112 protein-coding genes (1 of these 112 running past the window's edge) are annotated in these 113,192 nt (G+C 59.7%); 70 read left to right on the forward strand and 42 right to left on the reverse strand.

Annotated features, from left to right (window positions below; all coding sequences use genetic code 11):
• The first annotated feature begins 7 nt into the window (after nt 1–7).
• Entirely contained in the window at nt 8–7,483 is a 7,476-nt protein-coding gene (locus tag REA38_RS07915; protein ID WP_308885587.1) for a non-ribosomal peptide synthetase, read from the forward strand.
• 49 nt (nt 7,484–7,532) lie between these two features.
• Here REA38_RS07915 and REA38_RS07920 read toward each other — a convergent pair whose 3' ends face one another.
• The 3 genes from REA38_RS07920 to lpxO form a co-directional block, all read right to left on the reverse strand.
• On the reverse strand, nt 7,533–8,228 hold the full coding sequence (locus tag REA38_RS07920; protein ID WP_308885589.1) for a CTP synthase: 696 nt from the start codon (nt 8,226–8,228) through the stop codon (nt 7,533–7,535).
• 118 nt (nt 8,229–8,346) lie between these two features.
• Nucleotides 8,347–9,267 (reverse strand): kdo(2)-lipid IV(A) palmitoleoyltransferase, encoded by a 921-nt coding sequence (gene lpxP / locus REA38_RS07925; protein WP_033636183.1) that lies wholly within the window; start codon nt 9,265–9,267, stop codon nt 8,347–8,349.
• A 297-nt stretch (nt 9,268–9,564) separates the two neighbouring features.
• Nucleotides 9,565–10,470 (reverse strand): lipid A hydroxylase LpxO, encoded by a 906-nt coding sequence (gene lpxO, locus REA38_RS07930; protein WP_047570378.1) that lies wholly within the window; start codon nt 10,468–10,470, stop codon nt 9,565–9,567.
• A gap of 257 nt (nt 10,471–10,727) precedes the next feature.
• Between lpxO and REA38_RS07935 the strand changes: the two genes are divergently transcribed.
• Complete coding sequence (locus REA38_RS07935; RefSeq protein ID WP_004936850.1) at nt 10,728–11,069, forward strand: hypothetical protein; 342 nt, start codon at nt 10,728–10,730, stop codon at nt 11,067–11,069.
• 128 nt (nt 11,070–11,197) lie between these two features.
• Here REA38_RS07935 and fis read toward each other — a convergent pair whose 3' ends face one another.
• The 11 genes from fis to REA38_RS07990 form a co-directional block, all read right to left on the reverse strand.
• A complete protein-coding gene (gene fis, locus REA38_RS07940) occupies nt 11,198–11,494 on the reverse strand; it encodes a DNA-binding transcriptional regulator Fis (protein WP_000462905.1) in 297 nt (98 codons plus the stop codon).
• Nucleotides 11,476–12,480, reverse strand: a complete 1,005-nt coding sequence (gene dusB / locus REA38_RS07945; RefSeq protein WP_004936856.1) for a tRNA dihydrouridine synthase DusB — start codon at nt 12,478–12,480, stop codon at nt 11,476–11,478. Before dusB ends, fis begins: the two co-directional genes overlap by 19 nt.
• A gap of 393 nt (nt 12,481–12,873) precedes the next feature.
• Nucleotides 12,874–13,755, reverse strand: a complete 882-nt coding sequence (gene prmA, locus REA38_RS07950) for a 50S ribosomal protein L11 methyltransferase (RefSeq protein WP_033636181.1) — start codon at nt 13,753–13,755, stop codon at nt 12,874–12,876.
• A gap of 11 nt (nt 13,756–13,766) precedes the next feature.
• Nucleotides 13,767–15,212 (reverse strand): sodium/pantothenate symporter, encoded by a 1,446-nt coding sequence (panF, locus tag REA38_RS07955; RefSeq protein ID WP_033636180.1) that lies wholly within the window; start codon nt 15,210–15,212, stop codon nt 13,767–13,769.
• Nucleotides 15,202–15,444, reverse strand: coding sequence for a YhdT family protein (locus tag REA38_RS07960; protein WP_033636179.1), 243 nt, complete (start codon nt 15,442–15,444; stop codon nt 15,202–15,204). Before REA38_RS07960 ends, panF begins: the two co-directional genes overlap by 11 nt.
• A gap of 150 nt (nt 15,445–15,594) precedes the next feature.
• Nucleotides 15,595–16,944, reverse strand: coding sequence for an acetyl-CoA carboxylase biotin carboxylase subunit (gene accC / locus REA38_RS07965; protein ID WP_004936886.1), 1,350 nt, complete (start codon nt 16,942–16,944; stop codon nt 15,595–15,597).
• 12 nt (nt 16,945–16,956) lie between these two features.
• The gene (gene accB / locus REA38_RS07970; protein ID WP_033636178.1) at nt 16,957–17,424 is read right to left on the reverse strand and encodes an acetyl-CoA carboxylase biotin carboxyl carrier protein; all 468 of its coding nucleotides are present in this window, start codon (nt 17,422–17,424) and stop codon (nt 16,957–16,959) included.
• A 32-nt stretch (nt 17,425–17,456) separates the two neighbouring features.
• Nucleotides 17,457–17,909, reverse strand: a complete 453-nt coding sequence (gene aroQ, locus REA38_RS07975) for a type II 3-dehydroquinate dehydratase (RefSeq protein WP_004936891.1) — start codon at nt 17,907–17,909, stop codon at nt 17,457–17,459.
• A 287-nt stretch (nt 17,910–18,196) separates the two neighbouring features.
• Nucleotides 18,197–18,796, reverse strand: coding sequence for a protein-methionine-sulfoxide reductase heme-binding subunit MsrQ (gene msrQ / locus REA38_RS07980; protein WP_060425051.1), 600 nt, complete (start codon nt 18,794–18,796; stop codon nt 18,197–18,199).
• Entirely contained in the window at nt 18,797–19,798 is a 1,002-nt protein-coding gene (msrP, locus tag REA38_RS07985) for a protein-methionine-sulfoxide reductase catalytic subunit MsrP (RefSeq protein WP_308885592.1), read from the reverse strand. It lies immediately after the preceding gene.
• A gap of 156 nt (nt 19,799–19,954) precedes the next feature.
• Nucleotides 19,955–20,932: an MDR family oxidoreductase gene (locus REA38_RS07990; protein WP_308885595.1), complete on the reverse strand. Its 978-nt coding sequence runs from the start codon at nt 20,930–20,932 to the stop codon at nt 19,955–19,957.
• A gap of 204 nt (nt 20,933–21,136) precedes the next feature.
• Here REA38_RS07990 and csrD point away from each other — a divergent pair, with 204 nt between their 5' ends.
• From csrD to REA38_RS08130, 28 genes are all read left to right on the forward strand, one after another.
• A complete protein-coding gene (gene csrD / locus REA38_RS07995; RefSeq protein WP_308885596.1) occupies nt 21,137–23,071 on the forward strand; it encodes an RNase E specificity factor CsrD in 1,935 nt (644 codons plus the stop codon).
• A gap of 413 nt (nt 23,072–23,484) precedes the next feature.
• The gene (mreB, locus tag REA38_RS08000; RefSeq protein WP_003855260.1) at nt 23,485–24,528 is read left to right on the forward strand and encodes a rod shape-determining protein MreB; all 1,044 of its coding nucleotides are present in this window, start codon (nt 23,485–23,487) and stop codon (nt 24,526–24,528) included.
• A 94-nt stretch (nt 24,529–24,622) separates the two neighbouring features.
• Nucleotides 24,623–25,648 (forward strand): rod shape-determining protein MreC, encoded by a 1,026-nt coding sequence (gene mreC / locus REA38_RS08005; RefSeq protein WP_047570390.1) that lies wholly within the window; start codon nt 24,623–24,625, stop codon nt 25,646–25,648.
• Nucleotides 25,645–26,133 carry a rod shape-determining protein MreD gene (mreD, locus tag REA38_RS08010; protein ID WP_004936918.1) on the forward strand — a complete coding sequence of 163 codons (489 nt, stop codon included), beginning with the start codon at nt 25,645–25,647 and terminating at the stop codon, nt 26,131–26,133. Before mreC ends, mreD begins: the two co-directional genes overlap by 4 nt.
• A 10-nt stretch (nt 26,134–26,143) precedes the next feature.
• Nucleotides 26,144–26,728 (forward strand): nucleoside triphosphate pyrophosphatase, encoded by a 585-nt coding sequence (locus REA38_RS08015; protein ID WP_004936921.1) that lies wholly within the window; start codon nt 26,144–26,146, stop codon nt 26,726–26,728.
• A 38-nt stretch (nt 26,729–26,766) separates the two neighbouring features.
• Entirely contained in the window at nt 26,767–28,236 is a 1,470-nt protein-coding gene (gene rng / locus REA38_RS08020) for a ribonuclease G (RefSeq protein WP_016930237.1), read from the forward strand.
• A gap of 87 nt (nt 28,237–28,323) precedes the next feature.
• Nucleotides 28,324–32,127: an AsmA2 domain-containing protein YhdP gene (gene yhdP / locus REA38_RS08025; RefSeq protein WP_308885599.1), complete on the forward strand. Its 3,804-nt coding sequence runs from the start codon at nt 28,324–28,326 to the stop codon at nt 32,125–32,127.
• Nucleotides 32,124–32,984 carry a deaminated glutathione amidase gene (gene nit1 / locus REA38_RS08030; protein ID WP_308885602.1) on the forward strand — a complete coding sequence of 287 codons (861 nt, stop codon included), beginning with the start codon at nt 32,124–32,126 and terminating at the stop codon, nt 32,982–32,984. The genes yhdP and nit1 overlap by 4 nt, the downstream gene beginning before the upstream one ends.
• A 7-nt stretch (nt 32,985–32,991) precedes the next feature.
• Nucleotides 32,992–34,437 carry a metalloprotease TldD gene (gene tldD, locus REA38_RS08035; RefSeq protein WP_047570394.1) on the forward strand — a complete coding sequence of 482 codons (1,446 nt, stop codon included), beginning with the start codon at nt 32,992–32,994 and terminating at the stop codon, nt 34,435–34,437.
• Between the two features lie 123 nt (nt 34,438–34,560).
• Nucleotides 34,561–35,325, forward strand: a complete 765-nt coding sequence (locus tag REA38_RS08040; protein ID WP_308885605.1) for a CDP-diacylglycerol diphosphatase — start codon at nt 34,561–34,563, stop codon at nt 35,323–35,325.
• Nucleotides 35,326–35,799: 474 nt separating this feature from the next.
• Nucleotides 35,800–36,189 carry a hypothetical protein gene (locus REA38_RS08045; RefSeq protein WP_126171239.1) on the forward strand — a complete coding sequence of 130 codons (390 nt, stop codon included), beginning with the start codon at nt 35,800–35,802 and terminating at the stop codon, nt 36,187–36,189.
• A gap of 65 nt (nt 36,190–36,254) precedes the next feature.
• Nucleotides 36,255–37,313: a methyltransferase gene (locus REA38_RS08050; RefSeq protein WP_103773229.1), complete on the forward strand. Its 1,059-nt coding sequence runs from the start codon at nt 36,255–36,257 to the stop codon at nt 37,311–37,313.
• Between the two features lie 66 nt (nt 37,314–37,379).
• Nucleotides 37,380–38,105 (forward strand): beta-ketoacyl synthase chain length factor, encoded by a 726-nt coding sequence (locus REA38_RS08055; protein ID WP_103773228.1) that lies wholly within the window; start codon nt 37,380–37,382, stop codon nt 38,103–38,105.
• Nucleotides 38,081–38,920: a 1-acyl-sn-glycerol-3-phosphate acyltransferase gene (locus REA38_RS08060; RefSeq protein WP_372913255.1), complete on the forward strand. Its 840-nt coding sequence runs from the start codon at nt 38,081–38,083 to the stop codon at nt 38,918–38,920. The genes REA38_RS08055 and REA38_RS08060 overlap by 25 nt, the downstream gene beginning before the upstream one ends.
• Nucleotides 38,895–39,152, forward strand: a complete 258-nt coding sequence (locus REA38_RS08065; RefSeq protein ID WP_103773226.1) for a phosphopantetheine-binding protein — start codon at nt 38,895–38,897, stop codon at nt 39,150–39,152. The genes REA38_RS08060 and REA38_RS08065 overlap by 26 nt, the downstream gene beginning before the upstream one ends.
• Nucleotides 39,153–39,165: 13 nt before the next feature.
• Entirely contained in the window at nt 39,166–39,417 is a 252-nt protein-coding gene (locus REA38_RS08070) for an acyl carrier protein (protein WP_063988567.1), read from the forward strand.
• A gap of 6 nt (nt 39,418–39,423) precedes the next feature.
• Nucleotides 39,424–40,002, forward strand: coding sequence for a hypothetical protein (locus REA38_RS08075; protein ID WP_308885608.1), 579 nt, complete (start codon nt 39,424–39,426; stop codon nt 40,000–40,002).
• A complete protein-coding gene (locus tag REA38_RS08080) occupies nt 39,999–41,360 on the forward strand; it encodes an AMP-binding protein (protein WP_308885609.1) in 1,362 nt (453 codons plus the stop codon). The genes REA38_RS08075 and REA38_RS08080 overlap by 4 nt, the downstream gene beginning before the upstream one ends.
• Complete coding sequence (locus REA38_RS08085; protein ID WP_103773223.1) at nt 41,347–41,700, forward strand: hydroxymyristoyl-ACP dehydratase; 354 nt, start codon at nt 41,347–41,349, stop codon at nt 41,698–41,700. Before REA38_RS08080 ends, REA38_RS08085 begins: the two co-directional genes overlap by 14 nt.
• Nucleotides 41,691–43,382, forward strand: coding sequence for a glycosyltransferase (locus REA38_RS08090; protein ID WP_308885611.1), 1,692 nt, complete (start codon nt 41,691–41,693; stop codon nt 43,380–43,382). The genes REA38_RS08085 and REA38_RS08090 overlap by 10 nt, the downstream gene beginning before the upstream one ends.
• Before the next feature lie 3 nt (nt 43,383–43,385).
• Nucleotides 43,386–43,808, forward strand: coding sequence for a thioesterase family protein (locus REA38_RS08095; protein WP_103773221.1), 423 nt, complete (start codon nt 43,386–43,388; stop codon nt 43,806–43,808).
• Complete coding sequence (locus REA38_RS08100) at nt 43,805–44,410, forward strand: outer membrane lipoprotein carrier protein LolA (protein ID WP_103773220.1); 606 nt, start codon at nt 43,805–43,807, stop codon at nt 44,408–44,410. Before REA38_RS08095 ends, REA38_RS08100 begins: the two co-directional genes overlap by 4 nt.
• Nucleotides 44,379–46,700, forward strand: coding sequence for an MMPL family transporter (locus REA38_RS08105; protein ID WP_308885613.1), 2,322 nt, complete (start codon nt 44,379–44,381; stop codon nt 46,698–46,700). Before REA38_RS08100 ends, REA38_RS08105 begins: the two co-directional genes overlap by 32 nt.
• The gene (locus REA38_RS08110) at nt 46,697–47,284 is read left to right on the forward strand and encodes a DUF3261 domain-containing protein (RefSeq protein ID WP_103773218.1); all 588 of its coding nucleotides are present in this window, start codon (nt 46,697–46,699) and stop codon (nt 47,282–47,284) included. Before REA38_RS08105 ends, REA38_RS08110 begins: the two co-directional genes overlap by 4 nt.
• A 1-nt stretch (nt 47,285) precedes the next feature.
• Entirely contained in the window at nt 47,286–48,455 is a 1,170-nt protein-coding gene (locus REA38_RS08115) for a beta-ketoacyl-[acyl-carrier-protein] synthase family protein (protein WP_103773217.1), read from the forward strand.
• The gene (locus REA38_RS08120; protein WP_103773216.1) at nt 48,452–48,928 is read left to right on the forward strand and encodes a 3-hydroxy-fatty acyl-ACP dehydratase; all 477 of its coding nucleotides are present in this window, start codon (nt 48,452–48,454) and stop codon (nt 48,926–48,928) included. The genes REA38_RS08115 and REA38_RS08120 overlap by 4 nt, the downstream gene beginning before the upstream one ends.
• Nucleotides 48,925–49,656, forward strand: coding sequence for a 3-ketoacyl-ACP reductase FabG2 (locus tag REA38_RS08125; RefSeq protein ID WP_103773215.1), 732 nt, complete (start codon nt 48,925–48,927; stop codon nt 49,654–49,656). The genes REA38_RS08120 and REA38_RS08125 overlap by 4 nt, the downstream gene beginning before the upstream one ends.
• A complete protein-coding gene (locus tag REA38_RS08130; protein WP_103773214.1) occupies nt 49,653–50,882 on the forward strand; it encodes a beta-ketoacyl-ACP synthase in 1,230 nt (409 codons plus the stop codon). The genes REA38_RS08125 and REA38_RS08130 overlap by 4 nt, the downstream gene beginning before the upstream one ends.
• A gap of 58 nt (nt 50,883–50,940) precedes the next feature.
• Here REA38_RS08130 and REA38_RS08135 read toward each other — a convergent pair whose 3' ends face one another.
• Both REA38_RS08135 and REA38_RS08140 read right to left on the reverse strand, forming a co-directional pair.
• Complete coding sequence (locus tag REA38_RS08135) at nt 50,941–52,620, reverse strand: Wzy polymerase domain-containing protein (RefSeq protein WP_308885614.1); 1,680 nt, start codon at nt 52,618–52,620, stop codon at nt 50,941–50,943.
• 691 nt (nt 52,621–53,311) lie between these two features.
• Nucleotides 53,312–54,253, reverse strand: a complete 942-nt coding sequence (locus REA38_RS08140) for a nucleoside hydrolase (RefSeq protein WP_048234872.1) — start codon at nt 54,251–54,253, stop codon at nt 53,312–53,314.
• A 207-nt stretch (nt 54,254–54,460) separates the two neighbouring features.
• Between REA38_RS08140 and REA38_RS08145 the strand changes: the two genes are divergently transcribed.
• Both REA38_RS08145 and REA38_RS08150 read left to right on the forward strand, forming a co-directional pair.
• Nucleotides 54,461–54,736, forward strand: a complete 276-nt coding sequence (locus tag REA38_RS08145; protein WP_049234168.1) for a zinc ribbon domain-containing protein — start codon at nt 54,461–54,463, stop codon at nt 54,734–54,736.
• Between the two features lie 46 nt (nt 54,737–54,782).
• On the forward strand, nt 54,783–54,989 hold the full coding sequence (locus tag REA38_RS08150; RefSeq protein ID WP_308885617.1) for a hypothetical protein: 207 nt from the start codon (nt 54,783–54,785) through the stop codon (nt 54,987–54,989).
• Here REA38_RS08150 and aaeR read toward each other — a convergent pair.
• On the reverse strand, nt 54,980–55,891 hold the full coding sequence (gene aaeR / locus REA38_RS08155) for an HTH-type transcriptional activator AaeR (protein WP_033636163.1): 912 nt from the start codon (nt 55,889–55,891) through the stop codon (nt 54,980–54,982). The two genes, REA38_RS08150 and aaeR, sit on opposite strands and share 10 nt — an antisense overlap.
• Before the next feature lie 314 nt (nt 55,892–56,205).
• On the opposite strand from aaeR, the gene aaeX reads away from it, so the two are divergent.
• From aaeX to REA38_RS08180, 5 genes are all read left to right on the forward strand, one after another.
• Nucleotides 56,206–56,409, forward strand: a complete 204-nt coding sequence (aaeX, locus tag REA38_RS08160) for a p-hydroxybenzoic acid efflux pump operon protein AaeX (RefSeq protein WP_004936952.1) — start codon at nt 56,206–56,208, stop codon at nt 56,407–56,409.
• Nucleotides 56,410–56,416: 7 nt separating this feature from the next.
• Nucleotides 56,417–57,352, forward strand: coding sequence for a p-hydroxybenzoic acid efflux pump subunit AaeA (aaeA, locus tag REA38_RS08165; protein ID WP_033648981.1), 936 nt, complete (start codon nt 56,417–56,419; stop codon nt 57,350–57,352).
• Nucleotides 57,352–59,319: a p-hydroxybenzoic acid efflux pump subunit AaeB gene (aaeB, locus tag REA38_RS08170; RefSeq protein WP_039569416.1), complete on the forward strand. Its 1,968-nt coding sequence runs from the start codon at nt 57,352–57,354 to the stop codon at nt 59,317–59,319. The genes aaeA and aaeB overlap by 1 nt, the downstream gene beginning before the upstream one ends.
• 280 nt (nt 59,320–59,599) lie before the next feature.
• On the forward strand, nt 59,600–60,067 hold the full coding sequence (locus tag REA38_RS08175; protein ID WP_033648983.1) for a ribonuclease: 468 nt from the start codon (nt 59,600–59,602) through the stop codon (nt 60,065–60,067).
• Nucleotides 60,068–60,072: 5 nt separating this feature from the next.
• The gene (locus tag REA38_RS08180) at nt 60,073–60,372 is read left to right on the forward strand and encodes a barstar family protein (protein ID WP_308885622.1); all 300 of its coding nucleotides are present in this window, start codon (nt 60,073–60,075) and stop codon (nt 60,370–60,372) included.
• Nucleotides 60,373–60,402: 30 nt separating this feature from the next.
• Here REA38_RS08180 and yjgA read toward each other — a convergent pair whose 3' ends face one another.
• Nucleotides 60,403–60,951, reverse strand: a complete 549-nt coding sequence (gene yjgA, locus REA38_RS08185; RefSeq protein WP_004936968.1) for a ribosome biogenesis factor YjgA — start codon at nt 60,949–60,951, stop codon at nt 60,403–60,405.
• Nucleotides 60,952–61,141: 190 nt separating this feature from the next.
• Between yjgA and REA38_RS08190 the strand changes: the two genes are divergently transcribed.
• From REA38_RS08190 to cybC, 4 genes are all read left to right on the forward strand, one after another.
• Entirely contained in the window at nt 61,142–61,504 is a 363-nt protein-coding gene (locus REA38_RS08190; RefSeq protein ID WP_308885625.1) for a type II toxin-antitoxin system RelE/ParE family toxin, read from the forward strand.
• Nucleotides 61,488–61,826, forward strand: a complete 339-nt coding sequence (locus tag REA38_RS08195) for a helix-turn-helix domain-containing protein (RefSeq protein ID WP_060419800.1) — start codon at nt 61,488–61,490, stop codon at nt 61,824–61,826. Before REA38_RS08190 ends, REA38_RS08195 begins: the two co-directional genes overlap by 17 nt.
• A 175-nt stretch (nt 61,827–62,001) precedes the next feature.
• Nucleotides 62,002–63,342 (forward strand): metalloprotease PmbA, encoded by a 1,341-nt coding sequence (pmbA, locus tag REA38_RS08200; RefSeq protein ID WP_308885627.1) that lies wholly within the window; start codon nt 62,002–62,004, stop codon nt 63,340–63,342.
• A gap of 138 nt (nt 63,343–63,480) precedes the next feature.
• Nucleotides 63,481–63,867 carry a cytochrome b562 gene (cybC, locus tag REA38_RS08205; RefSeq protein ID WP_015379185.1) on the forward strand — a complete coding sequence of 129 codons (387 nt, stop codon included), beginning with the start codon at nt 63,481–63,483 and terminating at the stop codon, nt 63,865–63,867.
• Between the two features lie 4 nt (nt 63,868–63,871).
• Here cybC and REA38_RS08210 read toward each other — a convergent pair whose 3' ends face one another.
• Nucleotides 63,872–64,654: a helix-turn-helix domain-containing protein gene (locus REA38_RS08210; protein ID WP_049196171.1), complete on the reverse strand. Its 783-nt coding sequence runs from the start codon at nt 64,652–64,654 to the stop codon at nt 63,872–63,874.
• Between the two features lie 283 nt (nt 64,655–64,937).
• Here REA38_RS08210 and REA38_RS08215 point away from each other — a divergent pair, with 283 nt between their 5' ends.
• From REA38_RS08215 to REA38_RS08225, 3 genes are read left to right on the forward strand one after another with little or no spacing between them, the layout of a single operon-like run.
• Nucleotides 64,938–66,392: an FAD/NAD(P)-binding protein gene (locus REA38_RS08215; protein ID WP_049196172.1), complete on the forward strand. Its 1,455-nt coding sequence runs from the start codon at nt 64,938–64,940 to the stop codon at nt 66,390–66,392.
• Nucleotides 66,389–67,270 carry a formyltransferase family protein gene (locus tag REA38_RS08220; protein WP_033648989.1) on the forward strand — a complete coding sequence of 294 codons (882 nt, stop codon included), beginning with the start codon at nt 66,389–66,391 and terminating at the stop codon, nt 67,268–67,270. The genes REA38_RS08215 and REA38_RS08220 overlap by 4 nt, the downstream gene beginning before the upstream one ends.
• A complete protein-coding gene (locus REA38_RS08225; RefSeq protein ID WP_308885628.1) occupies nt 67,263–68,051 on the forward strand; it encodes a sulfite exporter TauE/SafE family protein in 789 nt (262 codons plus the stop codon). The genes REA38_RS08220 and REA38_RS08225 overlap by 8 nt, the downstream gene beginning before the upstream one ends.
• A 37-nt stretch (nt 68,052–68,088) precedes the next feature.
• Here the strand turns inward: REA38_RS08225 and rnk are convergent, their stop codons facing one another.
• Nucleotides 68,089–68,499 (reverse strand): nucleoside diphosphate kinase regulator, encoded by a 411-nt coding sequence (rnk, locus tag REA38_RS08230; RefSeq protein ID WP_004936993.1) that lies wholly within the window; start codon nt 68,497–68,499, stop codon nt 68,089–68,091.
• A gap of 444 nt (nt 68,500–68,943) precedes the next feature.
• Here rnk and REA38_RS08235 point away from each other — a divergent pair, with 444 nt between their 5' ends.
• From REA38_RS08235 to REA38_RS08280, 10 genes are all read left to right on the forward strand, one after another.
• Entirely contained in the window at nt 68,944–69,270 is a 327-nt protein-coding gene (locus REA38_RS08235) for a glycine dehydrogenase (protein ID WP_374213779.1), read from the forward strand.
• Nucleotides 69,271–69,306: 36 nt separating this feature from the next.
• Nucleotides 69,307–69,672 (forward strand): glycine-rich SFCGS family protein, encoded by a 366-nt coding sequence (locus tag REA38_RS08240; protein WP_033636151.1) that lies wholly within the window; start codon nt 69,307–69,309, stop codon nt 69,670–69,672.
• Nucleotides 69,672–69,968, forward strand: a complete 297-nt coding sequence (locus tag REA38_RS08245; RefSeq protein ID WP_033636150.1) for a DUF4312 family protein — start codon at nt 69,672–69,674, stop codon at nt 69,966–69,968. The genes REA38_RS08240 and REA38_RS08245 overlap by 1 nt, the downstream gene beginning before the upstream one ends.
• A gap of 30 nt (nt 69,969–69,998) precedes the next feature.
• Entirely contained in the window at nt 69,999–70,775 is a 777-nt protein-coding gene (locus REA38_RS08250) for a DUF4311 domain-containing protein (protein ID WP_004937006.1), read from the forward strand.
• Between the two features lie 11 nt (nt 70,776–70,786).
• On the forward strand, nt 70,787–71,437 hold the full coding sequence (locus tag REA38_RS08255) for a DUF4310 family protein (RefSeq protein WP_033636148.1): 651 nt from the start codon (nt 70,787–70,789) through the stop codon (nt 71,435–71,437).
• Nucleotides 71,438–71,497: 60 nt separating this feature from the next.
• Nucleotides 71,498–72,637, forward strand: coding sequence for an amidohydrolase/deacetylase family metallohydrolase (locus REA38_RS08260; RefSeq protein WP_308885632.1), 1,140 nt, complete (start codon nt 71,498–71,500; stop codon nt 72,635–72,637).
• The gene (locus tag REA38_RS08265) at nt 72,621–73,739 is read left to right on the forward strand and encodes a DgaE family pyridoxal phosphate-dependent ammonia lyase (protein ID WP_033636145.1); all 1,119 of its coding nucleotides are present in this window, start codon (nt 72,621–72,623) and stop codon (nt 73,737–73,739) included. The genes REA38_RS08260 and REA38_RS08265 overlap by 17 nt, the downstream gene beginning before the upstream one ends.
• Entirely contained in the window at nt 73,736–74,479 is a 744-nt protein-coding gene (locus REA38_RS08270; RefSeq protein WP_308885635.1) for a KDGP aldolase family protein, read from the forward strand. Before REA38_RS08265 ends, REA38_RS08270 begins: the two co-directional genes overlap by 4 nt.
• A gap of 94 nt (nt 74,480–74,573) precedes the next feature.
• On the forward strand, nt 74,574–75,788 hold the full coding sequence (locus REA38_RS08275; RefSeq protein WP_308885636.1) for a lactonase family protein: 1,215 nt from the start codon (nt 74,574–74,576) through the stop codon (nt 75,786–75,788).
• Between the two features lie 51 nt (nt 75,789–75,839).
• Nucleotides 75,840–77,756 carry a transcription antiterminator gene (locus REA38_RS08280; RefSeq protein WP_033648995.1) on the forward strand — a complete coding sequence of 639 codons (1,917 nt, stop codon included), beginning with the start codon at nt 75,840–75,842 and terminating at the stop codon, nt 77,754–77,756.
• 4 nt (nt 77,757–77,760) lie between these two features.
• On the opposite strand, the gene REA38_RS08285 is transcribed toward REA38_RS08280, so the two are convergent.
• The 13 genes from REA38_RS08285 to REA38_RS08345 all read right to left on the reverse strand — a co-directional run bounded on the left by REA38_RS08285 (nt 77,761) and on the right by REA38_RS08345 (nt 86,822).
• Nucleotides 77,761–78,183 carry a type II toxin-antitoxin system HigA family antitoxin gene (locus REA38_RS08285; protein WP_033636138.1) on the reverse strand — a complete coding sequence of 141 codons (423 nt, stop codon included), beginning with the start codon at nt 78,181–78,183 and terminating at the stop codon, nt 77,761–77,763.
• Nucleotides 78,180–78,491 (reverse strand): type II toxin-antitoxin system HigB family toxin, encoded by a 312-nt coding sequence (locus REA38_RS08290; protein WP_033636137.1) that lies wholly within the window; start codon nt 78,489–78,491, stop codon nt 78,180–78,182. Before REA38_RS08290 ends, REA38_RS08285 begins: the two co-directional genes overlap by 4 nt.
• 296 nt (nt 78,492–78,787) lie before the next feature.
• A complete protein-coding gene (npr, locus tag REA38_RS08295) occupies nt 78,788–79,060 on the reverse strand; it encodes a PTS phosphocarrier protein NPr (protein WP_033648996.1) in 273 nt (90 codons plus the stop codon).
• Complete coding sequence (gene rapZ, locus REA38_RS08300) at nt 79,057–79,911, reverse strand: RNase adapter RapZ (protein WP_015379177.1); 855 nt, start codon at nt 79,909–79,911, stop codon at nt 79,057–79,059. The genes npr and rapZ overlap by 4 nt, the downstream gene beginning before the upstream one ends.
• Before the next feature lie 129 nt (nt 79,912–80,040).
• Nucleotides 80,041–80,502: a PTS IIA-like nitrogen regulatory protein PtsN gene (gene ptsN / locus REA38_RS08305; protein WP_016930212.1), complete on the reverse strand. Its 462-nt coding sequence runs from the start codon at nt 80,500–80,502 to the stop codon at nt 80,041–80,043.
• A 155-nt stretch (nt 80,503–80,657) separates the two neighbouring features.
• Entirely contained in the window at nt 80,658–80,945 is a 288-nt protein-coding gene (gene hpf / locus REA38_RS08310; RefSeq protein ID WP_004937038.1) for a ribosome hibernation promoting factor, read from the reverse strand.
• Nucleotides 80,946–80,968: 23 nt separating this feature from the next.
• A complete protein-coding gene (rpoN, locus tag REA38_RS08315; RefSeq protein ID WP_033648997.1) occupies nt 80,969–82,402 on the reverse strand; it encodes an RNA polymerase factor sigma-54 in 1,434 nt (477 codons plus the stop codon).
• Between the two features lie 52 nt (nt 82,403–82,454).
• A complete protein-coding gene (lptB, locus tag REA38_RS08320; RefSeq protein WP_004937040.1) occupies nt 82,455–83,180 on the reverse strand; it encodes an LPS export ABC transporter ATP-binding protein in 726 nt (241 codons plus the stop codon).
• Between the two features lie 6 nt (nt 83,181–83,186).
• Nucleotides 83,187–83,726, reverse strand: coding sequence for a lipopolysaccharide ABC transporter substrate-binding protein LptA (gene lptA / locus REA38_RS08325; RefSeq protein WP_004937045.1), 540 nt, complete (start codon nt 83,724–83,726; stop codon nt 83,187–83,189).
• Nucleotides 83,695–84,273, reverse strand: coding sequence for an LPS export ABC transporter periplasmic protein LptC (gene lptC / locus REA38_RS08330; protein ID WP_033654803.1), 579 nt, complete (start codon nt 84,271–84,273; stop codon nt 83,695–83,697). The genes lptA and lptC overlap by 32 nt, the downstream gene beginning before the upstream one ends.
• A complete protein-coding gene (kdsC, locus tag REA38_RS08335; RefSeq protein ID WP_021505108.1) occupies nt 84,270–84,824 on the reverse strand; it encodes a 3-deoxy-manno-octulosonate-8-phosphatase KdsC in 555 nt (184 codons plus the stop codon). The genes lptC and kdsC overlap by 4 nt, the downstream gene beginning before the upstream one ends.
• Nucleotides 84,825–84,841: 17 nt before the next feature.
• A complete protein-coding gene (gene kdsD / locus REA38_RS08340) occupies nt 84,842–85,828 on the reverse strand; it encodes an arabinose-5-phosphate isomerase KdsD (RefSeq protein WP_033648998.1) in 987 nt (328 codons plus the stop codon).
• Nucleotides 85,829–85,844: 16 nt separating this feature from the next.
• A complete protein-coding gene (locus REA38_RS08345) occupies nt 85,845–86,822 on the reverse strand; it encodes a calcium/sodium antiporter (protein WP_025160120.1) in 978 nt (325 codons plus the stop codon).
• Nucleotides 86,823–87,125: 303 nt separating this feature from the next.
• On the opposite strand from REA38_RS08345, the gene mlaF reads away from it, so the two are divergent.
• From mlaF to murA, 7 genes are all read left to right on the forward strand, one after another.
• Nucleotides 87,126–87,941, forward strand: coding sequence for a phospholipid ABC transporter ATP-binding protein MlaF (gene mlaF / locus REA38_RS08350; protein ID WP_028127533.1), 816 nt, complete (start codon nt 87,126–87,128; stop codon nt 87,939–87,941).
• Between the two features lie 4 nt (nt 87,942–87,945).
• Nucleotides 87,946–88,728 carry a lipid asymmetry maintenance ABC transporter permease subunit MlaE gene (gene mlaE / locus REA38_RS08355; RefSeq protein ID WP_004937059.1) on the forward strand — a complete coding sequence of 261 codons (783 nt, stop codon included), beginning with the start codon at nt 87,946–87,948 and terminating at the stop codon, nt 88,726–88,728.
• Between the two features lie 4 nt (nt 88,729–88,732).
• A complete protein-coding gene (gene mlaD / locus REA38_RS08360) occupies nt 88,733–89,281 on the forward strand; it encodes an outer membrane lipid asymmetry maintenance protein MlaD (RefSeq protein ID WP_033636129.1) in 549 nt (182 codons plus the stop codon).
• A 14-nt stretch (nt 89,282–89,295) separates the two neighbouring features.
• A complete protein-coding gene (gene mlaC, locus REA38_RS08365; protein WP_047570424.1) occupies nt 89,296–89,925 on the forward strand; it encodes a phospholipid-binding protein MlaC in 630 nt (209 codons plus the stop codon).
• On the forward strand, nt 89,925–90,227 hold the full coding sequence (gene mlaB, locus REA38_RS08370; RefSeq protein ID WP_016930202.1) for a lipid asymmetry maintenance protein MlaB: 303 nt from the start codon (nt 89,925–89,927) through the stop codon (nt 90,225–90,227). The genes mlaC and mlaB overlap by 1 nt, the downstream gene beginning before the upstream one ends.
• A gap of 140 nt (nt 90,228–90,367) precedes the next feature.
• Nucleotides 90,368–90,622, forward strand: a complete 255-nt coding sequence (ibaG, locus tag REA38_RS08375; protein ID WP_004937066.1) for a BolA family iron metabolism protein IbaG — start codon at nt 90,368–90,370, stop codon at nt 90,620–90,622.
• 55 nt (nt 90,623–90,677) lie between these two features.
• Complete coding sequence (gene murA, locus REA38_RS08380) at nt 90,678–91,937, forward strand: UDP-N-acetylglucosamine 1-carboxyvinyltransferase (protein WP_004937068.1); 1,260 nt, start codon at nt 90,678–90,680, stop codon at nt 91,935–91,937.
• 71 nt (nt 91,938–92,008) lie between these two features.
• Here the strand turns inward: murA and degS are convergent, their stop codons facing one another.
• From degS to zapG, 3 genes are all read right to left on the reverse strand, one after another.
• Entirely contained in the window at nt 92,009–93,067 is a 1,059-nt protein-coding gene (gene degS / locus REA38_RS08385; RefSeq protein WP_033636127.1) for an outer membrane-stress sensor serine endopeptidase DegS, read from the reverse strand.
• An 88-nt stretch (nt 93,068–93,155) separates the two neighbouring features.
• Nucleotides 93,156–94,526: a serine endoprotease DegQ gene (degQ, locus tag REA38_RS08390; protein ID WP_103799130.1), complete on the reverse strand. Its 1,371-nt coding sequence runs from the start codon at nt 94,524–94,526 to the stop codon at nt 93,156–93,158.
• Nucleotides 94,527–94,705: 179 nt separating this feature from the next.
• Entirely contained in the window at nt 94,706–95,107 is a 402-nt protein-coding gene (zapG, locus tag REA38_RS08395; RefSeq protein WP_004937074.1) for a Z-ring associated protein ZapG, read from the reverse strand.
• 231 nt (nt 95,108–95,338) lie between these two features.
• Here zapG and zapE point away from each other — a divergent pair, with 231 nt between their 5' ends.
• The 5 genes from zapE (at nt 95,339) to sspB (ending at nt 99,040) form a co-directional block, all read left to right on the forward strand.
• A complete protein-coding gene (gene zapE / locus REA38_RS08400) occupies nt 95,339–96,466 on the forward strand; it encodes a cell division protein ZapE (protein WP_033648999.1) in 1,128 nt (375 codons plus the stop codon).
• A gap of 264 nt (nt 96,467–96,730) precedes the next feature.
• A complete protein-coding gene (rplM, locus tag REA38_RS08405) occupies nt 96,731–97,159 on the forward strand; it encodes a 50S ribosomal protein L13 (RefSeq protein ID WP_004937079.1) in 429 nt (142 codons plus the stop codon).
• Between the two features lie 15 nt (nt 97,160–97,174).
• Complete coding sequence (rpsI, locus tag REA38_RS08410) at nt 97,175–97,567, forward strand: 30S ribosomal protein S9 (RefSeq protein ID WP_004937080.1); 393 nt, start codon at nt 97,175–97,177, stop codon at nt 97,565–97,567.
• A 325-nt stretch (nt 97,568–97,892) separates the two neighbouring features.
• Nucleotides 97,893–98,534, forward strand: coding sequence for a stringent starvation protein SspA (sspA, locus tag REA38_RS08415; RefSeq protein WP_025304366.1), 642 nt, complete (start codon nt 97,893–97,895; stop codon nt 98,532–98,534).
• A 5-nt stretch (nt 98,535–98,539) separates the two neighbouring features.
• Complete coding sequence (gene sspB / locus REA38_RS08420; RefSeq protein WP_308885650.1) at nt 98,540–99,040, forward strand: ClpXP protease specificity-enhancing factor; 501 nt, start codon at nt 98,540–98,542, stop codon at nt 99,038–99,040.
• A 63-nt stretch (nt 99,041–99,103) separates the two neighbouring features.
• Here the strand turns inward: sspB and REA38_RS08425 are convergent, their stop codons facing one another.
• From REA38_RS08425 to gltB, 3 genes are all read right to left on the reverse strand, one after another.
• Entirely contained in the window at nt 99,104–99,583 is a 480-nt protein-coding gene (locus tag REA38_RS08425; protein WP_033649000.1) for a hypothetical protein, read from the reverse strand.
• A gap of 164 nt (nt 99,584–99,747) precedes the next feature.
• Nucleotides 99,748–101,166 carry a glutamate synthase small subunit gene (locus REA38_RS08430; protein WP_308885653.1) on the reverse strand — a complete coding sequence of 473 codons (1,419 nt, stop codon included), beginning with the start codon at nt 101,164–101,166 and terminating at the stop codon, nt 99,748–99,750.
• 14 nt (nt 101,167–101,180) lie between these two features.
• Nucleotides 101,181–105,641 carry a glutamate synthase large subunit gene (gene gltB / locus REA38_RS08435; protein WP_039569401.1) on the reverse strand — a complete coding sequence of 1,487 codons (4,461 nt, stop codon included), beginning with the start codon at nt 105,639–105,641 and terminating at the stop codon, nt 101,181–101,183.
• A 691-nt stretch (nt 105,642–106,332) separates the two neighbouring features.
• Between gltB and REA38_RS08440 the strand changes: the two genes are divergently transcribed.
• Complete coding sequence (locus REA38_RS08440) at nt 106,333–107,265, forward strand: TIGR01212 family radical SAM protein (RefSeq protein ID WP_041036817.1); 933 nt, start codon at nt 106,333–106,335, stop codon at nt 107,263–107,265.
• Here the strand turns inward: REA38_RS08440 and REA38_RS08445 are convergent.
• The gene (locus REA38_RS08445) at nt 107,260–107,967 is read right to left on the reverse strand and encodes a phosphatase PAP2 family protein (RefSeq protein ID WP_033649004.1); all 708 of its coding nucleotides are present in this window, start codon (nt 107,965–107,967) and stop codon (nt 107,260–107,262) included. The two genes, REA38_RS08440 and REA38_RS08445, sit on opposite strands and share 6 nt — an antisense overlap.
• 411 nt (nt 107,968–108,378) lie before the next feature.
• On the opposite strand from REA38_RS08445, the gene arcB reads away from it, so the two are divergent.
• The 3 genes from arcB (at nt 108,379) to mtgA (ending at nt 112,337) form a co-directional block, all read left to right on the forward strand.
• A complete protein-coding gene (arcB, locus tag REA38_RS08450) occupies nt 108,379–110,718 on the forward strand; it encodes an aerobic respiration two-component sensor histidine kinase ArcB (RefSeq protein WP_033649005.1) in 2,340 nt (779 codons plus the stop codon).
• A gap of 237 nt (nt 110,719–110,955) precedes the next feature.
• Nucleotides 110,956–111,609 carry an isoprenoid biosynthesis glyoxalase ElbB gene (gene elbB, locus REA38_RS08455; RefSeq protein ID WP_047570433.1) on the forward strand — a complete coding sequence of 218 codons (654 nt, stop codon included), beginning with the start codon at nt 110,956–110,958 and terminating at the stop codon, nt 111,607–111,609.
• Nucleotides 111,606–112,337: a monofunctional biosynthetic peptidoglycan transglycosylase gene (mtgA, locus tag REA38_RS08460; RefSeq protein ID WP_060429154.1), complete on the forward strand. Its 732-nt coding sequence runs from the start codon at nt 111,606–111,608 to the stop codon at nt 112,335–112,337. The genes elbB and mtgA overlap by 4 nt, the downstream gene beginning before the upstream one ends.
• 39 nt (nt 112,338–112,376) lie before the next feature.
• On the opposite strand, the gene dolP is transcribed toward mtgA, so the two are convergent.
• Together dolP and diaA are read right to left on the reverse strand one after the other, a co-directional pair.
• A complete protein-coding gene (gene dolP, locus REA38_RS08465; protein WP_033636114.1) occupies nt 112,377–112,952 on the reverse strand; it encodes a division/outer membrane stress-associated lipid-binding lipoprotein in 576 nt (191 codons plus the stop codon).
• Nucleotides 112,953–112,961: 9 nt separating this feature from the next.
• Nucleotides 112,962–113,192, reverse strand: the end of a protein-coding gene (gene diaA, locus REA38_RS08470; protein ID WP_004937103.1) for a DnaA initiator-associating protein DiaA. 360 nt of this gene lie beyond the right edge of the window; only the last 231 of its 591 coding nucleotides appear in the window; its start codon lies beyond the right edge, outside the window — the gene reads right to left on this strand; its stop codon occupies nt 112,962–112,964.

Here is a 113,192-nt window from a genome sequence, read left to right on the forward strand (position 1 = left end):
GCGGGCGTTGCCGGAGCCGCAGGGGGCGCAGAGCCAGGCGGCGTATGAAGCGCCGCAGGGTGAACACGAAACGCTGCTGGCGGCGATCTGGCGCGAGCTGCTGAACGTGGAGCGGGTCGGGCGCCACGATAACTTCTTCGAGCTGGGGGGCCACTCGCTGCTGGCGGTGCGTCTGACCAACCGTCTGCAGCAGATGGAATGGCAGCTGCCGTTGCAGGTCCTGTTCGCCAACCCGACGCTGCTGGCATTGGCGCAGCAACTGCGGAGAACCGATGAGGCGCTGCCGCCGATCGAGGCTATGCCACGCGGCGCCGCGTTGCCGCTGTCGTTTGCTCAGCAGCGTTTGTGGTTCCTGACGCAGTTGGAAGGCCTGAGTGAAACTTACCATATTCCCCTGGCACTGAGCCTGCGCGGCGAGCTGGCTCTGCCCGCCTGGCGGCAGAGCCTGGATGCGCTCTATGCCCGCCACGAAGCGTTGCGCAGCCGGTTTGTCACCGTCGAGGGGCAGCCGCAGGCGCACATTCTGCCGGCAGACGCGCTGCCGTTGACGGTGCACGATCTGCGTGGGCGGCAGGATGCTCAGAGCCAGGCGCGGCAACTGGCGCAGCGCCTGACGGAGGCGCCTTTTGATTTGACGCAGGGGCCGCTGGTGCGCGCCGCGCTGATCCGCCTGGCGGATGAGGAGCATCTGTTCCTGCTCACCTGTCATCACATCATTTCCGACGGTTGGTCGACCGGCATTCTGCTGCGTGAACTGGGGGCGTTGTACGGCGCTTTGCGTCGCGGCGATGCCGATCCGCTGCCGCCGCTGCCGCTGCAATACGCAGATTACGCCGCCTGGCAGCGTCGCTATCTGACGCCGGAGCGGCTGGCGGCGCAGGCGCAATACTGGCGCGAAACGCTGAGCGATGCGCCGGCGCTGCTGACGCTGCCGACCGACCGGCCGCGTCCGACGGTGCAGTCTTTCAGCGGCGGGGAGGTGCCGATCGCGATCGACGCCGAGCTGACGCAGGCGCTGCGGCAGTTCAGCCGGCAGCATGGCGGCACGTTGTTCATGACGGTGCTGGCGGCCTGGAGCCTGGTGCTGGCGCGCATGGCCGGGCAGCAGGAGCTGGTGATCGGTACGCCGGAGGCCAACCGTGGCCGGCTGGAAACCGAATCGCTGGTCGGCTTCTTCGTCAGCACGCTGGCGCTGCGCATCGATCTTCGCGACGATCCTGATCTGCCGACGCTGATCGCGCGGATCCGCCACGCGGTGCTGGCGGCACGGGAAAATCGCGATCTGCCGTTCGAGCAGGTGGTGGAGCTGGTCAATCCGCCGCGCCACCTGGGTTATACCCCGCTGTTCCAGGTGATGTTGGCCTGGCAGGACGGCTCGGTGCGCGATATCTCGCTGCCTGGGCTGCAGGCCGAGAGTGCCGAGTTGGGCTATCAGATCGCCAAGTATGATTTGACGCTCGATCTGGCGGAGCGCGACGAGCAAATCAGCGGGACGCTGAACTTCGCCACGGCGCTGTTCGACCGCGCTACCGCCGAACGTTACGGCGTTTACCTGGTGCAGGTGCTGCGGGCGATGGCGACAAATGCTACGCAGCCTGCGTCGCATCTCGATCTGCTGCCGGCTGCCGAGCGCGAACTGTTGTTGTACGGCTGGAACCGAACCGCGGAAGTTTATCCGGCGCAGAGCAGTGCCCACGTCCTGTTTGAACAGTGGGTGCAGCGTACGCCGGACGCCGTTGCGGTGGTGAACGATCGGGACAGCCTGAGCTACGCCCAATTGAACGCCCACGCCAACCAACTGGCGCACCAACTCATCGCACAGGGCGTGCGCCCGGGCGATCGCGTGGCCACGTCGCTTGAACGCAGCGTTTCTCTGGTCATCGCCCAGCTGGCGATCCTCAAGGCGGGGGCCGCTTATGTGCCGCTCGATCCGCACCTGCCCGTTGCGCGGCAGGCGTGGATCATCGGTGACAGCGGGGCGTCGTTGATCCTGTGCGATCGCGATATCGACCGCGAGATAGCCGGCGAGATCGCCTGCCTGCGTGTCGATCGGCTGCGGCAGAATCCGACCCACGATCCGGCGGTGCCTCGCGCCGGCGGCGCGCCGGCCTACATCATGTATACCTCGGGCTCGACCGGTACGCCTAAAGGCGTCATGGTGACGCACCAAGGCATCCTCCGGCTGGCGATCAACAATCGTTTTGCGTCGTTTGAACGCGGCGATCGCTTCGCTTTCGCCGCCAATCCGGCGTTTGACGCCAGCACGCTGGAAATGTGGGGAGCCCTGTTGAATGGCGCCAGTCTGGCGATCATTGCGCCGGAAGTGTTGACGGAAGCCGAGGCGTTGGCGGCGGCGCTGGTGCGGCAAGGGATTAACGTCTTGTTCCTGACCACCTCGTTGTTTAACCAATATGCCCATAGCATCGCCGCGACGCTGGCGCAGTTGAAATATCTGCTGAGCGGCGGTGAAGCGGCGGATCCGCACGCCTTTGCCCGCATGCTGAAAGAGGCTGGGCCGGTACGGCTGATCAACGCTTATGGGCCGACCGAGTGTACGGTGTTCGCCACGACGGCCACGATCGAGCGAGTGGATCCATGGCAGCGTTTGCCTATCGGGCGGCCGATCGGCAATACCCGGATTTATCTGCTGGATGAGCACGGGCAACCGGTGCCGCTCGGCGCGACCGGCGAGATCTACATCGCCGGCCCCGGGGTGGCGCTGGGTTATCTCAACCGAGCAGAGTTAACGGCAGAGCGATTCCTGGCGGATCCGTTTAACCCAGGCGAGCGGATGTATCGCACCGGCGATCTGGCGCGCTATCTGGCGGACGGCAATATCGACTACCTGGGACGCAACGATCGGCAGGTGAAAATTCGCGGCTTCCGCATCGAATGCGGTGAGATCGAGGCGCGAGTGGCCGGTCATCCGGCGGTGCGCGAAGCGGTGGTGGATGTCCTCGGCGAAGCGGACAATAAGCGACTGGTAGCCTGGGTGGTGCCGGAGGCTGACGCGGATCGCCAGACGTTGGCGGTGACGCTGCGACAGTATCTGGCGGGGATGTTGCCGGAGTTTATGCTGCCGGCGGCCTGGGTGGCGCTGGATACGCTACCGCTGACGCCGAACGGCAAACTGGATCGGCGCGCGCTGCCTGAGCCGCAGGGGGACGCCTACGTGCGTGAGATTTACGCCGAACCTGAAGGCGAACTGGAAACGCTGCTGGCGGGGATCTGGCGTGAGCTGCTGGGCATTGAGCGGGTCGGGCGCCACGATAACTTCTTCGAATTGGGCGGCCACTCGCTGCTGGCGGTGAAGTTGATGGCGCAGCTGCGCCGTGTCGGGCTGAGCGCCGGGGTGCAAACGCTGTTCACCGCGCCGACGCTGTCAACGCTGGCGCAGACGTTGGTCACGCAGCAGGAAGTGAGCGTGCCGGCCAACGGTATCCTGCCGGGCTGCGTAGCCATTACGCCGGAGATGTTGCCGCTGGCGACGCTGAGCCAGCCGGAGATCGACGCGGTGGTGGCGCAGGTGCCGGGCGGCGTGGCCAACGTACAGGATATCTACGCCTTGTCGCCGCTGCAGGAGGGGATTTTGTTCCACCATCTGCTGGCGGAACGGGGCGACCCGTACCAGCTGTCCGCGGTGTTGCGTTTCGACAGCCGTGCGCGCCTGGACGCCTGGCTGGCGGCGATGCAGCAGGTGATCGATCGCCATGACATTCTGCGTACCGCGTTCATCACGCAGGGCGTGTCATCACCGGTGCAGGTGGTGTGGCGCAAGGCCGAGTTGTCGCTGCGAGAACTGCGGCTCAATCCGGAGGAGGGCGAGATCGGTTCGCGGCTGACGGCGTTGTTTGATCCGCGCCGCGTGCGGCCTGATCTGACGCGCGCACCGTTGCTGAGCTTTGTCGCCGCACAGGGGGAAGAAGGCAGTTGGTGCGTGCTCCAGCAGTGGCATCACCTGATCGGCGACCACTCGACCCTGGCGGTGATGCAGGAGGAGATCAACCTGATCCTGGCCGGGCGTGGGGACGAACTGGCCAAGGCACCGCCGTTCCGCAACGCGGTGGCGCAGGCAAGGCTCGGCGTCAGCAAGGCAGAACATGAACGGTTCTTCCGCACTATGCTGGCGGATATCGATGAACCGTCGCTGCCGTTCGGCCTGAGCGACGTGCATGGCGAAGGGCGGGATATCTCGACGGCGCACCTGGCCTTACCGCCTGCGCTCAACCAACAGCTGCGGCGGCAGGCGCGGCGGCTGGGCGTCAGCCTGGCCAGCCTGTGCCACCTGGCCTGGGCGCAGGTGTTGGCGCGCGCTACCGGCCGCGATGAGGTGGTATTCGGCACCGTATTGTTGGGCCGCATGCAGGCCGGAGACGGGGCGGAACGGGCGCTCGGATTGTTTATCAATACGTTGCCGCTGCGGCTGGATGTCAACGAGGTCGGCGCGGAATCGGCGGTGTTGCAGGCGCACATCCGGCTGAGCGGGCTGTTGGCCCATGAGCATGCGCCGCTGGCGTTGGCGCAGCGCTGCAGCGGCGTCGCCGCGGGCACGCCGCTGTTCAGTGCCTTGCTGAACTACCGGCATAACAGCGGCGAGGACACCGCATTGCCGACCGGCGTGACGCTGCTCGATAGCCAGGAACGCACCAACTATCCGTTCGTGCTGTCGGTCGAGGACGGCGGTGATTCGCTGGGCCTGACGGCGCAGGTCAGGCTGCCGATTGAAGCGCAGCGCGTGTGCGGCTATATGGCGCAGGCGTTGAGCGCATTGGCGCAGGCATTGGAGCAGGCGCCTCAGACACCGGTCTGTGAACTGGAGGTGATGCCGGATGAAGAGTATGCGCTGCAGCTGTGCCGCTGGAATCATACGGCGGAAGCTTACCCGGCGGATACCTGCGTGCACGAACTGTTTGAACAGCAGGCGCGGCTGACGCCGCAGGCCATCGCTTTGATCCAGGATGCGCAACGGCTCAGCTACGCACAGTTGAATGCGCGCGCCAACCGGTTGGCGCATCGGCTGATTGAGCGCGGCGTACAACCGGGCGACCGGGTCGCGGTGCGGCTGGCGCGCAGCATCGAACTGGTCTGCGCCCAATTGGCGGTAATCAAGGCCGGGGCGGCGTATGTGCCCATCGATCCGCAACTGCCGGCCGCGCGTCAGGCGTGGATCGCCGATGACAGCGGCGCCTGCCTGATGCTGACGGACGCCATCGGCGACGAGGAGATCCCGCAGCTGACGGTCGAGGATCGCGAAGCTGAAGATCATGACGGTAACCCGGCGTTGCGCGTGTCGAGCGGCGCGACGGCCTACATCATGTATACCTCCGGCTCGACCGGTACGCCGAAAGGCGTCATGACGCCGCACCAGGGTATCACGCGTCTGGTGCGCAACAACCGCTACGCCGCTTTTGACGCCGACGACCGCATTGCCTTTGCCGCCAATCCGGCATTTGATGCCAGCACGATGGAGGTTTGGGCCGCCCTGTTGAATGGCGGTGCGCTGGTGGTGATCGCGCCGGAGGTGATGATGGAGGCCGAGCGTCTGGCGGCCGAACTGCAACGCCATCGCATCACCACGCTGTTCTTGACCACTGCGCTGTTCAATCAGTATGTGCATAGCATCAGCGGCGCACTGGCGCAGTTGAAATATCTGATTAGCGGAGGGGAGAAAGAGGATCCGGGCGCTTATGCGCGGTTGTTGCAAGAGCGGGGGCCGGTGCACCTGATCCATGCCTATGGGCCGACGGAGACCACCACCTTTGCGACAACGGCACGTATCGAGCGGGCTGAAGGGGAGGCGCGCTTGCCGATTGGGAAACCGATCGGCAATACCCGCGCTTACTTGCTGGACGCCCGCGGGCGCCCGGTGCCGATGGGGGCGGTGGGGGAATTGCATATCGGCGGCGTGGGGGTGGCGTTGGGCTACCTGAACCGACCGGAACTGACGGCACAGCGCTTCCTGAGCGATCCGTTCAATCCGGTCGGCGGCGGCCGCATGTATCGCACCGGCGATCTGGCGCGTTATTTACCGGACGGCAGTCTTGAATACCAGGGGCGATGCGATCAGCAGATCAAGCTGCGCGGGTTCCGCATCGAACCGGGCGAGATTGAGGTGCAGCTGGCGGCGAGCTCGTGGGTGCGGGAAGCGGTGGTGCAGGTTTGTTCGACGGAACATCATCCGCGCCTGGTCGCCTGGATCGTACCGACGGCCGACGTTGACCGCAGCGCGTTGCAGGGACAGCTACGGGCCTATCTGAGCGAACGTTTGCCGGAGTACATGGTGCCGTCGGCTTATGTCTGGCTGGATGCGCTGCCGTTGACCGCCAACGGCAAGCTGGATCGGCGTGCCTTGCCGGAGCCGGAGCGCGCGGCAGTCGGCACTCGGGAGTATGCGGCGCCTCAGGGGGAGACCGAAACGACGCTGGCGCGGGTATGGTGCGAGCTGCTCGAGATTGGCCAGATAGGGCGCCACGACAATTTCTTCGAGCTCGGTGGCCATTCGCTGCTGGCGGTACGTCTTTCCAGCCAGCTGCGTCAGCAAGGCATCACCTTGCCGGTACAGGCGATCTTCAACCATCCGATATTGACCGAGCTGGCCGAGCGGATAGATCGTCGCACCGCAGAGGCTCCGCTGCGCAAAGCGGTGCCGGCTCGCAGCAGCGGCAGCCGGCCGCCGCTATTCTTCGTTCCGACCGGCTTTGGCGACCACTCCTACGTGTTTGAATTGGCCAAGGAGATCGACGAGACCTTCCCGGTCTACGCCGTGCCGTGGCCGGCGGTGGAGGAGAAGCCGGCTACCATGTCCGATATGGCCGCCAGCGCCGTGGCGTTGATTCGCGAAGTGCAGCCGCAGGGGCCATACCATCTGGCGGGGTACTCTTCCGGCGGGGTGTTGGCCTATGCCATCGCCGAGCAGCTGCAATCGGCCGGGGAAGCGGTCGCCTTCCTGGGGTTGATCGACACGTTGCGGCCGGTGGAGGCGATGCACAGCCCGGTCCAGCTGTTGCTGAACTGGGTGGAGTCAACGCAGGAAAGGCCGGATCCGCAGTTCTGTCAGCAGTTGGCCGAGCTGCCGTTGCCGGAGGCGATTGCAGCCGTGCAACGCGCCGGGATCAAGACTCAGCGTGAGGAAGTGGCCGACGAGGCGGCGCTCTGGCAGCAGCGGCACCACTACGCCAAACTGGTGGAAGCGACCCTGGTGCAGCCCGCATCGCTGAAAATCCATCTGTTCAAGGCGAAGCAGGAGCAGGTTTCCGTCAATTCGCAGAACGCACAGTTCCAGGCGTATTGGCAGAGGATCAAGCAGGCGGGATATTGCCGCGAAGACGCTTCCGCGTTGGGATGGGATAAGCTGTTGCCGCCGGCGACCGTCCGCGTCAGCCAGGTCAACGGCGACCATGTGTCGATGATGGAGCATCCGGTTCATCGGCGTGAGCTGGGGCAACACTTCAATCTGGCGTTGCGCGAGCTCGGACAGGCGTAAGCCGGCGGGATGTATCCGATGAGAAAGCCCTCGCAAGAGGGCTTTTTTTTTACCCGTTGGCGGCGGTTTTGACGAGTTCCACCACCAGCGGTGAAAGCTCGCCGCGCAGCGCGGCGCGTTCCGACTGGAACAGCGTGGCGACGTAAAAACGCCGGCCCGGCAGTTCGATGGCGCGCACGTCGCCTTCGGTGTCGTGGCCGCTGACGATCAGCGGGAAGCGCTCAAGATCGGCGACGAATTCCGGATTCACGCCGAAGTTGCAGTGGTAGCCTTCATGGGTGTTCAGGCTGCCGTAGGCCTGCGCGACGCGGGTGTCAGGCTGAAAAACGATGTCGCCGGTTTTTTCCACCAGCGAGCAGCTCAGCGGGGCGATCACCAATCGGCCGCCGCTGTTGGTTTCCGCATGGCCGGCGTCGTGCCAGCCCATCACGTTGCGGGCGTACTCGACGATGGCGTATTGAAAACCGCCGCAGGAGCCGAGGAACGGCACGTCGTTTTCCCGCGCATGGCGGATCGCCATAAAGGCGCCGTCGTCGTAACGATACGGGCTGCCCGGCACCACCCAGATGGCGTCGAAATTTTGCAGGACGTCGGGGGAGGTCAGGGTTTCTGTCGGTAGCCATTGGGGCTGCACGTCGATGTCGAGATGGGCGGCGGTGAGCTGGAGCGCCACGGGGATGGCCTGATGGGCCACGGCTTGCGGGTTGTAATCACCGACCAGAGCAATGCGAACTTGAGCTTTCATCATTTCCTTTCCTGTGCGGGTAAAAAAGGAGATTACAGGAAAGTAGAGTGTCGAGCCGCCGCTTTTTAAACGTGGCGCACAAAAAAGCCCGGCGTTGGCCGGGCTGGAAAAAAGAGGGTCAGTACAGCGAGGGCGCGCCGGCCGGTCGGGTTTTGAAGCGGCGGTGCAGCCACATGTATTGCTCCGGCGCCCGCATGATCTCTTTCTCGATCACTTTGTTCATGTAAGCCGCCGCCGCCTGTTCGTCGCTGAGCGGGTAGTCTTCCAGGGCCGGTTGAATCAGCAGGTCGTAGCCGCGGCCGCCTTCGCGGCGGATCAGCACCACCGGCACCAATGCCGGGTTGGCCATGCGTGCCAGCATGAAGGTGCCGCTGGTGGTGGCGGCCTGATCGACGGCGAACAGCGGCGCGAATACGCTGCCGCGCGGGCCGTAGTCCTGATCCGGCGCGAACCATACCGCCTCGCCGCGCTTGAGCGCGTGCACCATGCCGCGCAGATCCTTGCGATCGATCATCGCCTTGTTGGAGCGCATGCGGCCCTTGGTCTGCGCCCACTCCATCGCCTTGTTGTTGTGCGGGCGGTACATCGCCATCATCGGTTGGCACAGGCCCATCGCCCGGCCGCCCAGCTCCAGCGACATAAAGTGCACGCCGATCACCAGCACGCCGCGATCGTCGCGCTGCGCCATTTTGAGGTGGTTGATGCCGGAGACGTTGAACCAGCGCTTGACGCGTTTATCCGACCAGAACCAGGCCATGCCGGTTTCCAGCAGGCCCATGCCGAGCGATTCGAAGTTGCCCACTACTTTACGTTCGCGCTGCGCTTCGTCCATCTCGGGGAAGCACAGTTCGAGGTTGCGGCGGGTAATGGCGACGCGACGCTTAAGAAAACGCATCGAGGTGCGCCCCATCCACACCCCCAGCCGATTGAGCAACGGGTAAGGGAGCTGTACCAGCAGGAACAGCAGGGCCAGGCCGAACCAGGTCAGCCAGTAGCGCGGGTGCAGCAAGGAAAGTTGAAATCTCTTTTGGCGTTTCATAGCAGCTCGTTTATGCGTTAGGGGGTAGCAACCTGTAACGCATAAAGGATCCACTCGATAGCGATACGACTACTCAGACACCCAAGTACGGCCAGGGTTTAGTCGGAATTCCATAATTGACTAAACATTTACATTCGAAGGGCGGTTTGCGCTGCTATCAGGCTTCGGAGGGATAGCTGTTGGCCAGCGGAGGCGGCTCTAGGAACGTGTATGTTAACACAGAGTACGGGGTGTGGCGGAAGAGGGGCATGCGAATATTCTCATTCGCGTTGCCCCTGAGTTGAAGATTGGCTCGTTTTATAGGCTGGGAATGATAATCGCGGCGAAGATCGCAGCGATCACCAGCCATTTCAGCAGGTAGTAACCGCGGCGGTTGCGCGCCTTCAGGCGTTGGCCGGCATCGCGCACCGCGTTGACGTATTTGAAGATGCGGTTGATGCCGCCGGTGCGGTCCTGATCGTCGTTTGGCGAGCTGGCCGCCGACATCAGCGTGGCGCCGACCCAGTGGTTGACCGCCTGCGCCCAGCGCCATTTCATCGGCCGCTCGACGTCGCAAAACAGAATGATGCGCGTCTGATCGGTGGCGTTCTGCGCCCAGTGCACGTAGGTTTCGTCGAAGATCACCGCCTCGCCGTCGCGCCAGCTGTGCTGCTCGCCGTCCACCTCGATGAAGCAGCGATCGTCGTTGGGCGTCATCAACCCCAGGTGATAGCGCACCGAGCCGGCGTAAGGATCGCGGTGTTTACCCAAATGGCTGCCGGGCGGCAGCTCGGCGAACATCGCGGCCTTGACCGACGGGATGCGGTTGAGCAGCTCGACGGTTTTTGGGCACAGCGCCTGCGCCGAAGGGTGGCTGTCGCTGTACCATTTCAGATAGAAACGTTTCCAGCCGCGTTTGAAGAAGGTGTTGAACCCCGCATCGTTGTGCGACTGCGCCTTTTTGATGTGATGCTGCAAGCGCACCGCTTCCTCGCGGATCACCTGCCAGTTGTCGGTCAGCGTCTGCAGCTCCGGGAAACCTTTTTCGTCGAAATAGGGCTGCCTGGCGGGCAAACGGGAAAAACCGGTCATAAACATATTGATCGGCCCCATAAAGGTGGAGTGATCGAACAGTTGGCGGGTAAGCTTTTGTTTCTCCTTGCCGCGGGAGTGTGCGTAAAGGAAGCTGACGATAAAAACGCCTATGATGATGACGGCAACCATAGAATCCATCCCTGTCATTACTGATTATTACGAGGTAAAAAACGTAAAAATTATAGTTTTGTGACAGATAAAATTTAACTTTTTCGTGCCATTTCGCCGTTGTTGAACGTTGATGGCATGAAAAGTTAATAAAGATGTAGGTGTTGATATTTTATGTTGGTATTTTTGGTTTTCGTACTATTCTTAGGTTTCTTTAACGGGGTTGTGTGCCATCTTATTTCATGACGAATGGCACGTATCTGAGAAAAGAGGGACTTATGAAGAAATCAATCATTGCCTTGTCTGCACTGCTGCTCGCTTCCCCGGTGTTCGCCGCTGAGACCGCGACCGACACCGCCGCTCACGCCAGCAACGAGGTCGTTGCCGAAGCGCACAAAGGAGCGGATACCGCCAAAGAAAAGCTGCACCAGTCTCAGGACAAGGGTGAAGAGCTGAAGCTGAAAGCCAAGCACGCCGCCGAAGGCAAGAGCGACAGCGTCGGCAGCAAAGTGAGCGAAGGCTCGCAAAAGGCCTGGCACTCCACCAAGCAAGGTTCAGAGAAGGCTTGGGACAAGACCAAGCAAGGGGCGGAAAGCCTCAAGAACAAAGTGACCGAATAAGGTCTCCGCTTTGCCACAAGGGCCGCGCTGCGGCCTTTTTTATTGCCCGAAAACCGGGCGCGCCCCAAAAGAAAAAGGCGCTTATCAAATGAGATAAAGCGCCTTTTCAACACGTTAACTGACTAGTATCAGTTCATGCCGTATTTTTTCAGCTTCTTGCGCAGCGTGCCGCGGTTGATGCCCATCATCAGGGCTGCGCGGGTCTGGTTGCCACGGGTGTATTGCATCACCATGTCCAACAGTGGCTGTTCAACTTCAGCCAGTACCAGCTCATACAGGTCATTTACGTCTTGACCGTTCAGTTGAGCAAAATAGTTCTTCAGTGCTTGTTTAACCGAGTCACGCAGAGGCTTTTGAGTCACCTGATCTTGTGAGTTAACGGTAGAAACGGTCAGTACGTCAGAATTTACGCGTTGTTCGAACATAGTTCTGTCAGCTCTTTTTTTACGCTAAGATTTTCGAAATATGCCTCCAACGCCTCCAGCTGTTCGCTGGCATCCTCTATGGCGTTGAATGTGCGCCGAAACTGGTCATTCGGAGCGTGTTCCTGGAGATACCAGGACACGTGCTTACGAGCAATCCGGAATCCCTTGCCTTGGCCATAGAAGCCGTGCAATTCCCGAATGTGCCCAATCAACAAGCGCTTCACCTCGCCAAGCGGCAGCGGCGGCAGCAACTCCCCAGTGTCCAGATAATGCTGGATTTCCCGGAAGATCCAGGGTCTCCCCTGAGCAGCGCGGCCTATCATCAGGGCATCGGCCCCGGTGTAGTCGAGCACTGCTCTGGCTTTATGCGGGTCAGTAATATCCCCATTCGCGATAATCGGAATGGAAACACTCTGCTTAACTGCCCGAATGCTGTCGTATTCCGCGTCGCCGTTAAACAGACAGGCGCGGGTTCGGCCGTGAATCGTCAGGGCCTGAATACCACAGTCTTCGGCCAGTTGGGCAATCTCTACACAGTTACGATGCTCTGGCGCCCAGCCGGTGCGAATCTTCAGCGTTACCGGCACATCCACCGCGTCAACCACCGCGTGGAGGATCCGTTTAACCAGATCCGGGTACTGCAACAAGGCGGACCCGGCAAGCTTCCGGTTCACTTTTTTGGCAGGGCATCCCATATTGATGTCGATGATCTGCGCGCCGCTGGCCACGTTGATACGCGCGGCGGCGGCCATATCATCAGGATCGCATCCGGCAATCTGCACGGAGCGGATCCCTGGTTCATCGCTATGCACCATACGCAGACGCGACTTATCCGTCCGCCACACCTCCGGGTTGGAGGAGAGCATCTCGGATACAGCCATCCCAGCACCCATTGCATGACAGAGGGTTCTGAACGGGCGATCTGTAATACCGGCCATCGGGGCCGCAATCAGGCAATTAGTAAGCTGGTGGTGTCCAATGCGCATAGACAAAGAGTGACCATACTGTGTCCGCAAGGGCGCGTATATTACGCATTTTTGCGCCGAGATGAAAGGCCAAACTTTAACCAATTGGCGCGATATTAGGGCAAAAAATGCGCTGTGCAGTGATTCATAAAAATATTGTATATATTTTACAATGAGTTGACGAAAAGTGCTTATTTTGTGTGCGGTAAAATATTCACCTTTGCGCAGAATATTATCTGCATTCACCCGCGTTTTTTGCCGGGATAGCCTGCCTGGAAGGCGCATTGTCAGGGCGATCCGTCGTTGAACGGCGAAAAATTGCATAAAATTTTGTCTCGCCCGCGGGCCGATCGCCAGGCAAAAAAAATCCACCGGCGCAGGGCCGGTGGATGAGGGGGCAATAGACCGTGACGCTTACTTGCGGCGGCCGGTGATGCGGCACCACTCTTCACGCTCGGCGACCGGGTCGAGCGTGAACTTCTCTTCGTAGGCTTGCGCAACGCTGCTCGCCTGGCTGGCCAGCACGCCGGACAGCCCCAGATGGCCGCCGGCCTTCGGCAGGCAACCGATCAGCGGCGCCAGCTCGCGCAGCGGGCCGGCGAGGATGTTGGCGACCACCACGTCCGCCAGCAGGTCCGCCGGCTGGTCTTTCGGCAGATACAGCTCCAGACGCTCTGAAACGCCGTTACGCTGCGCGTTGTCGCGGCTGGCCTGAATGGCCTGGGGATCGATGTCGATGCCGATAGCGCGCGCCGCACCCAGCTTCAGCGCGGCGATTGCCAGGATGCCGGAACCGCAACCGAAGTCGATGACGGTTTTGCCGGCCAAATCGAGGCCGTCCAGCCACTGCAGGCACAGCGCGGTGGTCGGGTGGGTGCCGGTGCCGAACGCCAGGCCCGGATCGAGCATCACGTTGACCGCGTCGGGATCCGGCACGTCGCGCCAGCTCGGGCAGATCCACAAGCGCTCGCCGAAGCGCATCGGGTGGAAGTTGTCCATCCATTCGCGCTCCCAGTCCTTATCTTCCAGCTGCTCTATCTTGTGGCGGAAACCGGCGCCCAGCAGCGGGTGCTGTTCCAGCATCGCCACCACCTCGGCCATATCGGTTTCCGCGTCGTACAGGCCGATCACGTCGGTATCGCCCCACAGCAGGGTTTCACCCGGCAAAGGTTCGAACACCGGGTTGTCGTGGGTGTCCTGGAAGGTCACCGACACGGCGCCGCTTTCCACCAGCGCGTCGCTCAGGTCTTCCGCCTGGCTGCCGGTGGTGTTCAGTTTGAGTTGGATCCAAGGCATAGCAATTCTCTTCAAGAGGGTAATGATGACGCCGTCCGGCGCTTTTCGCCGACGACGTTACCGAGATAAAACGCCAACAGGCTGAGCAACAGCGAAGGCACGATAGGGTGCAGCCCCGCCGGCTGCAGGTTGAAGCTGGCCAATAGCGTATAGCATACCGCACCCGACACCATTGAGCTAAGCGCTCCCTGAGCATTGGCGCGTTCCCAGTACAGGCCCAGCACCAGCGGCCACAGGAACACCGCCTCCAGCCCGCCGAAAGCCAGCAGGTTGAGCCAGATGATCATCTCCGGCGGCCGCCAGGCCGCCAACAGCACCAACAGGCCGAGGATCAGCGTGGTCAGGCTGGAGAAGCGCTTGATCAGCCGCTCGTTGTGGATCTGCTGCGGCCGTACGCCAAGATAGAGATCCTTGATGATGGTGGCGGAGGATTGCAGCAGTTGGGCGTTGATGGTCGACATGATCGCCGCCATCGGCGCCGCCAAGAAAATCCCGGCGGCGTACGGCGGCAGCACGGTGATCATCAGCGTCGGGATCACCTGATCGGGGATCTTGAGATCCGGCAACACCGCGCGGCCGAGCGCGCCGGCCAGGTGCATGCCGAACATCAGCACCGCCACCACCACGGTGCCGAGCAGAATGCCGCGGTGCACCGCCTTGCTGTCCTTGTAGGAGATACAGCGCACGGCGGTGTGCGGCAGGCCGATCACCCCGAAGCACACCAGGATCCAGAACGACGCCATAAACGGCAGGCTGAGGATCTGATCGCCGCCCTGCGGCGACACCAGCGCCGGATCGATCTGCTGCAGTTTGCTGACTGCGCTGTCCAGTCCGCCGGCGGCATGGATCACCGCCACCAGCAGCAGCACGGTGCCAAGCAGCATCACCAGCCCCTGCATGGCGTCGTTCAGCACGCTGGCGCGGAAGCCGCCGAAGGCGGTGTACAGCGCGATGCTGATGCCGAAGATCAGCAGGCCGGTGTCGTAAGGAATGCCGGCGGCGGTTTCCAGCAGGCGTGCGCCGCCGATAAACTGCACCGTCATGGCGCCGAGGAACGCCACCAGCAGGCTGAGGCTGGCCAGCCACACCAGCAGGCGGCTTTGGTAGCGGCCATACAGCATGTCATTGAGGGTGATAGCGTTGTAGCGGCGCGCCAGGATGGCGAATTTCTTGCCCAGCACGCCGAGCGACAGCCACACCGCCGGCAGCTGGATCATCGCCAGCAGCACCCAGCCCAGGCCGTATTTGTAGGCGGCGCCGGGGCCGCCGATAAACGAACTGGCGCTGATGTAGGTGGCGGTCAGGGTCATCGCCAGCACAAAGCCGCCCATCGAGCGGTTGCCGAGGAAATATTCGCTGAGGAAATTTCCATTCTGACGGCGGCGATAGGCGTATACCGACAGGCCGAATACCAGCAGCAGGTAGGCGACCAGCGGCAGGATCACTTCAGTTTGCATCGCTGTCCTCCAGCGAAATGTCGCGGAACACCGTGCGAACCATCAGCCAGCACAGGCCGATGAACAGCAGCGGCACCAGCAGGCAGGCCATTTCGAACCAGTGCGGCAGGCCGGTGACGCCGACGGCGCTGTCCGGCAGATAGGCCGCCAGCCCCCAGGCCAGCAGGTAGAGCAGCGTCAGCCCCAGCGCCCAGCGCGCTTCGCGGTGCGCCTGAATAAAGCGTTTGTCCATCCGTGTCTCCCATAGGTTTACGGTGATGGATTCATCAAAGGTAGGGAATTTTACGGCATGACGGCGTTTTGCCAAGCCGTTACTGGCGCAACGCCAAAGAAAAAGGCCGGTGATTAACCGGCCTTTCGTCAGACGATGCTGCGTGCTGCCTTAGGTTTCCTGCAGACCCAGCTTCTTCTCCAGATAGTGGATGTTGGTGCCACCGTGCTGGAAGTTTTCGTCGTTCATGATCTTCTGCTGCAGCTCAACGTTGGTTTTGATGCCGTCGATGATCAGTTCAGCCAGGGCGTTTTTCATGCGGGCAATCGCCACGTCACGGTTTTCGCCGAAGGTGATCAGTTTGCCGATCATGGAGTCATAGTACGGCGGTACGGTATAACCGGCGTAGATATGAGATTCCCAACGCACGCCGAAACCGCCTGGCGCGTGGAAGCGGGTGATCTTGCCCGGGCTCGGCAGGAAGGTGTTCGGATCTTCGGCGTTGATGCGGCATTCTACCGCGTGGCCGTGGATCTTCACTTCTTCCTGTTTGATCGACAGCGGCTGACCGGCAGCGATGCGCAGCTGCTCTTTGATCAGATCCACGCCGGTGATCATTTCGGTAACCGGGTGCTCTACCTGAATACGGGTGTTCATTTCGATGAAATAGAACTCGCCGTTTTCATACAGGAACTCGAAGGTGCCCGCGCCGCGGTAGCCGATTTCCACGCAGGCTTTCGAGCAGCGCTCGCCGATGTAACGGCGCATTTCGCTGGTGATGCCCGGCGCCGGCGCTTCTTCGACCACTTTCTGGTGGCGGCGCTGCATGGAGCAGTCGCGCTCGGCCAGATAGATGGCGTTGCCCTGGCCGTCGGCCAATACCTGAATCTCGATGTGGCGCGGATTCTCCAGGTATTTTTCCATGTACACCATGTCGTTGTTGAAAGCCGCTTTGGCTTCCGCTTTCGTCATGTTGATGGACTGCTCAAGGTCTTTGTCGCTGCGCACCACGCGCATGCCGCGACCGCCGCCGCCGCCGGAGGCCTTGATGATCACCGGATAACCGATGCGCTTGGCGAAGGCACGGTTTTTATCCATGTCGTCGGTCAGCGGGCCGTCGGAGCCAGGTACGCACGGCACGCCGGCTTTCTTCATGGCGTTGATCGCGGAAACCTTGTCGCCCATCAGGCGGATGGTCTCGGCTTTCGGGCCGATGAAGATGAAGCCGGAGCGTTCAACCTGCTCGGCGAAGTCGGCGTTCTCGGACAGGAAGCCGTAGCCCGGGTGGATCGCCACCGCGCCGGTGATTTCCGCCGCCGAGATGATGGCCGGGATGTTCAGGTAGCTTTTTACCGATGGCGCAGGACCGATGCAGACGGTCTCGTCGGCCAGCAGCACGTGTTTCAGATCGCGGTCGGCCGCGGAGTGAACCGCAACGGTCTTGATGCCCAGTTCTTTACAGGCACGCAGGATGCGAAGCGCGATCTCGCCGCGGTTGGCGATAACAATTTTATCAAGCATGGGGGCGCCTCGTTATTCGATGACGACCAGCGGCTCGTCATATTCGACCGGCTGGCCGTTTTCCACCAGGATGGCTTTCACGACGCCGGACTTGTCCGCTTCGATCTGGTTCATCATTTTCATGGCTTCAACGATGCACAGGGTATCGCCAGCGTTCACTTTCTGGCCCACTTCCACGAAGGCTTTCGCGTCCGGGCTTGGGGTGCGGTAGAAGGTGCCTACCATTGGGGAACGAACGACGTGGCCACTCACGGCCGCCGGTGCTGCAGGGGTTTCTGCCGCAGGCGCGGTGGCAACGGCGTTAGCCAGGGCTGGCTGCTGCTGTGCCGGCATCGCGTAGGCCTGCTGCATGACGGGATAAGCCTGCGCCGGTGCGGCACGGCTGATGCGAACCGATTCTTCGCCTTCAGAGATTTCCAGTTCAGAAATGCCTGATTCTTCAACCAGTTCGATCAGTTTCTTGATTTTACGAATATCCATGAGTGTGATTCCGTACTCTTTTTGTGGAGCAATTAGTGGGTTTTCGACAGACGGTTAACCGCTGCCTGTAAAGCGAAAGCGTAGCCATCCGCGCCGAGGCCGCAAATCACCCCTACCGCTACGTCTGAGAGATAAGAGTGATGGCGGAAAGGTTCGCGGGCGTGCACGTTGGACAGATGGATCTCGATGAACGGGATCTGCACCGCCAGCAACGCATCGCGCAGCGCCACGCTGGTGTGCGTGAACGCCGCCGGATTTATCAGAATGAAATCGGTGTTGCCGCGCGCCTGATGGATGCGATCGATCAGCTGATGCTCGGCGTTGGACTGCAGATGGCTCAGGGTAATATCCAATGCGGATGCCTGGTTTTCCAATCCGTTAACAATCTCTGTCAGCGTCGTGCTGCCGTACTTCTCCGGCTCACGCGTCCCCAGCAGATTGAGATTGGGGCCGTTCAGAAGCAAAATGTGAAACTTATCCGCCATTGTGCTGGTATCTCCGGCAATAAAACCATCATCGTAGAAAATAACCCGATGTTATCGATTTGTCACCTGTTAAGGGGCAAATTCACCCTGAGAACAGAAACAAGGTCGGGCATTATAACGATATCGTAGCAATTCGCAGCTAAATACTGGTCTTATCAGCGAAGATATTCAACCCCAAATCGACGAACTCGGGGATCCGTGACAGGAATATGAGCGCTGGAACACAGAAAAAGTTCCCGCCGGCGGCGCGCGTTTTTCCGTACCAATAACGCGCGCCGCCGCGTAGTTCAGCGCCACCAGGCGCGGAATTTCTTGTAACGTAGGCCCAACAGCGCCACCGCCAGCAGCGCGTAGATGAACGGCTGGGGGGAAAACGTTTTGACCGACCACAGGTAGTGGATAGGGGCGAGGATCGCCGCCAGATAGACGAAGTTGTGCAACAGTTGCCATTTGGCGCCCAGTTTGCGCATCGCCCACAGCGTTGAGGTGGCCGCCAGCGCCAGCAGGATCAGCCAGGTGAGGATGCCGAGCGTCAGATAAGGGCGGTTCACCAGCTCGCTGCCCAGCAGGCCGAGGTTGCTCAGCCCCAGTTCCAGCGTGGAGTAGCTTATCAGGTGCAGCGTGCCCCAGGCAAAGCACCACAGCCCCACCAGGCGGCGGCAGCGGATCAGCAGCGGCTGGCGGGCGTAGCGCGCCAGCGGGGCGATAGCCAGCGTGGCCAGCAGCAGTTTCAGCGTCATCCTGCCGGTAAAATGCTGGATGTCCTTGGACGGATCGGCGCTGAACCAGCCTTGATCCACCGCCAGCACCAGCCAGAGAAAGGGCAGAAACGCCACCAGATGCAGGGCGGCTTTCAGCCATTTGATATGAACAGGCGTCAGGCGCACTTAGAAATTCTCCCGCAGATCCATGCCGCGATACAGCGACGCCACCTGGTCGGCATAGCCGTTGAACAGCAGCGTCGGCTGGCGTTTGACGTCGAGAATGCCGCCGGAGCCGATGAAACGCTCGGTGGCCTGCGACCAGCGCGGATGATCGACGTGCGGATTCACGTTGGCGTAAAAACCGTACTCGTTCGGCGCGGATTGGTTCCAGGTAGTCGGCGGCCGATCGCGCACCAAACGGATATGCACGATCGATTTGATGCCCTTGAAGCCATATTTCCACGGCGTGATCAGCCGCAGCGGCGCGCCGTTTTGCGGCGGCAGGGTTTTGCCGTACACGCCGACGGTCAGCAGCGCCAGCGGATGCATCGCCTCGTCCAGCCGCAGCCCTTCGACGTAGGGGTATTTCAGGCCGCCGCCGATAAAGCGATCTTTCTGGCCGGGCATCTGCTCCGGATCGTACAGCGTCTGGAAGGCCACGTAGCGCGCGTTGCCGTTCGGTTCGGCCAGCTTGATCAGCTTGCCCAGCTCGAAACCGATCCACGGCACCACCATCGACCAGGCCTCGACGCAGCGCATGCGGTAAATGCGCTGTTCCAGTGGGAAACGCTTCATCAGATCGTCGATATCCAGCGTTATCGGCTTCGCCACTTCGCCGTCGATGCGCACTTTCCAGCCTTCGGTTTTCAGCCCGCCGGCGTTGGCGGCCGGATCGGCCTTGTCGAGGCCGAACTCATAGAAGTTGTTGTAGCCGGTGACCTTGTCTTCCGGCGTCATCGCCAGCTGCGCCTGCCAGGCGGCCGGTTTGCTGAATTCCAGCGCTTTGCCCGGCGGCGCCTTGGGGCGATTGTTGCCCTTGAACCACGACAGCAGGTCCGCCTGTGCGCCGGTGGGCAGCGCCAGCGAAGCGGCGGTGATGCCGAGCGCCTGCAGCACCTTGCGCCGCTGGTGGAATACGCTCTCCGGCGTGACGTCGGCCTCGGTCAATTTGGGGTGTTTGTTCATGCTTATGTTCTCCGCGACTGATTCCCGCCGTTCGCGAGCGGCTGACGGGTCTTCATGAAATAAGCATGGCGCTAAAGGCGGCCGGAAGCGAGGGGACGCGGGAAAATATGAAATTTCGCAGAAGCGGGCGATCCCCCCGTCGCCGGGGGGAGAAGGTCAGCGGATTTTCACCAGGGTGCGGCCGGTGATTTGGTTGTTCAACAGCGCGGCGGCGGTGGCTGGCGCCTGCTCGAGGGAGATTTCGTGCGTGGCCTGCTGATAGAAGCTGTCCGGCAGAATGCCGGCCAGCCGTTCCCAGGCGGTTTGGCGGCGATGCAGCGGCGTATGCACCGAATCCACGCCCTGCAGGCGCACGTTGCGCAGAATGAACGGCATCACGGTGGTCGGCAGCTGATAACCGCCCGCCAGGCCGCAGGCGGCGACGGTGCCGTTATAGTTCATCTGCGCCAGCACCCGCGCCAACAGTTTGTCGCCGACGGTGTCCACCGCGCCGGCCCACAGCTGTTTCTCCAACGGGCGCGGCGTGTCGATATAGCCATCGCGCGACATCACCTCTTTGGCGCCGAGCGCTTTCAGGTAGTCGGTATTGCTGTCGCGGCCGCTGATGGCGGTCACCCGGTAACCCAGCGCCGCCAGCAGGGCGATGGCGGTGCTGCCCACGCCGCCGCTGGCACCGGTAACCAGAATATCGCCGTCGTCCGGGTGCACGCCGCCTTCCTCCAGCGCCATGACGCACAGCATGGCGGTAAAGCCGGCGGTGCCGATGATCATCGCCTTGCGCTCATCCAGGCCGTTCGGCAGCGGTACCAGCCATTCGCCCGAGACGCGCGCCTGTTCGGCCAGGCCGCCCCAGTGATGTTCACCCACGCCCCAGCCGGTGAGCACCACGCTTTGCCCCTCTTTGAAGCGATCGTCGCGGCTGTGGCGCACGGTGCCGGCGAAGTCGATGCCCGGCACCATCGGGAAGTTGCGCACGATCTTGCCTTTGCCGGTGATCGCCAGCGCATCCTTATAATTTAGGCTGGACCAGTTGATGTCGACGGTGACATCGCCTTCCGGCAACCGATCGCTGCCGATATCTTTGATTTGAGCCAGAGTTTGGTCGTCTTGTTGTTCCAATAACAGTGCACGCATGTCACTCTTCCTCTCGTTTACACTTTTCTATCAATGGCTGAATCACATTTATTTGACTATATGCATAATAAGCGGCCCAAGTCTTGATAAAGGACAAAAACGGCGCTTGCAGGTTTAATTCTTCAGCAAGGCTTGTTAGGGTTGGACGGCCCCTTTTAGCTAAAGGGTGAACACTCACTTAACCATAGCGGACAAGGCACAGGGATGCGATTTACCACCAAACTCTCTGCATTGATCACTCTGTTGGTCGCGCTGGCGATGTTTTTGATGCTGATGGGATGCTCATACAGCTTCTTTTACGTTACCCAGGATCGCCAGGAGCGCCGCTTGGATTCGCTGGTCACCACTCTCGATCAAGCCATGCTGAGCGAGCCGCCGCAGGAGCAGGAAAAATGGTTGCCGATCGTCATGCGCACGCTCGGCATCGTGTCGATTCGCATAGAGGCCGGTAGCAGCCAACTGCTCGACTATCAATTGCCGACGCAGGAAAAAGAGCACTGGGATACGCTGAACGGCTATCGTCAGGTCTCGCGCCCCCTGTTGCAGCATCCGGGCAGCACGCTGCACATCACCTACCGCGATCCCTTCGCCAGCGACGTGCGCACGCTGCAATCCACCGCCGCCGTCACGCTGTCGATCGTCGTGATGGTGGTGGTTTTGCTGTTCAGCCTGCGCTGGCTGCGTGAGCAGGCCGACGGCGAAGATCGTCTGGAACGCCGCGCGCGGCGCATTCTGAACGGCGAACGCGAAAACGTCATGCAGGGCGACGTGCGTGAGTGGCCGGCCAACGTCAGCGGCGCGCTCGACCGCCTGCTGGCCGATCTGGCGGAAGCGCGGGAAGAGCGCAGCCGGGTCGATACGCTGATCCGCGCCTTTGCCGCGCAGGACGCCAAAACCGGGCTGAATAATCGCCTGTTCTTCGATAACCAGTTGACCACTCAGCTGGAAGACGAAGGCTCGCACGGCATCGTGATGATGGTGCGGTTGCCCGATTTCGAGACCCTGCGCGAGACGCACGGCAGCGTGGCGGTGCAGGAGCTGATGTATTCGCTGGTCAATCTGCTGTCTACCTTCGTCATGCGCTATCCGTCGGCGCTGCTGGCGCGCTACTTCCACAGCGATTTTACCGTGTTGTTGCCGCATCGAACCCTGAAGGAGGCCGACGGCATCGCCTCACAGCTGGTCAACGCCATCGATGCCTTGCCTTCCACGGCGCTGATCGACCGCGAGGCCTTCCTGCACATCGGCATCGTGGCGTACCGCAGCGGTCAAACCACCGAGCAGGTGATCGATTATGCGGAGCAGGCGACGCGCCATGCTACGCTGCAGGGCGAAAACGGGTGGTATGTGTACGACAGCCAGGTGCCGGAAAAGGGGCGCGGCAGCGTCAAATGGCGCACGCTGCTGGAACAGGTGCTGGCGCGCGGCGGCCCGCGGCTGTATCAGAAACCGGCGGTGACCGTGGGGGGCGAGGTGCACCATCGCGAGATCATGAGCCGGATCTATGACGGCACCCAGGAATTGCTGCCGGCGGAATATATGCCGCTGGTGCAGCAGCTCGGGCTGGCGGAAAGTTACGATCGCCAACAGGTGAGCCGCATCATTCCCTTGTTGACGCAGTGGCCCGAGGAAACGCTGGCGTTTCCGCTGTGCGTGGACTCGATTTTGCAGCGCTCTTTCCAGCGCTGGCTGCGCGATACATTGCTGCAGTGCGAAAAAAGTCAACGTCGGCGAATTCTGATTGAACTTGCGGAGGCAGATGTGTGTCAACATATCGACCGTTTGCGTCCGGTGCTGAGGCTGTTGTCAGGGCTGGGCTGCCGCCTCGCGGTGTCCAAAGCGGGTTTAACTGTGGTCAGTACGTCCTATATCAAGTCGCTGCAGGTGGAGATCGTCAAGCTCCACCCGGGGTTGGTGCGGAGCATCGATAAGCGGGACGAAAACCAGCTGTTCGTGCAGAGCCTGACCGGCGCCTGCGCGGGCACGCGCGCGCAGGTGTTCGCCGCCGGCGTACGCACGCGCAACGAGTGGCAGACGCTGAAAGAGCGCGGGATCCACGGCGGGCAGGGCGACTTTTTCGCGCCGCCGGAATCGATCGACGCGGGGCGTAAAAAATATTCACGTCGTTATCGCGTTTAAGCTGATTGCCGGACAAAAATTGACGTAGAATGAGCGCCGGATCCATCTGGGCCATGTCACCCGTCATTTTGGAGTTTTCTCCAATCTGCCTGCGACAACGACGCCTATTTGAGATAGGCTCTTGTCAGCTTTTATCTGGTTGGCGTTGGTAGGTGCTTACCATCGGCGGCAATCAGGGAATATGTTAGATTTTATGAGCTGTGTTACGCCGTTTCGTGCGTTGACAGGGTGGTAAACTGAGCCTTTGTTCAGGGAATTCAGGCCTCATCCAATTTCCGTGCATTCGAGCAGAAACAATACAGACTATTTTTCACCGAAGTAGAACGTTTTTGCGCCTTGTCGCTGCTTCGTGTGGTTGGTAAAGTAGGCGGATTTTATTTTCCGCCCCCAGCTTGCAGGATTATCCTTTCGTTATGTTTAAGAAATTTCGTGGCATGTTTTCCAACGACTTGTCCATCGACTTGGGTACCGCCAATACCCTGATTTATGTTAAAGGGCAAGGCATCGTACTGAATGAACCTTCGGTGGTTGCCATTCGTCAGGATCGTGCCGGCTCCCCAAAGAGCGTCGCGGCCGTCGGTCATGACGCCAAACAGATGCTGGGCCGCACCCCCGGCAACATCGCGGCTATTCGCCCGATGAAAGACGGCGTGATCGCCGATTTCTTCGTGACCGAAAAAATGCTGCAGCACTTTATCAAACAGGTTCACAGCAACAGTTTCATGCGCCCAAGCCCGCGCGTGCTGGTCTGTGTGCCGGTCGGCGCGACCCAGGTTGAACGCCGCGCTATCCGCGAGTCCGCCCAAGGGGCCGGCGCGCGTGAAGTGTTCCTGATTGAAGAGCCGATGGCGGCGGCGATCGGCGCTGGTCTGCCGGTCTCCGAAGCGACCGGTTCCATGGTGGTGGATATCGGTGGCGGTACCACTGAAGTGGCGGTGATCTCGCTGAACGGCGTGGTGTACTCCTCTTCCGTACGCATCGGCGGCGACCGTTTCGATGAAGCCATCATCAATTATGTGCGCCGCAACTACGGCTCGCTGATCGGCGAAGCGACCGCCGAGCGCATCAAGCACGAAATCGGTTCTGCCTATCCGGGCGATGAAGTGCGCGAAATCGAAGTCCGCGGCCGTAACCTGGCCGAAGGCGTACCGCGCGGCTTTACCCTGAACTCCAATGAAATCCTCGAAGCCCTGCAAGAGCCGCTGACCGGCATCGTCAGCGCGGTGATGGTTGCGCTGGAGCAGTGCCCGCCAGAATTGGCCTCCGACATTTCCGAACGCGGCATGGTATTGACCGGCGGCGGCGCGCTGCTGCGCAACCTCGATCGCCTGCTGATGGAAGAAACCGGCATCCCGGTCGTGGTGGCGGAAGATCCGCTGACCTGCGTGGCGCGCGGCGGCGGCAAGGCGTTGGAAATGATCGACATGCACGGCGGCGATTTGTTCAGCGAAGAATAGTCAGCCCCTGGAAGGAGGAATCGTATCGGATGAATGCGCACAGCGAAAATCGGGTACGGTTCCTCTTTCTGTTGTCGAGGAACTCGCATAATTTATGAAGCCGATTTTTAGCAGGGGGCCTTCCCTGCAACTGCGACTTTTTTTGGCGGTGATCGCGGCCATTGGCCTGATCGTTGCCGACAGCCGGCTCGGCACGTTCGTGAAGATACGCAACTACATGGACACCGCAGTCAGCCCTTTCTATTTTCTGGCCAACGGGCCGCGTAAAGTTTTGGACAGCGTGTCAGAAACGCTGGCCACCCGCCAACAGCTGGAGCTGGAAAACCGCGCTCTGCGGCAGGAACTGCTGCTGAAAAACAGCGATATTCTTCTTCTTGGCCAATTCAAGCAGGAAAACGCCCGCTTGCGCGAGCTGCTGGGTTCTCCGCTGCGCCAGGACGAACACAAGATGGTCACCCAGGTGATCTCCACCGGCTCCGATCCTTACAGCGATCAGGTGGTGATCGACAAAGGGTCGGACAACGGCGTCTATGAAGGCCAGCCGGTGATCAGCGACAAGGGCGTGGTCGGCCAGGTGGTGGCGGTGGCGAAAGTCACCAGCCGCGTGCTGCTGATCTGCGACGCCTCGCACGCGCTGCCGATCCAGGTGCTGCGCAACGATATTCGGGTGATCGCCGCGGGCAGCGGCTGCGCCGACGATCTGCAGCTGGAGCACCTGCCGAACAACACCGACATCCGCGTTGGCGACGTGCTGGTCACCTCCGGCCTCGGCGGCCGCTTCCCGGAAGGCTATCCGGTGGCGGTGGTTTCCTCGGTCAAGGTCGACAACCAGCGCGCTTACACCGTGATTCAGGCGCGGCCGACCGCCGGTTTGCAGCGCTTGCGCTACCTGCTGCTGCTGTGGGGCGCCGATCGCAACGGCGACATGCCGCTGCCGCCGGACGAAGTGCACCGCGTGGCCAATGAACGCCTGATGCAGATGATGCCGCAGGTGCTGCCGCCTGCCGGCTCCGTCGGGCCGCAGCTGCCGGCTCCGGCCACCGGGGTGGCGCCGCAAACCACGGCTCCGGCCTCTGTCCAGCCCCAAGCTCAGCCTGCCGCGGCGGGAGTGGTGCCATGAACAGCTACCGCAGCCACGGGCGCTGGATAATCTGGCTGTCGTTCCTGGTGGCGTTGGTGCTGCAAATCATGCCGTGGCCGGAGCAGATCTACATGTTCCGGCCCTCCTGGCTGGTGTTGATCCTGATCTACTGGGTGATGGCCTTGCCGCACCGGGTCAACGTCGGCACCGGCTTCGTGCTGGGGCTGATCATGGATCTGATCCTCGGCTCCACGCTGGGCGTGCGCGCGCTGGCGCTGGGCATCATCGCCTATCTGGTGGCGTTCAAATTCCAACTGTTCCGCAATATGGCGCTGTGGCAACAGGCGCTGATCGTCGTGCTGCTGTCGCTGTCGATGGACGTGGTGGTGTTCTGGGCTGAGTTTTTAGTGATCAACGTCTCTTTCCGCCCAGAGGTGTTCTGGAGTAGTGTGGTAAACGGCATTTTGTGGCCGTGGTTATTCCTGTTGATGCGCAAAATCCGCCGTCAGTTCGCCGTACAGTAAGGGTATCTCAATGACTTCGCTTTATCTGGCCTCCGGCTCCCCACGTCGACGTGAACTGCTGACCCTGCTCGGCGTGTCGTTCGACATTCTGCTGACGCATACCGAAGAGCAGCGCCGGGAAGGCGAAGCCGCCGAAGCCTATGTGCGCCGCCTGGCGCAGGACAAGGCCAAAGCCGGCGTAGCGCTGGCGCAGGAAGATCGGCCGGTGCTGGGCGCCGACACCATCGTGGTGCTCAACGGCCGGGTGCTGGAGAAGCCGCGCGACGAAGCCCATGCGGCGGACATGCTGGCGGCGCTGTCCGGCAAGCAGCATCAGGTGATGACGGCGGTGGCGATCGCCGATCGCCACGACGTGCGCTGCCAGCTGGTGGTGACCGACGTGACGTTCCGCAGCCTGTCACAACAGGATATCCGCGACTATATTGCTACGGGCGAACCGATGGATAAGGCGGGCGCCTATGGAATTCAAGGAAAGGGTGGTTGTTTCGTCAGAACGATAACCGGGAGTTATCACGCGGTGGTTGGTCTGCCGCTGGTCGAAACACATGAGCTGCTCAGTAATTTTGTCGCATTACGTGATGTAAGAACCGGTTGATGGGCGCTGCCATTATCGACCGGCTCTGAGGAGAAGGCATGACAGCTGAGCTACTGGTTAATATCACACCGTCTGAAACGCGGGTCGCCTATATCGATGGCGGCATTCTGCAAGAGATCCATATCGAACGCGAATCCAAACGCGGCATCGTCGGCAATATCTATAAAGGGCGCGTCAGCCGCGTCCTGCCGGGGATGCAGGCGGCGTTCGTCGACATCGGCCTGGACAAGGCCGCCTTCCTGCACGCCTCCGACATCATGCCGCATACCGAATGCGTCGCCGGCGACGAGCGGAAAAACTTCCACGTGCGCGACATCGCCGAGCTGGTGCGCCAGGGGCAAGACCTGATGGTGCAGGTGGTGAAAGATCCGCTCGGCACCAAGGGCGCGCGCCTGACCACCGACATCACGCTGCCTTCGCGCTATCTGGTCTTCATGCCGGGCGCGGCGCACGTCGGCGTTTCGCAGCGCATTGAAAGCGAAGCCGAGCGCGAGCGCCTGAAAGCCATCGTTGCGCCGCACTGCGACGAGCTGGGCGGTTTTATCATCCGCACCGCGGCGGAAGGCATCGGCGAGGAAGAGCTGGCGCAGGACGCCGCGTTCCTCAAACGCCTGTGGACCAAGGTGATGGAGCGCAAGAAGCGCAACCAGACCAAATACAAGCTGTACGGCGAGCTGGCGCTGGCGCAGCGCATCCTGCGCGATTTCGCCGGCGCGGCGTTGGATCGCATCCGCGTCGATTCGCGGCTGACGCACGATCTGCTGGTGGAGTTTACCGGCGAGTACATTCCGGACATCACCAACAAGCTCGAGCTCTATACCGGCAGCCAGCCGATTTTCGATTTGTACGATGTGGAAAACGAGATCCAGCGCGCGCTGGAGCGCAAGGTGGAGCTGAAGTCCGGCGGCTATCTGATCATCGATCAGACCGAGGCGATGACCACCGTTGACATCAACACCGGTGCCTTCGTCGGCCACCGCAACCTCGACGAAACCATCTTCAATACCAACATCGAGGCGACGCAGGCCATCGCTCGCCAGCTGCGGCTGCGTAACCTGGGCGGCATCATCATCATCGACTTTATCGATATGAACAACGAAGAGCATCGCCGCCGGGTGCTGCACTCGCTGGAGCAGGCGTTGAGTAAAGATCGGGTAAAAACCACGATCAACGGCTTCTCTCAGCTAGGCTTAGTTGAAATGACGCGTAAACGCACGCGTGAAAGCATTGAACATGTGCTCTGTCACGATTGTCCTACTTGCAATGGGCGCGGCACCGTGAAAACGGTGGAAACCGTGTGCTACGAGATCTTGCGCGAGATTGTGCGCGTGCACCATGCTTACGATTCCGATCGCTTCCTGGTGTACGCCTCCGCGGCGGTCGGCGAAGCGTTGAAGAGCGAAGAGTCGCATGCGCTGGCCGAAGTGGAGATCTTCGTCGGCAAACAGGTGAAGGTGCAGATCGAACCGTTGTACAGCCAGGAGCAGTTCGACGTCGTCATGATGTAGCCCGTCCGACATCGTAAGGGCCCGGCATGCCGGGCCCGTCAGTGCATAGATATTCCCGTTGCCAGGCAGCGGAGCAAGGAGAACTGCGTGAGGCGACTGCCTGGGATTCTGTTAGCAACAGGCGCCACCCTAATCGTGATTGTGGCGCTGCTGATCAGCGGGCTGCGCCTGATGCTGCCGAAGCTGAACGACTACCGTCCCCAACTGCTGGCGCAGGTGGAGAAGCTGTCCGGCGTGCCCGTGCAGATGGATTTCCTGCAGGGCAGCTGGGAAACGTTCGGCCCACAGCTTGAAATGCGCAACCTGAGCGCTACGCTGCCCAAAAGCGATGTGCATATCGAACGCGTGACGCTGGCGCTGGACGTGTGGCAATCGCTGCTGCACTGGCGCTGGCAGTTCCGCGATCTGACCTTCTATCAATTCCGCCTCGATCTGAACGCCACGCTGGGCGGCGACCGGCAGGGCGAAGGCCTTGAGCCGGGCAAAATCGGCGATCTGATGCTGCGTCAGCTCGACCATTTCGATCTGCGCGACAGCCGTATCTCGTTCCTGACGCCCGCCGGCGCGCGCGCCGAATTCGACATTCCCCAACTGACTTGGCTTAACGGCCGCGAGCGCCACCGCGCCGAGGGGCAGATCAGCCTGTCGACGCTGAACGGCCAGCACGGCGTGGTGCAGCTGCGCATGGACCTGCGCGATAATCAGGGCCTGCTGGACACCGGCACGGTCTATCTGCAGGCCGATAACATCGACATGAAACCCTGGTTTACCCGCTGGCTGCGCGCCAACACCGGGCTGGAAAGCGCCGACTTCAGCCTGGCGGCCTGGCTGCAGGTGCAGAACGGCGAGATTGCCGGCGGCCATGCTTTGCTCAAGCAGGGGGCGGCCAACTGGGATACCGGCGCCGCGCAGCACCGGCTGGACGTGGACAATCTGGCGCTGTCGCTGCGCCGCCAGGGCACCGGTTGGCAGCTCGACGTGCCGCAGCTGCGGTTGAGCACCGACGGCCAGGCCTGGCCGCAGGGCACGCTTTCCGCCCTGTGGCTGCCGGAAAACACCGAGTTCATGGGGCCGGCGCAGAATGAAGAGCTGCGGGTGCGCGCGACTAACCTTCAGCTGGAGCGCCTGTCGGCGCTGCTGCCGACCTTCTCGTTCCTCAGCCCGGACGTGCTCGATCGCTGGAACGATCTGCAGCCGCAGGGGAAGATGGAAGCCTTGGCGCTGGACATCCCGCTGAAGCAGCCGGAAAAGAGCCGTTTCCAGGCGCTGTGGCGCGATGTCAGCTGGCAGCGTTGGGAGCTGCTGCCCGGCGTCAACCACTTCTCCGGCGCGTTGAGCGGCGGGGTGGAGAACGGCCGCCTGACGCTGGGGCTGGCAGGCAGCACCTTGCCTTACGGCGATATGTTCCGTGCACCGCTTGAAATCAGCAGCGCGCGCGGCGCGCTGACCTGGCGTTACAACGATCAAGGCTGGGAGCTGGCGAGCCAGGGGCTGGACGTCAAGGCGAAGTCGCTGTGGGTCAACGGCGATTTCCGTTATCAGCAGCCGGCCAAGGGCGATCCGTGGCTGAATATCCTGGCGGGCATCCGCCTGTATGACGGCGCCGAGGCCTGGCGCTATTTCCCGGAACCGCTGATGGGCAAGCATCTGGTGGACTACCTGAGCGGCGCCATTCAGGGCGGCCGGGTGGATAACGCCACGCTGATTTATTCCGGCGATCCGCAGCACTTCCCGTACCGTAAGAACGAAGGGCTGTTCGAAGTCTTCGTGCCGCTGCGCCACGCGACCTTCCAGTTCCAACCGGGCTGGCCGGCGCTGACCGATTTGGCGATCGACCTCGACTTCGCCAACGAGGGATTGTGGATGCATGCGCCGCAAACCCGGCTGGGCAAGGTGGCGGGCAAAAATATCAGCGCGGTGATCCCGGATTACCTGAAAGAGCGGCTGCTGATCGACGCCGAAGTCGCGGGTGCGGGCAGCGACGTGCACGACTACTTCATGCAGACGCCGCTGCACGATTCGCTGGGGGCGGCGCTGGATCAGCTGCAGATTGGCGGTGATGTCAGTGGGCGCTTACATCTCGATATTCCCCTGGACGGCGAGCAGGTCAGAGCCACCGGTGAAGTGGCGCTGAACAACAATTCGTTGCTGATCAAGCCGCTGGACAGCGAACTGCAAAAGCTCAGCGGCAAGTTCCGCTTCGACAACGGCAACCTGCAGAGCGACCCCCTGTCGGCCAACTGGTTCGGGCAGCCGGTGGCGGTCAACTTCACCACCCAGGAAGGCGAGCGTGACTACAAGGTCAACGTCGGCCTGAAGGGCGACTGGCAGCCGGGCAAGTTCCCCGGCCTGCCGAAAGAGGCCGCCGATGCGCTCAGCGGCAGCGCGCCCTGGCAGAGTCAGGTGGCCATCACGCTGCCGCATCAGGGCTCGGCCAGCTACGATATCGGCCTTGACGCAGACCTAAGGAAAGTGAGCAGTCACTTACCTTCGCCGCTGGACAAGGCGCCGGGCGAAGCCTTGCCGGTGAGCGTCAAGGTCAAAGGCGGTCTTAACGGCTTCATGTTGACCGGCAGTGCGGGCAAGCAGAACCGCTTCAACAGCGAATGGAACTTCGACAAAAAACAGGTGAATCTGGCGCGCGCCGCCTGGCAAACCAACGGTGGCGGCACGCCGCCGCTGCCGGCCGGCAAGTCGATGACGCTGAACCTGCCGGCGCTGGACGGCGAGCAATGGCTGGCGCTGCTGGCGCCGGCGCTGAAACAGGGCGGCGGCAGCGGTCAGGTGGGCGGTTTCAGCTTCCCCACCACCGTGGCGCTGACCACGCCGCAGCTGCTGTTGGGCGGCCAGGCCTGGCATAAGCTGACGCTGTCGGCCGAAAAACAGCTGGGTGCCACCGTGGTGAGCGCCAAGAGCGATGAAGTGGACGGCAGCCTGCGGGTGGCCGATCGCGGGCCGTGGCGCGCCGATATCAACTACCTGTACTACAACCCGCAGTTCGCCGAGACGAAAAGCGCGGCGGGTTCGCCGCCACCGCCGCCGGAGAAAGTCAGCTTCCGCGACTGGCCTTCGCTGATGCTGCGCTGCAAGTCGTGCTGGGTGCTGGGGCAGAACCTCGGCAAGGTCGAGGCGGATCTGAGCAATCGGGGCGATACCCTGACGCTGGATCACGGCCTGGTCGATACCGGCAAAGGGCGCATGAGCGCCACCGGCCTGTGGAAGCAGAACGCGCAGGAAGAGCGCAGCTCGCTGAAAGGCAAGCTGCTCGGCGGCAAGATCGATGAAACCGCCGCCTTCTTCGGCATCACCATCCCGCTGAAAGGCGCGCCTTACGACGTGGACTTCGATTTGTACTGGCGCGGCGCGCCGTGGCAGCCGCAGGTCAATACGCTGAGCGGCGCGCTGCAGGTCAAAATGGGCAAGGGCGAGATCGACAGCATGGGCGGCGGCCGCGCCGGCCAGCTGCTGCGACTGGTCAGCTTCGACGCCTTGCTGCGCAAGCTGCAGTTCGATTTCAGCGATACCTTCGGCAAAGGCTTCTACTTTGATTCCATCCGCAGCACCGCCTGGCTGAAAGATGGCATAATGCATACTGATAATCTATTGATCGACGGCCTGGCGGCGGATATCGCCATGAGTGGCCAGATCGATCTGGCGCGCCGCCGCATCGATATGGAAGCGGTGGTGGCGCCGGCGATTTCGGCGACGGTCGGCGTGGCCACGGCGTTTGTCGTTAACCCGATCGTCGGCGCGGCGGTGTTCGCCGCCTCGCAGGTGCTGGGGCCGCTGTGGAGCAAGATTTCGCTGATTCGTTACCATATCAGCGGCGATCTCGACCAGCCGAAGATCAATGAGGTACTTCGTAAGGCAAAGGAGGATAAGGCGTCATGAGGAATGCTAACGTTGCGTTGTTGCAGTTGTGCAGTGGCGATCAGGTGCGCGATAACCTGGCCCAGATTGAACAGCAGATCAAGCAGCTCAATGCCGGGGTAAAACTGGTCATGACGCCGGAGAACGCGCTGCTGTTCGCCAACTCCGCAGCCTATCGCCAACAGGCGGAAAAACAGGGCGATGGCCCGCTGCAGAACGCGGTGCGCGAGCTGGCGCGCCGCTATGGCGTGTGGTTGCTGGTGGGCTCGATGCCCTTGATCAGCCGCGAAAACCCGGAGCTTATCACCACCAGCAGCCTGTTGTTCGACGATCAGGGCGAGATCCGCGCCCGCTACGACAAGCTGCACATGTTCGATGTGGACATCAACGACGCGCACGCCCACTACCGCGAGTCGGATACCTACCAGCACGGGCAGCATCTGACGGTGGTGGATACGCCGGTCGGGCGTTTGGGCATGACCATATGCTACGATCTGCGCTTCCCCGCGCTGTTCCAGGCGCTGCGGGCGCAGGGCGCTGAACTGATTTCGGTGCCGGCGGCCTTTACCCGGGTCACCGGCGAGGCGCATTGGGAAATCCTGCTGCGCGCCCGGGCGATCGAAAACCAGTGCATGATCCTGGCGCCGGCGCAGGTGGGGCGCCACGGGCCGACCCGTCGCACTTGGGGCCACACGCTGGCTGTCGACGGCTGGGGCAAGGTGCTGGCCGAGAACACGGACGCCGTGGCGGCGCTGAAGGTACGCGTGGACACCACAAGCCTGCAGCCCCTGCGGCAACAGATGCCGGTGCTGCAGCACAATCGATTCCAGACGTCGCTGACGGCGCCGTCTGACACGTTATCCTCCAATCAAGAGTGAAACCATTATGAGCCTGACGTTTGTCAGTGAGCAGTTACTCGCTACCAACAAGCTGAGTCATCAAGACCTGTACTCGGTACTGGGTCAACTGGCAGAACGCCGTATCGACTACGCCGATCTCTATTTCCAGTCCAGCTATCACGAAGCCTGGGTGATCGAGGACGGCATCATCAAGGATGGCTCTTACAATATCGACCAGGGCGTCGGCGTGCGCGCCGTCAGCGGCGAGAAGACCGGTTTCGCCTATGCCGATCAGATCACCCTGAATGCGCTGCAGCAGAGCGCCCAGGCGGCGCGCAGCATCGTGCGCGAGCAGGGCGACGGGCGGGCGCACACCCTGGGCGAAATCGGTTACCGGGCGCTGTACCCGCTGCTCGATCCGCTGCAAAGCCTGCCGCGCGAAGAGAAAATCGCCCTGTTGCACCGCGTCGATAAAGTGGCGCGCGCCGCCGATGCGCGGGTGCAGGAAGTGAACGCCAGCATCACCGGCGTTTACGAGCAGGTGTTGGTGGCCGCCACCGACGGCACGCTGGCGGCGGACGTTCGCCCGCTGGTGCGGCTCTCCGTCAGCGTGCTGGTGGAGCAGGACGGCAAGCGTGAGCGCGGCTCCAGCGGCGGCGGCGGCCGTTTCGGTTACGACTATTTCCTGGAAACCGTCGACGGCGACGTGCGCGCCGATGCCTATGCCAAAGAAGCGGTGCGCATGGCGCTGGTCAATCTCGGCGCGGTGGCGGCGCCGGCCGGCAATATGCCGGTAGTGTTGGGAGCCGGCTGGCCTGGGGTGCTGCTGCACGAGGCGGTGGGCCACGGCCTGGAAGGCGATTTCAACCGGCGCGGCACCTCGGTGTTCAGCGGCCATATGGGCGAGCTGGTGGCTTCCGAGCTGTGCACCGTGGTGGATGACGGCACCCTGCAAGGGCGCCGCGGCTCGCTGGCGATCGACGACGAAGGCGTACCGGGCCAGTACAACGTGCTGATCGAAAACGGCGTGCTGAAAGGCTACATGCAGGACAAACTCAACGCGCGGTTGATGGGCGTCGCGCCGACCGGCAACGGCCGCCGCGAGTCCTACGCGCATCTGCCGATGCCGCGCATGACCAACACTTACATGCTGGCGGGCCAATCGACGCCGGAAGAGATCATCGCCAGCGTCGAGTATGGCCTGTACGCGCCGAACTTTGGCGGCGGCCAGGTGGACATCACCTCCGGCAAGTTCGTGTTCTCCACCACCGAAGCCTACCTGATCGAGAAGGGCCGCATCACCAAACCGGTGAAGGGGGCGACGCTGATCGGCTCCGGCATCGAGGCGATGCAGCAGATCTCGATGGTCGGCAACGATCTGGCGCTCGATAAAGGCGTGGGCGTGTGCGGCAAGGAAGGCCAGAGCGTGCCGGTGGGCGTCGGCCAACCGACGCTGAAACTGGATACGCTGACCGTCGGCGGCACGGCGTAATCTTTCCTCAAGGAGCCACGCGCTGGCTCCTTTATCCATTCCCCATGTTGCGGCCCTTGCAGGCGCGCCTGCGCCCAGTGATGGAATGAAATTGACGTGGCGAAAAAACGGAACAATACGAGGATGGCGCGTTGGGCTTTCTCCGCCCGGCGTTGGCTGCTGTTGCTGGGCGTTCTGTCCCTGACGGGCTGCGCCCGTTCCGATGCGCTGTGGGGCGTGGTCGATAAGCTGTGCATGGCCAACTATCAGCAAAAGCGCGACCCGGCCCCGTGTGAGCAGATTTATATGCCGCAGGGGAAAGCGCAGGGCTTTAGCGTGCTGCAAAACCCGCGTTACCCCTATCATTTCATTCTGGTGCCGACGGCGCCGCTTTCCGGCATTGAAAGCCCGCTGCTGCTGGCCGGAGAACGAACGGACTATTTTGGCTATGCATGGCTGATGCGTTACCGGCTGGCCGCCGAGTATGGCGGGCCGGTGCCGGACGACAGTCTGGGCATGGCGATCAACTCCGCTTACGGCCGCAGCCAGAACCAATTGCACATTCACCTGACCTGTCTGCGCGAGGATGTGCGGCGCCAGCTGCAGGCGGAACGCCCCTACATACAGGAACAATGGCGCCCCTTGCCGGATAAGCTGTTGCGCCACACCTACTATGCCCGCCGCGTGATGCAGCCGACCGCGATGGGCATCTACCCGATTAACGATCTTGCGGATTATTTTCATCTGTCGCCGCCGCAGCTGGCGGAGTATGGCGTGGCCGTCGTCCCGACCACGTTTGCCGGCCAACGGGGTTTTATCTTGCTGGCCTCGAAGCGCGGCTGGGATGTCGGCAACCGCGCCTCGGTAGAATCGCTGCTGGATAAAACGTGCGCGATTTTGCCGCGTTAATCTTAAGAATGTCTTGCTGCACGGTGCTGATTAACTGGCCTGTGCAGGTGTATCAGCCATTACCTCTGCAGCTCCCATTTCGCCAGTCATGCTTAGCAATGAGAGCCAAGGGGTTGGTATAATTTGGTTACATTTTTCTTGAGTAAGAGTATTGTTTGGAGTACTTTAATGGCCGGAACTGATGGCCATGAATAAGTGTTTTGATGGTGTTTATTTAATCGGAATAATCACTAATAGGTTCAGTGAATAATGAAGCCTTACAAACTTCATCTGTCTAATGGTTCATGGATTTGCGATTTATTACACTATTTTAATATTGATTCTTTTCAGTCTATGAGTGACATGAAATTTTTAAAAAATGTCGTAAGGTTGCCGATTAATAAATAAAACGTGGTTTCATTTGTCTGTGAGCGTTGCAGGCGTTCATTTATTCATTGATGAAAGTTATCAAAATTACTTTAATATGGAGGTTGTATGAAAAGGGTTTCCAAGTTGTTAATCGCATTTTCTGTGGCAGGAGCCTTAGTGGGATGCGCGCGCACAGCGCCTGTTGATAATGTTCATTCGACGGTTAGTGCTGGGCACAGTGAAGCTCAAGTCAGAAGTGCAATCCTGAAGGCTGGTGCCCAGCGCCAATGGATCATGAATGATGCGGGGCCGGGTGTCATTAAGGCGCGTCAGCAAAACCGCAATCATAGTGCGGAAGTGCGTATTACTTACTCGGCAACAGCTTATTCTATCGATTATGACAGCAGCCAGAATTTGCTCGCTTCTCAAGGGAAGATTCATAAAAACTATAATCGTTGGGTGCGCAATCTGGATAAAGATATTCAGGTTAATCTTGCCACGAATGCAGTGCAGTAATATCTTTTTAGTCGGGCCAAGTATGGCCCGATAAATATTTTCAGCACAGGACGCTTATCATCGTTATGTATGAACAAGACACCTTTAATGCGCTTGATGCCATAACTGAAGCGCAACGCATCGCTTTCGCTCCCATGCTGTTTCAAACGGCGCTTTGTTTGCGCAATGGGGGGGTGTTGGCCTATCTGGATAAGCAAGGTGAACAAGGCGCGTTTCTGGATGAAATCGTTGCTAATAGCAGTCTGAATGATTATGCCACCAGCGTACTGTTGGATATGGGGTTGAGTGGTCGCATCATTACCTGCCGCGACGAGCGCTACCGCCTATCAAAAGTGGGGCACTTTCTGCTGCATGACACGATGACCCGTGTGAATATGGATTTCACACAGGATGTTTGTTACCAGGGATTGTTCTTTCTGACGCAAGCGCTAAAGGAGTCCAAACCTGCGGGTCTCCAGGTGTTCAGTGACACGGAAACTATCTATCCCGTGCTGTCCCAGTTACCATCCCCAGCTCGCGAAAGTTGGTTTGCATTCGATCATTACTACTCTGATGCGGCCTTTAATGCGGCGTTGCCGCATATTTTCGCCGGCAAACCCTTAAGCCTGTACGATGTTGGGGGAAATACGGGAAAATGGGCGCTGCGTTGCTGCCAATACGATGACGATGTCACGATTACGATACTGGATTTACCGCAACAAATTGCACTTGCCCGCCAAAATGTCGAAAATGCCGGTTTTTCTCACCGCATTGACTTTCATGCGGTTGATATGCTCAAAGATGCCACATTGCCAGACGAAGCGGATATCTGGTGGATGAGCCAGTTCCTCGACTGTTTCGCTCCGCAGCAGATAATTGGCATGTTGGAACGCACTGCCAAGGTGATGAAAGCTGGCGCTCGGTTGTGTGTTATGGAGCTGTTCTGGGATGCGCAAAAATTTGAGGCGGCCTCATTCAGCCTGAACGCCACGTCGCTTTATTTTACCTGCATGGCTAACGGCAATAGCCGTTTTTACAGCGTAGAGAAATTTTATCGCTACTTGGAAGCGGCAGGATTTGAGGTGGAAAAGCGTGTCGATCATCTCGGTGTTGGTCATACCTTACTCATATGCAAGAAAATTTGACTTAAAAAGAGGCGTCAATTTGGCGCATTGTGCCAGAGATAACGGATACACCACGGATTTGCGTTAATGAAATTTGCCTTGAACATAGTCGACTGGCAGGCACGAGCACCTGGTCTGAGCGCCGCGACACAGTGGCTTGCATGGGCGCACCAACCTGATGCCATTGATCCGAGCGCGCCTCAGGCGTTGCCTGATGAATTACCGATGATGGCCGCACGTCGCCTGAGCTCCGGCAGTAAGCTGGCGGTTGATTGCGGGCTTTCTTTGCTGCGTCGTCATGCCGTTGACGCAGCGCTTTATACCAGCCGTCACGGGGAACTGGAGCGTAACTACCGTATCCTCCATGCATTGGCGAGCGGCCAGGCTGTTTCACCGACGGATTTTACCATGTCGGTTCATAACTCCGCGGTTGGAAATCTGACGATCGTTGCCAAGCAACCGATCGTATCCTCTTCGCTTTCTGCGGGTATGGATACGTTCCAGCAAGGGCTTTGTGAAGTGGTTTGCTTGCTGCAGGCCGGTCATCAGCGTGTATTGATGGTGGATTTTGATGGTGTGATCCCAGCGTTTTACCATCCGGGGCTTTCTCCGCAAATGCCCACCTGGGCGTATGCCGTGGCGCTGTTGTTTGAGGCGGGAGATACGTTGCAATGCTCCACGGAGAGTGATTATGCAGGCAATGAAATGTCTTTACCGCAAAGCTTGCAGTTCTTAAGGCACTATCTCGCGCAGACGCCCCACTTTACGATTGACGGAGAACGGGTGCAGTGGCGTTGGAATCTCATGAAATGAACGTTGTAACCGGATTAAACCGCATCTGGCGCCTGGTAATGACCGGGTTTTGCTTCGCGTTATTTGGGCTTGGCGGCCTGCTGCTTTCCCTGACCTGGTTTAATTTGCTCTTGCTTGTTGTACGTGATGACAATAAGCGCTGCCGTATAGCGCGGCGCAGTATTTCAGCCAGTTTTCGCTTGTTTTTAACGGTGGCGCGGAGCATTGGCGTATTCGATTACCGTATCCATGGCGCCGATTGCCTGCGTAATGAACGCGGCTGTCTGGTGGTGGCGAACCATCCTACGTTGATTGATTATGTGCTGCTGGCTTCCGTGATGCCGGAAACGGATTGCCTAGTGAAAAGCGCGTTACTGAAAAATCCGTTTGTCAGCGGGGTGATTCGTGCAGCGGATTATCTGGTTAACAGTCAGGCTGAGACTTTGCTGCCACAGTGTCAGGAAAGATTGGGACGCGGAGACACCATTTTAATTTTTCCTGAGGGCACGCGTACCGAACCGGGAAAAAAGATGTCTCTGCAGCGCGGGGCGGCCAATATTGCCGTCCGCTGCCGCCGCGATCTGCGTATTGTGGCGATTTGCTGCAGTGAGCATTTATTGGATAAACAGAGCAAATGGTACGATGTCCCCCATACAAAGCCGCTCTTTGAGATCACAGTACGCGGTCGAGTGTCGATCGATCATTTTTATGATGGCAAAACACCAGAGCCGGCATTGGCTGCCAGGCAGCTGAACCGGCATCTTTCTCAACAATTACAATTCGTTGAAACACCTTTTTCGGGACTTAATGATGCAAGCGCTTTACCTAGAAATTAAAAATCTCATTATTGATACATTGAATTTGGAGGAGCTGACGGCGGATGATATTGAAACGCAAGCGGCTCTGTTCGGGGAAGGATTAGGTTTGGACTCAATCGATGCGCTTGAACTCGGGCTGGCGGTAAAAAATAAGTACGGCATCGTGCTTTCCGCCGAAAGTGAAGAAATGCGTCAGCACTTTTATTCTGTAGCAACGCTGGCTTCTTTTATTCATTCGCAACTAGCCTGAGAAAGAGTCCGCCATGACAGAACAACACGCTATTTATGAAGAAGTCTCCGCGCTTCTGATCAAACTCTTTGAAATTGATCCCGCGTCGATTACGCCTGAAGCCCGCTTGTATGAAGATCTTGAGCTCGACAGCATCGATGCGGTCGACATGATTGTGCAATTGCAAAAGAAAACCGGTAGGAAGATCAAACCGGAAGAGTTTAAAGCTGTGCGAACCGTTCAAGATGTCGTCGAAGCGGTAGAACGTTTGCTGCGAGAAGTCTGATCCATCGTGCAAGGGAAAAGGTTGTCGGTACTTCAGGTCATGATGGCGCTAATATTGTTAGCTTGGCCGTTTTTGGTTTGGTTTGGCCTGCTGCATGACGGCCTGAATTGGCTGCTGCCATCGATGGTGCTGATGTTGTCTCTACGCTTACGTCAGCTACTGCGAAAAGCCGGGCCGATGCATCGCATTATGCAGAGTGTGGCATTTGCGGGGATTGCGTTATGTGTTGCCTGCGCGCTGTTACGCGCCCATCAGCTGCTGTTGTGGTGGCCGGTGGTTGTCAATTTGGTGATGCTGTTTGGCTTTGGAGGTTCGCTGCGGAGTGATATGCCGTTGGTCGAGCGTTTGGCTCGGCTGCGCGATCCGCAGTTGCCCCCTGAAGGCGTTCGTTATACGCGTCGTGTAACCCAGGTCTGGTGCATCTTCTTCGTGTTCAACGGCTCCATGGCCTTCCTAACCGCCTTGCATGGAGATATGGCGCTTTGGACAATGTGGAACGGCATGATTGCTTATCTGCTGATAGGCGCGCTGATGGCCGGCGAATGGTTGGTGCGTCGTCGAGTAATACGGCGAGATGTGCGATGACTCTCCCTCTTTCATTGTCGCAATGGTTAAGTGCATCGCGCTCCGATGAGACGCCCATTGCTTGGCTTGGCGAACAGACCTGGACACTCGGTCAATTGCGCTATGACGTATCGATATTGCTCGATCGCTTGCGTCAGCAAGAGGCCGAGCGCTGGGCGCTGTGCTTTGAAAACAGCTATCTGTTAATTGTGGCGTTGTTGGCTGTCTTGTACGCCGGCAAAACACCGGTGATCCCAGGGCATCGCCGGATCTCACTGCTTGAAGAGCAACGGTCGCTGTTCAGCGGCGTGTTAAGTGATGCCGAACTGTGCTGGAGTGGGGCGCTGCTCGTTGTGGAATCTGCCCAAAAGCCGGAGCCGACGAAGATAAGTCTACCGGCGATCACCGATGACGCCAGCATCGAACTGTTTACTTCCGGATCCACCGGGCAACCCAAAAGGGTCGTTAAGCGGGTCGCGGTTCTGGATTATGAAGCCAGACTGTTAGCAACCCGCTTTTCTGGGCAGTTGGACGGTTGTCGTGTGGTGGCATCGGTGGCTCCCCTGCATCTCTATGGCCTCACGTTTAGCATTTTCTTGCCTATGTCGCAGGGATTGCCTCTGCATGCGGCAATGGTTCACTACGTCGAACAGTTGGCTGCTTTTGATCGTTCATATCGCTATCTGTTTGTCAGCAGCCCTGCTTTCCTCAAACGGCTCGATCCCCGATTGGCTGCGCCATCGGTCAGCATGATTCTCTCCGCAGGCGGCATGTTGCCATGGAAAGACGTTATGGCGACGCAAGCCTGGCTCGGCGTCTGGCCGGATGAAATTTACGGCAGTACTGAAACCGGCATTCTTGCCTGGCGCTACCGCGAACAAGATGACATTCCGTGGCAACTTTTTCCGGGGGTAAGGATCACGGCGAAGGGCGATGCCTTCTGCGCCGTATCACCGTTGATTGCGCAACCTGACGGGCAATTATTGGATGATGAGCTGCAGTTTATCCCGCATGGTCGTTTCCGTTTGCAAGGGCGCCGTGGACGAGTGGTAAAAATTGAAGAGAAACGCATCTCACTGAGTGAAGTAGAACGCCGGCTGATAGCGCTGGACGGCATTCAGGATGCTGCCGCGTTGCCGATTTTTCGTCGAGGACGCCAAGGTATTGGCGCGTTGCTGGTATTAGATCGTGAACGGCAGGATGCCTGGCGAGAAAAGCATGGCAACGCGTTGGAGTTGTCGTGGCGTCGTGCACTATTGCAGTGGCTTGAGCCGGTGGCTATTCCTCGTTATTGGCGGGTGGTTGATGAAATCCCGGTAAACAGCATGAATAAGCGCGTTGATACGCAATTACAGGAGTTTTTCAATGACGCCCCATAAAATCGAATGCCACCAGCCGCAGCCTGGTCAAGCAGAGATCACCTTTTCTCTTGAGCCGGAACTGTTCTGGTTCAAAGGGCATTTCGCCGTGCAGCCGCTGTTACCGGGCGTAGCGCAACTCGACTGGGTAATGCATTTTTCCGCGATGCTGCTCGCGCCGGGTTTTCACTTCCACAGTATTCAGAACGTCAAATTTCAGGCGCCGTTGTTGCCGGAAAATCGAGTGACGCTGAAACTCAATTGGCATGAGGAGCGTGGCAGTCTTACTTTCGCTTACCTGCGGCATGATGGCGCAACCCTTCATACCGCCAGCAGTGGGAAAATCCGGTTATGTCGTTGAGTTATTTTCCCTGCGTCGTGATCCCCTGCTACAACCACGGCGCGATGATGGCGCGCGTACTATCGCGTCTCGAGCCGTTGGCCTTGCCCTGCATTATCGTCGATGACGGCAGTGATGCCAGCACGCGGCGGGAGCTTGATGCTCTGGCTGCGCAATACGAACGTGTGATTCTGGTTCGTCAGGATGTCAACGCTGGTAAGGGCGTAGCCGTTATTCGCGGTTTGGAGGCGGCAGCATGCGCTGGTTTTACCCATGCGGTGCAGGTCGATGCCGATGGACAACATGCGATTGAAGACATCCCTGCACTGTTAGCGCTCAGTGAACGGTATCCGGAAGCGCTGATTTCCGGATTGCCGATATACGATGATTCCGTGCCGCGATCGCGCCTCTACGGACGTTGGGTTACGCATGTTTGGGTATGGATTGAAACGCTTTCTCTGCAGTTGAAAGATAGTATGTGCGGCTTTCGCGTTTACCCGTTAGCCCCGACTTTGCGGCTCGCCGGGCGCGTTTCACTGGGGAGGCGGATGGATTTCGATACGGAGGTGATGGTGCGCCTTTATTGGCAGGGCAACACCAGCTATTTCGTCCCGACGCGAGTGACTTATCCCTTGGACGGGGTATCGCATTTCGATACGTTGAAGGACAACGTTCGTATCTCGATGATGCACGCCCGGCTATTTTTCGGCATGTTGCCGCGTATTCCTTCTCTGTTGTGCCGCAGCACAAATGCGCATTGGGCGAAACAAGCGGAAGTCAAAGGAATGTGGGGCATGCGCTTCATGTTGGCTGTGTGGCGGTTGCTCGGTCGCCGTGCATTTTCGCTTCTGCTGTGGCCGGTAGTTGGCGTCTATTGGCTGAGCGCGGCGGGGCCCAGACGGGCATCCCGGCAGTGGCTAGCGCGCGTACGTCAGCAGCTTGTTTTGCGCCGGCAGGCAATTCCCCCGCATCTGAACAGTTACCGCCACTTTTTGCGATTTGGGCACGCCATGTTGGATAAGGTAGCCGGTTGGCGGGGAGAGCTGAAATTGGGGCGAGATATCGTTTTTGCTCCGGGGGCGGAAGCGGCGCTAAATAGCGACAGTACGCAGGGGAAGCTGTTATTGGCTTCACACCTGGGGGATGTGGAGGCGTGTCGGGCGCTGGCGCAGCGGCAAGGTGGGAAAGTGGTGAACGCCCTGGTCTTCAGCGAAAACGCCCAACGCTTTAAACAGGTGATGGAAGAAATGGCGCCGCAGGCGGGAATAAACCTGCTCCCGGTGAATGACATTGGTCCTGAAACGGCAATTTTGCTCAAGGATAAATTGGATCGCGGTGAGTGGGTGGCTATCGTTGGCGATCGCATTGCGGTAAATCCGCAGCGCGGTGGCGATTGGCGCGTCAGCTGGAGTTCGTTTATGGGGCAGCCTGCGCCCTTCCCGCAAGGGCCGTTTATTCTAGCCGCGCTGTTGCGTTGCCCGGTGTTGTTGATTTTTGCTTTGCAACGGGAGGGGAAACTGCACATACATTGTGAGGCTTTCGCCGATCCGCTGCCATTACCGCGCGCTGAACGTCAACAGGCCCTTCAGGCGGCTATCGATCGTTATGCTGCCCGTCTTGAACATTTCGCACTGATGTCCCCGTTGGACTGGTTTAACTTTTTCGATTTTTGGCGGTTGCCTGACACCGCCAATAAGGAGTAATGGGTGCTGAATGACCCTCGTTTTACGGCTGACGTTGAACTCACCATCCCGTTTCATGATGTTGACATGATGGGAGTAGTGTGGCACGGCAATTATTTTCGTTATTTTGAGGTCGCCCGTGAGGCGCTGCTGAACCAGTTTGATTACGGTTACCGGCAAATGCAGGCGTCCGGTTATGTTTGGCCGGTTGTCGATACTCGGGTGAAATACCGCGATGTGCTGACATTTGAGCAGCGCATCCGCGTTCGCGCGCAGTTGGAAGAGTATGAAAACCGCTTGCGCATCGCTTACCAGATATTCGATGTCTTGACTGCAAAACGGACCACGACGGGTTACACCATTCAGGTTGCGGTAGAAGAGAAAAGCCGTGAAATGTGCTTCGTGAGTCCAGATATTTTGTTTGAACGAATGGGAGTGGTGCCATGAGATTTTTGCCTTTATGCCTGCTTTTGCTGGCGCCGTGGGTGCATGCCGTCACGCTGGATGAGCTTCAGCAACGTTTTACCGGGCAGCCGGTGATCCGGGCTCATTTTGCACAGACGCGTACGATTAAGGACATGCCGCAACCGCTTCGGTCACAGGGGGAAATGCTGCTTGCCCGCGATCAAGGGTTGTTGTGGGATCAAAAGAGTCCTTTCCCCATGCTGATGATGCTAAACGATTTTCGTATGGTTCAACAGGTGAATGGCCAGCCTCAGCAGACGATTACCGCCGAAAATAATCCGCAGATGTTCCAGTTTAACCATCTGTTGCGCGGACTATTTCAGGCCGATCGCAAGGCACTGGAACAGAATTTCCGCGTGGATTTTCAGGATAAGGGAGAGGGGCGCTGGGCACTTCGCCTGACGCCGACGACCACGCCATTGGATAAAATTTTCTCTTCAATCGATTTGTCTGGTGAAACTTATCTGGAGTTCATTCAGCTCAATGATAAACAAGGCGATCGTACGGAAATCATACTTTCTCAACATCGACTGACCCCTGCGACGCTGACTAATGACGAACGCCAACGCTTTGCCGCCGATTAATTCCCGTCGCCCCGCCCTGTTATGGGGATTGGTATGTTTGATGCTGCTCGCCGTGCTGTTGGCGCTACTGCCGGGCGCACGTTTGAACAGCAGCGTGTTGGCGATGCTGCCCAAGCAGGCGCTGGGTTCCGTGCCGCTCGCGCTAAATGACGGCTTTATGCAGCGCCTGGATAAGCAGGTGGTGTGGTTGGTCAGCCCCGGTAAACAGCCGGATCCGCGAGTAGCAGAAACGTGGTTGGCGCAACTTCAACGGTCACCCGCGTTGTCTGAAGTAAAAGGAAAGATGAACGCCGAAAGCCAGAGAGCCTGGGGAGCCTTTTTCTGGCAACACCGCAACGGGCTTATCGATAGCGCTACCCGTATGCGTTTGCAAAATGGCGGTGAAGCGCAAGCGCAATGGGTGCTGTCACAGCTTTATTCCGCTTTTTCCGGCGTTAGCGGCAAAGAATTACAGAACGATCCATTGATGCTGACGCGTGGTTCTCAGTTGGCGCTTGCGCAAAACGGCCAACGACTGCGGCTCATGGATGGCTGGCTTGTCACTCAGGACGAGCAGAAAAACTACTGGTATTTGTTACATGGGGAGCTGGCGGGTGACTCCTTCGATATGCAACAGACCCATCGCGTGGTGGCGGAGCTCGCGGTACAGGAAACGTCACTAAAGGCGCGCTATCCGCAGGCGCAGCTGCTTTCTCGGGGGACGGTGTTCTACAGCGATTACGCCAGCCAGCAAGCGAAGCGGGATATTTCCACCCTCGGAGTTGCCACGATTCTGGGCGTGATTATGTTAATTATCGTGGTTTTTCGTTCATTGCGACCGTTGCTGTTGTGTCTGCTTTCTCTCAGCGTCGGGGCATTGGCGGGGATGGTGGCAACGTTGGTGCTGTATGGCGAATTGCATCTGATGACGCTGGTGATGAGCATGAGTATCATCGGGATTTCTGCCGATTATACGCTCTACTATCTGACAGAACGCATGGTGCATGGCGCAGTCATGTCGCCCTGGCAAAGCCTGACGAAGGTTGGTAAAGCGCTTTTGTTGGCATTGTTGACCACGGTGGCGGCCTATCTAATCATGATGTTGGCTCCTTTCCCTGGGATTCGCCAGATGGCCGTATTTGCCGCCACCGGACTTAGCGCGTCATGTCTGACCGTATTTTTCTGGCATCCATGGTTGTGCCGCAGTCTGCCGGTGCGGCCGGTTCCTGCGATGGGACTGATGTTGCGTTGGTTGGCGGCATGGAGGCGCAATAAAGCGTTGCGTATAGGGTTGCCGACCGCCTTGGCATTACTGTCATTGGCTGGGATTGCCACATTGCGCGTGAACGATGATATTTCCCAACTGCAGGCGTTGCCGTCTTCACTCCTGGCGCAGGAGAACCAGATTAGCCGATTGACCGGGCAAAGCGTCGATCAGAAATGGTTCGTGGTTTATGGCAATACCCCAGAACAGACGCTGCAACGGTTGGAAACTTTTCTGCCTCATCTGGAGCGCGCGCAACGCGAGGGAATGATTAGCCAGTTCCGCGCGATACCCCTCAATTCGCTGGCACGCCAACAGCAGGATTTACATCTGCTGCGTGAAGCGGCTCCAACCGTGATCCGCGCGTTAAAAAATGCGGGGCTTGATATCGCTAACCCCGATCTGAACGCGATGCCGGTTTCCGTGGCCGCGTGGCTTGAAAGTAGCACCAGCGAAGGTTGGCGTTTGTTGTGGTTGACTCTGCCCAACGGCCAGAGCGGGACGCTGGTTCCCGTCGATGGCGTAACTTCAGACAATCAATTGGGAGAGCTGGCGGACAAGCAGGCCGGTGTGGCATGGGTGGACCGCAAACAGTCGTTTGATTCGCTCTTCGCGCTCTACCGCGCCGTATTGACGGGGTTGTTGGGTATCGCGTTGGCTGTGATCGCCTGTGGCGCGATGGTTCGCCAAGGGTGGCGTAAAGGGCTTGTCAGTTTGATACCGTCCGTGTTGTCGCTGGGGTGCGGATTGGCTGTGCTCTCGTTTTGCGGGTATAGCGTGAACCTATTCTCGCTGTTGGCATTAGTGCTGGTGCTGGGCATTGGCATCAATTACACACTGTTTTTCAGTAACCCTCAGGGTACGCCGCTGACTTCGCTGCTGGCTATTACGCTGGCGATGATGACGACCTTGCTAACGCTTGGCATGTTGTTGTTCAGTGACACGCAGGCAATCAGCTGTTTCGGCATTGTTTTGGTCAGCGGAATTTTCGTCGCCTGGCTACTTTCACCACTGGCGATGCCAAATAAGAAAAGAGAAAAAAGATGATGGTACGTAATTTCTGGCGATTCGCCGCGTTGTTGGTTGTCATGGGGATAGCCGGCTGCAGCCATTCGGTTGCTCCAGGGAATGACGCGTTTCCACAGGCCTGGTTAGAGCCGGGCACCCGAGTGGTGTTGCCCGCGCCTGGTTTGTCACCAGCAATCGATAAGCAGCAACTATTGACCGGTACTTTCAACGGCAAAAGCCAGTCGCTGTTGGTCATGTTGCATGCTGATGCGCAGAAAATCACCCTCGCCGGGCTTTCCTCCGTGGGAATTCGACTGTTTAAGCTTACCTATGATGAGAATGGGCTACACGCCGAGCAATCTATCATCGTTCCTCAATTACCTCCGGCAAGCCAGGTGTTGGCTGATGTCATGCTCAGCCTTTGGCCGCTTGAGACTTGGCGAGCACGGCTACCGAATGGCTGGACGATCGTCGATCAGGGGAATCAGCGCGAGCTGCGCAACGCCAGCGGCAAGCTGGTGACCGAGATCGTTTATCTTCAGCGTAATGGCCAGCGTGAGCCGATTAGCATTCAACAACATGCTTTTAAATACCAAATCACCATTCAATACTTGGGTGGCTAACATGATTTACATCTCTGCCGTCGGTATGATTAATGCGCTTGGGAATACTCTGGATGAGATAGCAGCAAACCTCGCTCGCGGCACTGCGCCGGGTATGTGTCCGAGATCGGGGTGGCTACAGGGGTACCCGGAAGTCGTGCTTGGCGGCGTTGAGGGAGAGTTACCCGTTATCCCTGCGTCGTTTTCCGCTCATCGTTCCCGTAATAATCAACTGTTGCTGGCCGCGCTGGAGCAGATCCAGCCGCAGGTTGATGAAGCTATCGCCAGGTTTGGTCGCGATCGGATCGCCGTCGTGATGGGCACCAGCACCTCCGGGTTAAACGAAGGCGATGAGCATGTACAGTTGACGCTCAACGGCGAAGTTAGCTCGCGTTGGCAGTATCCTCAGCAGGAGCTCGGCGATCCATCGCGATTTCTCAGCCGCTGGCTACGGGTCGATGGCCCGGCATTTACGCTTTCGACAGCCTGCTCTTCCAGCGCCCGAGCCATTATCAGCGGGCGGCGGTTGATAGAGGCGGGGCTTGCCGACGTCGCTATTGTTGGCGGCGCCGATACGTTGAGCAGAATGCCGATCAACGGTTTTCACAGCCTTGAGTCGCTGTCGCCTGAGCTTTGCCAGCCGTTCGCCCAAAACCGTAGCGGCATCACTATCGGTGAAGGCGCTGCACTCATGGTGCTGACCCGTGAGCCTCAGCCTCTTGTTCTGTTGGGGGTGGGGGAATCCAGCGACGCTTGGCATATATCAGCGCCGCATCCTCAGGGTGAGGGTGCTATTCGCGCCATTGAACAAGCTTTGGCCGAAGCGGATATCGAGGCGAAACAGGTGGGTTACATTAATCTGCATGGCACCGCGACACTGCTTAACGATCAAATCGAGTCCCGCGTGGTGCATTCGCTGTTTGGTGAACAGGTACCATGCAGTTCGACCAAGCATTTAACCGGCCATACTCTGGGGGCGGCGGGGATCACGGAGGCGGCTATCAGCGCGCTGATTTTACTGCGCGATTTACCTTTGCCCGCCCAAGACTTCAGCGCTTCGCCAGCGGACCCCATGCTGCCCGCTTGCGGAATCATGCATACCAGCCAACCGTTGTCTCGACCGATAATCCTCTCTAACTCTTTCGCCTTTGGCGGAAATAACGCCAGCATTTTATTGGGGAAAGATGTATGAACGAATATTTGCCGCCGTCGGAGTATCTGCCTCATGCTGAGCCGATGATGCTACTGGATGAGGTCGTCAACGTGACGGAAAACGATGTTCACTGTCGGGTCAGTGTGCATCTTGGCGGGGTGTTGGGGCCCTTCATTGATGCTCAGGGCAATCTGCCAGGATGGTTTGCGCTGGAGTTGATGGCGCAAACGGTGGGGGTTTGGTCCGGCTGGCATCGCCGTCAAGCGGGATTGCATGAAATTTCATTGGGCATGGTGCTTGGCGCCCGTGAGTTAACCTGTGCGGCCGGGCATCTACCCGGGAATGCGACGTTGAATGTTCAAGCCAGGTTGCTGATGCAAGACGAACGTTTCGGCAGCTTTGACTGCACCATTACCGTAGGGGAAGAGTGCCTGGCATCTGGCCGTGTGAATACTTTCCAACCTACGTCAGAAGAGTTGACATCGCTTTTTAATCAGGGAGAGACCGCATGAGTCGTTCAGTTCTGGTCACCGGGGCTAGTAAGGGTATTGGGGGCGCTATTGCCCGGCAGCTCGCTGCCGATGGTTTTATCGTCGGCGTCCATTATCACCGAGATCAGACCGGCGCCCGGGAAACCCTCGCAGCCATTGAGCAGTCTGGGGGACAAGGTCGCCTGCTGAACTTTGACGTAAGTGAACGTGACCAGTGCCGTGAGGTGTTGGAAAAGGATATGGCTACCCACGGCGCCTGGTACGGTGTGGTCTGCAATGCAGGCATCGCCCGGGATGGTGCGTTCCCCGCGCTTAGCGAGAACGATTGGGACAGCGTGATCCACACCAATCTCGATGGTTTTTATAACGTCATTCATCCCTGCATCATGCCGATGATCGGCGCGCGCAGAGGCGGCCGAATCATTACGTTGTCGTCGGTGTCGGGAATGATGGGCAATCGCGGTCAGGTCAATTATAGCGCCGCTAAAGCGGGGATCATCGGCGCCACCAAAGCATTGGCCATTGAGCTTGCAAAGCGCAAAATCACCGTTAACTGCATTGCTCCGGGCTTGATCGACACGGGGATGATCGAAATGGAAGATGCCGCATTGAAAGAAGCGATGGCGATCATTCCAATGAAGCGCATGGGCCAGACGGATGAAGTTGCAGGCCTGGCGAGCTATTTAATGTCCGATATTGCGGGCTACGTCACCCGCCAGGTCATTTCCATCAACGGAGGAATGCTATGACTTGTCGTGTCGTCATCACAGGTATGGGCGGCGTAACCGCCTTTGGGGAACGGTGGCAGGATGTTTCCCTGCGTCTGTTGGCATATGAAAATGCGGTGCGGACAATGCCCGAGTGGCAGGTTTATGATGGATTGCATACCTTGCTGGGCGCTCCAATCGATGATTTCGTTCTGCCTGAGCATTACACCCGAAAGCGCATTCGCGCAATGGGGCGAGTCTCGCTCCTTTCCACTCGTGCTACAGAACTGGCGTTGGAACAAGCGGGGCTGATTGGCGATCCGGTACTGACTAACGGCCAAACCGGCATCGCCTACGGCTCTTCAACGGGAAGCACTGGCCCCGTGAGCGAATTTGCCACTATGCTCACTGAAAAACATACCAACAACATCACCGGTACCACCTATGTGCAGATGATGCCACATACCACAGCGGTTAATACCGGTCTGTTTTTCGGCCTACGCGGCCGAGTGATCCCGACCTCCAGCGCATGCACCTCCGGGAGCCAGGCGATTGGCTATGCCTGGGAAGCTATTCGTCACGGTTATCAGAAGGTTATGGTTGCGGGTGGCGCAGAAGAGCTTTGTCCTTCGGAGGCCGCGGTGTTCGATACACTATTTGCTACGAGCCAGCGTAATGATAGCCCTAAAAGCACTCCGTCCCCTTTCGATCGACAGCGTGATGGCCTGGTGATTGGCGAAGGTGCTGGGACTTTGGTCCTGGAAGAGTTGGAACATGCAAAAGCGCGCGGCGCCGTTATCTACGGTGAGATTGTAGGTTTTGCCACCAATTGCGATGCGGCGCATATCACTCAACCGCAGCGTGAAACGATGCAAATATGCATGGAGCAGGCGTTGAAGGTAGCTGGCTTGAATGTGCGGGACATCGGCTATATCTCCGCTCATGGCACCGCCACCGATCGAGGGGATATCGCTGAAAGCCAGGCTACGGCAGCTATTTTTGGCGGCCAAACGCCGATTTCATCGCTGAAAAGCTATTTTGGTCATACGCTGGGCGCCTGCGGTGCGCTGGAAGCCTGGATGAGTTTGCAAATGATGCGCGAAGGCTGGTTTGCGCCAACGCTTAACCTTCATCAGCCGGATGAGCAGTGTGGTGAGCTGGATTATATTATGGGGGAAAGCCGGCGCATGGACTGTGAATACTTGCAGAGCAATAATTTCGCGTTTGGCGGCATCAATACATCTATCATCATCAAACGTTGGGTTTAAGTTGAAAAGGCGGGAGCAATAAAATGGGTTCCCGCCATTCCAATCGTCATAGGTTTACCTAAACCGCGCATCCCGCGCAAACAGGAAAGCGGGCTTCCCGCTGGCGGGCGTCTGCTTCCGCCTGAGCGCCCTGATAATGCAAAATCATGATCAGCGTGGCATAGACGTTGGCGTCGATACGGCGCTGCAGATAGGCATTGGCCCACTGCCGATAGCCGGTCAGCAGGGCATCATCGCGCGTTTGGTTATAGACCAGCAGCGCGTGAGATTGCTCGTCGAAGGTTTTGCGCTCCCGGTAGATCCAGGCGGCCGGCGGCGGCATCTGCTCGATGCTGTCGATGGAGGCCAGCATGGTTCGTTCCGATTGGGTGAGCGCCATGCGCCCTTGCCAGGCGAAGATCGCCATCACCAACATGCCGATGGCCGCCATCGCCACCGGCAGGCTCAGGGCTTTGGCGAACGGCAGTGGGCGGGGCTCGCCGGTTTGGCCGTCCAGCAGCGCCAGCAGCAGCAGAAACGCCAGCCAATGCGGCGCAGACAGATAGAAAGGGTATTCCAGCTGGGTGTGCACCAGCATTGGCAACAGCACCAGAAACAGCCCGACGCGCGCACCGCCCGGCTGTTCGCGATCCCGTTGCCAGGCGCGTTTCAGCAACAGCGCGCCGGCGACGAGGACGATAACGATCCCCGCCAGCGCCGGCAGGCCGCCCTCAACCCACCACAGCAGGATTTCATTGTGCGGATGCCCGGCGACTTCCAGCACTTCTCGCCAGGGCATTTCCTGCAGACGGAAGTGCGCGAAGCTGTATTCAAAGCCGCCGTAGCCCCAGCCCAGCAGCGGTTTGGCCAGGATCATGGCGCTGACGTCATGCAGCATGGTCAGGCGCGCGCTGTTGGAAAGCTCCCGCCCGATCAGGCCGGCGCGGCTATCCAGGCCAAGACCGGTGAACAGCACCGTGAGACCGGCCGCCACGCCCAACAGCAGCGCGCCGCCGGCCCAGCGGCTTGCGCCTGGGCGCTGACGGGCAAAACGCCACAGCAGCAGCGCCGCCGCCAGGGCGCCGCCCAGCCAGGCGGCGCGCGACTGGATCAGCACCAGCAGGGCGGAGAAAGCGGCCAGCAGGGCGAGCAGCGGGAGCTGCCGCCGCCGCGTCGGCGTGGAGAGGGGGGCAAGCAGCAGCCAGAGCGCCAAAGCCAGCCCGGTGGCGATAAAGCTGCCCAGCACGTTCGGCTGTTGGAAGACGCCGTAGACCCGGCGGCCATTGGGGGCCACCCAGGCCAGCGCGGGGGCGAACAGCTGCAGCGCCGCCAGCAATGCCTGAACGCTTACGGCGAGCAGCAGGCCGTACAGCAACAGATCGCGTTGCCGGGTGGTGAGGCGCAGCTGCAGGCAAGCGACATAGAACAGCCAGCCACCGAGCAAACCGGCGCAGCGCCACAGGGCGTCTTCGCGCCACTCGGCGCGGGTATACAGCAGCGGCAGCGCCAATACGGCGATGCCGAGCAGCAACAGGCGTGCCGTGGGGGTAAGCGAAAGCCGGGCACGGCCAAGGCAAACGGTGAAGGTCACGATCAGCGTGGTCAGCGCCATGGCGCTCCAGGCCAGAATGTTTTGCGGCAGCGCCAGGCCGCCGCCGCCCATGTTGGGGTGATAAAACGGCAGGATCGCCGCCATCCAGATCAGCAGCAGGGGCAGCACGGCGATAGCCGGCGCGTTAATGGCGGTTTTATCGGTCATGGTGAACCTGCCATGTTTCGATATCGATCATTGAATGCATATTATTAGGATTCCCTATCCTTATCCTGGTGTTTAAATTCGCTGAAGCTTCAATACCTAAAATTTTTTATGGAAATTGAAAAGACTTCCTGTTGAAGCGATAAATAAGTTTTTCCCCTGTGAGCGCGGGGACGGTTTATATAAAAAGGGGTAAGCCGTATTTCAGTTGCCTGCAAAGGGTGTTTTATTTGTTTGAAAAAACAGGGTTGTCATTTTCTCAAATTCATCTTGCTCCAGTCAATTTTTAATCTTTTATTTTATTTTTGTGTTTAAATCAAAACATTGGGATTTTTTGTATGTAGTAAAACGCCGTGTGTGCGACAACGAACGCCTGGGCCGACAGGCGATGTAGCCAATGAGATAAGCATTTTCTTGTTAAATCGTTGTTGCCAATGACGGCACGGCGATCGTGGTTTTATTTACCGCTGTTTTTTATTTTTATTTTATATTTTCTTTATTGAACCTGTATTTATTTTCATTGAGATTCTTCTTGTTTTTTATTGGTTGTTTTTAAATTTTATTTAAATCCATTTTATTAAGATTGTTCTGTTACTGTGGAAATAAAGGGGTGATGATCCCCCTATCCCTGTTGCCGTGCCGCAAGACGGATTAACGCGCCTGTAAAAGCGCGTTAATCCACGCTTCACAGACCTCACTCCACTTCGCCAATCCGTTCCAGCGCATCCACCACCAGATCCCAGAATTTATCCTGATCCAGTTTGACCGCCACCTGAGTGTGGCAGTCCGGCGGCGGCGGCGCGCGGAAATCCGCGACCGTCATGCCCAACGTCAGGGTGCCGGTGAGTTCGATATCCACCGGCGCTTTGCGCACCGTCATCACGCTCGGATCGATCACGTAGGCGACGGCGCAAGGATCGTGTACCGGCGGGGCGCTGAAGCCCTGCGCCTGTTGGTACATACGGCCAAAGAATGCCAGCAGTTCGCCGACGAAGGCGGCCGGCCGGGTGCCGAGGGCGGCGATGCGCTCGCAGACTGCCGGCGTGGCCAAAGCCTGGTGGGTAAGATCCAGCCCGACCATGGTCAGCGGCCATTTTTCGTTGAACACGATGTGCGCCGCCTCGGGATCGATTTTGATATTGAACTCCGCCACCGCGCTCCAGTTGCCCACATGGTAGCCGCCGCCCATCAGCACCACTTCCTTGACCCGCTCGGCAATGCGCGGCTCTTTGCGCACCGCCATGGCGATATTGGTCAGGCCGCCGGTCGGCACCAGCGTCACGCTGCCGGGCGGGTGGGCCATCACCGTATCGATGATCAGATCCACCGCGTGGCGCGAGTCCAGCTGCAGGTGAGGTTCCGGCAGCACCGGGCCATCGAGGCCGGAATCGCCGTGGATATCGGGCGCCACTTCGATATTGCGCACCAGCGGGCGCGGGCAGCCGGCGGCGAAGGGCACACCGGTGATATTGGCGATGCGCGCCACCGCCAGCGCGTTGCGCGTCACTTTGTCCAGCGTCTGATTGCCCACCACGGTGGTGACCGCCAGCAGGTCGATCTGCGGATTGCCCCAGGCCAGCAGCAGGGCGATGGCGTCGTCATGCCCCGGGTCACAGTCCAGTATGATTTTTTTCATGGTTATTCCTGATGCAGGGAGAGGTTCCCGCAGCATAACGCAGCGCGGCGGCGTGGGATAATGCCGATGGTGCTTTTGTTAACGGCATCAAAGCCTTGCCACTTTTACGATGTAATGAAACGTAAAGCCTGCTCGCGGGGCTTTACCCTAGAGGTTACTCCAGGGTTTACAGTGAGCTTCAGCGTCAATGCACAGAGGAGAGGCGGGATGAGCTTACTGAAAAGGTTGTTGGGGCAAGGCGGTATTAACCGCGGTCATCAGCGCGCGGGCCACGGCGGCGGGCATCATGGCAACCGCTATAACCAGCATGGCGAGCCGGGGCCGCAGTGTCCGGAATGCCGGGCGGTGAATAAATCTGGCGCGCGTTATTGTCACCGCTGCGGTCAGCCGTTTGCCGCGCTGAGCGCCACCTGCGGCCAGTGCGCCGCGCCGCTGCCGTCGGGCAGCCGCTTTTGCCCGCAGTGCGGCGGCGGTGTGCCGTGAACCGGGGCGGTTGGACGCTAGCGCTGCTGCTGGGCGCCATGGCGTTATGGACGCTGCTGGCCTGGTGCCGCAGGCGGTGCTGGACGCCTGGCTGCCGTGGCTGAAACAGCTGGGCAGCGGGCTGGCGAGCTATTTTCCTCTGCTGCTGAACTGGGCGGGCTACGCCGTCTGGCTGCTGTGGGGCCTCGGCATGCTGGCGCTGATGCTGCTGGGCGCGCTGGCGCACCGCTATTTGGGCGCCGCTCAACGATAGCCCTGATAGACCGCCGCCACGCGTTCGAAATAGTCGGTTAGGTAGTTGATGCACACCTGCACCTTCAGCGGCAGTTTGTCCTTCTCGGTATAGAGCGCGTAGATCGGCCGCGGATCCGAATGGTAGCTTTTGAACAGGATCTCGATCTCGCCGCGCTTGATCTCTTCGATCACCCACATCAGCGGGGCGTAGGCGATGCCGGCGCCGTTTTTCAGCCAACGGATCATGGTGGAGGAGTCGTTGGTGACGAAGCGCCCCTGCGGGGAAATGCGCGTGGTGATGCCCTCCGGCGACATCAGTTCAAATTCGCTGTCGGGCCGCACGCTGTACTCCAGCCAGGAAAAGTTGACCATGTCGCTCGGCTTCTGTGGCGTGCCGTGCTGGCTGAGGTAGCTTTTGGCGGCGCACACCACCATCGGCATCTGCCCCAGGCGGCGAGAGAACAGGCTGGAGTCCTGCAGCTCACCGGTGCGGATCACCAGATCCAGCCCGTCGGTGATCAGATCCGGCGCTGGAATGCCGGTCACCAGGTTGACCGTCAGGCCAGGGTACTCTTTCATCATCTCGGCGGTCATGTTCGCCAGCACGTTTTGCGCCATGGTGGATGAGCTGCCGATGCGCAGCGTGCCGGCGGGGGTATTGTTAAACGCGTACAGCTGCTCATGCACTTCGCTGACTTCCTGCAGCATGCGTCGGCAGCCCTGATAGTAGATTTTGCCGGCCTCGGTCAGGCCGATGCTGCGCGTGCTGCGGTTCAACAGCTTGACCTGCAGCTCATTTTCCAGTTTCGAGACGGTTTGGCTGATCGATGAAACGCTCATGCCGAGTTGGCGCGCGGCCGCGGTAAACGACCCGAACTCAACCACTTTGGCGAATACCGACATCCGTTTTAATCTTTCCATTATTCACTCTGGCTTAAAAGTGATTTAGATCACAGATTGTTGATGCCTTGATAGTAAGCAGGCTAATATAACGTGGTCGGGTGAATAGACCTTACCAACGTGCGAGAGCGATCGGCAACGCAATCCTGCCGCTCCTCCGGCACCCTCGCAATCCCTGTCGTGGATGTCTGCCCCAAAGTTTAACCTTTTTTCGGGTTCGTGACCTGGACAAGCTGCCTGGTCAAGATTTGTGGCGCGCGCACGCTAAAATGTAAAGAGAATGTGAATGGCGAGACCTGTCTTTCCCCGGCGCAGTGAACAATAAGGAAAAAGTGATGAGTTTGCTTCCGGTTATGGTCATCTTCGGACTGTCGTTTCCGCCGGTGTTTTTCGAGCTGCTGGTGTCGCTGGCGCTGTTTTTCCTCTTGCGCCGCCTGCTGCAGCCGACGGGGATTTACGATTTTGTCTGGCATCCGGCGCTGTTTAACACCGCGCTGTATTGCTGCTTGTTTTATCTGATTTCATGTCTTTTTGTTTGAGGTCGCTGTGAAAAATTTTTCGATAAAAATAACCCGAATCGCGATCACTTTGATTCTTGTGCTGCTGGGCATCGTCGCGGTATTCAAGGCCTGGGTGTTTTACACCGAGTCGCCGTGGACGCGTGACGCCAAGTTTACCGCCGACGTGGTGGCGATCGCGCCGGACGTCAGCGGCCTGCTGACCGACGTGCCGGTGGTGGACAACCAGCTGGTGAAGAAAGGCCAGGTGCTGTTCGTGGTCGATCGGCCGCGCTATGAGCAGGCGCTGGCGCAAGCCAGTGCCGACGTCGCCTACTATCAGACGCTGGCGGCGGAAAAGCGGCGCGAGGCCGGCCGCCGCGTGAAGCTGGGCGTGCAGGCGATGTCGCAGGAAGAAATCGACCAGTCGAACAACTCGCTGCAGACCGTGCAACACCAGCTGGCGAAGGCCGTGGCGACGCGTGAGCTGGCGCAGCTGGATCTGGAACGCACCACGGTGCGCGCTCCGGCCGATGGCTGGATCACCAACCTCAACGTACACGCCGGCGAATACATCACCCGCGGTTCGGTGGCGGTGGCGCTGGTGAAGAAAGACTCCTTCTACATCCTGGCCTATCTGGAAGAAACCAAGCTGAACGGCCTGAATAAGGGCGATCGCGCGGAGATCACCCCGCTCGGCAGCAACCGCATCATGCACGGCACCGTCGACAGCGTGGCGGCGGCGGTGAACAACAGCAGCAGCACGGTGAACAACAAAGGATTGGCCTCGATCGACAGCAACCTAGAGTGGGTGCGCCTGGCGCAGCGCGTGCCGGTGAAGATCCTGCTGGACGCCAAGGACCAACAGCATCCGTACCCGGCCGGCACCACCGCCACCGTGGTGATCGTCGGCAAGAACGATCGCAATGCCGACAGCGGCTCGCCTTTTGTGCGCCTGATGCACCGGCTGCGTGAGTTCGGCTAATGAACAGCCCAACCTTTATCCGGCTGAGATTCGCCTTCAAGCTCAGCTTCGCGATTGTGTTTGCGCTGTTCGTCGGCTTCCATCTCAATCTGGAAACCCCGCGCTGGTCGGCGATGACCGCCGCCATCGTCGCCGCCGGCCCGGCCTTTGCCGCCGGCGGTGAACCCTTCTCCGGCGCCATCCGCCACCGCGGCTGGCTGCGCATCATCGGCACCTTTATCGGCTGCTTCGTCGGCCTGCTCATTATCATCACCACCGCCCGCGCGCCGGTGGTGATGCTGCTGTTATGCTGCATCTGGGCCGGTTTCTGCACCTGGCTCTCTTCACTGATCAAGGTCGAGAACTCCTACGCCTGGGGCCTGGCCGGCTATACCGCGCTGATCATCATCGTGACGGTCGCCACCAGCGAGGCCCATCTGCTGGAAGCGCCGCAGTTCGCCATCGAGCGTTGCAGCGAGATCGTGCTGGGGATCGTCAGCGCCGTATTGGCGGATCTGCTGTTCTCGCCGCGTTCGATCAAGCAGGATATCGATCGGGCGGTGGATCAGCTGCTGGTGGATCAATATCGCCTGATGCAGATGTGCATCAGCAACGCCGACAAAGAAGACATCGACCGCGCCTGGAGCAATCTGGTGAAGAGCACCACGGCGCTGGACGGCATGCGCAACAACCTGATGATGGAGTCTTCGCGCTGGCAGAAGGTCAATCGCCGGGTGAAGGCGCTGCATACCCTGTCGCTGACGCTGATTACCCAGGCTTGCGAAACCTACCTGATCCTGTTGAATCACCCGGACGCGCTGCAAGCGAGCCTGCGGGAACAGCTGATGGTGCCGGCGGAAACCCCGCAGGAGATCCACAGGCGCATGAAGCTGTTGCGCCAGGTGCTGACCACGCATCGCTCCGAAGAAACGCTGCCGACCCTCACCGGCTGGGTCGGCGCGGCAACGCGCTACCTGCTGCTGTCGAAGGGCGTACACACCAACGGTAGCATCAGCGCGGTGGAAGAGGACGTGTTGAGCAATGAAACCGTGGTCAAGCCGACCTCGGCGGAAGGGCATCATGCGATGATCAACGGCCTGCGCACCTTTGTGGCCACGGCCTTCGGCTGCCTGCTGTGGCTGTGGACCGGCTGGACGTCCGGCAGCGGCTTTATGGTGATCATTGCGGTAATCACCTCGCTGGCGATGCGCACCCCGGCGCCGCGCATGGTGGCGATGGATTTCGTGCTGGGCATGCTGGCGGCGATCCCGGTCGGCTCCCTGTTCTTCATGGTGATCCTGCCGGCGACGCAGCAGAGCATTTTGCTGCTGTGTCTCAGCCTCGGCCTGCTGGCGTTCTTCATCGGCATCGAGGTGCAGAAGCGGCGGCTCGGTTCGCTGGGGCTGCTGGCAGGGACCATCAACATTCTGGTGCTGAGCAACCCGATGGAGTTCAACGTCACCCAGTTTCTCGACGGAGCGCTCGGCCAGTTCCTCGGCAGCTGCGTCGGGCTGATGGTGCTGCTGCTGATCCGCGACAATTCGCGCGAACGCACCGGCCGCACGTTGCTCAACCAGTTCGTCAGCAGCGCGGTGTCGGCGCTGACCACCAAGGCGGCGCGCCGTCGGCAGAACCACCTGCCTGCGCTGTATCAGCAGCTTAATCAACTGCTGATGATGTTCCCGAACGACATCGCCAAGTATCGTCTGGCGCTGAACCTGATCATCGCCCACCAGCGCATGCAGCGGGCGGAGATTCCGGTCAGTGAAGAGCTGTCGGCCTTCCACCGCCAGATCCGCAGCACCGCCGATCGGGTGGTCTCGGCCAAAAACGACGTCAAGCGCGCCTATTACTACGATCGCTTGCTGGGTGAAATGAACGAGTACCAGCAAAAATTGGTAGACAATCAGGCGCCGCTCAGCGTCACCGGGCCGGTGAAGCGCCTGGCCGACATGCTGCATCGCTATCGCCACGCCTTGATCGATTGATGCGTTCCCGCCTGTTGCGCCGCGTTGTGCGGCGCCTTCCCCGACTATACTGAAAGCAGCGCCTGGCACGGCGGGCCGTCTCATGTGGGGCGGCCCGTTTTCAGAGCGACTCCGAGTGCCAGAACGGCTGGAAAGTGGCATCATTGTCATGAATGGATGAAACTCTTACCGCCGCGAAAATGTGACGTGCCGGTCATCTTAGTTTCATCCAGGTCGACTATATAGCTAACTAGCCTGGGGGCGCTGCGGCGCCTTCGGCGGCATAATTTCAGGGAATGTCATGAACAAGCGGATTCTGTTGGCGATTGTCATCGCCGTGGTCATCGCCGTCTTCAGCGCGCTGCGCGGCAACGAGCACCGTGCGATCGACGGCAACCCGGCGGTGGCCCAAGCGCCGGCGGGACAGCAGCAGAGCATCGATCGGCTCACGCAGCAGCAAACGGTGGTGAGTTACCTGCAGCAGCATCAGCGGCTGCCGGGCTATTACGTCACCAAGAAGCAGGCGCGCGAGCAGGGCTGGGATCCGCGTTCAGGCAACCTCTGTGCGGTATTGCCGGGCAAGGCGATTGGCGGCGATCGGTTCTCTAACCGTGAAGGGCAACTGCCGAGCGCCGGCGGCCGGGTCTGGCGCGAAGCGGACATCAATTATCAGTGTGGCCGGCGCGGCGCCGATCGCCTGCTGTATTCGAGCGACGGTCTGATCTTCGTCACGCGCGACCATTACAAAAACTTCATTCGTGTGGAGTGAGTTTGATGGCAAAAGTAGAGTTTGATTTCGAACAGATCCAGGATGTGCCGACCTTCTACCGCGATTTTGCGCACAAGTTTACGCTGGACGAGGGGTTCGGCGCCAACCTCGACGCGCTGTGGGACGTGGTGACCGGCGATATCGGCCTGCCGGTGGAAATCGAGTTCACTCACCTGAATGCCCGCAGCAAGCGTCGTTTCGGCGCGATCATTCTGCTGTTTGAAGAGGCGGAAGAAGAGCTGGAAGGCAGCCTGCGTTTTAATATCCGCGAAAGCAGCGGCGAACCGGCCCATCACCGGGGATGAAACGGGTTCATCCCGGGAGGGCGGCGGCGCTTAGTCGGCCGCTTCGGCCAGCTCGCGCAGGTATTGGAAGATCTGGCGGTAAGCCTTAGGCGGCTTGTTGGCGGCCTTCTCTTTCTGTGCGTTGCGCACCAGTGAACGCAGCTGTTGGCGATCGGCGGCCGGATACAGATCCAGGATCGACGGAATCACGTCATCGCCTTCTTCCACCAGACGGTCGCGCAGCGCTTCCAGCTTGTGGAACAGCGAAACCTGCTGGTTGTGGCGGTTTTTCAGCTTGTCGAGTGCGGTCTGGATCGGCTCGATATCGCGGGCGCGCAGCATCTTACCGATCAGCTGCAGCTGACGGCGACGACCCTCTTTCTTGATCTTCTGCGCCAGCTCGATGGCGGCGCGCAAATCTTCGTCCAACGGGATGCGATCCAGCGCGTTTTTGCCCAGATCGACCATTTCGGCCCCCAGGTCTTTCAGCGCTTCGGCATCACGTTTAATCTCACTTTTACTGACCCAGATAATCTCGTCATCGTCCTCGTTTTCATTCTCCGGGACATCGTCGAGCCAGTCTTCAGGCTGTTTGTTCATGGTAGGCTCCGTTAAAAAGAGGCTAATCCTAACAGGTTGTCCGGCAACCCGCCAATTGCGTGCCTTGAGCAAACTGAGTATAGCTGCCACGTTGGGGGATTATCGCGCCTGGCTGCCCGTCTTGGGAATTTGCACGGTTGTTTTTATCACCCTGTCTGTATAAAATTTTATACAAAAGGAGGTAATATTCATGGATGATGGCATCGAGAAAGCCATTGATTGGCGTGGCTCATCGCTAGAGGATTTGCTGGCCTTCCCAATCGATGTGCGAAAAGCGGCAGGATTTGAACTGAGTAAAGTGCAAAGAGGTCTGGAACCCGGTAATTGGAAACCGATGGCCAACTGCGGAAGCGGCGTTATCGAAATCCGTTTATATGCCATCGGTGGGGCATTCAGGGTGGTCTATGTGGCAAAGTTCAGCGAAGCGATCTATGTCTTGCACAGCTTTCAGAAGAAGGCGGAGAAAACCAGCCGCCACGATATTCAGATAATCAAAGCGCGTTATGACGCGGTCATTAATGAGCGGAGTAAAGGTCATGACCAAGCCGATTGATAGCGATTCGCGCCACGTTACGCCCGCAGGCGGCAATGTGTTTGCGGATCTGGGATTTTCCGCCGACGAGGCTCGGCAATTGCAAGCGCAGTCCAATGCGGAAATTGCGCAGCTTATCGCACTGAAAAAACAGCTGATGGGTGAGATCAGCGCGTGGATTGAGGAAGAAGGTTATCGCCAGGAGGAGGCGGCGCGTTATCTGCACACTTCCCGGCCGCGCGTGTCCGACGTGGTGAATCAGAAGACCGAGAAGTTCACGCTGGATGCGTTGGTCAACATGATGGCGAATATTGGCAAGTCGGTAAAACTGATCGTCGAGTGATGCACGGCTTTTGCATGTTATCCCGGCTTTGCCGTTCGGCTTTATGCGAAATTCAACGCGGTTCCTGTTAGACTCAACGGCAGAGATCTCAGGATTTTTGCGCGCAGCTCCGCGTGCACAACTACGCCGCTCCGGCACTTTTCTCAACGATTTTCTGATTAATTATGGCAGATTGATGAAAGTAGTCACTCAAGTTGCAGAACAGCGCAAGGCGCTGGAACAGGCCGTCTCTCAGGCGCTGGAGCTGGCCCGCGCCGGTTCCGACGCGGCGGAAGTCGCGGTCACCAAATCGACCGGCATCAGCGTCAGCACCCGCTTCGGAGAGGTGGAAAACGTCGAGTTCAACAGCGATGGCGCGCTGGGCATCACCGTGTATCACCGCCAGCGCAAAGGCAGCGCCTCTTCCACCGATCTCAGCCCGGACGCCATCGCCCGCACCGTACAGGCGGCGCTGGATATCGCGCGCTACACCTCTGAGGATCCTTGCGCCGGCCCGGCGGAGAAAGATCTGCTGGCGTTCGAGGCGCCGGATCTCGATCTGTTCCACCCGATCGAGCTGGACGCCGAGCGCGGCATCGAGCTGGCGGCGCGCGCCGAGCAGGCTTCGCTGGCTGCGGATAAGCGCATCACCAACACCGAAGGCGGCAGCTTCAACAGCCACTACGGCATCAAGGTGTTCGGCAACAGCCACGGCATGCTGCAAAGCTACTGTTCCAGCCGCCACTCGCTGTCCAGTTGCGTCATTGCTGAGCAGGACGGCGATATGGAGCGGGATTACGCTTACACCATCGGCCGTGCGATGGGCGATCTGCAAAGCCCCGAGTGGGTGGGGCAGGAGTGCGCCCGCCGCACGCTGGCGCGTCTCGCGCCGCGCAAACTGTCGACCATGAAGGCGCCGGTGCTGTTCGCCCCCGAGGTGGCCACCGGGCTGTTCGGTCATCTGGTGGGCGCCATCAGCGGCAGCAGCGTTTACCGCAAATCGACCTTCCTGCTGGACTCGCTCGGCAAGCAGATCCTGCCGGCGTGGCTGACCGTCGAAGAGCATCCGCACCTGCTGAAAGGGCTGGCGTCGACGCCGTTCGACAGCGAGGGCGTGCGCACCCAGCGGCGTGATATCGTCAAGGACGGCGTGCTGCAAACCTGGCTGATGACCAGCTACTCGGCGCGCAAGCTGGGCCTGCACAGCACCGGCCATGCCGGCGGCATCCATAACTGGCGCATTGCCGGGCAGGGCGCCGACTTCGCCGGCATGCTGAAACAGCTTGGCACCGGCCTGGTGGTCACCGAGCTGATGGGCCAGGGCGTCAGCGGCGTCACCGGCGATTACTCGCGCGGCGCCGCCGGTTTCTGGGTGGAAAACGGCGAGATCCAATATCCGGTCAGCGAGATCACCATCGCCGGCAACCTGAAAGACATGCTGCGCAACATCGTCAGCGTCGGCAGCGATATCGAAACCCGCAGCAATATCCAGTGCGGTTCGGTGCTGCTGCCGGAAATGAAGATCGCCGGTCAGTGATCCGCGGCGCGGCCGGCGCCCGCCGGTCGCGCGTTATCCAGTCTTAACCTTGCTTACAAATCTCCGGTTTCGGTTTTGCCCGGCCTTGCCTATGGTAACGGTGGGTTAATTAAAACAATAACTGGAAGGTGAGCAAACATGCAGAATACCCTGAAAGCGCTGGCGGCGTTGACGCTGCTGGCGGCCAGCTCGCTGGCGGTCGCCGCCGATCTGGGCGACGATATGGACACCCTGGCGGAAAACTACAAAACGGTGCTGAATACCGATTCCGCCGCCACCCTCAAACAGAGCCTGCAAAACATGCGCGCTGCCGCGCAGGACGCCAAACAGGGCACCCCGCCGAAGCTGGAAGACAAAGCCGCCGACAGCCCGGAGATGAAAGATTTCCGCAGCGGGCTGGATACCCTGATCGGCCAGATCGATCAGGCGCTGGCGCTGGCCAATCAGGGCAAAGTCGCCGAAGCGAAGCAGCTGGCGCAGGGGTTCAAACAGACCCGCGACGCCAACCACAAGAAATTCCGCTAAACCGTCAACCGTCGCGCCCGTCTTCCGTCAGATAGGAGGAGGGCGCCTGCCCCAGCACGCGGCGAAACATGGTTGAAAACGCCGCGCTGCTGTCATATCCCATCTCCATCGCCACCTGCGTTACGCTGCGCCCTTCGGCCAGCAGCGCCAACGCCAGCACCACGCAGGCGCGCTGGCGCCATTGCGAAAACGGCAGGCCGGTCTGCGCGCGAAAGAAGCGGCTGAAGGTGCGAATGCTCATGTACAGACGAGGGGCCCACCGCTGCGCGGAGTCGTGGGCGTCGGGGTGCTGCAAAAAGGCGCGGCACAGCTCGCCCAGCCGAGGATCGGCGGGCAGCGGAATGTGCAGGGGCAAGGGCTGCAGCCGAGCCAGCTCATGCAGCAGCAGCGTTGCCAGCGCTCCGTCGCGCCCCTCTTGTTCATACTCCAGCGGCATATCCACCGCTGCCATCAACAGCTGGCGCATCAGCGGAGTGACGCTGACCACCTGGCACACCTGAGGCCGTTCGGCGGGCAACGCGCCGGGTTCGAGGTACAGGCTGCGGGTGGTGACGCCGACCATCCTCACCGCGTGCTGCATCTGCGGCGGCAGCCACACCGCGTGCTGCGGCGGGACGACCCAATTGCCTTGCTGCGTGAAAACGTGCATGACGCCGGTGGCGCCGTACAACAACTGCGCGCGCCGGTGGCTGTGCATCGGCAGCAGGTGCCCCGGCGGATAATCGGTGCCGATGGCGATCACCGCGCGCGTTACGTGGTCGATGTCATCAATGCGGACGTTGCGCATGTGTTCCCTTTGGCGGGCAGATTGGCCGAAACGCAATGATAGTTGGCCCTTCATATAAAGCAAGCCAACGGCCGTCGCCCTACTATCGGAGCAGAAAAATAACGTTTGTTCGGGGCGCCGCTATTTTATCGGCCATATAGCCCGTGCAAGTTTTCACACCGGGGTGGGACGAAGATTTTCGTTCTCGCAATACAAGAAGTTAATAAGGAATAAAGCGTCTTTTTATTCCAACACCTGAAGCAATAGTTCTTAGCGCAGTTCAATGACTATAAGGTGATATTTCATGTATAAGTTCGGTGTGGTTGGCGGCGGAGCCGCCGGGATCGCTTTTGCGTATAACTTTATAAAAAATAAGTCGGTTAATCATTGCAAAAGGCCGCTTTCCCTGACGGTGTTCGACAAGCAGGGCTTCAAGGGCGGTATGGCATACAGCAGCGATTTTGACAGCCATATATTAAATATGACGCCGGAAAATATGTCGGCGGATATTTTCGACGATGCGCACTTCGTCGATTGGATCGCCATGCATTTCCCGCAATTTTGCCAGGATCGTTATCCGCCGCGCTGGCTGTATCGGGAATATCTCGATTTTATTCGCGACATGACGATTTATATGGCGGCGGACAGCAACGTAGCGCTGAATTTCATGACCGCCGAAGTGAATACCATCGCGCCGCTGGAGGCCGGCTACCGGCTGACCACCACCTGTGGCGGTGCCGAACAGATGAACGCGCTGGTGCTATGTTCGGGGCACAACCCGCCGGAATGTCTCTATCCGGTGGATGGGGTGATCGCTTATCAGGCCCACCAGGATCTGCCGCCGATCAACCCTTATTCGAGCATCGGCGTGATCGGCTGCAGCCTGACGGCGATTGACGCCATCGTTGAGCTGATGGAGCGTCTGGGGGCGACCGACATCTGTGCCCTGTCGCGCTCGGGCCTGTTCCCCAGCGTGCAGCCGGCGCTGATGCGTCCGCCGCCGGAGGCGTTTGTGGAGGGGGTGCGGCGCTTTGTCGCCGGCCGCGATTTCATTGACGCGCACCAGCTGGTGCATGCGATCAACGCCGCGCTGGCGCGCCACTATCCGGGGCCGGAGCGGTTGACGGTGCTCTCGGCGCTGGGGGAAAGGCGCGATTGTTACCGCGATCTGGCGGAAAGCCTCGATCGCGCGCGTTTTGCCCGGGAGCATATCTGCAGCTATCTGGCGGCGATCCACCCGGCGGTGTGCGCCGCCTGGGTCAAGATGGATGCCAACAACCGGCAGGTCTTCATGCGCTTTTACAACTCCTCCTGGATGCGCAATCGGCACGCCATGCCGATCAAGAACGCCAACAAGATCGTGGCGGCGCTGGAGAGCCAACGCCTGCGCGCCTGTGGCGGCCTGGCGGATATCAGCAAGGGAACGGACGGGTTTATCCTTCGTTGCCATGAGGCGCGGGTACATGCGCAGTATCTGTTCAACTGCACCACGCCGTCCTATCAACTGCCGCCCAACCGTCTGAGCCAGCAACTGCTGCAAGACGGGCTGGTGCAAGAGAACCTGTTCGGCGGCGTGAAGTGCAACCCGCACACGCTGAAAATCGCCGACCGGCGCGGCCGCGAGCAGCATCTCTACTCGCTCGGCGCGCCTGCCAAGGGAGATCTTTTTTACACCTCGGCGATGGAGTCCATCACGCGAGATATCAGCAAGATCGTGTTCAACAACCCTATTTTCAACGCAAAGAAGGCTGAAGCATGAAAAACGTAGCGCTCTTTGTCGGCAACGACATTTTCTCCTGGCTGGTGTGTCAGGATCTGATCGCCACCCTGAAGGGCGAGTGTGCCTTTACGGTGTATTTCCCCCTGGCGAAAAGCGCCGGGCGCACGCAGGAGCCGGCGGTTCGCCGCCTGGGGCTGTATGAGCGCGAAGTGCTGAACGATTTCGTGTTCCCGTTCGTTGGCCGCAACGCCGCCGCCTGCGAGGGGGCCTATCAGCCGCCGGCCCTGTTCCTGGCCGCCGCCGGGGTCAAAGCGCATCGCGTTCTCGACATCAATGACGCCGCGTTTATCAGCAGCCTGGGGCATATGGATGGGGTGATCTCCCTGCGCTGTTATCAGAAATTCTCCGCCGACTATGTGCGCGCCTTCAGCCGACGCGGCAAGCTGCTGTGGAACCTGCATCCGGGGGACTTGCCGCGTTATCGCGGGGTGATGACGCTGTTCCGCGCGTTGATGAACGGTGACAGGGACTGTGCGGTAACGCTGCATGAAATGGATGAGCACTGGGACGCCGGCCCGGTTATCGCCCGCCTGCCCGCCGAGCTGCGTCACGATCTGTCGTTCCTGGAAAACATGATGCTGTTGGGCGTGCAGAGTGGCTCCTTCCTGGCGCGTCAGCTGATGCGGGCGGAGCACAGCGAAGCGATAGCGGCGGAAAAGCAGGGCGATTCGCGCTATTGGGGCTTCCCGGACGCGCAGACGCTGGCGCAGGCGGAACAGGCGGGCATTGAGCTGGTGGACCATGACGCCGTGCGCGAGCAGTATCTGGGGCTGTTCGTCGGCGATCGTTTCCACCCGCTGGCGGGGCAGTTCTGCGCCGGGTTCGACGACTTCGTGCGGGCGCACGGCCATGATTGAAACCTTGATTGTACTGGGTGCCGGTTTTCTGACCGGCATCACCACCATTCTGTTCGGCTTCGGCGGCGGCTTTGTGGTGGTGCCTTTCGTCTATCACCTGATCTCCGCGTCGGGCGAGCAGCCCGGCCAGGCGATGCATATCGCGGTGGCGACCTCGACGGCGGTGATGATCCTCAACGCGAGTTACGCCACGCTGACCAACTGGCGCAGCGGCAACCTGCTGCGTGAAACCATCGTGCCGCTGATCTTTTTCATCGGCATTGGCGCGGCGCTGGGCGCGTTCGCCTCCTCGCTGCTGGCGGACGGCGTGATCCGCGGGCTATTCGTGGCCTATATGGCGGTGACCATCGCCGACTGTCTGTTCCGCCGGGGCTTCCTGATCAAACCGGCGCGCGCCGAACTTTCCCCCGCCACGCTGTGGGGCGGCGGGCCGCTGATCGGCGGCATCGCCACCCTGCTGGGGGTGGGCGGCAGCGTGATGACGGTGCCGCTGCTGCGCCGCCATGGCTACGACATGAAGTATTGCGTCAGCGCCGCCAACCCGCTGTCGATCCCGGTGGCGGTGATCGGCGCGCTGATGTATATCGTGTTGGGGTGGCGCGAGATGAGCGGGCCGCAGTATCTGGGCTACGTCAATCTGAACGTTCTGGGGCTGCTGGTGGTGGCGGGGATTGCGGGGATCGTATTTACCAGGCGCTGTTTGCCTAAGGTGAGCGATGCGCTGCATGTCAAAATCTACGTGCTGCTGCTGATCGCCGTGCTGATCGCTATCTGCGTCTGAAACAGAAAGGGCGGCCGGATGCCGCCCTGAGAACCGCTTAACGGTGGTATTCGCCCGCCGCTTCCGGCTGGTACAGCAACTCCAGCACTTCAATCCGCGCTTCTTCACCGTTCGGCAATTGCCAGGAAATCTGCTTGCCGACGTGCATGCCGAGCAGCGCTGCGCCCAGCGGCGCCATCACCGACAGCTGATCGTGGCTGTCTTTCAGCGATGCCGGGTAAACCAGCGTGCGCACGTGCTCTTCATCGGTGTGCAGATCGCGAAAACGCACGCGGCTGTTCATGGTCACCACGTTGGCCGGCATTTTCTCCGGCGGCAGGATTTCCGCGCGATCCAACTCGTCGTTCAGCGCGGCGGCGACGTCGGTGTTGGCAAAGGCCGGTTGTTCCAATAGCGCATCCAGGCGTTCCGCATCCAGCTCATTAATAGTAATGATGGGTTTGGTCATTCCACTCTCCAGTCAAATCAAAGGGTGCCAGTCTGTGCACCCATAAATTCGGAAAAACAACACAAAGCAACACCCCCGCGCCAGAGGAGCGGGGGTGTGGGTAATGTCGATTTGTCCCATTGATAGTAGGCGGTTGGGACGAGAAAAGAAAGAGATCCCGATCACGAAGGCTTTTATCGTCAATTGTGGCGAAAGAAACGGTTAGCCCGGTTATCTATTTGTTATCTCATTAACTTTTTCACCGCAGCGCCGTTTTGCGAAATGGATCCCCGCGCGTCATGCGATTTCCACTTCGAACTGGAAAAAACCGGTCTACACAGAAAATCCTACCGGGGGTAGGGTAAAGACATCACAGAAAGCGGGTTATTCAGGTGATGCGCTTTACGGCTTACTGATTAATGTGGGATCTAGGGGTACTGAAAAGTGAATGATGGATCTGCTTCGATAAAAGAAATTGAACAATCCGATGTCAGCGCAGCCGGTGAGATCACCGCTCGGGTGTTGGCGGATATTGCCGCGATGCTGAATGCTGAAAATATTTATACCAATGCGGTGCAGCAACAGATGCTGGAATCGCATATTCGCGCCATGGTGCAGCGTTCAATAACCGGCGAGCCGTTGCCGGAGGTGGATAAATCGTTGTTCGACGAAATCTCCGCCGAATCCATGCAAATGGCGGAGCGCGTGGTGAATCAGTTTAGCACATTGCCTATCGAAGAAGCCTATTTATTGTCAGTGCACTTCGAAGTGGCGAAAGATAATAACGCATAGCGGTTAACGCATCGATTTCAATCAGGAGAATATACCATGGGTCAAATTACCGTAGTGATCGGCGATCGTTTGGGTAAAGGGCAAAAAGTCGGCCAGGGCGTTGAAAACGCAGGCGGAAAAGCGGTGGTTATCCCCGGCGTGGCGGCGGATATGAAGCTGGGTGACGTCATGAAAGCGGAAAACGCGCAGCTGGGCATCTCTTTTTGCGGCAGCGGCGGCGCCGGCGCGATTACCGCGCAAACCAAACACGGCTACAAAGCCAAATACGGCATGCGTTCGGTGGAAGAGGGCGTGACGGCAATTAACGAAGGCTGCAACGTGCTGGGCTTCGGCTTTATGGATAAAGAAGAGTTGGGCCAGAAATTGGTGGAAGCCTACATCAAAAAACATGGCAATCCATAATGAAAGAGCAATATACCACATCGGTAAAGGTGGAGGGTAAAGGCGACAGCAAAGCGAAAGCTTTTGCTTCCGCCTTGGCTAATGTGCAGGGTGCGGTATTAAAGTCCACCAACAATATTCTGCTGCGTATCGAGCCGCAGGACGTCAGCGTCGTGAGAGCGGAAGAGAAAATAACTAAAGAGAAATTTCTTTTCTTCTTTTTGCCGCGTGAAAGAAAGAGCTATGCCGTTTCTCTGGAAATAACCGTGAACGTAACCATTATCAATACCGAGAAGGTTGTCTTCGTCACGAAATAAAAACGTTAGCATAAATGAAAGGGTATACTGATGTTTTTAATCATCTTATTTAAATCGATTATTATCGGTGGGCTGGTGGGGGTCGGCGTAGGGGCCGGCGCCGCACGCATGTTCCACGCGCCGACAACACAGGGCATGGGGGCGTTTCGCACCCTGGGCGAGCTGAATTCCTGCGAGGGCGATCCGGCTTCCCACTTCTCATTCGGTCTGGGCTTCTTCTTCAACGCCTGGGCGTCTTCCGTGGCGGCGGGTTCCTTCACGCAGGACGTCGACCACCGCATCATCCCGCACTGGGGCGCGGCGGCCCTGATGGTCAAGAACCGCAATCTGGCGCAAACGCTGCACGATCCGAAAAAAATGGCCATCGCCTGCGGCATCATCGGCATGCTGGTGGTGGCGTTCCTCAATACCACCGCTTCCGCCGTGCCGGCCGCGCTGCAGGTCACCGCGATCAAGGTGCTGGTGCCGGCGGCCAACCTGCTGGTGAACACCGTGATGCCGGTGATCTTCTGGCTGGCGGCGATCGACGCCGGGCGCCGTTCCGGCTTCTGGGGCACCATCTTCGGCGGCCTGGCGCAGCTGATCATGGGCAACGCCGTGCCGGGTCTGGTGCTGGGCATTCTGATCGGCAAAGGCGTGGAAGAGAGCGGCTGGAACAAGATCACCAAGATCATGATGGCGGTGATCGTGCTGCTGTTCGTGCTGAGCGGCTTCTTCCGCGGCTTCGACATGAAAGTTCTCGAGTCCTTCAGCCTCGGCGTGCCGGGCTGGCTGGACGCCATTCACAACACCCTGAGCGGTAAATAAGGAGCGGGATGATGGAAGAGCAAACCCAAAAAGGCTTCTGGTACGCCGACTGGTCATTCCCGATTTTTGTTGGCCTGCTGTCCTCCGGCGTGTTCGCCGGAACGCACATGTACTACCTGTACGGCATCGGCGCCTTTAACGAAGTGGCGTTCGTTTCCATGCTGCGGGCGGGGATGGATACCGGCGTATACGGCGCGGTGGCGGCGTTCGGCGCCAGCTTCCTGTTCGCGCGCATCATCGAAGGCTCGCTGGTGGGCATCCTGGACATCGGCGGCGCGATCCAGACCGGCGTCGGGCTGGGCGTGCCGGCGCTGCTGCTGGGGGCCGGCATCGTGTTCCCGGTCGCCAACTTCGCCGCTTCGCTGGTGACCGGCCTGGTCATTGGCCTGGCGATCGGTTACGTGATCATTCTGGCGCGCAAATTCACCATCAATCAGAGCAACTCCACCTACGGGGCGGACGTGATGATGGGCGCGGGCAACTCGTCGGGCCGTTTCCTCGGGCCGTTGATCATCCTGTCGGCGATGACCGCCTCGATCCCGATCGGCATCGGTTCGCTGCTCGGCGCGCTGCTGTTTTATATCTGGGGTAAACCGATCACCGGCGGAGCGATCCTCGGCGCGATGATCCTGGGGGCGATCTTCCCGGTAGCCATTTCTTGAGAGGCCTGCGCCAGGCGCCGCCCGATGCGGCGGCGCCCGGGCTAACAGGAGCAATGCGGTATGTATGAATTAGTAATCAGAGGCGCCAGACTGGCGGACGACACGCTGATCGATCTGGCGGTGAAAGACGGCAAAATCGCCTCGGTCGGGCGGCTGGCGGCGGACGTCAGCGCCGTTCGCCAACTGGATCTGGCGGGCAACTGCCGCCTGAGCGCCGGTTGGATCGATGCGCACGTGCACTGCTATCCCGACTCGCCGATTTACCATGACGAGCCGGATCGGGTCGGCGTCGCCAGCGGCGTCACCAGCGTAGTCGATGCCGGCAGCACCGGCGCCGACGATATCGACGCCTTTTATCAGCTGACGCGCAGCGCCAAAACCAACGTGTTCGCCTTCCTCAACATCTCGCGCATCGGCCTGCTGCGGCAGAACGAGCTGGCGGAGTTGACGGACATCGACAAGCGCGAGGCCGGCCAGGCCATCGCCAATCATCCCGGCTTCATCATCGGCATCAAGGCGCGCATGAGCAGCAGCGTGGTGGGCAAGAACGGCACCCGGCCGCTGGTGTTGGCCAAAGAGATCCAGCGGGAAAACCGCCAACTGCCGCTGATGGTGCATATCGGCAACAACCCGCCGGATCTGGACGAGATCGCCGATCTGCTGACCCGTGGCGACATCATCACCCACTGCTACAACGGCAAACCGAACCGCATTCTGACGCCGGCGGGCACGCTGCGCGAGTCGATCCAGCGCGCGCTGCGGCGCGGCGTGCTGCTCGACGTGGGGCACGGCACAGCCAGCTTCAGCTTCGAGGTGGCGCGCCAGGCGATCAAGCTGGGCATTTTGCCGCACACCATCAGCTCCGATATTTACTGCCGCAACCGCATGAACGGGCCGGTGCACAGCCTGGCGACGGTGATGTCCAAATTTTTCAGCGTCGGCCTGACGCTGCCGCAGGTGATCGCCTGCGTGACGGAGAACGCCGCGTCGGCGCTGCAGCTCAGCGGCAAAGGGCGGCTGGAGCCGGGCTATGACGCCGATTTCACGCTGTTTGAACTGCGCCGCGAACCGCAGGTGTTCGCCGACGCCGAAGGGCAAACCGCCGAGGGCGAACAGCTGTTGGTGCCGCTGGCCGCGGTGGTGGCCGGGGAAATCCTATTAACCGAACAAGGGGAGGCAAGCCATGTCTTCGATTTATGAAAAATACGGTTTGAAGCAGGTGATCAACACCTCCGGCCGCATGACCATTCTCGGCGTTTCCACGCCGCGCCAGGATGTGATCGACGCCGTTGACTACGGCCTGAATCACTATTTCGAAATCAAGGATCTGGTCAACAAGACCGGCGCCTACATCGCCGATCTGCTTAACGTGGAGGACGCGGTGATCGTTTCCTGCGCCTCGGCGGGCATCGCCCAGTCGGTGGCGGCGGTGATCGTCAAAGATAACGCCAATCTGCTGGTGAACCTGCACTCGGCGCCGATCGCCGTGCCGCGTGAGATCGTGTTGCCGCGCGGCCACAACGTCAACTTCGGCGCGCCGGTGGACACCATGGTGGCGCTGGGCGGCGGCAAGGTGGTGGAAGCGGGCTACGCCAACGAATGTTCGCCGGAGCAGATTGAAGCCTGCATCACGCCGCAGACGGCGGCGATCCTGTACGTCAAATCGCACCACTGCGTGCAGAAAAGCATTCTGTCCGTCGAACAGGCGGCGGTGGTGGCGCGCAAGCATAACCTGCCGCTGATCGTCGACGCCGCGGCGGAAGAAGATCTGATGTGTTACTACCAGATGGGAGCCGATCTGGTGATCTACAGCGGCGCCAAAGCCATCGAGGGGCCGACCAGCGGCCTGGTTATCGGCAAGAAACAGTACGTCGAGTGGGTGAAGCTGCAGTCCGGCGGCATCGGCCGGGCGATGAAGGTCGGCAAAGAGGGCATCCTCGGCCTGACGCAGGCGATCGAAAGCTATCTGACGCTTGAGAAAACCACCGGGCAACAGATGGTGGCGCGGATGACGCCGTTCCTCGACAGCCTCAACACCCTGACCGGCGTCAGCGCCAGAACCGTCTGGGACAGCGCCGGCCGCGATATCGCCCGCGCCGAGATCGCCTTCGACGAAGCGGTGCTGGGGCGGTCGACCTATGACATCGTCCAGGCGCTGAAAACCGGCGACATCGCCATCTACTTCCGCGGCTACAAGGCCAACGAGGGCAAGATTGAGGTCGACGTGCGCAGCGTCGATGAGCAACAGCTGATGACCGTCTTTACCTGTATCAAAAACCTGTTTACGGAGAAACAAGCATGAAGCTGCAGCCTAACTACTATCGTGACCGCGTCTGCCTGAACGTGCTGGCCGGCTCCAAAGCCAACGCGCAGGACATCTACGCCGCGGCGGAAGGCCATGTGCTGGTGGGCGTGCTCTCCAAGAACTACCCGGACGTCGACAGCGCGGTGACCGACATGCTGCGCTATGCGCGCCTGATCGACAACGCGCTCTCGGTCGGACTGGGCGCCGGCGATCCGAAGCAGTCGGCGATGGTCAGCCTGATCGCTCAGCAGGTGCAGCCGCAGCACGTCAACCAGGTGTTTACCGGCGTTGGCGCCAGCCGCGCGCTGCTGGGCCAGAACGACAGCGTGGTCAACGGCCTGGTGTCGCCGACCGGCCGCGTCGGTTGGGTGAAGATCTCTACCGGCCCATTGAGCGCCGCGGCGCCGGACGGCATCGTGCCGGTGGAAACCGCCATCGCCCTGCTGAAAGACATGGGCGGCAGCTCCATCAAGTATTTCCCGATGGGCGGCCTGAAGTGCAAGGACGAATATCAGTACGTAGCCAAGGCCTGCGCCGAGCATGACTTTATGCTGGAGCCGACCGGCGGCATCGATCTGGAGAACTACGAGCCGATCGTCGAGATCGCGCTGGCGGCCGGCGTGAAACGCGTGATCCCGCATATCTACAGTTCGATCATCGACGCCGCCAGCGGCGACACGCGCCCGCAGGACGTGAAAACCCTGCTGGCGATGACCAAAAAGCTGGTGGGCTGCTGAACGCGCAATGGGATGAGGTAAAGGCTGGGAGGCGAAGGTTTTCCCCTGGCGCGGCATGCCGCGCCGTTACCTATACTCAGGTCTGAGGATAACTATGCGAAACTGGCAGGCTCCAACCCGACGCACCGCGTTGTTCCTGGCGCTGCTGGCCGTGACCGGCCCGGCGCTGCATGCTGAGGATGCAATGAATTCCACGTCATCTCATTTCGCCTATATCGGCACCTACAATCCCAACGGCGAAGGCGTTTACCGGGTGCAGGTCGATCCGGCCAGCGGCGCGCTGAGCCAGGTTACGCTGGTCAGCAAAGTGCCGAATCCGGCGCAGCTGACGCTGGGCGCTGATGGCAAGACGCTGTATGTCGCCAGCGAAGTGGCCGATTTCAACGGCGGCAAGCACGGCGGCATCACCGCTTACCGGGTCAATCCGGCCGACGGAGGCCTGACGCAGCTCAACCAGGTGGATTCGCAGGGAGCGGGGCCGGTGTATCTCTCATCGATGCCGGACGGGCGCCATCTGCTGGTGGCCAACTACGTCAGCGGCAGCGTGGCGGCTTTCCCGATCGAAGCGGACGGCAGCCTGGGCGCCGCCAGCTCGGTGCAGCAACAGCAGGGCCCCGCGGGCGCGGCCAAACCGGCGACGGCGGTGAACGGCAGCTTCGCCATCAGCGATCACAACGGCCCGCATGCCCATATGATCGCCAGCGATCCGAGCGGCAAGTTCGTGTTCTCCACCGATCTGGGGTTGGATCGCATCTACCAATGGCGCTTTGACGCCGCGAGCGGCCGGCTGACGCCGAACGATCCGCCGTGGATCGCCGCCTCTTCCGCCGGCGCGGGTCCGCGTCACTTTGTGTTCCATCCGGACGGCGAAACCGTGCTGCTGGTGAACGAAGAGGCCTCGACGTTGACCAGCTACCGTTTTGATCGCCAAAAAGGTACTCTGAAACAACTGCATGCGGTTTCCGCGCTGCCCGCCGACTATCAGGGCACCAGCTTCGCTTCGGGGCTGGCGCTCAGCAAGAACGGCGACACGCTGTACGTCGCCAACCGGCTGCATAACAGCATTGCCCAGTTCAGCGTGGGCGCCGGCGGTGAGTTGAAACCGGTGGCGGAAACCTGGACGCGCGGCGATTACCCGCGTTCGCTGGCGCTGAGCCCGGATGGCCGCTATCTGTATGCGCTGAACCAGCGCAGCGATAACGTTACCCGCTTCAGCGTAAACCCGACGGACGGCAAACTCAGCTTTGTGGGCGGTTATCTGCCGATCGGCAGCCCCTCGCAAATGGCGTTCCTGCCGCCGCCGAAGTAACCCGTGGCCCGCCCGGTTCGCCGGGCGGGTCGCCTGATTGACGGACACAGAATGGTGCGATTTCCTTACCCGCGTTTGGCTTACTTGTTCGATGCTTTGCAAACCGAGACTTTGCCGCAGGATGAGCTGGCGAAGCGTTTCGCCGTGTCCACCCGCACGGTGCGGGCGGACATCACCGCGCTGAACGAGATTCTGGACAAATACGGCGCGCGTTTCGTGCATAACCGCGGTGCCGGCTATCGCCTGCAGGTCGATAACGCCGCGCTGTTCAGCGCCCTGCAGCATCAGGAGCGCCGCAAGCATGCCACCCCGCGCAGCGCGCAGGAGCGTGTGCATTATCTGCTGGTGCGTTTTTTGACCTCAGCCTTCTCCCTTAAACTGGAAGATCTGGCCGACGAGTGGTTCGTCAGCCGCGGTACGTTGCAAAACGACATGGCTGAGGTGAGAGAGCGTCTGGCGCACTATCAATTGACGATTGAAACCAAGCCGCGTTACGGCATGAAGCTGTTCGGCACGGAGATGGCGATCCGCGCCTGCCTGACCGATCTGCTGTTCCAACTGCAGCTGGCCGACGCCGAGAACCCGCTGCTCAATAACGAGATCCTGCTGCAGCCGCAGGTAGCGGCGTTCGCCGGATTGCTGCACCCGCTGCTGTCGCAATACGCCATTCGCCTGACCGACGAGGGCGAGCAGTACCTGATCTTCTACTGCGCGGTGGCGCTGCGGCGCATCAACGACGGCTATCCGCTGCCGGACTTCGAGGTGGAAGACGGCGACGACGCGGTGCGCCAGGTATCGACCCGCCTGGCGGCGGAACTGCGTTCGGCCTCCGGCAAAGAGATCTCGATGGCCGAAGAGGCCTATCTGCGGGTCAATATCGCCGCGCGGCGCGTGCAGGACGTGCAGCCGACCGAGATCAACGCCGACGATGAAGAAGCGCTGGTGGACTACATCCTGTCCTACATCAACGCACACTATAACTACAACCTGCAGGGCGACGAGCAGCTGCGGGCCGATCTGCTCACCCATATCAAGACCATGATTACGCGGGTGAAATACCAGATCAATATCCCCAATCCGCTGTTGGCCAACATCAAGCAGCACTATCCGATGGCTTACGACGTGACGCTGGCGGCGGTCTCCAGCTGGGGCAAATACACCCCCTATACCCTGAGCGAGAATGAGATAGGCTACCTGGTGCTGCACATCGGCGTGGGGCTGGAGCGGCATTACAACATCGGTTATGAACGCCACCCGCAGGTGATGCTGGTGTGCGATACCGGCAACTCGACGGTGCGCATGATCCAGGCGCAGATTGCGCGTAAGTATCCGCAGTTGGTGATGACGCGCATCGTCTCGCTGCGCGATTACGAGATGCTTGCGCATATCGACGAAGACTTCGTGATTTCCAACGCCCGCATCGGCGAAAAGAACAAGCCGGTGGTGGTGATGTCGCCGTTCCCAACCGATTACCAGCTGGAGCAGCTGGGCAAGCTGGTGCTGGTGGATCGCACCCGACCGTACATGCTGGAGAAGTTTTTCGACGCCGAGCATTTCATGGTGCTCAACGAGCCGCTGACGCAGGCGGAACTGTTCAGCCGAGTGTGCGGCCAGCTGGAGCGGGAAGGGTACGTCGGCGCGGACTTTTATCCGTCGGTGGTCGAACGCGAGGCGATCGTCTCCACCTTGCTGGGCGAGGGCATCGCGCTGCCGCACTCGCTGGGGCTGCTGGCCAAAAAAACCGTGGTGGTGACGCTGCTGGCGCCGCAGGGCGTCGCCTGGGGAGAAGGCGAGGTCGCGCACGTGATTTTCCTGCTGGCGATCAGCAAGAGCGACTATGAAGAGGCGATGGCGATCTACGAGCTGTTTGTCACCTTCGTGCGTGAACGCTCAATGAGCCGCCTGCTGAGCAGCGACAGCTTCGACAGCTTTAAAGCGGTGGCGCTGGACTGCCTGAGCCGGAGCTGAGTGGCTAATCCGCTTCCGGCAGGAAGAGGGCCGGGGGCAGATTGAAGCGTTTGGCCAGCGCCATAATGTGCGGAATGGTCAGCGATCTTTTGCCACTCAGGATTTGGCTGACCAACGACTTTTTACCGATCTCATGTTCAAAATCACTTTGGCTAAGTTGGTGTTGTTCCATCAATACGCGAAGCGCGGCCACTCCTTGCGGGAGTTGGGCGATACGCTGGTTGAATGCGGTAAATTCGGCGCTGTTATCTTCATATTCGGCGATTTTTTTTGCCAGCATGTCAATCAGCGGATGGTGTTCATCGTTTTCCAGCAAATATTCCACCAATTCGAGCGCTTCCCGGTAGTCTTGCTGAGAGCTGCTGCCCTGCAATAAGGGCACGGCGCGCAGCAGCGCATCGGCGGCCTTAATGGCATCTGTAATCATGATGAACTCCTTCGATAGTGCTGCATCAGCTTGTCGTACTCAGCGTGGCTAACGATATGCTTTATGAAGACTTTCTGTGTCTCGAAGCTGGCGAAGAACAAAATCCGCAGGTGGTTGCCGCCGACGTCAATGACCCACCATTTCTCTTTGTATTTCATACGATCGAGCGAAGGAAAAAGCGCTTTTAACTCGTCCGGCGTGCGGAACTCGCCGCGTCGCAACGCTTTATAAATGGCCTCGAGAGCAGCGGCTTCATTAGGATATTGCTTGGTTGCGTTATTGAACGGCTCCCTGGAAATGATATGCATCGTTCCCTCGATTCCTGCCTAGTGAACATTATAGCGACTGTCTTAGGTGTTCACAAATTGTAAACTTATCATCCCCGCTCACAGTGAGAGAGAAATACCCGGCCGCAGCCCGTTTTTGTCGTTGCATACTATTGCGGTTAGCGCCGTGCGGGTAAATCAATACTTCGCATTTACAGGCAGTTACGGCTGACTTTGGAAGCGGATACGCAAAGTGAAAAGCGGGAGATCGTGTCAGGGAGAGAAGGCAAAGAGAACGAACGCGTCGGTGCGACGCATTCGCGGGAGGGCTTCAGCGGCTAATCTTCATCAAACCCGGAGTTGAACAGCTCGACGACCGCCTCCAGTGCGTTGACTTCGTCGGGGCCGGTCGCTTCGACTTCGATATGCCGGCCCTGGGCGGAGTCCAGCATCAGCAGCGCGATGACGCTGCTGGCCTCGGCTTCGGTGCCGCTTTCGTTGCGCAGCATCACTTCGGCGTCGAAGCTTTGCACCAGCTCGAACAGTTTCATCGCCGGGCGCGCGTGCATGCCCAGCTTGTTTTTGATTTCAACCGTCTGTTTGACCGTCATTGTTTGCGCTTTTCCAGCGTGCGGTGGCGCGACTGCACGTTCTTGCCGCGCGAGCGGAAGTAATCGGCCAGCTGTTCCGCCACGTACACCGAGCGGTGCTTGCCGCCGGTACAGCCGATGGCGACCGTCAGGTAGCTGCGGTTGTTGGTTTCCAGCATCGGCAGCCATTGCTCCAGGTAGCTGCGGGTCTGGTAGATGAAGTTGTGCACTTCGGTATGGCGATCGAGGAACGACGCGACCGGCTTATCCAGACCGGTCATCGGCCGCAGCTTCGGATCCCAGTGCGGGTTCGGCAGGAAGCGCACGTCGAACACGTAGTCGGCGTCGATCGGGATGCCGTGCTTGAAGCCGAAGGATTCGAACACCATGGTCAGCTCGCGCTCACGCTTGCCCAGCAGGCGGGTGCGCAGCATTTCGGCCAGCTCGTGCACCGACATTTCCGAGGTATCGATAATCAGGTCAGCCCGCGAGCGCAGCGGTTCGAGCAGATCGCTCTCTTCGTCGATGGCGCTTTCCAGCGACAGGTTTTTGCTGGAGAGCGGGTGCAGGCGGCGGGTGTCGCTGTAACGGCGGATCAGCGTGTTGCGATCGGCGTCGAGGAACAGCAGCTGCGGCGAGAAGCTGTCCGGCAGCTGAGTCATCGCGTATTCGAACACTTCCGGCGATTCCGGCATGTTGCGCACGTCGATGCTGACCGCCGCGGAGATATTGCGTTCCGCCAGCGTATTGGCGAGCTGCGGCAGCAGCACCACCGGCAGGTTGTCAACGCAGTAAAAACCCATGTCTTCCAGCGCCCGCAAGGCGACGGATTTTCCTGAACCGGAACGGCCGCTGACAATCATCAGCACCATGTGGCAACTCCCCTGGCATCGCGGCGGCGTTCATCGCCACCGGTGGAAACTTTGTTATTCCGGCCGAGGCCGGATCCATCATCGTGAAACAGTAACGTTATCCGGGCTGGAAGTCACGCCGGCCGGGCATCACTCGGTGATGATTTGGTAAAGTTCTTCGTCGCTTTGCGCGGCGCGCAGGCGGCGGCATACGGTTTTGTCGGCCAGGCGTTTGGCGACCAGCGACAGGGTATGCAAATGGGTTTTGCACTGATCGGCAGGCACCAGCAGCGCGAACAGCAGGTCGACCGGCTGGTTGTCGATAGCGTCGAAAGCGATGGGTTGGTCGAGACGGATAAACACGCCAACGGCCCGCAGTGTGTCCTCTTCCAGTTTGCCGTGGGGAATGGCGATACCGTTGCCGATACCGGTGCTGCCCATGCGCTCCCGGGTGAGAACCGCGTCAAACACCACCTGCGAAGGCAGATTGAGCTGTTTGGCGGCCAGTTCGCTGATAATTTCCAAAGCCCGCTTCTTGCTGGTGCAGTGTACCGAGCTTTTGGTGCACTCGATGTTTAACACCGAGCTTAATTGCATATATTCGTTGTTCATCTCATCTTCACTTAAAACCGCGCCGCCGGGCGCACCCGGCAAGGCGGTTTTTCGTCGGTTTTAACCCTGATTACCGTTCGGCGCGTCACCCATGCGGGTCACGCGCCGAAGGGCGAGGCGGCGACGGATGCCGCCTCATGGAGTGGGTTAGGGTGTCAGTGTTGCTTCAATTTGTCTTTATGTTTGTTCAATTGACGTGCCAATTTGTCGATCAGCGTATCAATTGCGGCATACATATTCTCGTCTTCCGAGGTGGCGTGCAACTCGCCTCCATTCACGTGCACCGTTGCTTCCGCAATTTGCTGCACTTTTTCCACACTTAATACAACATACACCTGATTGATGCGATCAAAATACTGTTCGAGTTTGGCGAACTTGTTGTTCACGAACTCGCGCAACGGATCGGTGATTTCGATGTGGTGTCCGGTAATGTTGAGCTGCATAGTGTCTTCCTTCTCAATAGAGGTCAAACCAACTGTTTACGCTGGTTCGACGGCGGGATGGACAAAGACTCTCGGTACTTGGCGACGGTGCGCCGCGCCACGATGATCCCCTGATCGGCGAGCAGGGTGGCCAGCTTGCTGTCGCTGAGTGGCTTGGCGGGGTTTTCCGCCGCAATCAATTTCTTCACCAACGCGCGGATCGCCGTCGAGGAGGCTTCGCCGCCGCTGTCGGTATTCACGTGGCTGGAGAAGAAATACTTCAATTCAAAAATGCCGCGCGGGCTGTGCAGAAACTTCTGCGTGGTGACGCGCGAGATCGTCGATTCATGCATCTCCACGGCCTGGGCGATATCCGCCAGCACCATGGGTTTCATAAACTCTTCGCCTTGCTCGAAGAACGCCTGCTGTTGGCTGACGATGCAGCGGGTGACCTTCAGCAGCGTCTCGTTGCGGCTCTCCAGGCTTTTAATCAGCCACTTGGCTTCCTGCAGGTTGCTGCGGATGAACTGGCCGTCGGCTTCGCTGCGGGCGCTGTTGCCCAGCGCGGCGTACTGCTGATTGATCTTCAAACGCGGCACGCTGTCGCCGTTGAGCTCGACCGTCCATTTGTTCTGCGTCTTGCGCACCAGCACGTCCGGGATCACGTATTCCGACTCGCCGGTATTGATCGACTGCCCCGGGCGCGGATCGAGCGACTGAATCAGCAGCATCGCTTCTTTCAGTGTATCTTCTTTTAGCCGGGTTGATCGCATCAGGCTGCGAAAGTCGTGGTTGGCCAACAGATCCAGATGGTCGCTGATGATCAGCCGCGCTTCGGCCAGGTAAGGGGTGTCTTTGGCGTATTGGGAGAGCTGCACCAGCAGGCAATCGCGCAGATCGCGCGCGGCGACGCCGATCGGATCGAAACGCTGCACGCGCTTCAATACCGCCTCGACTTCCTCAAGGGTCACGTTCTCGTCGCCCAGGCTTTCCAGAATGTCTTCCAGCGGCACGGTGAGATAGCCGGTGTCGTCCACCGCGTCGACGATGGAGGTGGCGATGGCGGCGTCGGTATCGGAGAACGGCGTCAGATCCACCTGCCACATCAGGTAATCCTGCAGCGTTTGGGTGGTCTCGCCCTGATAGACCGGCAGTTCGTCGTCGCTGTAGTCGGTGCCGGTGCCGGACGGCGTGCCGGCGGTGTAGATCTCATCCCAGGTGGCGTCCAGCGGCAGCTCTTCCGGCATGTCTTTCTGTTCCAGCGCCTCGCGGGTATCGAGCCCCTCGGTCTCCTGGGTTTCTTTGGCGTCGATTTCGTCGTGCAGATCGGTCTGTTCAAGCAGCGGATTGCTCTCCAGCGCCAGCTGGATTTCTTGCTGAAGCTCAAGCGTGGACAACTGCAGCAGGCGGATCGCCTGCTGGAGCTGAGGAGTCATGGCCAGCTGTTGGCTGAGCCTGAGTTGCAAACCTTGCTTCATAGTTTTCTGTCTACTTCCGTTAACGGTGTCGCCCCGCAGGGTGCGCCGGCGCTTAGAGGCGGAACTCTTCGCCCAGATAAACGCGTTTAACCTGCTCGTCGGCCAGAATAGCATCCGGCGTGCCGTGGGCAATCAGTTTGCCCTGGCTGACGATGTAGGCGCGTTCACACACGTCCAGCGTCTCGCGCACGTTGTGGTCGGTGATCAGCACGCCCAGGCCGCTGTCACGCAGGTGCTCGATGATTTTCTTGATATCGATAACGGAAATCGGATCCACCCCGGCGAAGGGTTCGTCCAGCAGTATGAATTTCGGGTTGGCCGCCAGCGCGCGGGCGATTTCGACGCGGCGACGCTCACCGCCGGACAGCGCCTGGCCAAGGCTGTCGCGCAGATGGGAGATATGGAACTCTTCCATCAGCTCCTTGGCGCGGTCTTCGCGCTGTTCGCTGGTGAGGTCGGGGCGAATCTCCAGCACCGCCATCAGGTTGTCGTACACGCTCAGGCGGCGGAAGATCGACGCTTCCTGCGGCAGGTAACCGATGCCGCGGCGCGCGCGGGCGTGCAGCGGCAGCAGGCTGATGTCTTCTTCGTCGATCACGATGCGCCCGGCGTCGCGCGGCACGATGCCGACCACCATGTAGAAGGTGGTGGTTTTACCGGCGCCGTTCGGCCCGAGCAGGCCGACGATCTCGCCGGATTTCACTTTCAGGCTGACGTCTTCGACAACTTTACGGCCCTTGTAGGCTTTCGCCAGGTTTTCTGCGATGAGTGTTGCCATAAGTGATTAGTTACTCTTTTTCTGCTCGTTTTTGTCTTGCAACTGCGACGGTACCAGAACCGTTGTCACGCGTTTGCCTTTGTCGCTAAACGCCTGCATTTGCTGCTGTTGCACCAGATAGGTGATGCGATCGCCTTTCACGTTGCTGTCGAGCTGCTCCAGATAGGCGTTGCCCGTCAGGGTCACCAGCTGGGTCGCCACGTCGTAACGCACTTTCTGCGCGTGGCCTTTGACCGGCTTGCCGCTGTCCTGCATCTGGTAGAAGGTTACCGGGTTGCCGAACGCTTCAATATAGGTCTTATTCTGATCTCCGCCCGGGCGGGTGACCACCACCTTGTCGGCGCGAATATCGATGGTGCCTTGCTTGATCACCACGTTGTCGGTGAAGGTGCTGACGTTGCTCTGCATGTCCAACGACTGCTTGAGCGAGTCGATGCTTACCGGCTGGCTGGAGTCGGATTTCAGCGCCAGAGCGGGGGCGCTGGCGGCCAAAACTAAGCTGCCGAGCAACAGGTTACGGAGTTGGTTTTTGGTTCTGAATTTCATAGTTGGTCTTAACCTTATCAATCAGCTCAGCGGTTTTGGTCCGCAGGTTCCCACGCATTTTCATGCCGTTAGAGGTAAAATTGGTCCCGTAAATCGTGACTTCGTCATCGGAGGTGACGTCCTGGGTGACCAGGTTTACCTGAGCGTTGTCCGTCTTAATTTTTTCCAGCTGCGAGGTGGTGGTCAGGCTGTTTACCTCGACGTGACCATACAGATACAGCATCCGGTCTTTAGTCAGTTTGGCGCGATCGGCGCGAACTGACCAGGTGGCCACCGCATTCTCATCGAACAGCGTCATTACCGGCTGGGTGAACCAGCTCAGCTCGCCGGCGGTGTAATACTTCGCGTCTTCCGCCACCAGTTTGTAATTCAGCTTGCCGGCCGGGTTGTACACCACGGTGACCGTGTGCTGGCTCTGGTAGGTCGGATCCTGATCGTTGACCGGGCCAGGGGCCGTGTCGTCGCTAAAATCCGTCATGTTCCAGCCGATCAGCGCCAGAACGATCACCGTCAACAGGATGGTGATCCACAGTTTGGTTTTACTCATATCGACAGCCCTTTGGCGTCCTCCAGCTTATTTTGAGCCAAAAGAATGATGTCGCACAGTTCGCGCACCGCGCCGCGGCCGCCGGCAATGCGGGTGACGTAGTGGGCGCGCGGCGTCAGCAGCGGGTGGGCGTCCGCCACCGCGACCGCCAGGCCGACCTGCGCCATCACCGGCCAGTCGATCAGGTCATCGCCGATATAGGCGACCTGATCCGCCGTTAACGACAGTTTATCCAACAGTTCGCGGAAGGCCAAAAGCTTATCGGACTGCCCCTGATACAGATGGGTGATACCGAGCGTCTGCGCGCGGTCTTCCAGCAGCTTGGCGGAGCGACCGGTGATGATCGCCACCTCGATGTCCGAGGTTTTCAAGCAGCGGATGCCGTAGCCGTCGCGCACGTTGAACGCTTTCAATTCTTCACCGTTGTTGCCCATGAAGATCAGGCCGTCCGACAGCACGCCGTCAACGTCGCAAATCAACAGGCGGATGTTCCCGGCACGCGCCATAACCTCTTGTTCTACCGGCCCGTAGCAGGTTTCTACCATACCCATTCCGTTCTATTCCTTAATTAAACGACGCCGGCGCGCAGCATGTCATGCATATGTACCACACCCAGCAACTGGTCGCCATCGGCAACCAGCAGCGCGGTGATGTGGCGTTGTTGCATCAGGTTCAATGCATCGACCGCCAGGATGTTGGGGCGCACCCGTACGCCGCCCGGCGTCATGACATCGGCGATCTTCGCCTCGTGCAGGTTGATGCCCATGTCGAATACCCGGCGCAGGTCGCCGTCGGTGAAGATGCCGGCGATTTTCATCAAATCGTCGCAGACAACCGTCAGGCCCAGATTTTTGCGGGTAATTTCCAGCAGCGCGTCGCGCAACGAGGCGTCGGCGCTGACGTGGGGCATTTCGTCGCCGCTGTGCATGATATCGCTAACCCGCAGCAGCAGTTTGCGGCCGAGTGCGCCGCCCGGATGCGACAGCGCGAAATCTTCCTGCGTGAAACCGCGCGCTTTCAGCAGCGCGACGGCCAGCGCATCGCCCATCACCAGCGTGGCGGTGGTGCTGGTGGTCGGCGCCAGCCCCAGCGGGCAGGCTTCCTGCGGCACCTTGATGCACAGGTGGATATCCGCCGCCTTGCCCATCGAGCTTTCCGGATTGTTGGTCATACAGATGAGGGTGATCTGCTGGCGTTTCAATACCGGGATCAGCGCCAGGATCTCGCTGGACTCGCCGGAGTTGGAGATGGCGAGCACGATGTCCTGCGGGGTGACCATGCCCAAATCGCCATGGCTGGCCTCCGCCGGGTGAACGAAGAATGAGGGGGTGCCGGTGCTGGCGAAGGTCGCGGCGATCTTGCAGCCGATATGGCCGGATTTGCCCATGCCCATCACCACCACTTTGCCGCCGCAGGCGGCGATCGTTTCGCAGGCGCGGGTGAAGTCTGCGTTGATGTAGCTGTCGAGCTGAGCCAGCCCTTCACGCTCTATCTGAAGCACTTCTTTGCCGGCCTGCTGAAAATCGAAGCCCGGTTGCAACTCAATGTTCGACATACTCATTCCCGTCGGTTTAGCCGAAAGTACTGAAAGGGTTAAAGAACAGCACCGCAAGATACGCAATAAAGCCACATAATAACAGAGCGCCCGCCAGGTGACCGATGCGATGCTTGCGGCCGATGCACAGTACGCTCAGCAGCACGCTGGCCGCCAGCATCACCCAGTAATCGCGCTGGAAGGCGGCGGCGTCTACGCTGCCCGGCGACAGCAGGGCGGGGACGCCCAGCACGATCACCGTGTTGAAAATATTGGAGCCGATGATATTTCCAATCGCCATATCATCCTCGCCCTTCAGCGCCCCGGCGATGGAGGTAGCCAATTCGGGCAGGCTGGTGCCGATGGCGATAATGGTCAAGCCGACCACCAGTTCGCTCAGGCCGAAATAGTGCGCAATCACCGTCGCGTTATCGACCACCATTCTGGAAGAGAGCGGCAGAATGATAAACGCCAGCACCAGCCACAGCACCGCCACGGTGTTGCTGCTGTCCTGCGGCAGCTCGGCGATCTGCTCCATGGTCAGGCTGTCGCTGCCCTCGCGCTGCGCCAGCCGGGCGATTTTCAGCATCAGCAGGATGAAGCCGGCGGCGGCGGCCAGCAGCAGCACGCCGTCCAGCCTGCTCAGGGTGCCGTCCATCAACACGAAACCGCACAATACTGTGACCGCTAACATCAACGGCAGTTCGCGCCGCAGTATCTCGGAACGCGCGGCCAGCGGGTGAATCAGCGCCGCCACACCCAGGATCAATAAGATGTTGGTGATGTTGGAACCTAATACGTTGCCAACGGCCATATCTATCTGCCCGTTCAGCGCGGCGGTGGTGGACACGATCAGCTCCGGCAGCGAAGTGCCGATGCCGACGATGGTCATGCCGATGATCAACGGCGGGACGCCGAGCGAGCGGGAAATCACGGCAGCACCATAAACTAAGCGGTCTGCACCATACACCAGTAGAAATAAACCAACGATTAATAATGCTATCGCGAGAAACATGCAGGGTCCTTTGTCGGGTATTATCCCGGTTCGTTGGTTAAAGCCGTCAATGCGGCGGTATTGCTTGCCCTCCGTTGCGCGCGCGTGAGCCGCAGCAACGGTTTTTCCCGGCTAATAGTTGAACAGTTTCGTTTTTTTTCGTTATGGCGCCAATTTTGACCGGGTGGCGCGGAAAAGTAAAACCAATGGCACCATTGGTTGCGAAATGGCAGTAAGTTTTTGTAAAGATGAGACGGATTGCGCCCATTGCTTTAACATCACGGGTAGATTCAGCAAAAGATGAGTCGTAAAGGGTCCATTAACATGCTCCAAAAGGCAGATAATTTGGTCGAAGTGCGCGACATGAGCTTCTCGCGCGGCGACCGACGGATATTTGAAGACATCAACCTGACGGTGCCTCGCGGTAAGGTCACGGCGATCATGGGGCCATCGGGCATCGGCAAAACCACGCTGCTGCGCCTGATAGGCGGCCAGCTGGCGCCGGACAGCGGGGAGATTTGGTTCGACGGCGACAACATTCCCGCGTTGTCCCGCCGTCAGTTATATGACGCGCGCAAAAAGATGAGCATGCTGTTCCAGTCGGGCGCACTGTTCACCGATTTGACCGTGTTCGAAAACGTGGCCTACCCGCTGCGCGAGCACAGCAACCTGCCTGAACCCCTGCTGCGCAGCACGGTGCTGATGAAGCTGGAAGCGGTGGGGCTGCGCGGCGCGGCCCAGCTGATGCCCAATGAGCTTTCCGGCGGCATGGCGCGCCGGGCGGCGTTGGCGCGCGCGATCGCGCTGGACCCTGAGATGATCATGTTCGACGAACCTTTCGTCGGCCAGGATCCGATCACCATGGGGGTGCTGGTCAAGCTGATCGATGAGCTGAACCATGCGCTGGGCATTACCTGCATCGTGGTGTCGCACGACGTGCCGGAGGTGCTGAGCATCGCCGACTACGCCTATATCGTGGCCGATCACCGGGTGATCGCCGAAGGCACCACGCAGCAATTGCAGAACAATCCTGATGCGCGCGTGCGCCAGTTTCTGGATGGTATAGCGGATGGGCCGGTGCCGTTCCGCTATCCGGCCGGGGATTATCAGACCGAACTGCTAGGCTTAGGGAGTAAATAAGCTCATGTTATTAAGAGCGTTAGCGTCGTTGGGGCGCAGTGGCATCAACACCAGCGCCAGCTTCGGCCGCGCCGGGTTGATGCTGTTCAACGCGTTGATTGGCCGGCCGGAACCCGGCAAGCAGTGGCCGCTGTTGTTGAAACAGCTCTACAGCGTCGGCGTGCAGTCGCTGCTGATCATCATGGTCTCCGGGCTGTTCATCGGCATGGTGCTGGGCCTGCAGGGCTATATCGTGCTCACCACCTACAGCGCCGAGGCCAGCCTCGGCATGATGGTGGCGCTGTCGCTGCTGCGCGAGCTGGGGCCGGTGGTGACGGCGCTGCTGTTCGCCGGCCGCGCCGGTTCCGCGCTGACGGCGGAAATCGGCCTGATGAAGGCGACGGAGCAGATCTCCAGCCTGGAGATGATGGCGGTCGATCCGCTGCGGCGCATCGTGGCGCCGCGTTTCTGGGCGGGGCTGATCAGCATGCCGCTGTTGACCATCATTTTCGTGGCGATCGGCATCTGGGGCGGTTCGGTGGTCGGCGTGGACTGGAAGGGCATCGACAGCGGCTTCTTCTGGTCGGCGATGCAGGGCGCCGTAGAGTGGAAAAAAGATCTGCTCAACTGCCTGATCAAAAGCGTGGTATTCGCCATTACCGTAACCTGGATTGCCATTTTCAACGGGTACGACGCCGTGCCTACCTCTGAAGGGATTAGCCGGGCGACGACGCGTACCGTGGTGCATTCGTCACTGGCGGTGTTGGGATTGGATTTCGTGCTGACAGCACTGATGTTTGGGAATTGATTCGATGCAAACGAAGAAGAGTGAAATCTGGGTTGGGGCATTTATGCTGATCGCGCTGTGCGCCATCGTGTTTATCTGCCTGCAGGTGGCGAACCTTAAATCGATCGGCAGCGAGCCGACCTACCGCATTTACGCGACGTTCGACAACATCGGCGGCCTGAAACCGCGTTCGCCGGTGAAGATTGGCGGCGTGGTGATCGGCCGCGTGGCGGACATCGAACTCGATTCGAAAACCTACACGCCGCGCGTGGCGCTGGATATCCAGAAAAAGTACGACCAAATCCCGGATACCAGCTCGCTGGCGATCCGCACCTCCGGCCTGCTGGGCGAGCAATATCTGGCGCTTAACGTGGGCTTCGAAGATCCTGATATGGGCACCGCCATCCTGAAAGACGGCGGCACCATTCAGGACACCAAATCAGCCATGGTTCTGGAAGACCTGATCGGCCAGTTCCTGTATAAAAGCGGCGGTCAGGACAGCGCCAAACCGGGAGACGCGGCCGCTGAGCCGGCTGCCGGCGCCGCACCGCAACCCGCTGTTCCAAATCATTAAGAGAGGATACCTGCATGTTTAAACGTTTACTGATGGTGGCTCTGCTGGTGGTTGCACCGCTGGCGAGCGCAGCCGACCAAACCAATCCTTACAGCATGATGCAAGACGCGGCGCAGAAGACCTTCAGCCGTTTGAAGAATGAACAGCCGAAGATCAAGCAGGACCCGAACTACCTGCGCTCCATCGTGCATCAGGAACTGATGCCGTTCGTGCAGGTGAAATACGCCGGCGCGCTGGTGCTGGGGCGCTACTACAAAGAGGCGACGCCTGCGCAGCGCGAAGCTTACTTCACCGCCTTCCAGGCTTACCTGGAGCAGGCTTACGGCCAGGCGCTGGCGATGTATCACGGCCAGACTTACCAGATCGCGCCTGAACAGCCGCTGGGCAATGCCGACATCGTGGCTATTCGCGTCACCATCATCGACAACGGCGGCCGCCCGCCGGTGCGTCTGGATTTCCAATGGCGCAAGAACAGCAAAACCGGCTATTGGCAGGCCTATGACATGATCGCCGAAGGCGTCAGCATGATCACCACCAAGCAGAACGAGTGGGCGTCCACGCTGCGTACTCAGGGCATCGACGGCCTGACCAAACAGCTGCAGGCCGCCGCCGCGCAGCCTATCACGCTGGACAAGAAAAACTGATGTCGGCAGCGCTCAGCTTCGAATCAGAGCAGCAGACGCTGATCCTGCGCGGTGAACTGGACCGGGAAACGCTGCAGCCGCTGTGGCGGCAGCGCGACGCGCTGATGGCGGATAAAACCGCGATCGACGTGGCGCAACTGCAGCGCGTAGACTCCGCCGGGCTGGCGCTGTTGCTGCATCTGCAGGAAGAGCAGCGCGAGCGCGGCGTCGCGCTGAAAATTTTCGGCGCCACCGAGCGCCTGAAAACGCTGATTGCGCTCTACAACCTGCAGGCGATAATGCCTGTCGATACCGCCGGTTAGCGGCGTTTTACGCCGCCCTTGCGTGGTAAAACGATACAAAGCCCCTGTTATGCAGGGGCTTTTTCTTTAGTTTAAGAAAACATCGTATTCCACTAAGATACTAGGCTGTTTATGATCCTTTAGCGGCAGAACTGGATACTATGGAAACCAACGAGATTAAAGACGTGCTGATGCAGGCATTGGCACTGGATGAAGTACATGTGACGGGCGACGGCAGCCATTTCCAGGCGATCGTGGTCGGCGAATTGTTCGCCGGCATGAGCCGCGTCAAAAAACAGCAGACGGTTTACGCACCGCTGATGGAATACATTGCGGACAACCGCATTCATGCCTTGTCTATCAAGGCGTACACCCCTGAAGAGTGGCAGCGAGACCGCAAACTCAACGGATTTTAAGGCTGTTTGCCCTGCCGGGCGGGCAGCTTCAGATTAGATAACAGAGAGTAGTCAGATGGATAAATTTCGTGTGCAGGGTCGGACTCGCCTGAGCGGTGAAGTGTCTATTTCCGGGGCCAAAAACGCCGCCCTGCCGATCCTGTTCGCCGCCCTGTTGGCGGAAGAGCCGGTCGAGCTGCAGAATGTCCCCAAACTGAAGGACATCGACACCACCATTAAACTACTCAACCAGTTGGGTACCAAGATTGAGCGCAACGGTTCGGTCTTCGTGGACGCCAGCGGCGTGAACGAGTTCTGCGCCCCTTACGATCTGGTGAAAACCATGCGCGCTTCCATCTGGGCGCTGGGGCCGCTGGTGGCGCGTTTCGGCCGCGGTCAGGTTTCCCTGCCGGGCGGCTGTGCGATCGGCGCGCGTCCGGTCGATCTGCACATCACCGGCCTCGAGCAGCTGGGTGCCGAGATCAAGCTGGAAGAAGGCTACGTCAAAGCGTCCGTCGAGGGCCGCCTGAAGGGCGCGCACATCGTCATGGACAAGGTGAGCGTGGGCGCGACCGTGACCATCATGAGCGCCGCGACCCTGGCGACCGGCACCACCGTTATCGAGAACGCCGCGCGTGAGCCGGAAATTGTCGATACCGCCAACTTCCTCAATACGCTGGGCGCGAAGATCAGCGGCGCCGGCAGCGACAAGATCACCATCGAGGGCGTCGAGCGTCTGGGCGGCGGCGTGTACCGCGTGCTGCCTGACCGCATCGAAACCGGCACCTTCCTGATCGCCGCCGCGGTTTCCGGCGGCAAAGTGATGTGCCGCAACACCCGTCCGGACACGCTGGATGCGGTGCTGGCCAAGCTGCGCGAAGCCGGTGCCGATATCGAAGTGGGCGAGGACTGGATCAGCCTGGACATGCACGGCAAACGCCCGAAAGCGGTCACCGTGCGCACCGCGCCGCACCCGGGCTTCCCGACCGACATGCAGGCCCAGTTCAGCCTGCTGAACCTGGTGGCGGAAGGCACCGGCGTCATCACCGAGACCATCTTCGAAAACCGCTTTATGCACGTGCCGGAACTGATCCGCATGGGCGCGCACGCGGAAATCGAGAGCAACACCGTGATCTGCCACGGCGTTGAACAGCTGTCCGGCGCTCAGGTGATGGCGACCGATCTGCGCGCTTCTGCCAGCCTGGTGATCGCCGGCTGCATCGCCGATGGCGTGACCGTCGTCGATCGCATCTACCACATCGATCGCGGCTATGAGCGTATTGAAGACAAGCTGCGCGCGCTGGGTGCTAACATCGAGCGCGTGAAAGGCGAGTAAGTCATTAGCGCCGGCGCGGCTGCGTCGGCAGGATGAAAATCAAAGGGCCGGCTATCAATGCCGGCCCTTTTTTAATTGTTGTCTTCCGGGAATTCGCCCACCGTCATTTTCAACGTAATGCGTTTGCCGTCGCGCAGCACGATAACCGGTATCTCGGTGCCTGGCCTGATCTCCGCCACTTGATCCATGGTCTCCAGCACGGACACCGCCGGTTTGTTATCCACGTTGATGATGATGTCGTTGATCTGGAAACCGGCGCTGCTCGCCGGGCCGTTCGGCGTGATTTCGGTCACGATGATGCCCTGCAGGCGATCGATGCCGGAATTGGAGGAACGCAGCGGAATGATTTCTTTGCCCTGAATGCCGAAATAGCCGCGGATAACGCGGCCGTCGCGGATCAGCTTGTCCATGATTTTGGTGGCCAGTTCGATCGGAATGGCGAAGCCGAGGCCCTCCGGCGTTTCGCCGTCGGTGATTTTGTCATAGGTCAGGGTATTGATGCCGATCAGCTCGCCCAGCGAGTTGACCAGCGCGCCGCCGGAGTTGCCGCGGTTGATTGAGGCATCGGTCTGCAGGAATGTCTGCCGGCCGGTGGTGCTCATACTGATACGCCCGGTGGCGCTGAGGATGCCCTGAGTCACGGTCTGCCCCAGGTTGTACGGGTTGCCGATTGCCAGCACCACGTCGCCGACGTGGGCAACGCGATTTTTGTTGGTCGGGATCACCGGCAGGTTGCCGGGATCGATCTTCAGCACCGCCAAATCGGTCAGGCCGTCGGAGCCGACCAGCAGCGCTTCGTAGCGGCGGCCATCCTGCAACACCACGGTGATCTGCTGAGCGTCTTTGATCACGTGGCGGTTGGTGATGATATAGCCGCGTTCGTTCATGATCACGCCGGAACCGAGCGACAGCACGTTGGCGGCGCCGTTCAGGTTGCGGTTGTAGATGTTCACCACGGCGGGCGCGGCTCGGCGCACCGCTTTGTTGTAGCTCACCGGCGTTTCGTCGCTGGTATTCTCGGTTTTCTCTGCAAACAGGCCGTTGGAAGAGCGCAGCACGGGCAGAGCGGCCAACAGCAGGCCGGCAACGATGAGACCGATAACGACAGAACGCAAGAGCTTAGCAAACATGGAGTTTTCGTGGTGTGGTGAACGATGTTCGGAGGATAGCATGAGTTAACCGGGCGCAGTATGCCACCGAGCCCGGTTTTTGCACAAATTAACGCAGCAGCAGATAAATGGTTTCGTTACCGCGCACGATATTGAGCGCCATCACCGGCGGTTTGGCTTCCAGCACCTTGCGCAGCGCGGTGATGCTGTCCACGCGCTGGCGGTTGACGCCGATGATCACGTCGCCTTTTTGCAGGCCGATTTGCGCTGCCGTCGAGCCTTTATCCACGTTCTCCACCTTCACGCCCTTGTCGCCGCTCGGCAGCGCGCCGTTGCTGAGGGAAACCCCCTGCAGCGCCGGCGTCAGCGTTTCGGCATTGGTCGAGGCGCTCTCGCTGTTGTCCAGCGTGACCGAGACTTCCTGCGGTTTGCCGTCGCGCAGCAGGCCCACCTTGAGGGTTTTGCCCGGCGCGGTGGTGCCGACCTTGGCGCGCAGTTCGGCGAAGCTGTTCACCGGCTTGCCGTCGACGGAAACCAGAATATCCCCGGCTTTGATGCCGGCCTTGGCGGCGGCGGATTTCGGCAGCACTTCGCTGACGAAGGCGCCGCGCTGCGCGTCGGTGTTGAAGGCTTTAGCCATGTCCGGGGTCATTTCACTGCCCTTGATGCCGAGCAGGCCGCGTTTCACTTCGCCGAATTCGATCAGCTGCTGGCTCAGGTTCTGCGCCATATTGCTCGGAATGGCGAAGCCGATGCCGACGTTGCCGCCGCTCGGCGCCAGAATGGCGGTATTGATGCCGATCAGCTCGCCGTTCAGGTTAACCAACGCGCCGCCGGAGTTGCCGCGGTTGATCGAGGCGTCGGTCTGAATGAAGTTTTCCAGCCCTTCCAGATTCAGGCCGGTGCGGCCCAATGCCGAAATGATGCCGGAGGTGGCGGTTTGGCCCAGGCCAAACGGGTTGCCGACCGCCACGGCGAAGTCGCCGACGCGCAGCTGATCGGAATCGGCCATCTTGATGGCGGTCAGGTTTTTGGTGTCGCTGAGCTGCAGCAGGGCGATGTCGGATTGCTCATCACGGCCGACCAGTTTGGCGTCCAGTTCGCGGCCGTCGTTCAACTGCACGCGGATTTTATCGGCGTTGTTGATGACGTGGTTGTTGGTCAGCACGTAGCCTTTGGCAGCGTCGATGATGACGCCGGAGCCCAGCCCTTCAAACGGGCGGGAGCTCTGCTGCTGACCGGGGAAATTGGGGCCGAAGAAGCGTCTGAACTCTTCCGGCAGCTGTTGACGCTGCACCTGGGTGCCGGCGACATGCACGCTCACGACGGCGGGCAAGACTTTTTCCAGCATCGGCGCCAGGCTCGGCAGCGGCTGCCCCTGAACGGCGACGGGCAGGGCCGCGTTGGCCACCGGTGCGGCGCTGAGCGCCAGGCCGAGGCTCATTGCCAATGCACTAAGAATTAACGACTTTTTCTTCATTGATGATAACTCTCTCAATACCTGCCGATGAAAATTTGATGATAAGGCAATCACCTTGTCATAGTGAAGGGTAAGACCGTGAATTTGCGTGCAAAGTTCAGTAAAGGTAATGCGAAGGAAGGTCAATAAGGCACAAACGGGGTAAACCCGCGGGTGGCCCCGCGGGTGAAGAAGGGGTATCAGTCGCGGCGTGCGCTTTGGCCGCGCAGCAGGCCGGAGGCCCCTTCAGAATAGTCGCGCGGCATTTCCACCGGCGCCTGATCGTTGTCCGCTTCCGCTTCGGTCAGGCGATAGCGGAACGGGTTCTCCTGCATCGGCAGATCCGGCAGCAGGTTGTTGGAGCTTTTCGCCATATGCTGATACAGCTGACGATAATCGCGCGCCATGTTGTCCAGCAGCTCGGCGCTGCGGGCAAAGTGGCCGACCAGCTCCTGACGGTACTCTTCCAGCTCGGTTTTGCTCTTGTCCAGCTCGTTCTGCAGGACTTGTTGTTGACGTAATTTACGGTTGCCAAAACGCATCGCCACCGCACCAATCACGATACCGACGACCAAACCAATCAGCGCATACTCCCAGGTCATGATGACTCCTATTTTGACTTCGTTGTTCCGCAGGGATTTTTCACTTAATAATATCCACTATAACCGTTAACCTTGTCAGAGTGGAATCCTGATGCGCTTCCACCCAGTGTTTACAGGGTTTTCAGCGGCGCCCGCAGCGGGCATTTGTGGCGATAACGGTGCGAATCGGCATCAACTTGCCGCCAACGTTGGCTAAATAATTTCTAAGCGTTCTTAGGGAACATCGAACAGATGCAGGCACTATCACCGTTATCTCGCTACCAGCAGGCGCTGGAGGCGGGGGAATATCAGGCCGATGAGGTTCAACGCCGGGCCGTCACTCAACTGGATCGCATTTATCAGGCCTTGCTGCAAAAACCGGCGGCGAGCGCGCCGGCCGGCGGGCTGCGCGGCAAGCTCAGCCGTTTGCTGGGCAAAGGCGGCGAAACGGCGCCGCAGCGCCCGGTGCAGGGGCTGTATATGTGGGGCGGCGTCGGGCGCGGCAAAACCTGGTTGATGGACATGTTCTTCCACAGCCTGCCGGGCGATCGCAAAATGCGTCTGCACTTCCACCGCTTCATGCTGCGGGTGCATGAAGAGCTGACCGAACTGCAAGGGCGGGAAAACCCACTGGACATCGTCGCCGACGGCTTCAAGGCCGAAACCGACGTATTGTGCTTCGACGAATTCTTCGTGTCTGACATCACCGACGCCATGTTGCTGGCCACGCTGCTGCAGGCGCTGTTCGCCCGCGGCATCACGCTGGTGGCCACGTCGAACATCCCGCCGGACGATCTGTATCGCAACGGCCTGCAGCGGGCGCGTTTCCTGCCGGCTATCGATCTGATCAACGAGTTCTGCGACGTGATGAACGTCGACGCCGGCATCGACTATCGTCTGCGCACCCTGACCCAGGCTCACCTCTATCTGACGCCGCTGAACGACCAGACGCGCGCGACCCTGGATCGGATGTTTGTCAAACTGGCGGGCAAGGCGGGGGAGGAGGCGCCGGTGCTGCAGATCAACCATCGGCCGCTGCAGGCCATTCGTTCGGTGGACGGCGTGCTGGCGGTGGATTTCCACACGCTGTGCGAAGAGGCGCGCAGCCAGCTGGATTACATTGCGTTGTCGCGACTGTATCACAGCGTGATCCTGTATAATGTGCAGGTGATGGGGCCGCTGAAAGAGAATACCGCGCGCCGTTTCCTGGCGCTGGTGGACGAATTCTACGAGCGGCACGTCAAGCTGGTGATCGGCGCCGAGGCGTCGATGTTCGAGATCTACCAAGGGGAACGGCTTAAATTCGAGTACCAGCGCTGCCTGTCGCGCCTGCAGGAAATGCAGAGCGAAGAGTACCTCAAGCTGCCGCATCTGCCCTGAGTACGCCGGGCCTATCGCCGGTTGCCTGCCGCCGGCGATAAATTTATTTTCCATTCAAAAACCGTTCGATCTTTGTGAGCGACTTCTCTATAATCTTGCGACCCCACGTTACAACAAAGTTTTTTTTCCCAAAAACTTTATAGTGCCGGCAATGGCTATTCGAAGGGGTAGGTTTGCTGGACTTGTATGGTCGTGTGAGCCTCAACTGTTTTCGAGCGTTTGGGTGTTCACCAACGTGTAACTAATTATTGGGTAAGCTTTCTAATGAAAACTTTTACAGCTAAACCAGAAACCGTAAAACGCGACTGGTACGTTGTTGATGCAGATGGTAAAACTTTAGGCCGTCTCGCTACTGAACTGGCTCGTCGCCTGCGCGGCAAGCATAAAGCGGAATACACCCCGCACGTGGATACCGGTGATTACATCATCGTTCTGAACGCTGACAAAGTTGCTGTAACCGGCAACAAGCGTACAGACAAAGTGTACTACCACCACACCGGCCACATCGGTGGTATCAAGCAAGCGACCTTTGAAGAGATGATTGCCCGCCGTCCTGAGCGCGTGATTGAAATCGCGGTTAAAGGCATGCTGCCAAAGGGCCCGCTGGGTCGTGCTATGTTCCGTAAACTGAAAGTTTACGCGGGCACCGAGCACAATCACGCGGCACAGCAACCGCAAGTTCTGGACATTTAATCGGGATTAATGGCAATGGCTGAAAATCAATACTACGGCACTGGTCGCCGCAAAAGCTCCGCCGCTCGCGTCTTCATCAAGCCGGGCAACGGTAACATCGTTATCAACCAGCGCAGCCTGGAACAGTACTTCGGTCGCGAAACTGCCCGCATGGTAGTTCGTCAGCCGCTGGAACTGGTCGACATGGTTGGCAAACTGGATCTGTACATCACCGTTAAAGGTGGTGGTATCTCCGGTCAAGCTGGCGCTATCCGTCACGGTATCACCCGTGCACTGATGGAATACGATGAGACTCTGCGTTCTGAACTGCGTAAAGCTGGCTTCGTCACCCGTGACGCTCGTCAGGTTGAACGTAAGAAAGTCGGTCTGCGTAAAGCACGTCGTCGTCCGCAGTTCTCCAAGCGTTAATTTTCGCTGCTTCGGCAGTGCGATTTACGCAAAAAACCCGGTGCTTCACCGGGTTTTTTTATGCCTGAAATCCGCCATCCCCGACTAAAATCTGTGGTATATCAGACAATTCAACATGAATTCGCCGCACCGCCCCCACAAAACAAGCAAAATCTGGTAAACTATCACCCACTTTTGCGCCTGTTCGCCGTGCAGTTGACCCCCTGGGCCGGTTTTTCATGGGCTCGGGTCGCGCTGCGTGCTGCCGGCCTGCGGCAAGATTATTCAGGATAGCAGCCTGTCAGTTGGCTATTCGCAGTATTTTCTAGATAACTTGGAGGTTTTCATGGCTGTCGCTGCCAACAAACGTTCGGTAATGACGCTGTTCTCTGGCCCGACCGACATTTTTAGCCATCAAGTACGCATCGTACTGGCGGAGAAAGGTGTCAGCGTCGAGATCGAGCAGGTCGAAATGGATAACCTGCCGCAAGATCTGATTGACCTCAACCCTTACCAGACGGTGCCTACGCTGGTCGATCGCGAACTGACCCTGTATGAATCCCGCATCATCATGGAATACCTGGATGAGCGTTTCCCGCACCCGCCGCTGATGCCGGTTTACCCGGTTGCCCGTGGCGAGAGCCGTCTGATGATGCTGCGCATCGAGAAGAACTGGTACTCGCTGATGGACAAGATCGAGAAGAGCAGCGGTCAGGAAGCGGAATCCGCCCGTCGCCAACTGCGTGAAGAGCTGCTGGCGATCGCGCCGATCTTCGGTCAGACGCCGTATTTCATGAGCGAAGAGTTCAGCCTGGTGGATTGCTACCTGGCGCCGCTGTTGTGGCGTCTGCCGCAGCTGGGCATCGAATTGAGCGGTGCCGGCTCCAAAGAGCTGAAAGGCTACATGACCCGCGTCTTCGAGCGCGACGCCTTCCTGGCTTCCCTGACCGAAGCCGAGCGTGAAATGCGCCTGCAGACCCGGGGCTAAGCGCGATGGACATGTCTCAGATGACGCCGCGTCGCCCGTATCTGCTGCGGGCGTTCTACGACTGGCTGCTGGATAACCAGCTGACGCCGCACCTGGTGGTCGACGTGACTTGCCCGGACGTGCAGGTGCCGATGGAGTTCGCGCGTGACGGCCAGATCGTGCTGAATATCGCGCCGCGCGCGGTAGGCAACCTGGCGTTGGGCAACGAAGACGTGCAGTTCAACGCGCGCTTCGGCGGCGTGCCGCGTCAGGTTTCGGTGCCGATGGCCGCCGTGTTGGCGATCTATGCGCGTGAAAACGGCGCCGGCACGATGTTCGAACTGGAAGCCGCCTACGACGAGAGCGAAGGCGTGTTCGAAGGCCTGGACAATGAGACGATCCCTTCGGAAACGCTGATGTCGGTGATCGACGGCGATCGCCCGGACACCGCGGAAGACAACGGCCCGGACGACGAACCGCCGCAGCCGCCGCGCGGTGGCCGCCCGGCGCTGCGCGTGGTGAAATAAGCCCGCGCGAACAAACGAAAAAGCACCTCATGGGGTGCTTTTTTTTTGCCCGGCAGAAATGAATCAGCCTTTCAAGGCGGCAATGCAGGCATCGCGCGGCGCGCTGAGATCGCCTACGCGCACGGTGGACAAGGCACGGGTTGCGCGCTGGCGGAAACTGGTGACGGCGGTGTCGCCTTGCACTTCCGGCGGCGCGGTGCAAATGTCATTGAGCGGCAGATCGTTGCCTTTGTTGAGCGCCTGCAACACCGCCGCCGGATTGTAGATCAGGGCGGCGGAGAGGGCCGATTTGATGCCGGCGGTAAAGCCGGCATTGCCGCCGCCGGCCAGCTTGGGCGCCAGGGCAATCCAATTGTCGTCCCCCAGCCGGATGCTGTTTTCCACGGCGTTGAACTGCCCGGCCTTGCCTAACTGAGCCACGACCGGCCGCGCGCCGCGCGCTTCGATATTGTAACCAACCTCCTGCGAATCCAGCGCCATGGCTGAAGCGCTGAAACTGACGGCCAGCAGCGCGCCGGCCAACAGGGAAATGGAGCATTTCATGTTCGCTATCCTTATTTCGGTGTCAGGCGCAGCCGCGCCCCGCAATGGTGCCAACTCAATACTATAGCGCGTTGAGACGGTGAGGAGAGGGGAGGGGTGACAAAGCGTGGCAGGCTAAAAACGGAGGCCCGGCAATATGCCGGGCCTCCGATGGTACGGAAGGTTTACACTTCCAGGTAGTTCATGATGCCATCTGCCGCTTTGCGGCCTTCGGCAATCGCTGTCACCACCAGGTCGGAGCCGCGCACCGCGTCGCCGCCAGCGAAAATTTTCGGGTTGCTGGTCTGGAACGCGTTGTCGCTACCTTCCGGCGCCAGGATGCGGCCCTGTTTATCGAGCTGCACGTCGTGCGCCGCCAGCCAGTCCATGCGGTGCGGGCGGAAGCCGAACGCCATCACCACCGCGTCCGCGTCGATCACGTGTTCGGAACCCGGTACCTGCTCCGCCGCCTGACGGCCGTTGGCATCCGGCGCGCCCAGCTGGGTGCGCACCATTTTCACCCCGGCCACGCGGCCGGCGCTGTTCAGTTCGATGCTCAGCGGCTGCAGGTTGAACTGGAAGTCCACCCCTTCTTCCCGGGCGTTCTTCACTTCGCGCTTGGAGCCCGGCATGTTGGCTTCGTCGCGGCGGTAGGCGCAGATGACCTGCGTCGCGCCCTGGCGCACCGAGGTGCGCACGCAGTCCATGGCGGTATCGCCGCCGCCCAGCACCACCACCCGCTTGCCTTCCATGCTGACGTAAGGCTCGTGCTGATCGGCTTCATACCCCATCAGCTGCTTGGTGTTGGCGATCAGGAACGGCAGCGCGTCGTACACGCCCTGCGCTTCCTCGCTCTCCAGGCCGCCGCGCATCGACTGATAGGTGCCGACGCCGAGGAATACCGCATCGTACTCGCTCAGCAAGGTCTCCATGCTGACGTCTTTGCCCACTTCGGTGTTCAGCTGGAACTCGATGCCCATCTCGCTGAAAATGCCGCGGCGTTTGACCATCACTTCCTTTTCCAGCTTGAAGGCCGGGATGCCGAAGGTCAGCAGGCCGCCGATCTCAGGATGACGGTCATACACCACCGCTTTGACGCCGTTGCGGGTCAACACGTCGGCGCAGGCCAGCCCGGCAGGGCCGGCGCCGACGATCGCCACGCGCTTGCCGGTCGGCTGCACGTGTGACATGTCCGGCTTCCAGCCCATTTCGATGGCCTTATCGCTGATGTAGCGCTCGATATTGCCGATGGTGACCGCGCCGAATTCGTCGTTCAGGGTGCAGGAGCCTTCGCACAGGCGATCCTGCGGGCACACGCGGCCGCACACTTCCGGCAGGCTGTTGGTCTGATGCGCCAGGTCCGCCGCTTCCATGATGCGGCCTTCGTTGGCCAGCTTCAGCCAGTTCGGGATGTAGTTGTGCACCGGGCACTTCCACTCGCAATACGGGTTGCCGCAGGACAGACAGCGGTCCGCCTGGGCCTTGGCCTGGGTTTCCGAAAACGGTTCGTAGATCTCGACGAACTCGATTTTGCGGATCTTCAGCGGTTTCTTTGGCGGATCAACACGCTGCAGGTCGATAAATTGATAAACGTTCTGGCTCATTAATGACCTACCTCTTACTGCGCCTGCACCCGCAGCTCGGCTGCGGAACGGCTACGGTGACCCAACAGCGCTTTGACATCGCTGGACTTCGGTTTGACCAGGGCGAACTTTGGCGCCCACTCCGGCCAGTTGGCCAGGATCTCTTCCGCGCGGGAAGAGCCGGTCGCCTGCACGTGTTCGGTGATCAGGCCGCGCAGGTGCTCCTCATGGATCGCCAACTGATCGACATCCAGCACTTCCACCAGCTCCGGGTTCACGCGCTTGCGGAACTCGCCGTCTTCGTCCAGCACGTAGGCGAAGCCGCCGGTCATGCCCGCACCGAAGTTGATGCCGGTTTTACCCAGCACGCAGACGATGCCGCCGGTCATGTATTCGCAGCCGTTGTCGCCGATGCCTTCCACCACGGTGATGGCGCCGGAGTTGCGCACCGCGAAGCGTTCGCCCGCGCGGCCGGCGGCGAACAGCTTGCCGCCGGTGGCGCCGTACAGGCAGGTGTTGCCGACGATGCTGGCTTCATGGCTGCGGAAGGCGGAGCCGATCGGCGGACGCACCGCGATGCTGCCGCCGGCCATGCCTTTGCCGACATAGTCGTTGGCGTCGCCGGTCAGGGTCAGCTCGACGCCGCCGGCGTTCCAGACGCCGAAGCTCTGCCCGGCGGTGCCGGAGAAGTGCGCCTTGATCGGATCGGCCGCCATGCCCTGATCGCCGTGCACGTCGGCGATTGCGCCGGACAGCATGGCGCCCACGGAGCGGTCGGTGTTGCGAATGTCGAAGTAGAAGGTTTTACCCTGCTTCGCTTCGATATGCGGCTGCGCCTGCGCCAGCAGCTCTTTGTTCAGCAGGCCCTTGTCGAACGCCGGGTTGCTGCTTTCGGTGCAGTACACCGCTTTGCCCGGATGCGGCGTGGCGGTTTTCAGCAGCGGCGCCAGATCCAGCTTGTTCTGCTTGGCGGAGATGCCGTCCAGCTCGGTCAGGAACTCGGTGCGGCCGATCAGATCCACCAGCTGGCTCACGCCCAGCTGCGCCATGATCTCGCGGGTTTCACGCGCGATAAACTGGAAGTAATTCGTCACGCGTTCCGGCAGGCCGTGGTAGTGATCGCGGCGCAGCTTGTCGTCCTGAGTCGCAACGCCGGTCGCGCAGTTGTTGAGGTGGCAGATGCGCAGGTATTTACAGCCCAGCGCCACCATCGGCCCGGTGCCGAAGCCGAAGCTTTCCGCGCCCAGGATCGCCGCCTTGACGATGTCGACGCCGGTTTTCAGGCCGCCGTCCACCTGCAGGCGGATCTTGTGGCGCAGGCCGTTGGCCACCAGCGCCTGCTGGGTTTCCACCAGGCCCAGTTCCCACGGACAGCCGGCGTATTTCACCGAGGACAGCGGGCTGGCACCGGTGCCGCCGTCGTAACCGGCGATGGTGATCAGATCGGCATAGGCTTTTGCCACGCCGGTGGCGATGGTGCCGACGCCCGGCTCGGAAACCAGTTTCACCGAGATCACCGCTTTCGGGTTGACCTGCTTCAGGTCGAAGATCAGCTGCGCCAGATCTTCGATCGAGTAGATGTCGTGGTGCGGCGGCGGGGAGATCAGCGTTACGCCCGGCACCGAGTAACGCAGTCTGGCGATGTACGGAGTCACCTTGTCGCCCGGCAACTGGCCGCCTTCGCCCGGTTTGGCGCCCTGCGCCACCTTAATCTGGATCACGTCGGCGTTCACCAGGTAGGCCGGCGTCACGCCGAAGCGGCCGGAGGCCACCTGTTTGATGCGCGACACCTTGTTGGTGCGGTAGCGCGCCGGATCTTCGCCGCCTTCGCCGGAGTTGGAGAAGCCGCCGAGGCCGTTCATGGCGATCGCCAGCGATTCGTGCGCTTCCGGGCTCAGTGCGCCGATCGACATCGCCGCGGTGTCGAAGCGTTTGAACAGCGACTCCGCCGGTTCAACCTGATCGACCGGGATTGGTTCGCCTTTCGGCGTGATGGCCAGCAGATCGCGCAGCATGGCGACCGGCCGCTCGTTCACCAGCTTGGCGTAGGCCTGATAGTCGCTATATTCCCCGCTGTGCACCGCTTTTTGCAGCGAGTTCACCACGTCCGGGTTGTAGGCGTGGTATTCGCCGCCGTGCACGAATTTCAGCAGGCCGCCTTGCTCCAGCGGTTTGCGTTTCAGCCAGGCGCGCTTGGAAAGGTTCTGCAGATCCTGCTGGAAGTCGCTGAAGCTGGCGCCGCCGATGCGGCTGACCACGCCCTGGAAGCACAGATCCGCCAGATCGCGATGCAGGCCGACCGCTTCGAACAGCTTGGAGCAGCGGTAAGAGGCGATGGTCGAGATGCCCATTTTGGACATGATCTTGTACAGGCCTTTATTGATGCCGTTGCGGTAGTTCAGCATCACGTCGCGGTATTTCTTGTCGATCGCCTGGCTGTCCACCAGCTTGGCCAGGGTTTCATAGGCCAGGTACGGGTAGATGGCGGTCGCGCCGAAGCCGAGCAGCACTGCGAAGTGGTGCGGATCGCGGGCGCTGGCGGTTTCAACGATCAGGTTGGCGTCGCAGCGCAGGCTTTTCTCTACCAGGCGGGTTTGCACGGCGCCAACGGCCATCGGGGCCGGGACCGGCAGGCGGCCGGGCGCGATGGCGCGGTCGGACAGCACCAACAGCACCGCGCCTTCGCGCACCTTGCGTTCCGCTTCGTCGCACAGGGCGCGAATGGTCTGCTCCAGATCCTGTTGCTGCGGATCGAAGGTCAGATCGAGCGTCTCGGCGCGATAGTATTCGCCTTCCAGCGTGGTGAGCTGTTTGAAATCGGAGTACAGCAGGATTGGCGATTTGAAGCTCAGGCGGTGCGCCTGGCCTTCGGCTTCGCAGAACACGTTCATTTCACGGCCGATGCTGGTGGCCAGCGACATGACGTGCGCTTCGCGCAGCGGATCGATCGGCGGGTTGGTGACCTGCGCGAACTGCTGGCGGAAATAGTCGTAAACGATGCGCGGCCGGCTGGAGAGCACGGCGAACGGGGTATCGTCGCCCATCGAACCGGTGGCTTCCTGGCCGATCTCGCCCAGCACGCGGATCACCTGATCCAGCTCTTCGCTGCTGTAGCCGAACTGTTTCTGGTAGGTTTCGAGCTGTGCGTCGTCGAGTTCGCGGCTGCCGACCTGATCGTCCGGCAGATCTTCGAACGGCACCAGACGTTTGACGTTTTTCTCCATCCACTCTTTATACGGATGGCGGCTTTTCAGATCGTTGTCGGTTTCCGCCGAGTGCAGGATGCGGCCGCTGCGGGTGTCGATCACCATCAGCTCGCCGGGGCCGACGCGGCCTTTTTCCACCACTTCGTCCGGCTGGTAATCCCAGATGCCGACTTCGGAGGCGCAGGTGATCAGCTTGTCTTTGGTGATGACATAGCGCGCCGGGCGCAGGCCGTTGCGATCGAGGTTACAGGCGGCGTAACGGCCGTCGGACATCACGATGCCGGCCGGGCCGTCCCACGGCTCCATGTGCATCGAGTTGAAGTCGAAGAAGGCGCGCAGATCACCGTCCATGTCCGGGTTGTTCTGCCAGGCCGGCGGCACCAGCAGGCGCATGGCGCGGATGAGATCCATCCCGCCCGCCAGCAACAGCTCCAGCATGTTGTCCAGCGAGCTGGAGTCGGAGCCGGTTTCGTTGACGAACGGCGCGGCGGCCTGCAGATCCGGGATCAGCGGCGTTTGGAATTTGTAGGTACGGGCACGCGCCCATTGGCGGTTGCCGGTGATGGTGTTGATTTCGCCGTTGTGCGCCAGGTAGCGGAACGGCTGCGCCAGCGGCCAGCGCGGCACAGTGTTGGTGGAGAAGCGCTGGTGGAACAGGCAAATGGCCGATTCCAGGCGCAGGTCCGCCAGATCGAGATAGAAGCGCGGTAGATCCGCAGGCATGCACAGGCCTTTATAGATCGTCACCAGATTGGAGAAGCTGCAGACGTAGAAGCTGTTGTCCTGCACGCGTTTCTCGATGCGGCGGCGCGCCACGAACAGGCGGCGCTCCATATCGCGCGGGCGCCAGCCGGCGGGGGCGTTAACGAAGATTTGCTCGATGCGCGGCAGGGAGGAGAGGGCGATTTCACCCAGCACGTCCGGGTTGGTTGGCACTTCGCGCCAGCCGACGATCGACAGCGTTTCGTTTTGCAGCTCTTCTTCCACGATGCGGCGGCTGAGGCGCGCTTCCTCTTCATTCTGGCTGAGGAACATCATGCCGACGGCGTAGTTCTTGGCCAAACGCCAGCCGCGCTCTTCCGCCACCATGCGGAAGAAGCGATCGGGTTTTTGCAGCAACAGGCCGCAGCCGTCGCCGGTCTTGCCGTCGGCCAAGATCGCGCCGCGGTGCTGCATGCGGGCCAGCGCGTGAATGGCGGTGCGCACCACCTTGTGGCTAGGTTCGCCTTCTATGTGGGCGATCAGGCCGAAACCACAGTTGTCCCTCTCTTGGGATTTATCGTACAACATATCGTGAACCTCCCCAGGCTCTGCGTGACTCTCACAACCTACTGCGAGGGGGCTTCCCAATTTCAGGCAGAAGTCCAATCAGCAAGTTAACCCCGCCAATCTGCTTTTCCGCCCTCCATCAATGGCCTCTCGTGACGGTCTCACAAGTGGTATAGGACTTGTTTTAAGAGGGAGTCTTCAATTACTGCATAAATATGACGAGACGTTTGCCCGTCCAGAAAGCTTCCAGCGGACTTCCAACTTAGCGAGAAAGAATTCGCAGGTCAAATGTGGGCTTAAGATAGATTCTTATCGAATTTATGGTATTTATTTATTTGAAAAATAAGGTATTTAATGCATTTTTGCACTATCGTGGGGCAACGCTGATCCCCGCAGAAGTGTGAGCTGTCTCACTATAGTGCAACCCCTTAATCTCTGCACCATGCTAGTGCGGGGGTTAATGGCAGAGTTTTATTCTATAAGATATTGCTTAGTTGATGTTTATGACTATTTTTCACCGTGTTGTCATATTGCCGTTAACGGTTGCGTGACGATTAGAATAATTCATCAGAATTATAGTGAATTGATTTGCGTTTATGATGAATAGTTATGCCTGGTGGCGCCTTGCGGGGAAAGCGTTGATCTCTGTCATCGCGGGAAAAGCCGTTTCTTATTAGCATCGCGGCTTTGAACACAGAGAATCACCAAGATTATGCAGTTGCCGCAATTAGTCAATATGTTTGGCGCAGATCTCCAGCGCCGCTATGGCGAAAAGATCCATAAACTCACGCTGCACGGCGGATTCAGCTGCCCTAACCGCGACGGCACGTTGGGGCGCGGCGGCTGTACGTTCTGCAACGTCGCTTCGTTCGCCGATGAGGCGATGCAGCGGCAGAGCATCGCCGAACAGCTGGCGCAACAGGCCGCGCGGGTCGACCGGGCGCGGCGCTATCTGGCCTATTTTCAGGCCTATACCAGCACCTATGCGGAGGTCGAACTGCTGGCGTCGATGTATCGGCAGGCGTTGGCGCAGAGCGACATGGTCGGCCTGTGCGTCGGCACTCGCCCGGACTGCGTGCCGCCCGCCGCATTGGATCTGCTGACGGGGTATCGCGAAGAGGGTTATGAAGTGTGGCTGGAACTGGGGCTGCAGACGGCGCACGATAAAACGCTCAAACGCATCAACCGCGGCCATGATTTCCGCTGCTATCAGCAGACCGCGCAACGGGCTCGGCAGCGCGGGCTGAAGGTGTGCTGCCATCTGATCGTCGGGCTGCCGGGAGAAACCCAGCGCGATCATCTGCTCACGCTGCAGCGGGTGGTGGAGAGCGGCGTGGATGGCATCAAGCTGCATCCGCTGCACGTTGTTACCGGCAGCACCCTGGCCCGCGCGTGGCGCGCCGGGCGCTTGCCCGAACTGGCGCTGGAAGATTACGCCTTCAGCGCCGGGGAGATGATCCGCCACACGCCGGGCGAGGTGGTGTATCACCGCCTGTCCGCCAGCGCCCGTCGGCCTACGCTACTGGCGCCGCTGTGGTGCGAAAACCGCTGGCGCGGCATGCAGGCGGTGGGCGCTTATCTGCAGCAATACGGCGGGCAGGGCAGCGCGCTGGATGCCGCCCTGCATTATTCACCGACGTTATAACTGCAGGTTGGCGCGCACCTCCACGCGGGCGCGCTGCAGATCGGCCTGCAGTTGCGGATTCGCCAGCAGTCGTGCGGCGAGCGCCGTCGCCGCCAACTTGCCGCCTTCAAGATCGCTCGGGTAGTGAACGCCGGCAATCACCCGGCTTTGCGCATTGCTTGCCGCCCGCTCAAACAGCGCGCTGCGTTTTTCCGGCACCATCTGCGCCAACAGGAGCGCCGTCAGGTAGCTGTCCATCGCGTGTCCGCTAGGGTAGGAATCGCCTTCCGGCGGCGGCAGCAGCGGTTTCACGCGGCTGTCGGCCTCATAGGGGCGCGGGCGGCCATAGAAGGCCTTGGCGGGCATCAGGCTTTGTTCAAAGTCCTGATAGACCCGGCGGAACAGGGCGGCGGTGAGCGGATGGCGATCGACGGTAAAGGTCGGGCCGAAGATCTCGCGGGCGAAGGGGAAGGCGGCGTCTTCCAGGTGGTCATCCCGCTTGGCTTTGGCGATTTGTTCCGCCGTGCGGTTAGCCTGAATGGCCAGCACTGCCTGCAGATCCGCCCGATTCTGCGGCGTATCCGTTGAAGGCGGCGGCGGCAACAGCGTGGCGATTTGCCGTTGCTCTGCACTCAGGTAGCCGGTCACGGCAGTGGCGGCCTTCAGGGGCAAAATAACGGTCAAAGACAGGACGAACAGGGTAGTGCGATAGATGGTTAACATGGTCAATCCTCACGTCAGGGAAATGAGGAAGCCTGCCGGGCTGGCCACAACGCTGCTGCCGGTGAAAGTAAACCGCGGGATAACATCCTTTCCCTTACTTCAAGCCTCAGGGCTTCGCTATCCGTGTCTGCTAAAGCATGCGTCATGCACGGTGCATCATTAATATATTAACGGAAAGGCCTTCTCAAGCGGCTGAGGTGTGGGGTGCGTCACATAAAAAGTCTTTTAGTTACAAGTGATTAATCCCTAAGTATGAGCGGATTGATCAACGTGCTTTTCCACGGTGTCGACGGCAATGAACCGCCCGATGCACGCCAGACGCCGCTATTTTCCGTTAGCAAGACTTGACTCTCAGACACGGCGGAAAAATTTACGGTATGATTCAAAAGATTGTGTCTGATGGGAGCCGCTATGAAGCAAATCCGGGTGTTGGCCCAGTACTACGTTGATTTAATGGTGAAACTGGGGTTGGTGCGCTTCTCGCTGCTGCTGGCCTCGGCGCTGGTGGTGCTGGCGATGGTGGTGCAGATGGCGGTGACCATGCTGCTGCGCGGCGAAGTGGAAAGCATCGACGTGGTGCGTTCAATCTTCTTCGGCCTGTTGATCACCCCGTGGGCGGTCTACTTCCTCTCGGTGGTGGTGGAGCAGTTGGAGGAGTCGCGCCAACGGCTGGCGCGGCTGGTGGACAAGCTGGAAGAGATGCGCCACCGCGATCTGGAGCTCAATCAGCAGCTCAAAGACAATATCAGCCAGCTGAATCAGGAGATCGCCGATCGCATCAAGGCGGAAGAAGAGCGCCTGCAGGTGATGGAGAAGCTGACGGAAGAGATGGAACAGCGCGAGCTGGCGCAGATTGAGCTGGGCCAGCAGTCGGCGCTGCTGCGTTCCTTCCTCGACGCCTCGCCGGACCTGGTCTACTACCGCAACGAAGACAAAGAGTTCTCCGGCTGCAACCGCGCGATGGAGCTGCTGACCGGCAAGAGCGAGAAGCAGCTGATCGGCCTGACGCCGTTCGACGTCTACGGTCAGGAGATCGCCGAAAAGGTCATTGAGACCGACGAGAAGGTGTTCCGCCACAACGTCTCGCTGACCTACGAACAATGGCTGGTGTATCCCGACGGCCGCAAGGCCTGTTTCGAACTGCGCAAGGTGCCGTTTTACGACCGGGTGGGCAAACGCCACGGGCTGATGGGCTTCGGCCGCGATATTACCGAGCGTAAGCGCTACCAGGACGCGCTGGAGAACGCCAGCCGGGAGAAGACCACCTTTATCTCCACCATCAGCCACGAGCTGCGTACGCCGCTTAACGGCATCGTCGGCCTGAGCCGCATCCTGCTCGATACCGAGCTGAACGACGAGCAGCTGAAATACCTGAAGACCATTCACGTCAGCGCCATCACCCTCGGCAATATCTTCAACGACATTATCGAAATGGACAAGCTCGAGCGGCGCAAGGTGCAGCTCGACAACCAGCCGGTAGACTTCACCGGTTTCCTCGCGGATCTGGAGAATCTCTCCGGCCTGCTGGCGCAGCCGAAAGGGCTGCAGTTCATCATGGAGCCGCAAACGCCGCTGCCGCAGCAGATCGTGACCGACGGCACGCGCCTGCGGCAGATTTTGTGGAACCTGATCGGCAACGCGGTGAAATTTACCCAGCAGGGGCAAATCGTGGTGCGCGTGCGGCGCGAGGCGCAGGAGAAGCTGGTGTTCGAGGTGGAAGACTCGGGCATGGGCATCCCGCAGGACGAGCAGGACAAGATCTTCGCCATGTATTACCAGGTGAAAGATCAGCGCGGCGGCCGCCCGGCCACCGGCACCGGCATCGGGCTGGCGGTCTCCAAGCGGCTGGCGCAGAGCATGGGCGGCGACATCACCGTGCGCAGCGAACAGGGGCACGGTTCTTGCTTCACTCTGACCATCCAGGCGCCGGCGGTGCAGGAAGCCGTCAGCGCGGCGCCGGAGGAAGAGGAGCTGCCGTTGCCGGCGCTGCACATCCTGCTGGTGGAGGATATCGAACTGAACGTGATCGTGGCGCGCTCGGTGCTGGAGAAGCTGGGCAACAGCGTCGAAGTGGCGATGAACGGCCACGATGCGCTGGCGATGTTCGATCCGGACGAGTTCGATCTGGTGCTGCTGGACATTCAACTGCCGGACATGACCGGGCTGGACATCGCCCGGGCGCTGCGTGAGCGCTACGCCGGGCAGGCGCTGCCGCCGCTGGTTGCGCTGACCGCCAACGTGCTGAAAGACAAAAAAGAGTACCTCGAGGCGGGCATGGACGATGTGCTGAGCAAGCCGCTGTCGGTGCCGGCGTTGACCCAGGTCATCAAACACTATTGGGATCATCAACCTTCTCACACTTCAAAGAAAACGGAGCACAAGGCGATGCAGATTAATGAGTCGTTACTCGATACCGCGATGCTGGAACAGTACATGGATCTGGTTGGCCCGCAGCTGATCCACCAAAGCCTGGAGATGTTCGAACAGATGATGCCGGGCTATCTGGCGGTGCTGGACTCCAACATGACGGCGCGCGATCAGAAAGGCATCACCGAGGAAGGGCACAAGATCAAGGGCGCCGCCGGTTCGGTCGGTCTGCGCCATCTGCAGCAGCTGGCGCAGCAGATTCAAACGCCGACGCTGCCGGCCTGGTGGGATAACGTGCAGGATTGGGTGGATGAGTTGAAGCAAGAGTGGCGCAACGACGTGCAGGTACTGAGGGCTTGGGTAGAGAACGCTGAAAAAAAATGACCCCGACCTAAGCCGGGGTGCGCGAATATTGCGCCAACACCAGGGAAATTGTGAACCTGCGTATTGGTTTCAGTGTTCTGGTCGAGCAGGTTGTAGCGAATTCCTAAACATCATACAGCCAACAACATAGCAAATGTAAGCGCTCTTGTTAGAAGATTCATTAAAATGTGTGATGTAGATTAGTGTTTGTCAACTCCGAGCACGAACCAGTTGACAGCAGCGACAGGAGTAAGAGTGATGAAAAAGGTGGGTGTAGTCCTCAGCGGCAGCGGCGTTTATGACGGTACGGAGATCCATGAAGCGGTGCTGACGCTGCTGGCGTTGGATCGTGCCGGCGCGCAGGCGGTGTGCTTTGCGCCTGATAAACCACAACGCCATGTTATTAATCACTTATCGGGTGATGAGATGGCGGAGACGCGCAATGTCCTGATTGAGTCGGCGCGCATTGCCCGCGGCGCGGTGCAGCCGCTGGCGCTGGCGGAGGCCGCGCAGCTGGATGCGCTGATCGTGCCCGGCGGCTTTGGCGCCGCCAAGAACCTCAGCAATTTCGCCGAAGCCGGCGCGGAATGTTGGGTCGATGAAGATTTGGCGCGCCTGACGCGCGAGATGCATAAGGCCAACAAACCAATTGGCCTGATGTGCATCGCGCCGGCGCTGTTGCCGAAACTGCTGGATCAACAAGCGCGGCTGACCATTGGCAACGATCCGGACCTGGGAGAAGTGATTGACGCCATGGGCGGCGAACCGGTGATTTGCCCGGTGGACGACATCGTGGTGGACAGCGATCACAAGATCGTGACCACGCCGGCCTATATGCTGGCGCCGTCGATCGCGCAGGCGGCCCTCGGCATCGATAAGCTGGTGGCGCGGGTGCTGGAACTGGCTGAATGAGAAAATCGCTCGGCGGATGGCGGCGGCTGCGCCCGTGGTATTGGCTGAAGCGCGGCGTCATCGCGTTCCTCGGCCTGTGGGCGTTGGGCATTGTGCTCTTCGCCTTCCTGCCGGTGCCGTTTTCCGCCGTGATGGCGGAGCGGCAAGTCAGCGCCTGGCTGAGCGGCGACTTCGGCTACGTCGCCCATTCGGACTGGGTGTCGATGGACGACATCTCGCCGCAAATGGCGCTGGCGGTGATGGCGGCGGAGGATCAGAAGTTTCCAGACCATTGGGGCTTCGACGTGGCGGCCATTGAAAAGGCGCTCAGCCACAACGAGAAGCGCCCGACGCGCATCCGCGGCGCCTCCACGCTGTCGCAGCAAACCGCCAAGAACCTGTTTCTGTGGGATGGCCGCAGCTGGCTGCGCAAAGGGCTGGAGGCCGGATTGACGTCGGGCATCGAGCTGGTGTGGACCAAACGGCGCATTCTGACGGTGTATCTGAACATCGTCGAGTTCGGCGACGGAGTATTCGGCGTGGAGGAGGCTTCACAGCGCTTTTTCCATAAGCCGGCTAAACGGCTGAGCGCGGCCGAGGCGGCGCTGCTGGCGGCGGTATTGCCGAATCCGCATCGTTTCAGGGCCGATGCGCCGTCCGGCTATGTGGTGCAGCGTCAACAGTGGATCATGCGCCAGATGCGGCAGCTGGGCGGGGAAGCGTTTTTACGCGAGAACTCGCTGGATTAAACGGGCGGGAACGGCAGGGCGCCGTTCCCGCCAAGCGGATTATTTCACATAGGTAAAGGCGGTGGTGACGTGCTTCACGCCGCTGACCTGGCTGGCGATCTGCGCCGCCGACTGCCCTTCCTGCTGCGTGACCAGGCCCAGCAAGAACACTTCGCCGTTTTCGGTAGTGACCTTCACGTTAGACGATTTCACCGTATCGCTGGTCAACAGCTGCGAACGCACCTTGGTGGTGATCCAGGTGTCGGAGGACGCGGTGCTCAGGCTGACCGGCGTGCCCTGACGGATTTCGTTATACACTTCGCTCGTGCCTTCCACGCCCATGGCGATCTGCTTGGCGCGCGCGGTGAGATCGGCGTTAGGCGACTGGCCGGTCAACAGCACCTTGCCCTGATAGGCGGTGGCGACCACCCGGGCATCTTTCTTCAACTGCTGGTCTTTGCTCAGGGCATTTTCGACCCTGGCTTCCAGCGTGCCGTCATCCACCTGGGTCCCTACGCTGCGCGGGTCGGTGGCGGTTTTGGTGGCGACGGCCGCACTGCCGACGACGACGCCGGCGATACAGCCTTGCAACAGCAGGGCGCTGGACAGCACTGCAAATGTGGCTTTTAGCTTCATCTCAGTTCCTTAATCGTCCTGGTGGGGGAATAACGTGTTGTCTATCAGGTCGCACAGGCAGTTTACGGTCAGCATATGCATTTCCTGAATGCGTGAGCTGCGGTGCGACGGGATGCGGATCTCGACGTCCTGCTGGCCGAGCAGCCCGGCCAGCTCGCCGCCGTCGTAGCCGGTGAGCGCGACGATGGTCATATCGCGCGTAACGGCCGCCTCGACCGCTTTCACAATATCACGGCTGTT

The organism is Serratia sp. MF1(2023), from assembly GCF_030954545.1.
Lineage (GTDB): Bacteria > Pseudomonadota > Gammaproteobacteria > Enterobacterales > Enterobacteriaceae > Serratia > Serratia sarumanii.

Bases quoted from the DNA above. Each gene is read 5' to 3' on its own strand.
- prmA (WP_033636181.1), bottom strand. From the start codon at position 13,755: ATGCCTTGGATCCAACTCAAACTGAACACCACCGGCAGCCAGGCGGAA.
- REA38_RS08110 (WP_103773218.1), top strand. From the start codon at position 46,697: ATGATGGTACGTAATTTCTGGCGATTCGCCGCGTTGTTGGTTGTCATG.
- degS (WP_033636127.1), bottom strand. From the start codon at position 93,067: ATGTTTGCTAAGCTCTTGCGTTCTGTCGTTATCGGTCTCATCGTTGCC.
- rplM (WP_004937079.1), top strand. From the start codon at position 96,731: ATGAAAACTTTTACAGCTAAACCAGAAACCGTAAAACGCGACTGGTAC.
- rnk (WP_004936993.1), bottom strand. From the start codon at position 68,499: ATGACCAAACCCATCATTACTATTAATGAGCTGGATGCGGAACGCCTG.
- lptC (WP_033654803.1), bottom strand. From the start codon at position 84,273: ATGAGTAAAACCAAACTGTGGATCACCATCCTGTTGACGGTGATCGTT.
- REA38_RS07920 (WP_308885589.1), bottom strand. From the start codon at position 8,228: ATGAAAGCTCAAGTTCGCATTGCTCTGGTCGGTGATTACAACCCGCAA.
- tldD (WP_047570394.1), top strand. From the start codon at position 32,992: ATGAGCCTGACGTTTGTCAGTGAGCAGTTACTCGCTACCAACAAGCTG.
- REA38_RS08125 (WP_103773215.1), top strand. From the start codon at position 48,925: ATGAGTCGTTCAGTTCTGGTCACCGGGGCTAGTAAGGGTATTGGGGGC.
- mreB (WP_003855260.1), top strand. From the start codon at position 23,485: ATGTTTAAGAAATTTCGTGGCATGTTTTCCAACGACTTGTCCATCGAC.
- REA38_RS08245 (WP_033636150.1), top strand. From the start codon at position 69,672: ATGAAAGAGCAATATACCACATCGGTAAAGGTGGAGGGTAAAGGCGAC.
- lpxP (WP_033636183.1), bottom strand. From the start codon at position 9,267: ATGAAACGCCAAAAGAGATTTCAACTTTCCTTGCTGCACCCGCGCTAC.
- REA38_RS08425 (WP_033649000.1), bottom strand. From the start codon at position 99,583: ATGAAATGCTCCATTTCCCTGTTGGCCGGCGCGCTGCTGGCCGTCAGT.
- hpf (WP_004937038.1), bottom strand. From the start codon at position 80,945: ATGCAGCTCAACATTACCGGACACCACATCGAAATCACCGATCCGTTG.
- REA38_RS08290 (WP_033636137.1), bottom strand. From the start codon at position 78,491: ATGCATATCATTTCCAGGGAGCCGTTCAATAACGCAACCAAGCAATAT.
- REA38_RS08430 (WP_308885653.1), bottom strand. From the start codon at position 101,166: ATGAGCCAGAACGTTTATCAATTTATCGACCTGCAGCGTGTTGATCCG.
- lpxO (WP_047570378.1), bottom strand. From the start codon at position 10,470: ATGGTTGCCGTCATCATCATAGGCGTTTTTATCGTCAGCTTCCTTTAC.
- kdsD (WP_033648998.1), bottom strand. From the start codon at position 85,828: ATGTCGAACATTGAGTTGCAACCGGGCTTCGATTTTCAGCAGGCCGGC.
- fis (WP_000462905.1), bottom strand. From the start codon at position 11,494: ATGTTCGAACAACGCGTAAATTCTGACGTACTGACCGTTTCTACCGTT.
- yjgA (WP_004936968.1), bottom strand. From the start codon at position 60,951: ATGAACAAACAGCCTGAAGACTGGCTCGACGATGTCCCGGAGAATGAA.
- zapE (WP_033648999.1), top strand. From the start codon at position 95,339: ATGCAGGCACTATCACCGTTATCTCGCTACCAGCAGGCGCTGGAGGCG.
- aaeR (WP_033636163.1), bottom strand. From the start codon at position 55,891: ATGGAAAGATTAAAACGGATGTCGGTATTCGCCAAAGTGGTTGAGTTC.
- mreC (WP_047570390.1), top strand. From the start codon at position 24,623: ATGAAGCCGATTTTTAGCAGGGGGCCTTCCCTGCAACTGCGACTTTTT.
- npr (WP_033648996.1), bottom strand. From the start codon at position 79,060: ATGACGGTCAAACAGACGGTTGAAATCAAAAACAAGCTGGGCATGCAC.
- REA38_RS08085 (WP_103773223.1), top strand. From the start codon at position 41,347: ATGACGCCCCATAAAATCGAATGCCACCAGCCGCAGCCTGGTCAAGCA.
- REA38_RS08135 (WP_308885614.1), bottom strand. From the start codon at position 52,620: ATGACCGATAAAACCGCCATTAACGCGCCGGCTATCGCCGTGCTGCCC.
- zapG (WP_004937074.1), bottom strand. From the start codon at position 95,107: ATGACCTGGGAGTATGCGCTGATTGGTTTGGTCGTCGGTATCGTGATT.
- REA38_RS08130 (WP_103773214.1), top strand. From the start codon at position 49,653: ATGACTTGTCGTGTCGTCATCACAGGTATGGGCGGCGTAACCGCCTTT.
- aaeX (WP_004936952.1), top strand. From the start codon at position 56,206: ATGAGTTTGCTTCCGGTTATGGTCATCTTCGGACTGTCGTTTCCGCCG.
- accC (WP_004936886.1), bottom strand. From the start codon at position 16,944: ATGCTTGATAAAATTGTTATCGCCAACCGCGGCGAGATCGCGCTTCGC.
- lptA (WP_004937045.1), bottom strand. From the start codon at position 83,726: ATGAAATTCAGAACCAAAAACCAACTCCGTAACCTGTTGCTCGGCAGC.
- panF (WP_033636180.1), bottom strand. From the start codon at position 15,212: ATGCAAACTGAAGTGATCCTGCCGCTGGTCGCCTACCTGCTGCTGGTA.
- lptB (WP_004937040.1), bottom strand. From the start codon at position 83,180: ATGGCAACACTCATCGCAGAAAACCTGGCGAAAGCCTACAAGGGCCGT.
- accB (WP_033636178.1), bottom strand. From the start codon at position 17,424: ATGGATATTCGTAAAATCAAGAAACTGATCGAACTGGTTGAAGAATCA.
- REA38_RS08285 (WP_033636138.1), bottom strand. From the start codon at position 78,183: ATGATTACAGATGCCATTAAGGCCGCCGATGCGCTGCTGCGCGCCGTG.
- REA38_RS08090 (WP_308885611.1), top strand. From the start codon at position 41,691: ATGTCGTTGAGTTATTTTCCCTGCGTCGTGATCCCCTGCTACAACCAC.
- REA38_RS07960 (WP_033636179.1), bottom strand. From the start codon at position 15,444: ATGGACAAACGCTTTATTCAGGCGCACCGCGAAGCGCGCTGGGCGCTG.
- murA (WP_004937068.1), top strand. From the start codon at position 90,678: ATGGATAAATTTCGTGTGCAGGGTCGGACTCGCCTGAGCGGTGAAGTG.
- sspA (WP_025304366.1), top strand. From the start codon at position 97,893: ATGGCTGTCGCTGCCAACAAACGTTCGGTAATGACGCTGTTCTCTGGC.
- msrP (WP_308885592.1), bottom strand. From the start codon at position 19,798: ATGAACAAACACCCCAAATTGACCGAGGCCGACGTCACGCCGGAGAGC.
- csrD (WP_308885596.1), top strand. From the start codon at position 21,137: ATGCGATTTACCACCAAACTCTCTGCATTGATCACTCTGTTGGTCGCG.
- REA38_RS08280 (WP_033648995.1), top strand. From the start codon at position 75,840: ATGGTGCGATTTCCTTACCCGCGTTTGGCTTACTTGTTCGATGCTTTG.
- dusB (WP_004936856.1), bottom strand. From the start codon at position 12,480: ATGCGCATTGGACACCACCAGCTTACTAATTGCCTGATTGCGGCCCCG.
- REA38_RS08115 (WP_103773217.1), top strand. From the start codon at position 47,286: ATGATTTACATCTCTGCCGTCGGTATGATTAATGCGCTTGGGAATACT.
- REA38_RS08345 (WP_025160120.1), bottom strand. From the start codon at position 86,822: ATGTTTCTCGCGATAGCATTATTAATCGTTGGTTTATTTCTACTGGTG.
- aaeB (WP_039569416.1), top strand. From the start codon at position 57,352: ATGAACAGCCCAACCTTTATCCGGCTGAGATTCGCCTTCAAGCTCAGC.
- REA38_RS08145 (WP_049234168.1), top strand. From the start codon at position 54,461: ATGAGCTTACTGAAAAGGTTGTTGGGGCAAGGCGGTATTAACCGCGGT.
- arcB (WP_033649005.1), top strand. From the start codon at position 108,379: ATGAAGCAAATCCGGGTGTTGGCCCAGTACTACGTTGATTTAATGGTG.
- REA38_RS08255 (WP_033636148.1), top strand. From the start codon at position 70,787: ATGGAAGAGCAAACCCAAAAAGGCTTCTGGTACGCCGACTGGTCATTC.
- REA38_RS08440 (WP_041036817.1), top strand. From the start codon at position 106,333: ATGCAGTTGCCGCAATTAGTCAATATGTTTGGCGCAGATCTCCAGCGC.
- REA38_RS08190 (WP_308885625.1), top strand. From the start codon at position 61,142: ATGGATGATGGCATCGAGAAAGCCATTGATTGGCGTGGCTCATCGCTA.
- REA38_RS08150 (WP_308885617.1), top strand. From the start codon at position 54,783: ATGGACGCTGCTGGCCTGGTGCCGCAGGCGGTGCTGGACGCCTGGCTG.
- REA38_RS08055 (WP_103773228.1), top strand. From the start codon at position 37,380: ATGAAATTTGCCTTGAACATAGTCGACTGGCAGGCACGAGCACCTGGT.
- mlaE (WP_004937059.1), top strand. From the start codon at position 87,946: ATGTTATTAAGAGCGTTAGCGTCGTTGGGGCGCAGTGGCATCAACACC.
- REA38_RS08100 (WP_103773220.1), top strand. From the start codon at position 43,805: ATGAGATTTTTGCCTTTATGCCTGCTTTTGCTGGCGCCGTGGGTGCAT.
- REA38_RS08215 (WP_049196172.1), top strand. From the start codon at position 64,938: ATGTATAAGTTCGGTGTGGTTGGCGGCGGAGCCGCCGGGATCGCTTTT.
- REA38_RS08015 (WP_004936921.1), top strand. From the start codon at position 26,144: ATGACTTCGCTTTATCTGGCCTCCGGCTCCCCACGTCGACGTGAACTG.
- REA38_RS07935 (WP_004936850.1), top strand. From the start codon at position 10,728: ATGAAGAAATCAATCATTGCCTTGTCTGCACTGCTGCTCGCTTCCCCG.
- mlaC (WP_047570424.1), top strand. From the start codon at position 89,296: ATGTTTAAACGTTTACTGATGGTGGCTCTGCTGGTGGTTGCACCGCTG.
- ibaG (WP_004937066.1), top strand. From the start codon at position 90,368: ATGGAAACCAACGAGATTAAAGACGTGCTGATGCAGGCATTGGCACTG.
- REA38_RS08045 (WP_126171239.1), top strand. From the start codon at position 35,800: ATGAAAAGGGTTTCCAAGTTGTTAATCGCATTTTCTGTGGCAGGAGCC.
- mtgA (WP_060429154.1), top strand. From the start codon at position 111,606: ATGAGAAAATCGCTCGGCGGATGGCGGCGGCTGCGCCCGTGGTATTGG.
- aroQ (WP_004936891.1), bottom strand. From the start codon at position 17,909: ATGGCGGATAAGTTTCACATTTTGCTTCTGAACGGCCCCAATCTCAAT.
- REA38_RS08240 (WP_033636151.1), top strand. From the start codon at position 69,307: ATGGGTCAAATTACCGTAGTGATCGGCGATCGTTTGGGTAAAGGGCAA.
- REA38_RS08260 (WP_308885632.1), top strand. From the start codon at position 71,498: ATGTATGAATTAGTAATCAGAGGCGCCAGACTGGCGGACGACACGCTG.
- rpsI (WP_004937080.1), top strand. From the start codon at position 97,175: ATGGCTGAAAATCAATACTACGGCACTGGTCGCCGCAAAAGCTCCGCC.
- ptsN (WP_016930212.1), bottom strand. From the start codon at position 80,502: ATGAACAACGAATATATGCAATTAAGCTCGGTGTTAAACATCGAGTGC.
- elbB (WP_047570433.1), top strand. From the start codon at position 110,956: ATGAAAAAGGTGGGTGTAGTCCTCAGCGGCAGCGGCGTTTATGACGGT.
- REA38_RS08195 (WP_060419800.1), top strand. From the start codon at position 61,488: ATGACCAAGCCGATTGATAGCGATTCGCGCCACGTTACGCCCGCAGGC.
- rapZ (WP_015379177.1), bottom strand. From the start codon at position 79,911: ATGGTGCTGATGATTGTCAGCGGCCGTTCCGGTTCAGGAAAATCCGTC.
- gltB (WP_039569401.1), bottom strand. From the start codon at position 105,641: ATGTTGTACGATAAATCCCAAGAGAGGGACAACTGTGGTTTCGGCCTG.
- REA38_RS08120 (WP_103773216.1), top strand. From the start codon at position 48,452: ATGAACGAATATTTGCCGCCGTCGGAGTATCTGCCTCATGCTGAGCCG.
- REA38_RS08140 (WP_048234872.1), bottom strand. From the start codon at position 54,253: ATGAAAAAAATCATACTGGACTGTGACCCGGGGCATGACGACGCCATC.
- mlaD (WP_033636129.1), top strand. From the start codon at position 88,733: ATGCAAACGAAGAAGAGTGAAATCTGGGTTGGGGCATTTATGCTGATC.
- sspB (WP_308885650.1), top strand. From the start codon at position 98,540: ATGGACATGTCTCAGATGACGCCGCGTCGCCCGTATCTGCTGCGGGCG.
- REA38_RS08070 (WP_063988567.1), top strand. From the start codon at position 39,166: ATGACAGAACAACACGCTATTTATGAAGAAGTCTCCGCGCTTCTGATC.
- REA38_RS08275 (WP_308885636.1), top strand. From the start codon at position 74,574: ATGCGAAACTGGCAGGCTCCAACCCGACGCACCGCGTTGTTCCTGGCG.
- REA38_RS08210 (WP_049196171.1), bottom strand. From the start codon at position 64,654: ATGCGCAACGTCCGCATTGATGACATCGACCACGTAACGCGCGCGGTG.
- rng (WP_016930237.1), top strand. From the start codon at position 26,767: ATGACAGCTGAGCTACTGGTTAATATCACACCGTCTGAAACGCGGGTC.
- kdsC (WP_021505108.1), bottom strand. From the start codon at position 84,824: ATGGGTATGGTAGAAACCTGCTACGGGCCGGTAGAACAAGAGGTTATG.
- rpoN (WP_033648997.1), bottom strand. From the start codon at position 82,402: ATGAAGCAAGGTTTGCAACTCAGGCTCAGCCAACAGCTGGCCATGACT.
- pmbA (WP_308885627.1), top strand. From the start codon at position 62,002: ATGAAAGTAGTCACTCAAGTTGCAGAACAGCGCAAGGCGCTGGAACAG.
- dolP (WP_033636114.1), bottom strand. From the start codon at position 112,952: ATGAAGCTAAAAGCCACATTTGCAGTGCTGTCCAGCGCCCTGCTGTTG.
- REA38_RS08065 (WP_103773226.1), top strand. From the start codon at position 38,895: ATGCAAGCGCTTTACCTAGAAATTAAAAATCTCATTATTGATACATTG.
- REA38_RS08050 (WP_103773229.1), top strand. From the start codon at position 36,255: ATGTATGAACAAGACACCTTTAATGCGCTTGATGCCATAACTGAAGCG.
- REA38_RS08445 (WP_033649004.1), bottom strand. From the start codon at position 107,967: ATGTTAACCATCTATCGCACTACCCTGTTCGTCCTGTCTTTGACCGTT.
- degQ (WP_103799130.1), bottom strand. From the start codon at position 94,526: ATGAAGAAAAAGTCGTTAATTCTTAGTGCATTGGCAATGAGCCTCGGC.
- REA38_RS08080 (WP_308885609.1), top strand. From the start codon at position 39,999: ATGACTCTCCCTCTTTCATTGTCGCAATGGTTAAGTGCATCGCGCTCC.
- REA38_RS08040 (WP_308885605.1), top strand. From the start codon at position 34,561: ATGGCGCGTTGGGCTTTCTCCGCCCGGCGTTGGCTGCTGTTGCTGGGC.
- REA38_RS08250 (WP_004937006.1), top strand. From the start codon at position 69,999: ATGTTTTTAATCATCTTATTTAAATCGATTATTATCGGTGGGCTGGTG.
- REA38_RS08265 (WP_033636145.1), top strand. From the start codon at position 72,621: ATGTCTTCGATTTATGAAAAATACGGTTTGAAGCAGGTGATCAACACC.
- REA38_RS08270 (WP_308885635.1), top strand. From the start codon at position 73,736: ATGAAGCTGCAGCCTAACTACTATCGTGACCGCGTCTGCCTGAACGTG.
- mreD (WP_004936918.1), top strand. From the start codon at position 25,645: ATGAACAGCTACCGCAGCCACGGGCGCTGGATAATCTGGCTGTCGTTC.
- nit1 (WP_308885602.1), top strand. From the start codon at position 32,124: ATGAGGAATGCTAACGTTGCGTTGTTGCAGTTGTGCAGTGGCGATCAG.
- REA38_RS08105 (WP_308885613.1), top strand. From the start codon at position 44,379: ATGACGAACGCCAACGCTTTGCCGCCGATTAATTCCCGTCGCCCCGCC.
- mlaB (WP_016930202.1), top strand. From the start codon at position 89,925: ATGTCGGCAGCGCTCAGCTTCGAATCAGAGCAGCAGACGCTGATCCTG.
- REA38_RS07990 (WP_308885595.1), bottom strand. From the start codon at position 20,932: ATGCGTGCACTGTTATTGGAACAACAAGACGACCAAACTCTGGCTCAA.
- REA38_RS08180 (WP_308885622.1), top strand. From the start codon at position 60,073: ATGGCAAAAGTAGAGTTTGATTTCGAACAGATCCAGGATGTGCCGACC.
- REA38_RS08175 (WP_033648983.1), top strand. From the start codon at position 59,600: ATGAACAAGCGGATTCTGTTGGCGATTGTCATCGCCGTGGTCATCGCC.
- REA38_RS08220 (WP_033648989.1), top strand. From the start codon at position 66,389: ATGAAAAACGTAGCGCTCTTTGTCGGCAACGACATTTTCTCCTGGCTG.
- cybC (WP_015379185.1), top strand. From the start codon at position 63,481: ATGCAGAATACCCTGAAAGCGCTGGCGGCGTTGACGCTGCTGGCGGCC.
- mlaF (WP_028127533.1), top strand. From the start codon at position 87,126: ATGCTCCAAAAGGCAGATAATTTGGTCGAAGTGCGCGACATGAGCTTC.
- REA38_RS08225 (WP_308885628.1), top strand. From the start codon at position 67,263: ATGATTGAAACCTTGATTGTACTGGGTGCCGGTTTTCTGACCGGCATC.